The following is a 98,350-nucleotide window of genomic DNA, read 5'->3' as shown; positions in this document are numbered from 1 at the left end:
GCGCGCAACGGGTGCTCCGTGGGCTCGCCAGTCGCGCTCTCAGCGGGCCAGCTGGACTGGTCGGCGCTCGAGTAACGCTTCGGCGATGGCCTGCTTCCGGTGGCTGGTCAGTACGTGGGTGTAGACGTCGGTTTCGGACTCCCCCACGAACGCACAGAGTGGGCAGGTTTCGATCTGGTCGGGCATCACGCAAACCAACGTCGAATGAACATAAGGCGGTTTCTAGGAGCGATATAGGACGGTTCCGGGATGACTATAGCACTACTGTGTCGGGCCGACGAACGGACGGCTAGTCGAGCGCTCACTTCGCCGATAAACTGGCCGAAGAGCGCGTTCACGGACGAACCGTTCGTCAAGTGGGTGCCTCGACGTGATTCGCCGTTGCCGGTATTGCAACTGTCCGTTCGAATCGTTCAGTCGTTTCGTTGGTACTTGTTGCGAAGCAGGATCGCAGTGCCGTTCATCATCAGCAAGACGATGAGCAGGACGAGGACCCCGGCCGCCAAGACGCCGTGATAGAAGTCCGGCTGGGCCAACCCCGCCCACGAGTAGAGTTGTCGCGGCATCGCGCTGAACAGCCCGTAGAACGAATCCGGTGAGATTCGAACGACTGCCGCGACGCCGACCATCAGTAGCGGCGCCGTCTCGCCGATCGCGCGGCCGAGCGCGAGGATCGTCCCGGTCAGAATACCGGGCATCGCCCGTGGCAGGACGACGCTGCGGGTCGTCTGCCACTTCGTCGCACCCATGCCGTATGCCGCCTGTCGCTGGGAGTCGGGGACGGACCGAATCGCCTCCTGGGAGGAGACGATGACGATTGGCAGAATGAGCAGCGCGACCGTCAGCCCGCCGACGATGACGATCCCAGGTCGTAACCCGCCCGACTTGACGAATAGGGTCAGGCCGAGCAATCCGTAGACCACCGACGGCACGCCGGCGAGATTCGCGATATTGATTTCGATGAGTTCGACGAACGATCCGAACACTCCCTCGTTCGGCGCGTACTCCTCGAGGTAGATCGCGGCGCCGATGCCCACGGGGAACGCTGCGATGGCGACGACGATGATCATCATCACCGATCCGACGAGCGCGGGATAGATCCCCGCTTCCCGCGGTGTCCGGTTGTGGGCAGTGGTCAAGAACTCCCAATTGAGCCAGATGTCTGGCCCGGCAAATCCGGCCATGTCGACGACGCCAGCGCAGATGACCGCGCCCGCTGCAAGTACGACCGGCAGCGCGAGCCCGGAGACGCCCTCACCGCGTCTGAACACACCTTCGACGTACAATCCGACGGGGACGCCGACGACCGTAGTCAGCAGGAGCCATGTCGTCCACGAGACGCCGACGAGCGGCCCGGAGATGACGCCGAGCGCGGCCGCGGCGACCGTCAAGCCACCGGCAATCAGGCCCGCGCGCTCGCTCTCGCGGGCGTGACGGACATACCAGCCGGTCACCAGCGCGACCGGAACCACGAACGTTCCTAGCAGCGATAATGGCGCCGCCGGGAGAACCGGAAGCGACAGGAGCAGTGACCGGACGCTCGGAACAAGTCCGGGGAGTCCGACGATCGTGAACACGATGACGAACGCGCTAATCGCGGCCCGCTCGAACGCGCCGGCTGCTCGAACCCGATCGTAGAGTTCGAGCACGCCGTACGCAACGAGCGCCGCGACCGTGAGGGCGAACCATTCGTGTGGGCTGACGATGTGTCTGAAAACGATGCCGACGCCGCCGGCGAGCAGCGTCGCGGCGATCGGTAGTCCGACCGCCGTGTACGCGACTTCGCCCGCTCGCGGATCGAAGCGGTAGTAGTAGACCGAGAGGGCGATCCCCGGGACTGCGACGGTCGTCGCGACCGTCGCCCACCAGCTCGGATCGGCCGACGCCGGTTCGATTGCGTCGACTGCGACGTAGACGAGGAACACGAACACGAGGAAGAGCGCGAGCAATGTGGCGCCGAGGCAGCTGGCTTTGAATAGCTGTCCACGGAGCTGACTCACCTGTCCGTCCGCACCGAACCAGGCGCCCGTCGACTCGTCGGTCGTCGCCATCAGCGGTTCACCTCCGTCGCGGTCGTGCCGTTTGCGGGGGTCGCTCGGTTCATTGGTATTCCTCCCGGTAGCGTGCGGCGATGTGGTTGCTGAGTAGATTCATGGTGAACGTGATCGCGAACAGCGTCAGCCCGATCGCGAACATGGAGTAGTAGCCGGGGGTTCCACCGGACAGGTCCGTCGTGACCGCCTGCACCATGGCGGCGGTCATCGTCTGGCCGGAGTTGAAGAGATTTGCAAACGGGTTCGACGGATCGAACATGCGCGCCATACTCCCGCCGGCGACGACGACGATCATCGTCTCACCGATCGCCCGCGAGAGCGCGAGGATGTACGACGAGAAGATCCCCGAGATCGACGCGGGGACGACGATCTTCGTCGTGACTTCGAACTTCGTGGCGCCGAGGCCGTACCCCGCCTGACGGAGCGAGTCCGGCACCGCGCTCATGGCGTCCTCGCTGATCGAGGAGACCATTGGGATGATCATGATCCCGACCATGATCGACGCGGAGAGCAGGTTAAACAGGCTCACCTCGAGTCCCAACTGCTGGAGCCACGGCGTCAGGTAGACGAGCGCGAAGAATCCGTAGACGACGGTTGGAATCCCCGCGAGGATTTCGAGCGCCGGTTTCAGCACTGACCGCATTCGATCGCTGGCATACTCGCTCAGATAGACCGCGGCGGCGGTGCCGATCGGTATTGCGACGAGCGCCGAGACGATCGTCACGGTAAGCGTGGCGCTCACCAGCGGCAGGACCCCGAGAACCGGGTCTTCGCTCCGAAGGACCCACCTCGTTCCGGTGAAGAACGAGTACGGGTCGATCATTTGGAAGAATTCGATGGTGTCGATCGCCAGCGTGACGATGATGCTGATCGTAACGAAAACTGTCAGTGTCGCACACCCAAATAACAGTCCGTGGTACAACCGTTCCTTTGCGTTCCGTGCGTTCGCCGATTGCGTAAGATCGGCTTCTATCGATGTCTCACTCATTTTCTATTCGGTCTCCTCCGAAAAATCGAATCGGTTGCCCGCGTTACTCGCTCGTCGCGTCTTCGAGTTTGCTCATGTTCTCGTCGACCATATCCTGGTTCGATGGGACGTAGCCGACCTCGTCGGCGATCCAGTCAGCGCTCGAGTTCTCGAGGTAGAACTCGACGAAGTTGTAGACCGGATCGCGACTGAGAGATTCCTCGGCGGGGTAGATGAACAGCGGTCGGGCCAGCGGATATGAACCCTCCTTGGCCGCCGACAGACTCGGAGCGGTAGGCTCGTCATCTTCACTCTCTGCGATCTTGAGGGCCTTGACGCGGTCCTCGTTTTCGGAATAGTAGGCGTAGCCGAAGTATCCCATCGCGTACTGGCTGTCCTCGAGGCCCTGAATGATGGTGTTGTCATCCTCGGTTCCCTCGTACTCGGTCCGGTGGCTGCCACCGTTGACGTTCGCGGTGAACCAATCATAGGTCCCTGAGGTCGTGGCGGGACCGTAGAGCTTGATTTCTTCGTCGGGCCAGTCGGACTCGACGTCGGACCACGTGGTGACACTGTCGTCGCTCCAGATCTGTGCCAGCTGGTCGAAGGTCATACTATCGACCCAGTCGTTGTCGTTGCTGACAGCCACTGTGAGCGCGTCGCCACCGATCTCCATCTCGATCGGCGTGACGTTGTTCCCGGCACAGCGGTCCTCCTCCTCTGACTTGATCTGGCGCGATGCGCCGTTGATGTCGGCGTCTCCGGGACAGAAGTGGTTCTCGAAGCCGCCACCGGTACCGGTCGGGTCGACCGTGACGTTGACGTCCGAGTTCTCGTCCATGAACCGCTGTGCCATCTCGTCAGAGATCGGGAAGACGGTACTCGAGCCCTTGACGATAACTTCGCCACCGCTCTCCTCATCGGTCGTTTCACTGCAACCTGCAATAGCAGCCGTACCCATAGCACCGGTCGCGGCGATGAACTTCCGCCGCGATACTGCGTCGTGTCCGAACTGGTTGTCTGCCATCACCAGAAGCCAGCCACAGTTCATAAAAAAGCGATGCTATGACTAATATATATTCGTACGTAGTTATATATCTCAATATTGGCTAATCGGTACGCCAGTTGAATTCGGCATATATGGGCACCCCCAGGGGCTGAAAACGCCCATCTCCTCGTTTCCCTTCACGACCAACGTTCCGTCTAACTGCGCAACAATTCTCCAACTACGGTCGAAATGACGATTCTATATACCCGAGTCGGACCAGCGATTCGGAACCGGAGTCGGATCGCACGGTACGATCCGATCCGGCTACACGTCCTCGAGTTCGTCGAACAGCGACGTTACCCGTCGTTCGACCTCGTCGCGGATCTCGCGAACCCGGTCAGGGTTCTTCCCACCGGGATCCTCGAGCGCCCAGTCGCGGACGTCGACGTCCGCGCCGACCGTCCCGACGTCCAGGGTCGAACAGCCCATCGTCGCGACGTAGTCGCAGGATCGTAGTTCGGCTTCCGTGATCTCCCGCGGCGTGCGATCGGAGAGGTCGAAGCCGGCGTCGGCCATCGCCTCGAGGACGCCGTCGTGGACCGCATCGGCGGGATCGGTCCCGCCGGTCAGGATCTCGACGCGGTCCTTGAGGCCGCGGGCCTCGCGTTCGCGCTCGGCGAAGGCGGTGGCCATCTGGGAGCGCCCGGCGTTGCGGACGCACAGCAGGGCGATACGGGTCGTGTCGGTGGAATCGGTAGTGGATGACATCGATGTTGGGAGCGGTTAGTCGTCAGTGGGGGTCTCTCGAGTCGGTGCGGTCGGTTCGCCGGCGTCGTGGCCGCCCCAGTCCAGGTTCCGCTGGAAGTACAGCGCGACGTGGACCAGCGCGAGCAACACGGGGACCTCGATGAGCGGGCCGACGACGGTCGCGAAGGCGACGCTGGAACTGACGCCGAAGACGGCGACCGCGACGGCGATCGCGAGTTCGAAGTTGTTCGAGGCCGCGGTGAAGCCGATCGCGGTCGTCGTCGAGTAGTCTGCGCCGACGCCCCGGCCCATGCCGAAGCTCACGAGGAACATGACGACGAAGTAGATCGTCAGCGGGACGGCGATCAACAGCACGTCCGCGGGCGCGGCGACGATGTTCTCGCCCTGTGTGGCGAACATCACGACGATGGTAAACAGTAGGGCGACCAGCGTAAGCGGATCGATCGTCGGGACGAACTCCTCGTCGTACCACTCCTCGCCCTTCGCTCGCGTGCCGACGTATCGGGTGAGGATTCCTCCTGCGAAGGGGATGCCGAGGAAGACGACGATCGCCCAGAACACCTGCTTGGGCGTCACGTTGAACGTCGTGATTTCGGCGGCGAGCGACTCCATGCCGAGCACCGGCGGCAGGAACAGGGCGAAGAACCAGACGTAGACGCCGTAGGTGACGATCTGGAAGAGGCTGTTGAAGGCGACCAGCCCGGTCACGTACTCGGTCGATCCCTCCGCCAGTTCGTTCCAGACGAGCACCATCGCGATACACCGGGCCATCCCGATGAACACGAGTCCCAGGAAGTACTCGGGTCGTGCGGGCAAGCCGGGGACGAGTCCGCTGAAGAAGAAGACCGCGAGCCCGAACATCAGCGTCGGGCCGATCAGCCAGTTCTGGACGAGGCTCAACCCGAGCACGCGCCAGTTGCGAAACACCGTCGGCAGCCGTCCGTAGTCGGCCTTCGCCAGCGGCGGGTACATCATGGCGACGAGTCCGACCTCCACGAGGTGGAGGTCCTGAATCGGCTCGGTCACCGACGGCGCCACGTAGCCGAGGCCGACGCCGACAGCCATCGCGGCGAAGATCCAGACGGTCAGATACTTGTCGAGGAAGTCCATCGACCGCGGATCGCCGCAGGCCTCGCAGTCGCAGTTCGGTCCGTGTTCGTGCGTCGCGTTACTCATCGGTTACCCCGTCGTCCACGCGCTCGCCAGTCACGTCTCCCACGCTCCCCTCGAGGACCGTCACGAGCGCGACGGCGCGGTTGGTCGCGCGGTACTTCTTCCAGCGGCCGTCCTTCCGGGCGTCGACCAGCCCCGCGTCGACGAGGTTCGAGAGGGCGTGGCTGAGCCCGCTCTCGCTGACGTCGACGACCGCGTTGAGCTCGCAGACGCATAGCTCCTCGCCGGCCGCCACGAGGACGCGAACGAGCGTGTAGCGCGTCTCGTTGGCCAGCGCCGAGAGTACGTCCAGTTCAGTTTCGACTCGAGCCGTCCCGATCGTCTCCTCGAGCGCGTCGAGCTCCTCGAGGCGACACTCGAGGTCCTCGCTTCGGCACTCGCCGAGCTCGTCCTCAAGGTATCGCTGTAGTCGGTCCGTCGCTTGTGCCATCGAGACCGAGTTGAGCAGCTATTCAATTAACTATTCCGGTTGTTACGCACCTCGGCTGAACCGTAGGGATGATATCCCAGATATTAGTCGTCACGAGAAGCCTTTTACTTGAGCATTTTCTAAACCATTCCATGGGAACAGACCAAGCCGACGAACCGCGTCCTGTTCGAACGACTCCCGCTCGAGCGAGCGAGAGCGGTCGACAGCAACGCGACGGAACGGCGTTTACCGGCGCGTTCGGAACGAAAACGGGGAGTTCGGACCTCCTCTTCGTCGAGGGACAGCTCCCGGAATCCGACGGCCGGCTCCGGGTCGACGAGCCGCCGTCCCGACAGCTCGAGCGGTGTCTAGCGAACCTCGAGTCGGAACTGGAGCGGCGCGGCCGCACGGCGGACGACGTGCTCAAGCTGACGCTTTACCTGGCGGAGATGGACGCCTACGAGGACGTCGACGAGACGTACCAATCGTACTTCGACGAGACCCACCCGGCGCGGACGACCGTCGGCGTCTGCGACCTCCTCGGCGGCGCGGCCGTGACCGTCGATGCCGTGGTCGCGATCGAGTAACCGACGTTCGAGGCGCGGCTCAGTAGATCAGTTCGTCGTCGTTTTCGACCATGTACAGCGTCCGCGCGGCGATGTTGACCGCGTGGTCGCCGACCCGTTCTAGGTCCCGGATCGTCAGCAACATTCGCGAGACCTCGTCGGAGAGCGCGTCGGGCGTGAGCCCGATCTCCGCCTCGAGTTCGGTCTCGAGGAGGTCCCGGACGACGAACTCGCTGGCGCTCTCACAGCGGCGGTCGATTTCGTCGTCCTCGGCCGCGACGTCGCGGGCGCCGGCCGCGTCGTCGGCGGCGTAGGCCGCCATCGCCGCCTCGACCATCTCGACGACCCGCTCGCCGATGTAGCCGATGTCGACGTCGGCGTAGCGCCGCCGTTCGGCCCGCCGGGCGTACTCGGCGAGGTTGACGGCGAGGTCGGCGATCCGTTCGAGGTCGGTGATGATCTTGAACGAGGCGGCGACGACGCGCAGGTCGGTGGCGACCGGCTGCTGGAGCGCGACCAATTCGATACACGCCTGCTCGAGCTCGAGGTAGCGGTCGTTGATCGCGTGATCGCCCGTGATCACGGCGGTCGCGAGGTTGTCGTCTTGGGTCTCGAGGGCCGCCAGCGCGCGCTCGAGGCGCTCGCAGACGCGGTCGCTCATCTCGAGGACGTCCTCGCGCAGCCGCTGGAGTTGCCGCTGGTACTCGTCCCGGGGCATCGCCAGTCAGCCGAACTTACCGGTGATATAGTCCTCGACGCGGTCGTGCTCGGGATTTTCGAAGATCTTCTCGGTGTCGTCGAACTCGACGAGTTCGCCGCCGGTGAGGAAGACCGCCGTCTTATCGGAGATGCGGGCGGCCTGTTGCATGTTGTGGGTGACGACGACGACGGTGTACTCCTCAGATAACTCCTCGATCAGCTCCTCAATCTTCGCCGTGGCGATCGGATCCAGCGCCGACGCCGGCTCGTCCATCAGGAGGACCTCCGGGTCGGGGGCGATCGCGCGGGCGATACAGAGGCGCTGTTGTTGACCGCCCGAGAGATCTAGTCCGCTCGAGTCGAGTTGATCCTCGACTTCCTCGAGTAAGGCCGCTCGCTCGAGAGCCTGTTCGACCTTCGCGTCGACGTTTTCGTCTTTCCCCTGGACCTTCAGCCCGAAGGCGACGTTGTCCCGAATGCTCTTCGGGAACGGGTTGGGCTTCTGGAAGACCATCCCGATCTTCCGGCGTAAGGCGACGGGGTCGACGTCGTCGTCGTAGACGTTCTTCCCGTTGAAGTCCAGAGCCCCGTTGACGCGGGCGATGTCGATGAGGTCGTTCATGCGGTTAATCGAGCGCAGGAACGTCGACTTCCCACAGCCCGACGGCCCGATGAGCGCGGTTACCTCCCCCTCGGGGATCTCCATGTCGATGCTCTGGAGCGCCTGATCGTCCCCGTAGTAGACGTCGAGATCCTGTGCCTCGAGCGCGATTGATTCCGGATCGGTTCCGGCTCGCGTCTCGGTCGTCGACTCCGGTTCCGCGACCGTCTCGTCGGGAGCGTGCAGTGACCCGGTCGGTGCGTCCAATCCCATTTGGGTCCGCTACCGCTGGGGTAACTAAATACTCCGCTATGTTTTCTATATATGGATATATTTGTGTACTGTTGTGGGGGTATGGGTATGTTTTGGTGTAGACAGATCATACGAGAATATAGCGACATTGGGGCCAAATACGCGACTATAGGATTTCTCAATAGACTCGGGTAGATTTATGTTGTATCCATAGAAAGCGCCACGTATGGAGACCCGAAAGGTCCAGGTGACCGGCGGATCGACGTACACGGTGTCGCTTCCGAAGACGTGGGCTACCGAGAACGATATCAGTAGCGGCGCGACGGTCGAGATCTACTCGGAGGACGATACGCTGCTCGTCACTCCCCAGCGCGAGGCCGACCACCAGGAGGGGACGCTCGACGTCTCCACCCTCGAGGACGAACAGCTCGTCCGGGCCGTCCTGACGATGTACGTCAGCGGCTTCGACGTCATCCGCCTCGAATCGGGCCGCATCACGACCGACCAGCGACGGGCGATCCGCAGCGCCGTGCAGGGACTGGTCGGCGTCGAGGTCGTCGAGGAGGGAACGGAGAGCGTCGTCATTCAGGACCTGCTCGACTCCTCGGAGCTGTCGATCGTCAACGCGGTGACGCGCATGCGCCTGATCGCGACCTCGATGCTCGAGGACGCCGTCACGGCGCTGGTCGAGAACGACGACGACATCGCCCAGGACGTCATCGAGCGCGACGACGACGTCGACCGCCTCTTCCTCGTCGTCTCGCGGATCTTCCGCGCGACGCTGCGTTCCCCGCGGGCCGCGGAGGGACTCGGCGTCTCCCGCGAGGACTGCTTCGACTTCCACTCGAGCGCTCGCCAGCTCGAGCGGGTCGCCGACCACGCCGTCAAGATCAGCCAGATCGCGAAGAAGCTCGACGAGATCCCCGAGCGCGTCGCCGAGGCGCTGCTGGAGGTTCACGCCGACGTCGAGACGATCCTCGAGAAATCGATGGACGCGCTGTTCGCCGAGGACACCGACGAAGCGACCGACCTCGGCCACGACGCCCTCGCGTCGGTCCGCGACATCGACGAACACACCCGCCGCATCGACGACATGCTCCGTGAACTCGAGCCGGTGCAGGCCCAGTCGCTGGGGCTGATCGTCGACTCGCTGTCCCGGAGCGCCGACTACGGCGGCAACATCGCTGAGACGGCCCTCCAGAAGGCCGCGCCGCGGCCGTAGCGCCCGCCGACTCCCCCGCGAGTTCCGTTTTGCTCCCCGCTTTCCGTGACGGGTCCGTCTCCGTCGCATCCGCCGGCAGCGCGTGGGGCACTCAGAGCGCGAGCAAACTCGACGGGACGAAGACGCTTACGACGACGGCCGTCGTCGGCGCGACCACCACCTGCGTCCCGAAGCTCTCGAGTTGCGGAGGCGGGTGGACTAGCAGCGCCGCGAACGCGCCCGCAGCGGTGAGCGCGTTCCCGAGCAGCGCGCTGCCGATCCCGACGACCGCGGTCTCGAGTGCCGCGAGCGTACCGACCGGGTGGCTGTCCCGCGCCCCGACGCGCTTTTCTCGAGCGAGTCCCTTTCCACGCGTACCCGTGTCCGCGTCCGTCTCGGAGTTCGCGTTCGAACTCGAACTGTGCGCCCGTCTCGAGGGGCGCCGCGAGGGAATCGTCGCCCGCCAGCTCGGCGCGAGCGTCGCCGATCCCGGCGGACGGATCCTCGACGTCGTCCGCGTCGAGCCCAGCCCCGAGTTTGACGAGCGCGCCGCGATCGCGAGCGAGGCGATTCCCGACGCGGCGATCGCGGCCGACGTCGGCACCGGCCGGGCTCGCTACTGGAAGGACGCCTTTGACTGCCACCCGGATCGCGCGCGGCGAGCGATGGAGCGCGCCTGCGAGATCGGCTTCTTCGAACGCGAACTCCGGAACGGGCGCGACTACGTCCGACAGACCGCCCGCTACCCCGACTGGTACGACCGTATCGTCGGCATCGAGAACAAACCCGATCTCGAGCGGCCGGGCGACCTCGAGGCCCAGTTGCGGACCGACGTCAGCCTCGCGCTGGTCGACGAGATCGTGCTGGCGACCGAGAGTTACGTTACGCGCGCGCACCTGCACAGAATTCCGGACGAGGTCGGCGTCTGGCGGGTCCACCACGACCCCGACGCGTCGTCGCTCGAGATCGAGGTCGTCCGCGAGCCGACGCGGCTTTCCGTCGACCGGCCGGGGATCGAGCCGCTCGAGTCCCACCCCGGCCGGACCGAGATCGACGTCGTCGACGCCGACGCGAAGGCGCGAGCGCGCCGGCGCCTCGCCGAACGCGCCTACGGCAAGGGCTGGCGGACCTACGACTTCCCCGACTGCAGGGCCTGCCGCCCGGACGACTCGAGCGGCGCGACGCTGCCGTACTGCGCGTGGAAGGGACGCGTCGTCGACGCGCGGTCGGAGTGCGGTCCGTCCTGCGAGGGGTACGATCCCCGGTCGTCGGACTCCGAATCGGCGGCATCGGACTCCGGAGTCGACCTCGAGGCCGAACGCGACCGTCGAACGCCCTGGGTGGCAGAGCCGGAGGGGAGACGACGTCGGCAGTCCGGACTCGACCAATTCGGCTGAGTCTGGCCGTTTGGTGAGAGAACCAGCGAGACTCGTCGTTCAACCCCCGTGGTAGCTAGCTTAAGCTGTTGGGTGGGGTATGAATACACATGCCACGGAAGACACTCGTTCCGGTCGACGGGTCACCACAGGCCGACGCGGCGTTTCGATACGCGCTGGAAGAGTTTCCGGAGGCGAATATTACCGTACTACACGTAATCCAGCTCCCGAAGGGCTACTGGTCGGTTCTAGCCGAGTCGGAAACGGAGTTCCCCGGACATGAGCGAGCGGAGGAGCACGCTCGCACGCTCTTCGAAGCGGCCGAGAACACTGCATCCTCCTTCGACCATCCCGTCGATACGACGATCGAACGAGGTGATCCGTCACGGGAAATCGTCGACTACGCAATCGCGAACGACGTCGAGCAGATCGTAATGGGAAGTCACGGACGGCAAGGCGCCAGTCGGCTCCTGTTCGGCAGTGTCGCGGAAAAAGTCGTTCGACGCGCGCCGATGACCGTCGTCGTCGTCCACGAGGCTAGCTGATCGTCCCACCCCGAGAAATAACTCGAGTGAGTGCCCGCGGGCGGGGACCGCTACTCCGCGCTTCCGGCCGCTACTCGTCGTCGTTCTCGCCGCTCTTGACGACCCGGAACCCGCCGGTGAACTCCTCGCCGTCGGCGTCGCGGCTGCCGTAGCGATACGCGCCCGGGACCGTAAAGAGGCGATCGAACTCGTCGCCGCTGGATCGCTCCTCGACCGTCTCTTCGTCCACCTCCTGGTCCCAGATACACTGCTCGGGGATGTCGATCGGGTAGGGCTCCGTACTCGAGCCCTTCCACTGCCAGACGAGGAGCGTCTCCGGATCGATCTCGAACGCCGCGGGTTCGAAGCCCCCTCCCTCTGGATCGACGGTGATCGTCACCTCCTCCTTGCCGGTGTGATCCTCGAGATCGACCTCTTCGAGGGCCGCCGACGCGTTTCGCTCCGTCGTCTCGTTCGACTCGTCGGCTCCGTCCGAGCCGCCGTCGGATTCGGTGGAAGCGTTGGCGCCGTCCGAACTGTCGGGGTTGTCGGAACCGCTCCCGTCCTCACCGAGACAGCCCGCAATCGCGGCGACTGCCGCGGTCGTTCCGACCACGCGCCGTCTGGTCCACTCCATAGGAATCGATGCGACTTCGAGACCCTTGAGGGTCGGGCCGGCAACGGTCCGGCGACGAGAAGCAGACGGAGGGTTCGGCGGATCGCCCGAGTTCGGCTCCGTTGCCGTTACCGATCGGCGACGACGGCGGGGAGCGTGAACGTAAAGGTCGCTCCCGTTCCCGGTTCGGACTCGACCCAGATGCGCCCGTCGTGGCGGTCGACGATCCGCTGACAGAGCGCCAGTCCGATCCCGGTTCCCTCGTACTCCTCGTGGCTGTGCAGGCGCTGAAACACGTCGAAGATCCGCTCCTGATCGTCCGGTTCGATCCCGATCCCGTCGTCCTCGACGGCCACCCGCCACTCCGTCCCGTCGCGTTCCGCCCTGATGTGGATCTGCGGCGGCTTGTCGCCGCTGAACTCGATCGCGTTCGACAGCAGGTTTTGGAACACCTGTCGGAGCTGGTCTGGATCGCCGGAGACGCGGGGGAGCGCTTCGGCCGTAATGCGGGCGTCGCGCTCGTCGATCTTCACCTGGAGGTCCGCGAGCGCCTCCTCGAGGAGGGCGTCCAGATCCGTCGGCTCCAGCGGGTTCCCCTCGCTGTCGACTCGGGAGTACTCGAGGAGGGCGTCGATCATGCTGCGCATGCGATCGGCGCCGTCGACGGCGAACTCGAGGAACTCGGTGGCGTCGCCGTCGAGGTCGTCGCCGTACCGAGCCTCGATCAACTTGAGGTAACTCGAGACCATCCGCAGGGGCTCCTGCAGGTCGTGGCTGGCGGCGTAGGCGAACTGCTCGAGCGATTTGTTGGACTCCTCGAGGCGGGTGATGTAGCGGCGCAGTTCCGCCGACTGGTTACGCCGAACGAGAAGGGTATTGATCCGCCGGAAGAGGGGATCCGGATCGATCGGCGCGTCGACGACGTCGTCGACGAGCAGCGGCGAGTCGCGGGTCTCCGGGTCCGGCAGCGAGATCCGAACCGTGCTGTCCCGGCGGCGAATGAGGACCACCGGACAGAAGACGGGATCGTTCGATTCGACGCGTTCGCGGAGCGCGGCGTGGTACTCGGGGAACGTGCGGTCGTCGACGAGGTAGAGGTCCGCGTCGCTAACCGACCGGTCCGTGATGACCTCGTACTGGTCGCCGAGGAGTTCTCGGACCGCGGCGCGGTTCCCCCGTTCTCCGATGAGCAGTTGAATGGTGCCCTCACTTGGTTTCATGTGTGGTGAGTTGATAGAGGGTCGCTTACGAACGGTCGAGGCGGCTGATATCGGACGGATCGTCGGTTCGAGGCGTTCCCTGCAGAATGCCGGAGAGTCCGGTCAGCGGGTCGCCGACGCGGATCCCGTCTTCGGCGATCTCGAACTCGCGTAAGGTGTGTTCGAACCCGCCGGTGCGCTTTTTCAGGACGCCGACGACCTTCCGGAGGCTGCCGTCCATCTCGACGTAACTCAGGAACGCGATGTTGTCGGCGACGTAACTCAAGTTGCTGTCCGTCGCGCTCGAGATGCCCGTGATCTCAGCGATCTCGTTGGTGATCAACACCGTCACGCCGCGACTCTTCAGGTACCGCGTGAGTCCGTGAAGTTCCCGGATCAACTCCGTCTCGTCGCCGCGAATAGAGACCATGTAGCCGCCGATCCCGTCGATCATCACGATATCCGTCTCCTGGTGGTCGATCTGCTGTTTGACCATGTGTGCGAACTCCTCGCTCGAGAGCGCGCGCGGTTCGATTTCGGTCGTCGACAGCGTTCCTTCCTCGCGGAGCCTCGAGACGGGAATGCCGATGGATTCCGAGCGGTGTTCGTACGTCCGGGCATCCTCCTCGAAGAGATAGATCGCCGACTTGAGTCCGTCCTCGGCCGCCTTCGCCAGGAACTGCGTCCCGATAGAGGTCTTTCCGGCGCCCGTCGGCCCGCTGATGAACGTCACGGTCCGTTGGTCGAAGCCGCGACCGATCAGGTCGTCGAGTCCGTCGATGCCAGACCGGAGCAGGCGCGATTCGAACTGCCGGTCGGTCCGCTCAGGCACGAGTTGCGGATAGACCTCGATCCCGTCGTCGCGGATCTCCATGCCGTGATCGCCCTCTCGCTGCCCGAGCGCGCGGTGTTTCGGGACCTGAACCCGGCGCCCGTCCGCACCCCGATCCAGTTCGATGATCCCGTCGCTGAGCGATCGGATCTCCGTGTCGTACTCCTGCTCCGGTGACCGCGTCGCGGTGGTAATGACCGTCACTTCCCCCTGCTTGAGAAACCGCATAAACGAGAGGATCCGCTTGCGGAACTGGTGGTCGTTCGCTTCGACGTAACGCAACTGCGTGATCGGATCGATGACGACGCGGTCCGGGTCGATCTCGCGGATTGCGTCGTGGATGTCCTGCGTGTACCGCTCCCGCTCGATGTCGCTCGGATTCACTAGATCGTACGAGTAATTCTCGGTGAAGAACTCGGAGTCCGGCCCGAGATCGAGAAACGCCGCCTCAGAGATATCGATGCCGACTGCCGCTCCGTTCGCGAGAATCTCCTCGCGAGACTCCTCGCCGTGAATGAACAGCACCGTCTCGTCGTTCCGGAGACCTTCCTCGAGGAAGTGCATCCCGAGCAGGGTCTTTCCCGTCCCGGGCTTTCCCTGCACGAGATACATCCGACCGGTGACGAGGCCGCCACAAAGGAGTTCGTCGAGACCGTCGACCCCGCTCCGTATCGATGTAACGCGAGAATCCATACACCCGTTCACGAGATTGGACGTAATGAATGGATTCCTTCGCGAACCGAATGACAGCGGCCGTACCGGTATTTTAGCGCGAATTACCGGCAGTATTATACTCGGTCGGCGGTCGGGAGCGAGCTACAGTTCGTACTGTTCGCCGTCGACCGCCAGGGGTTCCTCGAACGCCTCGTCGGCGGGGTAGTAGTGGGCGAGGTGGACCAGCCGCGTCCGTTCGGCGTTCAGTTTGGCGGCCAGATCGAGGGCGCCCTCTCGAGTCATGTGCTTCGTCCCGAACGTCCGGGGGACGCCGTCGTCGGTCTCGTGGCGCCCGCCGGCGGGGTGGTACTCGCAGAGGTGGGCGGGGACGATGGCGTCGGCCAGCAGCAGGTCCGGATCGGCCAATACCTCCCGGGACGCCTCGGGAACGTTGTAGCTCGTATCGCCGGTGATCGAGAGCTTCGCGCCGGTCACGGGATCTTCGATCGCGAGTCCGTAACAGACCAGCGGCGGGTGTTCGACCGGCACCAGGGTGACGTCGAACCCGCAGACGTGAATCGTCTCGAGTGGCGTCGTCGGGCGGACCTCGAGCGGATCGAGGTAGTGGTAGTCGTTGCGGACTGTCTCCGCGACGCTCTTTCCCGTCTGCGGGTCGGTCTCGTCGGCGGCATAGACGGAAAGCGAGTCGAAGACGCGGAAGACGTTGCCGAGTCCGTCGAGGTGGTCGAAGTGGATGTGGGTGATGACGGCGGCGTCGGGAAGCGGCACGTCCTCGCGGAGGAACTGGTACCGAAAGTCCGGGCTGAAGTCGATCAGCAGCGACTCGTCGACCCGTTCGTTCTCGACGTGGACGGAAAACCGGGTGCGCTCGACGCCGCGCTCGCGGGCGGCCTCGCAGGTGTCGCAGTCGCAGCCGACGGTCGGCGTGCCGGTGGTGTCGCCGGCGCCGAGCAGGGTTATGCGCATCGCTACGCCCACCTCGATGGGGAGACTTCGGCGGGCGCGAGCTGCGTTGCGGTCCGGTCCTCGAGGCCGTCGACTCGTCGTCGCGGGTGCGGACGGATCGCGTTGCCGTCGGCCGCCGCGTCGTCCTGTGGCGATCCATCGCTCATCGAGGTGTGATTAGCAGCCGTTGCATAAAGGGTATTCCCCGCGGAACCGGCACCCGGACCCGACGTCTCCTCTCGGTTGGGGCGGTCGGCGGTGTCAAATCCGCTCACTCGAGTCCCGGCGGCGCCACCGGCTCGATGCCGCGCTCGGCGAGATACTCCTCGAGGAAGGCCGCACGCTCGCCGATCTCGTTCGGGCGGTGGGAGTCCGTGCCGACGGTGACCGAGACGTCGTGGGCCCGCAGCGTCTCGAGGAACGGGTCAGAGGGGTGGACAAGCGCCACGTCGGAGACCGCTCGCCCGGCGTTGATCTCGGGGATCGTTCGCGAGTCTGCGAACGCTTCGGCCACGCGTTCGTAGTGGTCCGTCGTCGCCCGCCCGCGAAGCGGGGCGGTCCGCTCGATCAGATCGAGGTGGGCCGCGACGTCGAACAGCTCCGACTCGACGAGCGAGACGAGGGTCTCGAAGTAGTCGTCGACGATCCCGTCCAGCTCCGCCTCGGTTAGCTCCGCGAAGTTGCTCGGGACCTGGACGTTCTTCCCGTCGACGCCGTGGACGCTCCCGATCGTGTAGTCGAAGTTCGCCTCGGCGAGGAACTCGCGGATCTCGCTCTCGTCTCGCGGGTCGTAGTCCATCTCGACGCCGTCGTAGATCTCGATCGAGACGTCCTCGCGCTTGCGCTCCGTCTCGATCGCTTGGCGGCGACGCTCGTAGGTCAGATCCAGATTGAAGCCGTAGACGTTCCGGACGGTCGCGGGTTCCTCGCGGGACGAAACCGTGCAGTGGTCGGTGAACCCGATCCCCTCGAGGCCGGCCGCTGCCGCGGCCTGTACCATCCCGCGCAGAAATTCCCCGTCGGAGTAGTTCGTGTGGGCGTGGAAATCCCTCATACGGGTACGACACGGAGCGAGCAGTTGACAGTTACGCAGGCCAACGTCCCGCGGGACTCACGGATGCGACGCGTCGCGAGCAGACGTCAGAATATCGGTCGGCTGCGGACGGATTCAGAATATCGGTTGACCGCTGACAGCGGTCAGTGGTCGTGATCGTGGTCGTGGTCGTGGTCGTGTGAGTGACCGCTCGGCTCGCCCCCGTCGCTCGCCTTCCCGAGGTCGCCGCCGGCGACCAGCGCGTCGTGGTCGCCGCCCATCATGTCCATGTTCTTCAGCGTGTCCCGCTCCTCGAACTCCTCGACGGCGTTGAGCAGGTCCTCCTGGGTCAACGTCGTCCGGTCCTCGGTCAGGGCCTCGAGGACGGCCTCGCGGAGCACCATCCGGAGGTCGCTGCCGGTCAGCCCCTGCGTGGCCTCGGCGATGAGGTGGGGATCGAACTCGTCGATCTCCATCCGGCGGGTGATCAGCGAGAGGATGTCCGCCCGCATGTTGTTGTCGGGCTTGGGGAAGTTGATGATCTCGTCGAAGCGCCGCCAGGCGGCGTCGTCCAATTGATCGGGGTGGTTGGTCGCGCCGATCAGCAGGACGTCGTCCTCGATCAGCGAGATGTTGTCGATGCTCTTGAGCAGGGTGTTGACGGCGCGCTTGAGCGCGGCGTGTTCGTCGCTGCTGCGGGTCTTGGCGACGAAGTCGAACTCGTCGATAAAGAGGATACAGGGCGACAGTCGCTTGGCGACCTCGAAGGTCTTGTCGACGTTCTTGGCCGTCTCGCCCAAGTACTGGCTCGTGATCATCGAGAGTTTGACCTCGACGAACGGCAGGTCCATGTCCTGGGCCAGCGCCTGGGCGGTCGAGGTTTTCCCGGTGCCCGGCGGGCCGACGAACAGCAGCTTCCCGATCTCGCGCAGGCCGATGTTCGAGAGGTAGTCGCGGTGTTCGATCGCCTTCGAGATCTTGTCGAGTTCGTTCTCTTGATCCTCGGTCAGCACGAGGTCGTCGAGGGACATGTCGACCTCCTCGGGGGCCCGAACTTCGACGAGATCCAGCATCTCCTCGTCTTCCTCCTCGTCGAAGTACTCCTCGAGGAGGCCGTCGATCCAGACCCGATCGGCCTGGATCGGCCGGTTTTCCTCTCGCGCTTCCTCGTGGGTGACGTCGAACGTCTCGCCGAACTCCTCGTGTTCGGCGAAGTGTTTCGCCAGCGTCGGGTTCTCGCGCAGTCGGTCGTCGTCGACGCGCTCGGCGAACCATTTCTCGGCCATCCCCTGCTGGGCGAGGGTGATCGTCCCCGAGAACTCGTCGCGCTCGGTGAACATCAGCTCCGAGACGGCCTCCCACGGCCGACTGACGTCGGTCGCCTCCCGGGCCGTCGTCGTCGTCACCGAGAGCGGACGACTGATGCCGGCGGGAGTGCGTCCCGACTCGCTGTCATCGTCGTCGTCGCCGTTCTCGACGCCGCCGGTCCAGAACACACGGCGATACGACGGCGGCAGATCGTTCTCGTCCAGCGTTCGGTCGTCCGAATACACGCTCGTCGTGAGCAGGAACTCCACGACATCGAGCGCCGCATCACTCATTCGGTCAACGTACTCACCACACGTTCTTAACGTCGTCGTCCTGCGCAAGGTCTGCGCCACCGTTTGGCACAGTCTCACTCGCACTCGAGTAGCCGTTTCGAGCCGCCGCGTACCCGACCGCGGCACAACGGTTTTCGTCCACCGGCGCACATGCATGGATATGAACGTCTTAGTGGGCCTCGTCGGGAGCGACGAATCCCTCAAAACGCTCCGACAGACGATCGAGCGCACGCGGGAGGTCGGGGACGACCTCACCGTCGCCGTCGTCGAAAAGCCCGAATCGAAACGCTCGCAGGAGGAAATGGTCGAACGGACCGAAGAATTGCTGATCGAGACCGGCATTGACGCCGAGATCGTCACCCTCGAGGGCGACCCCGGCAGCGCGCTAGTCGACCACACCGAACAGGGCGAGTTCGACCAGCTCGTGATCGGCGGCGGCACCCTGAGCCCGATGGGCAAGATCCAGCTCGGCCCGATCACCGAGTTCGTCCTGCTGAACGCCCCGACGACCGTCAAACTGGTGCGATAACGATGGCCGGAACGAGACCGTATCCGGACGGCCCGGCCGGACCGTTCCCCTCGCCGCCGACGACGGTCGAGGACCGAGAGGGCCGCTCGATCGAGATCCGGGCCACGAACGACTTCGAGGAGACGCTTGCGGACGTCGTCGAGATGTACGTCGCGTTCGACCCCACTGACCGCGCCCAGGGGATCCCGCCGACCGGCGAGTCGCGCATTCGCAACTGGCTCGAGACGATCGCCGAGGAGAGCGTCAACGTCGTCGCCGTGGTAGGCGACGACGTCGTCGCCCACGCGATGCTCGTCCCCGACACCGACGATCCGTCGGCGATCGAGGACCACAGCGACGTCGAGTGGGAACTCGCCATCTTCGTCCTGCAGGAGTTCCAGCGGGCCGGAATCGGGACGAAACTGCTCGAGCACCTGCTCGGTCACGCCGGCGACATCGGGATCGAACAGGTCTGGCTGACCGTCGAGCGCTGGAACAACCCCGCAATCGCGCTCTACGAGCGGGTCGGCTTCGAGGCGACCGGCACGGAGAGCTTCGAACAGGAGATGGCGATCCGGCTGTAGCGAACGGACGTCTCTCTGCAGCCTCGACGATCGGATCGCGGGTCTCCGCGGTCTCGTCCGCGAACTCGGTCTCGAGAATTCGATCTACCCGGCCGTCGGGAACCCGTTGCGCTCCCCAGAAAATCACTGCCTGAGAACCGTCCCGAACTTATATCGAGAAAGCCGGTGTCGTATCGGATGCAGTCGGCGTGGCGGTGGTGTAGCGTAACACACGCCCGTTCCACGGGTGTGCCGAAGGTTCGAATCCTTCCCGTCACATCCCTTTTCGCGGTTCGTTACTCGTCCGAGATCGACGCGTCGCGGAGCGATGTCGGTGAAACTCCTCGCCCCACTCCGCAGAGTCCGGTGCTCAGTTTCATCACTGTCTCTGCGAACTCACACTGACAGGACCGGCTGGCTCGCGTAGGAGAGCACGTACTCGGCGGCCCGCTCGAGGACTTCGGCCGACGCGGTTTCGGTGACCGGCTCCCTTGGAAGGACGATGAAGTCGGCGTCGACGGCGTCGGCGGTATCGAGGACGACGTTTCCAGGGTGGCGCGTCTTGCGCGTCTGCGAGAAGCCGTCGTCGACGGAGGTCACGAGCGGGACGTCCGCCTCGTCCGCGATGATCCTGATGTCCGCAAAGAATCCCTTCGTGTCCTCCGCGACGTCGTCCTCCTCGAGCGTGCCGGCGTTCATTCCCTGCACGACGCCCCTGCCGAGTACGTACAGGGCGTGGACTTCGGCGTCGTAGCGGTCGGCGACTGCGACGGCGTACTCGACGGCGGTGGCGGACTCCTCGCTCCCGTCGACCGGCGCGAGTACAGTGTCGACGGTAACCGGCTCACTGGCGACCATACGCGGTGGTGTGTCCCCCGTCACAAAAAAGCCACCCCCACGACTGCCCGCTCGCGGGGCGGAGCCGCCGGTGTTTAAGCCATCTCGGCTGTAACCCCCGTGCATGTTCGATACGGTCGTGGTCGCCACCGACGGCTCCGAGAGCGTCAAGCGAGCCGTCGACGTCGCGCTCGATCTCGCCGACCGCTTCGACGCCGAGGTCCACGCGCTCTCGGTCGTCGACGCCAGCGAGGTCGACGCCTCACCCCAACAGCTCCGGGCGGAACTACGGACCGCCCTCGAGACGACCGCCGACGCCGCGCTCGCGACGGTCGAGGAGCGAGCCGACGCGGACCTCGATATCGACACCGCCGTCCGCGAGGGCCGGCCAGCCGCCCAGATCTGCGAGTACGCCCGCGAGATCGACGCCGATCTGGTCGCGACCGGGACCCGCGGTCGCCACGGCGAGAACCGGCTGCTGCTGGGGAGCGTCGCCGAGCGGGTCGTCCGCACCTCGCCGGTGCCCGTCCTGACGGTTCGACAACTCGATCCCGCCGGTGAAGGTGACGACGACGAGGCGGTCGGCGCCGCCTGAGCCGCGAGCGAAGTTCTATAATACCAACTGAAACGATTCACGCACCGATCGCACGATAGCTGTGCGATCGGGTGTGCACTGCCTTTCGGTAGCGACTGGCACCGACGCCGTCGCGCCTCGACGGCCGAGACCGGCGATTACTTCCGGACCCGTCACGCAGTCGTTGCCATGGACGAAGAACTCATCGACAGCGGCGATCTCCCGCTCGCCCGCAAGTCCGTGCTCCCGGGAACCGGTTTCTTCCTCCCCGACGCGCTCGAGGAGGACGTCGAGGACGAGCAGGCCGCGGCCGCCCTCGAGGGCGCTCGAGTCGCCGTCATCGCCGATCCCGACGCGGACGGGTTGGCCTGCGTCGCCCTGCTCCGCGAGGCCTACGACGACGTGCAGAACGTCCCGGAGCCGGACGACGAGGACGACGCCGATGGATCTACTGACGCCGACGTGCCGACCGACGCCGCGGATGCCGCCGATGCCGTCGACGACGAAGCGGCGGCGGAACTCGCCGGCGAGGCCGTCGATCCGCTCGAGGACCCCGAGCCCACGCCCCACGAAGTAGCCCTGATTCCCGCCAGCCCCCACGACGTCGAGGACGCGCTGGCCCGCGTCGCCGAGTTTGGCGACGAGGGGATCGATCTTTTCGTCTGCGATCTCGCACCGGACAGGTACGAGTACGTCGAGGAGGAACTCGATGCGGCGCTCGAGACCGCCGACCGCGTCTCGTGGTACGACCACCACCAGTGGAACGACGACGTCGCGCAGGCGGTCCGCGACGCCGGCGTCGACCTCGTTGTCGGCGACTCCGACGAGGAGTGTTCGGCCGATGTCGTCTACCGGTCGCTCGAGTACGACTTCTCGCCGATGTACGAGGAACTGGCTGCCGTGACCCGGGACCACGACCTCTGGCTGCGCGAGGATCCGCGCAGCGACGATCTGGCGGACTACGCCTACTGGACCGACCCAGCGGAGTACGTCGAGGTCGTCCGCGAGTACGGCGTCGACCTCCCCGAGTGGGTCCGGGAGTTCCTCACCGAGCGCCGCGAGGAGAAGGAGGCGCTGATCGATCGGGCGCTGGCCCGCGCGGAGTTCCGCGAGATCGGCGGCTACACGGTCGGCGTCACCTACGGCCGCTGTTCGCAAAACGAGGTCGCCGAGGGGATGCGCGAGCAGGGCGCCGACGCCTCGGTCGTCGTCAAACCCGCCGGCTCCGCCTCGATTCGAGGCACCGACGTGTTCGACCGCTGTCACGAGGTCGCGGGGAAGGTCAACGGCGGTGGCCACCCCAAGGCCGCCGGCTGCAAACCCGACATCTACGACGACATGCTCGACTACGCGAACCACTGGACCTCCCGCGGCGCCGTGACGAAGCAGGTCATCCTCGACGCCTTTCGCGAGGTCGTCGCGGACGAGGCCGACGAGGACGAGAGCGATACGGACACCGACGAAACGTAAGCGGTCCTTTTCCGTTCCACTGACGAGTCGAGCAATATCGGACACAATCCGCTCAACGGCGACGTCCCGCGCATACCCATCAGTTAGCGGGAATCCAAATCAGTTAGGAGTCACCGCTAATGGAGAGAGTGTGGTCTACAAAACTGCGGCAGGAAGTGACTTCATAACCACCACTGGCCGTGTCGAACCGAGCTCCTGCATCCTGCCCGCATCCCCGTCAACTGTCACTTCAGTTCCGACTCCCACTCCCAGCCATCCGTTTCGTTCCGACGACCGCGGAACCGTCACCGTTGGGAGAGCGCGTACCGCATCACGAGCTGCAGGACGTGGACGAAGACGCCGGCGACGGCGACGTAGACGCCGATCGTCTGGAGCGCAACCGAGGCGTCGCGGTTGTCCCGAACTCGCCAGATCTCGTAGCCGAGTCGGAGCAGGAATCCGAGGAAGATCAGGACGAACCCAGCCAGCAGGACGGGCTGGACGAACGTGCCGATCAAGATCGCGACGAGCCCGCTGATGAACGCGTAGCCCGCGTACGTCCCCCAGCTCTCGAACGTCTTCGAGCGCGCGTAGATGTAGCCGGAGATCACCGCCGTCATGAGCGCGACGACGACGGCCGTTATCCCGAGGATCGTCAGCTGACTCTCTCGCGGAGCGAAACGGAGCACGCCCGCGCCGAAAATTCCGAACGCGAGTTGTAAGAGTACCATCCCGACGAAGGCGATTCCCATATCCCCGCCCTCGACGCCTCGCTGGGCGACGTACTGGCCGGCCATGATCGCCGCGCCGTAGACGACCGCGCCGATGATCGGGGCCGCGAACAGGTACTCGTTGACCTGCGCCAGCGGCGTCGTCGCGACGGCGTACATCACCGCGACGTTGATCGCCATCAGGACGCTCGCGCCGCCGATCACTTGCACCTCGCGACTCGAGAGGCCGAATCCCCGACGGGTCTCGCGTGGCGTTTCGAACGAACTCATAGCCCGAACCTAGCCGTGCGGGCCGCAAAAGCCTGCGCCCTACCGCTGAAACCTGCGTTCGGGTCCGCCCGCGTGGTCAGGCGTCGTCGTCGGGGACGTTCCACTTGTCCGAGTACGCCGTCCCGCACGTACACTTCGCGTACGCGTGCACGACGTCGCCTTCGGCGTAGATACCGCCGACGTCCTCGTTCTGTTCCTCCGCGAAGGCGAAAACGAACTGCACCGCGTGCTCCTCGTCGGTCGGCGCCTCCGGACACTGTCCGCCGGTGAGGTCGTCCTCGATGATTCCCTCGAGTTCCATCGCGGACTTGGCGAACTGCATCGCCTGCGTGCCGGTCGCCGCCTCGAAGGCGTTGCGACCGCGCTCGCCGTCGACGACGATCAAAACGCCGTCCTCGACGCGCTCGCCGAACTCAGCTAAGCGGTCGTCGGAGACGTACGAGTCGGCCAGAAACAGTGCGACGTCGTCGGGCCGCTCGCCGGCCAGAAACTCCTCGCGTGGGTCGGTCATAGACCGGGATTGTCGCTCGAGGTGGAAAAAGGACGCGTCATCGGGGTGGACGTGGAACGTAGGCTGTGAGTCCAACTCCGATTTGGTCCCCGCAACGATTGCGGAAAACGGGTCTCATCCACGGTCGTAGCTCGACGGCCGTCGGTGGCGACCCAGACGACGAAAACGGCTCGGAGGGATCCAACTACGACGTAGTCAGCGCTCGTCGGATTCGTTCGTACCGGAACCAGTGCTCTCGTTCGTACCGGGATCAGTGCTCTCGTTCTCGAGGTCGTCGCCGTTCTCGGCGTTCTTCCCTTCCTCTTTGAGGTCGGAGTTGCCGTTCTCGAGATCCTCCTCGTATACCTTCGAGTTCATGATGTTGCTCCAGATCATCACCTCGACCATATCGTGCCCGTTAGCGGCCGATTCGTTCTCGGCAGTCTCGTTATCAGCCGTGTTGTCAGGCGTCTCGTTGCCAGCCGACGTATTCCTGCCAGTATTGCTGCTATCGGCCGGGGTGAGCCACTCGGAATTGATCCCCCAGCCAAGCGCCTGTTCGTCGAAGGGGTTCGCGATCTCGGAGTAAAGGAAGGAGATATCCGAACCGCGGTCGATCAGCGCCTGCCTGTAGACCTCGTAGACGATTCGGATCTCCTCGTTAGACTCGTCGACCGTTTCCGCGTCTGATCGATAGGTCAGGTAGAGTTCGCCGTTGTCTTCGAGGAGTTCGTCGACCGCGATCCCATTTTCCTCGAGGAAGTAGTAGAACTCGCCTGGCGATCCCTCCCGGGGTTCGGAGGGTTCGACGGGTTCGATTACGGTCGCCGACGAGGAGCCGCCGACCAGCGAGCCGAGACAGCCGGCGGTCGCGACCGTCGCGAGGCTCCCGGCAGCCGCGCCGAGGAACCGACGTCTGGACGGGGAGGACTCGTGTTGCATACCGTTCAGTCGCAACGGCACCCGCAAAAAGACGCGGATGATATCGAACACTGAGTCGTGTCTCCCGACACGATTCGAAATCTGAGTCGACACGAGCGGTTCTCGAGAACCAGCGCTCGAGGAAGTGATCGTCGCCGTCGCTTCGTTCAAGTCGAGACGTTTTCAGAACGAGACAGAATCAACGTCCGTCGAAAAATGAGAACACGCCGTAATCCTGTAGTCCCTGTGAGGCGCGTGACGCCTCGGCTGTGCGTGAGGTTCCGACGGCGGTCAGACCTCGAGGTCCGACGCAGCCAGCATGACCTGCAGCGCTTCGCTTGGCGTCATGTCGTTATCCAGCTGCCCGGCGTACCACGTCAAGAGGTCCACAAAGACCTCGCGGACGTCGTGTGACGTCGCGCGGTGGTGTGCGATTTCGCCGTCGGTCTTCAAGGTGATATCGACTCCATGGGGTTCGGACGCGGCCGTGAGCCGCTCGTCGGGCTCGTGCGTGTCCGCGTCCGAACCGTCGGAACCGAACTCGAGCTCGCCGTCGGACTCGAGACCGCTATCGGCGGGCTGGTGTGTGCGTTCACCAGCCGCTTCGGCCTCGATGTCGCCGTCGAGTGACGGCGACGGCAGCGAATCGAGGTCGGAACTCGACTCCGACAGCACGACGTAGCGATTCTCATCCAACTGTTCGACGGTCTCGTTGTCGGGTGTGACCTCGAGGTCGTCGGGGGTGAGGAGCGCGTCGTCGCGTGTCGTATCTGGAGTCATGCGTTAGTGATTAGAGGTTGGGTGGTTAGACCTTGACGACAGTCTGGTCGGAGCTAACCGTCTGCGGCATCGTCACGCCGTAGGTGAACTTCGCACCGGACTGGTCGACGATCTCGACCGTCGCGCTGTCACCGGGTTCGAGTACGGACGGATTGTCGCCCAGACCCAAGTTAATTCCAATGACAACTCGGTCGGATGTATCGGTCAGCGAGTTTTTATCTGACTCGGTCGTCGCCGCGGTCGTATTGAAGTACGGCGCGGAATCGACTGTGCTGTTGTGGGCGAGCGTAAGCGAGCCCTCGTTGTCCGTGTACTGTACCGTCACGGACGTCAGATCGATCACGTCGGCACCGGCCGACTTCTTGACCGTCAGGTTGAGTTGTTCGAACGTTCCGCCGGCGGTGTCATTCTCGGCAACAGCGTGAACGACTTCGATCTGGTTCGCTACCGTTTGCTGGGTCTCGGATCCGGTATCGGACGCCTGGCTCTGCAGGGAGCCGGCCGTATTGATCAGAACGCCAGCAGCGATCGCCGCCACCAGGACCATCGCAATGAACACGATGAGGGTACCGATACCCACCTGACCGCGTTCGTTCGAATCAGTGATTTGTTCGAACATGATCAGACCTCCACCACGCTCGCCTCGCTACTGAACGTGGCAGGAACGGTCACGCCGTAGCTGAACTTCGCACCGGACTGATCGACGAGTTCGATCGTCGCGCTGGATCCCGGTTCGAGGACACTATCGGCTTCGTCAGTGTGCGATAAATTGACGTGCAGTTCGATACGGTCGCTAGTAGACGTCAGTGAATCGTTCTCAGCGGTGTCAGCAAGGGCAGTGGTGTTAAATTCACCCGCGCTGGCATTACCTGACGCGAACTCGAGCGTATTGGAGGCAGACTGGCTCGTGTACTGTACGGTGAGCGACGAGATGTCGATGACATCCGAACCCGCCGATTTCTTGACGACGAAGTTGATTTCGGAAACGTTGTTATTATTATTAATCTCCCCGTAGGCGTTGATCACTTCGACCTGATTCGCCACCGCCTGCTGCGTCTCAGTACCCGTGTCGGACGCCTGACTCTGGAGGCTTCCGGCCGTATTGATCAATACTCCTGCTGCAATCGCTGCGACCAGGACCATCGCGATGAACACGATGAGGGTACCGATACCCACCTGACCGCGGTCTTCGGTTTCTGTTATAGTTTCGAACATAGTGCGTACACCCTGCGTGCCGCGCTCGCCCACGACGGGTCGCGATTACACCGCGTGCGACGCGTCCGGCCGTCCACATCGTGGACGTCGATCGCCGACCTGACGGGGCGAGCCCGTCGCTCCCTCGAGGGGCGTGGCGACGGGACTCGATCGCTGTCCCGTCGAAGGCCGGCGTGTGGCGAGATCGGTGGCATCACAGTATCTGGGGATGCACCCCAGCCGGGACAACGGATAGTCGGACTATCAAGCTCTGTATCACTTCAGTCGGCGTATCGAGACTCGACTCACGATTCGAAACGCGACGCGAACTCGAGCGTACACCTTTAGGACCTTGCCCGCTACTGAGGAGTAGTATGAGTCTGCGACGTGTATCAGGGAAACCATCGTCCGTTGTCGCCGGCGTCTGCGAGCCGGAGCTCGCGCTCGAGCCGCCCGCGACAACGAGCCCACCGCGTCGGGACTTCGTGTAGGAGCCTATGAATTTCGGACTCGCAACCCTCCGCGAACTCATCGAAGACTTCCTCAGTAACAGCGGCGGTCGTCGCGGCCGCCAGCGCGAGCAGCACCGAGAGAGCGACGAGTTCGATGGGGATGAGGGCGCCGGGACGGCCGGCGCGCCGGAATCCGGCGACGAATCCGCGGGAGCCCCCGCTGATCTAGCTGCCGACGACGACATCGAGTCCGACGCCGAGGAAGAAAGCAGCGGTGGAAGCGGTCTGTTCGGACGCGGCTCCGCGGACGGAGACGGCGAGGACGATATCGACGACCTCTACTATCGGATCGAGGAGCTCGAGGACGAACTCGAGGACAAGGAGAACGAGCTGGGGTCGGTCCAAGACTCACAGCAACATGTCACGGAGCAGGTCGAGGAGATGAACGATCGCGTCCAGCAGCTGCTGGGCGTCTACGATCAGGTTACGGACGACGTGAACCCGTTCACCGGCGAGGGCGAAGCCCAGAACGGCTTCGGCGTCTTCGGCGAGGACGAAGCGGGCGCCGAGACGCCGGCGACGGACGGGTCCGGGATTCAGGCCAATATCGAGTCGAACGACGACGGCGACGAGACGGTTTCGTTCGACGACCTCAAGGGCGTGATCGAGGACGCCGCGGCGGCTCAGCCGTCGGACGGCGAGACGATCACGTTCGACGAGGAGGCGGCCGACGGAGACGATACGCACGTCGAGGTACAGGCGACGGACAGCGTCGACGATTCGGACGCGTCGTCCGGGGCCGCGGACGGCGAGCACGACGACGAGTCGACGGGCGACGAGCCGGATGACGCGACGCTGACGACGCTCGCGGACACGTACGCGACGGACATCATCGTCTTCGAGTGGCTTACCCAGTTAGTCAGGACGGGCGGATCGGCCGCGACCCTGCGGGCGATCTCCTACTACGCCGAGATCGGTTGGATCGACGAGGAGGTCAAGACGCACCTCGAGAGCGTACTCAGCGGGCCGGACCTCGATATGAACGTCGATCCCGGCTCGACACCGGAGGAGCTGACCGCCGAGGACCACGCGGACAGCTACACGTACATCATGAAGCTACAGGAGATCCACGAGACGAGGCGGGAGGTCGAAACCGACGAACCGACGGAGGCGGGGTCGACCCCGTGACCGATCGGAGGTGATCAGGCATGGGCTTCAGTACCAGTGGCGCGGCCGCGATCCTCTTCGTCGGCGTGCTCGTCGCCGTCGGGATCGCGTATCCGGTTATCCAGACGGCCCACGAGGACCGGCGGGCCGCGATCGACGACCGCGACGACCGGTCGCTCGACCTGCGCAACACCGATATCGAACTCGAGGCGACGAACTACAACGATTCAAGCGACAATCTCACCGTGAACGCGACGAACGTCGGCTCGACGACGCTGGCGGTCGCCGAGACGGACCTGCTGGTCGACGGTGCGTACGAGCCCAACGACGAGTGGCTCGAGGTTCGAGTCAACGGCACCACCGGCCGGGAGCTGTGGCAGCCCGGCGAAACGCTGTCGATCGTCGTCTCGACCGCCGACCGACCGGACAGAGTAAAGCTCGTGACCGAACACGGCGTCGCCGCGACGGAGACGGGGGTGTGATCGATGGCGAGTGACTCCGTCTCGTCGCTGATCCTCTTTATCGCGGCGATGCTCGTCGCGGCCGGCGTCGCCGGGACCCTCGTGACTAACGTCACCGAGATCAGCGGCTCGATCGATACCTACAGCGGCGAGGTCCGAGAGCAGATCGACACCGACATCGAGATCATCAGCGACCCGGGTAGCGATGCGATCTACAACGAGAGCGACGGGAACGGAACCGTCTCCGTGCTCATCAAGAACACCGGCCAAAAGACCCTTGCCAGCGACGGCTCTGAACTCGACGTACTGATCGACGGTGCGTACGTCTCGAGCGAGTCGGCTACGTTCACCGTCCGCGAAGGGAGTTCGGACGCGTGGCGACGTGGCGAGGTCGCCGAACTCGAACTCGAGCAGCAACTCGAACCGGGGACCGAGCACCGGATCGTCGTCATCGTCAACGGCGACGAGGAAACGCTCCGATTCTACGTGCCATGACCGACTACCACTCTATCGGATTGACAGGGCGGGACCGCGTGAATAACGCCATCGGCGGCGGCATCCCCGAGGGCAGCGTCGTGCTTATCGAGGGCGTCGACGGCGCCGGCAAGAGCGCGCTCTCCCAGCGCTTCTCCTACGGGATGGCCACCGAAGGGACCTACGTCACCTACATCTCGACGGAACTCGAGTCCTGGGAGTTCGTCCAGCAGATGAACTCGCTGTCCTACGACGTCGTCGACCTCCTGTTAGAGGAACAGCTGTTGTTCCTCCACGCGAACGTCGACACGCACGACGAAGGGAAAAAGCGCCAACTGCTTGCTCGCTTCGCGAGCGCGAAGACGCTCTGGAAGGCCGACGTGGTCTACGTCGACACGCTCTCGGCGCTGTTGCGCAACGACCCCAACTACGAGGCAGTTATCGACGACGGCGATGAGGACCACGTAATCCAGCGACTGGTCTCGTTCCTCCGCCAGGTGACGATGCAGGACAAGACGGTCGTGTTGACGGTCGATCCGTCGAGCGTCGGTGACGACGCGTTACGGCCGCTGCGGAACGTGGCCGACGTCTACTTCGAGATCGAGACGAACACGGTCGGCCAGGAAATCCGACGGAAGGTGTTGGTGCGACGGTTCCAGAACATGAAGAGCCCGGTCGACGACTCCATCGGTTTCAGCGTTCAGCAGGGCCGTGGCATCTCGATCGTTAGCAGGACGGTGGCGTAAATGTCGGACTTTGGAACCGCGCGACTCGAGAACAAACTGGACGCGCTGGCCGACGAGTACCCCCACCTCCGGGAACACCTCGAGTGGTTCTACGAGGAGTACAACGAGTACCCGAAACTCATCGACGAACCCTCGAGTGAGTGGGAATCCCACCGGCCCAACGTCATCTACGTGGCCGAGGAACCGATCTTCTGTCACGTCTACGGCGATATGGGGATCAGCACGACCTACTACTGCGTCGAGCCGACCCTCGAAGGCGAGGACGAGGAGCTATACGACCGCATCCGCCGCCGGATCCTCGACAAGAGCGTCACGCGACCGGCGCCCGGCGACAACGAGGAGTTCGAGGAGCACTTGGACGAACTCCTCGACGACGTCGTCGAGGTTACGTCGGGGATCACCGGCCAGTCGATCGGTCGGCTCAAGTCCTTCGGGACCAGCAAGATCTCCCTCTCGCAGGACCAGTTCGACCGGCTGCGCTACCAGCTCCAGCGAGACATCGTCGGGCTCGGACCGCTCGAGCCCGTGATGACCGACCCGGCGAACGAGGACATCCACGTCATCGGACCCAAGCAGTGTTACCTCGATCACGGCACCTACGGCATGATCGAGGCGACGGTCGACTTCGGCACGCCCGAGGAGTTCGAGCAGTGGCTGCGAAACATGGGCGAGCGGATGAACCACCCCGTCAGCGACTCCGACCCGGTGATCGACGCGACCCTGCCCGACGGCTCGCGTATCAACATCATCTACTCCGACGACGTCTCGGTCCAGGGGCCGTCGCTGACGATCCGTCAGGGCGAGGAGATCCCGCTATCGGTCTTCCAGATCACGAAGTGGGGGACGATCTCGCCGGAACTGGCGGCGTACCTCTGGCTCTGTCTCGAGAACGAGCAGACGGTGTTCGTCGTCGGCGAGACGGCATCGGGGAAGACGACGACGCTGAACGCCGCGCTCTCCTTTATCCCTCGGGACGCGAAGATCTACACGGCGGAGGACACCGCTGAGGTCATTCCGCCCCACGACACCTGGCAGCAACTGCTCACCCGTGAGGGGTCGGGCGACGAGTCGGCCGACGTCGACATGTTCGACCTGGTCGCGGCCGCGCTCCGTTCCCGTCCCGACTACATCATCGTGGGCGAGGTCCGCGGGGCGGAGGGGCAGATGGCGTTCCAGGCGGCCCAGACCGGTCACCCGGTCATGCTGACCTTCCACGCCAGCGACATCGTCTCGATGATCCAGCGGTTTACCGGCGCCCCGATCAACGTTCCCGAGACGTTCATGGACAACTGCGACGTCGCCCTGTTCCAGAACCGGGTCAAGCAGGGCGACGACGTCCTCCGCCGGGTTACCTCGGTCCAGGAGATCGAAGGCTACTCCGATTACGAGGGCGGCGTGGTCACCCGGCAGGCGTTCAAGTGGGACCCTCGCGACGACGACGTCTCCTTTACCGGCCGAAACAATTCCTACGTCTTGGAAGAGCAGATCGCGACGCTGCTGGGGTATGAGGACACCCGCAAGATCTACGACGAACTCGACCGGCGCGCCGAGATCATCCGACAGCTGATCGACGCCGACATCCTGGGCTACCACGAGGTTAACAAGGCTATCGCCGACTTCCAGCGCGACGGCATCGAAGGCCTCCCGATCCGGATCCGCAACCTCAACCAGTTCGCCTGAGTACCGCACCGCTTCTCATCGCACATGTCCACAGAGACCCAATCCGCGCCGGATACCAGCGCTCGATCGTTCCTCGAGTCGCTCACCACGGCGTACGCGTCCATGGAGATGTCCTCCGGACGGTATCTCATCCTCGCGATCACGCCGGCGTTTGCGATCTTCATCGGCGGGGTGGCGCTGATAATCGCGCTGGGACTGCCGCTGTTCGTCGGCCTACCGGTCATCCTGTTGAGTCTGCTGGCGATGGTCGTCGCGATCATCTACCCGAAACTCTCTCAGGATCGGAAGCGAAAGCAGGTCCGCCAGCGCTTTCACCTCTTCCTGACCCACATCACGGTCCTCTCGATGACGAACATCAACCGCGTCGAAATCTTCCGCACCTTAGCCGAGGAAGACGAGTACGACGCGCTGGCCGAGGAGATGGGCTACCTCGTCGCGCTGGTCGACACGTGGAACCAGAGTCTCGACGACGCCTGCCGGATCCGCGCCAAGCAGACGCCGAGCCCGCTCCTGACCGACTTCCTCGAGCGACTCGCCTACACGGTCGGCGGCGGCCAGCAGATCAGCGAGTTCCTGATGGACGAACAGGACACGATCATCCAGCAGTTCGTCACCAGGTACGAGTCCGATCTGGCGAAACTCGACGTGATGAAGGAACTGTACATGTCGATGATGCTGTCAGTGGCGTTCGTACTCGTGTTCGCGATCGTCCTGCCGATCCTGATCGGGACGAGTCCGACGCTGCTCATCTCCGGCACGATCGCCATGTTCGCGATCGTCCAAGTCGGGTTCGTCTACGCAATCCACGTGGTGTCGCCGTACGACCCGACGTGGTATATCGAGGAGACAGACGGGGAGGGTCCGATGAAACGAATCCCGCGCGCGCTCGCGATCGGTATCGGTGGCACCCTCCTCCTCGCGATCGGCGTCCTCCTCGTTATCCTCGGTTATCTCCCGTTCGTCGCCGATCGGGTACCGCTGCCGATCCTCGCGGCGATCCCCGTGACGCCGCTCCTCCTGCCAGGCTGGCGCATCCGAGAGGAAGAGAGCAAGGTCAAGGACCGCGACAGCGAGTTCCCCAGCTTCATCCGGGCGCTGGGGACTGTCGAGAGCGTCAAGCAGACCTCGACGGGGAGCGTCCTCGAGAGCTTACGCAAGAAGGACTTCGGGGCGCTGACCGCGAACGTCGACGCCCTCTACAAGCGACTCAACATGCGGATCGACAACGTTCGCTCGTGGCGGCTGTTCGCCGCGGAGACCGGGTCGTACCTCATCCAGAAGTTCGGCGACATGTACGTCGTCGGCCGACAGATGGGCGGCGACCCGCAGGTGCTAGGCAACGTGATCAGCAAGAACCAGAACGAGGTGCTCAAGGTCCGCGAGAAGCGCCAGCAGGCGACGACGACGCTGATCGGCGTCCTCTACGGGATTACCGCGGCGAGCGTCTTCTCGTTTTTCATCGGCCTTGAGGTCGTCGAAATCATGATGGACATCACCGGCGAGATGAATCTGGGCGAGCAGAGCCGAGTCGCGGGGGACCTCATGCACACCGAACAGTACGACCTCGTCACCATCGAGTATCTGCTGCTCGGGACGGTCCTGGTCAACGCCGCGCTGTCGGCGATCATGATCCGGATCACCGACCGCGGCCACCTGCTCAGCGGGCTGGTCCACTTCGTCTTCCTCACGTGGCTCGGCGCGCTCGTCGCGACCAGCACGCAGTACGTGGTCAACTTCGTGATGTAACCTCGGCCGGCCTGTGACCGACCGTCGGGACGGGCGACTCACCGCTCGTAATCGGCCGAACCTTCTTGATACTACCGCGACTGCTGACCGTATAGACCGGAGACGCCGGCCACTCATCATGATCGGATCAAAACCGTACCTCGAGACGCTCGAACAATCGGCCGGGCGGACCGACGCGACCATCCAGTGGGCTCGCTTTCTCGGTGAAACCTTCGGGACGACCGGGGCGCTCAACTGCCTGCGCTACTACGAGAATCTCGGCTGGATCAGTCCGCTCGTGCGCAAACAGATGGTCTCCTATCTTCGGGGCCTCTCTCTGGGCGAGATCCACAACAAACGGTACGACGAACCGACGACCCTCGAATACCCCCTCGAGTCGCTCAGCGGAACGCTGTTTAGCACCCACGCCCAGAGTCTCGAGTACATCGCGACGATCCGCGGCGACGATCTCGAGGAACACGTCATGATCGCCCGGATGGCCGAACGACGCGTCGAACGGCAGATCGATGAGGACGACGAGGACGGAGACCCCGACGAGATGGTGAGCATCATCCGGGACGGCCCGTCGACATATTGATCTCCCCTCTTCGGTTTCTGACAGAATCTCCAAGAACTAGTTCGTTTTGAGGTAAAATCAGAACAATACAACATATTCTGAAAATATGCTGTCGTACGCATCGTTATTGAGTCCCCACAGGCCGCAGTAATATCCAATAGTCGATAAAACAGTTATTTTATAACTCAGGATATGTTCTAATTACGCATACTCGGTCTGTTCCGTTCCCTGTCGTTTAATATGTATCAGTGCCAGGATCACAGTAGTCGTGACTGGGGCCGCTGTCACCGGCGGCAGTGCGTGGCCGACGCGTGGCGTTGATGGTTCCATTCACGGACCCCCCACTGGTGATCGTTAATGCGTGAGGAAACCCACAATACCGAGTCCGTCTTCGACGAACTGTCGAGGGCGGCGACTGCGGATTCACAGTCGGAATCGTACGATATCTCGCTTGGAACGACGGCGGAGTCGACCAAGGACGTCGAGCGCGAGCTCGACGAGCTAATGGATCAGGTCAACGCGGCGCTGCCGACCGACGACGTCACGTTCGACGAGGCGTTGATCAAGGAGAATCTCGACGAGATTCTCCTGATGCTGATCGCCTTACACGAGGAGACCCACGGCAAGGAACTCCTCTCGGATCTGACTCATCTCTTCGGCGCCCAACTCAGTCCCGGCACCGTCTATCCGTGCCTCCACGCGCTGGAGGAGGAGGGCGTGCTGTCGATGCACGCGAAGGTTCGAACCAAGGAGTACTCCATCACGGACGAGGAGTACGTCAGATCGACCGTCGAGCGAACGATGGTCCAGCATCTGGCCTTCGGACTGTTGCTGTACGCGTTCCTGCCGCGGCTCTGAGCGGCGGCTACTCGCCGCGCTATCGAATTTTACCGATCGCACCGATATCAGAACACAGTAGCGACGCCGTTTGTCGATCGTTGGCTTCCCTTCGGATATCCGCTCGCTGACGACGGCTTCGAGCCGTTACTGCTCTTCGAGATCCTTCGCGATATCGCTCAAGCTGCTGCTCGGCGGTTCGTACGCGTCGTAGTAGCTCGTCTCGCCGGGCGCACGCAGCCCGTAGAGGAAGTCGGGCTCGACGACGTCGATCAGTACCGAGCCGCCCTTCGAGACGCTTCCCGCGTCGACCCACTCGGTAAGCCGATCCGTCGCCCCGCTCGGATCGCGCGCCGCGTCTGGCGTCTCGTAGACGCCCGGAATCGACAGGTCGTCGCCGGTCAACGCCCGTTCGACTCGGCCGAACAGTTCCTCGCCCTCGATGACGATCCGGACGACCTCGTCGGTCGGAAACGCCTCCCGGTTGTCGGCCGGGATCTCGAGGCGCACGCCCGTCGTCGTCTCCGCGCAGGTCGACCGAACCGTCTGCACTGACGGATGGTCGCTCGCAATTCGATCTGCCATAAGCCGAAAAAACTCGTCTGTTACTCGCCGTCCTCGGCGTCGCCGAGCAGCTCGTCGACATCGGTGCTGCCGCGGTCGACGATCGAGGCGTTGATCTGTGCAACGGCGTCGGAGACCTCGCGGCCGCGAACCGTGATACGGCGGCGCTCGCCGTCGCGGGACGGCTTGTAGCCCGTCTGGCGCTCATTCATCAGGACTTCCTTGAGGTTCGAGCCCGCGACCTCGGGGTTCAGCGGTCGCCCGGCGTCGTCCGAGCCGCCGGTGATCTCGAGCGTGTAGCCGTCGAGACCGACCGAACCGCCGTCGACTTCCTCGCCGATCGACTTGCCGATAAACCGATTCGCGTCCTGTTCCTCCGCCTCGAGCTGATACGACGACCCAGAGTCGGGATCGCCGACGACGACAGTGAAACTTGCCATACTCGACGGAAGAGGACCGTCGGTCAAAAGAACATCGATCGTCACCCAACTTTTGCGCTGCGGGCGCGACTCCGTCGCGCCCTCGGCAAAACTTGGATGAAAAGCCTCCTCCCTCCCCTACGGGTCGGTCGTCGGCCCGCTCGTTCGCGCCTGCGGCGCTCACTCGCGGTCGTTGTCGATGACTCGCCTGCCCTCCCCCGGGTCAGACGGCTCTCGCGGTGCTCGAGCCGGTCCTCCCGGCCATCAAAATTAGCCCGGATCCGCCCTCGAGGCGACCGTCACGATCCCCATCGCTCGAACAGTCAAGTAGCTGCAACGCTTACGGCAACCCGTGTTCATCGATCCCGGGAAACTCGAGGTCCGCTTGCGCGACGAGTTCGGCGGTACGATGGGCCAGTCCCGCGTGGTCGTTCGACAGGCTGTCGACCTCGCCGACGCCGGCCAGTACGAGGACGACGTCGGGGTGCCGCTGACGAACGAGGTGGTCCTCGACGAACTCGCGGACGCACCCGACGGGCCGCCAACCGACCGGTGGAACTGGTGGATCGGGTCGCTCGAGATCGCCTACGGCGGCTACGGGCAGTTCGGAATCCGCCGGTATCGAAACGAGGAGTAGCGGCCAGCGTCGGGGTTGTCCCTCGAGCCATCGGTATTCGTATCGGATTCCGTCCACGGCGAAACCCGTGGGCTTCCTCCTTACATTTCTGTGAACCGAAACGACTTTTTCGACCCTGACTGACTATTCGGTAAGTGACCTGCACAGACGCTCGCGGTGCGATCGCGGATGTGACGGACGATCCCCTCTGTGAGGTCGGCGATACCGATCTCACCGCCCCGATCGCCGCCGATCGAACCGATCGCAGCACGGCCGCGCCCTTCGCCCGCTTCGACCCGCTCGCGGCTGTCGTCGACTGGATTCGCCCGGAAGCGGACGCCGAGCGGCCCTCGGTCCGCGCCGCCGACTCATCGACCGGCGGCGAACCGCGTTCGGTACAGGACGGTGATTCCTCCGGATGACCGACTACAGCGACCCCGCCACGGCCGACGAGTTCGCGACGCGGCAGGACGCCGGTGATGCCACTCGGAACGCCTGGCGTCAGCGTCCCGCCGAGCCGACCGGTGGCCTCGCAGCGCCGATCCGAGCGCTGGCCACTGCATCGCTGCCGCCCCGGGACCGGTCGCTGCCCGCGACGCTGTGTACGAGCGCCGGCGAGGTCGGGGTCGAGACCGCGGACTCCCACACGCGGCCCGATTCGGACCGACTGGGTCGCCTCCTCGAGCCTGTCGCCACGTCCGTCGTCCTCCTCGAGGGGTACGTTCGGCTCCGGCTCGCGCTGGTGGCGGGCGCCGACGACGGCGATCACGACGCCAGGTTCCAAACGGCCGACGCGACGCCCGAGTGGCTGTCCGTCCTCCTCGAGAACGTTCGGTTCCCGGCGGACCGGGACGCCGTCCTCCTGGCGAGCGATCACCTCCACGCCAGCGCCTACGCGACGGTCGCCGACGCGCCGCTTCCGGCGGAGCGCCAGCTCGAGCTGTTCCGCCTGCTGACCGAGGGGTCCTCGGCGCTCGCGCGACGCTTCCTGCTCCTGTCCGACGCCGCGCCGGTCGACGAACGACGCGGCGCCATCGACTCCGCGGCCGTCGAGGCGACGCTCGCCGAGACCGCCGGTGCGCTCGGCGCGGCCGTCGTCGGCGCGCCGACCGAAACACGGACGGCGCTGCGGACGTATAGTCACGCGGTGATGACCGCACTCACGTCCCGGACCTCGGTCGCGTCCGACACCGATCTCCGGTCGCACGCCGCTCGCATCCTCGCCGGCGAGGCCGAGACGCCCGCGGGAACGGCGCCGCGCGACGGAGCTGATTCGGGCGGTCCGGCCGTCGAGTCCCACCTCGAGCGAGCCCGCGGGGCGCTCGAATCGCTGGCCGAAGCCGTCGAGACGACCGGCTCCGGTTCGACGCCACTGGACCGACTCGAGCGAGCGACGCGGCTGCCGTTTTCCGGGTGAGTCACGACCGATGAGTGACAGCGAACTCTCGCGTCCGATCTGGCCTGCGTACCCGCTCTCGGTGTTCGTCGCCGGGCTCGGCCACTGCTATCTGGGCGAGTGGAAACGCGGAGCGAGCTGGTTCGGGTTGTACGTCCTCGCGCTCGCGTTCCTCTCCGCCCGGACGCTGTCCGGCGCGTTCGCCGTGAGCGAGCCGTTTTTTGTCACGGCGTTGCAGTTTGACTCCGTCAGCTATCTGGACGTCGCCGTTCCTCTCGCCGTTCTGATCATCTGCCTGCTCGACGTCTATCTCATCGGGCTCACGAAGCGAACGGCCCCGCTCGCGGCCGTCTCCGGCGAGGCGCGTTCCAACGGCTCGTAGCGTCTGTAGATTTTTGTGCGTGTGCGTCGAATTACAGGTATGCCCCGACATGGATCACTCCTGCTCAAGAGCGCCGGCGCCCTCCTGCTCGCGTTCATCGTGCTCAGCGTCATCGCGACGGTCGTCGGTATCGTCCTCTCGGTCGTCGCGACCGTCGTGGCAGCCGTCGCGACGCTCGCGATGCTTGCCGTCGTCGTCCTCGCGGCCGTCGGACTCGTCTCCTTGCTCCGAGACGACGGTGGAGGAGGCGATCTCGAGACCGAGTACGGACGCGACGGCGCCCGGTCGACCGACGACCGCGAGGAACGCCTCCGCTCGCAGTACGTCGACGGCGAACTCAGCGAGACCGAGTTCGAACGGGAACTCGACCGTCTGCTCGAGGACGGGCGCGGTCGAACCGACGGTCTCGACACGCGGCGCTCGCGCGACTCGACGACCAATCGGACGCGGCTCTGGGATCGGTAGCCGCGGTCCCGCGCCGTCCCGTCGCCGCCCTGTCCTCGGTCGCTGCATCCTGCCGTCGTGAATCCGCCGCGGCCCTGCCGCCGCGTCGATTTTGATCGACTCGAGGCCGCAGTGCGAACGATGGAGCTTCGATTGCTCGGCGGCGCTCGCGAGGTGGGTCGCAGCGCGATCCTCGTGAACGACACCCTGCTGCTCGATTTCGGGATGCTGACGGCGAACCCGCCGCAGTTTCCCGTCGAGACACCGACGCCCGAGGCGATCGTCGTCTCCCACGGCCATCTCGATCACGTCGGCGCCGTACCGGCGCTGCTCTCGGGCGACGCACAGCCGCCGATCCACTGGACGCCGCCGACGTCCGAACTGACGCTGACGCTCGCTCGGGACACGCTGAACCTCCACGGCGGAACGATGCAGTGTCCGTTCGCCGAGACGGACGTCCAGCGCGTCACGCAGGTCTCGCAGACCCACGGCTACCGGGAGACGTTCGAGGCGGCCGGCCACGAGATGACGTTCTACAACGCGGACCACATCCCGGGGAGCGCGCACGTCCTCGTCGACGACGGCGAGACGCGGCTGCTCTACACGGGCGATTTCCACGTCGACGATCATCGGGGCAACGCGGCCGAGACGACGTCCCCGCGCGGCCAGCGAAAGCGCATCACCGACCAGAAAGCCGCGATCATCACCACCAGCGGGATGCTCGGAAACGAAGATCCGCTAGCAGTTGCTGCTTGAGTCTCATTTTTCACGCAGATTTTCAGAACGCAGTTCGCCCTTTGCGTGCCACGTTCGAGGGCGAACAGCAGTAATAGCTGCACCGAGATAGAACAGTGTCACAAGTCCTACCACGATCGACCCGGGAATCATCCCGATCGCTGCACTTGTCACCCACGGCTCTGGAGAGAAGGCGGTGATACGCACGAGCCACGCAGCGAGTAACACGGTGAAAAGCGGCAGGTACACCCGTCGGAGACGGTGAGCTATCGCTTCCTCCGTGCTGATCTTGATCGTCGGTTCCCGGTAATCCAGACTCAGCGTTTCACGCCAGTCGGGATCAGGTAATCCAGCGGAGGGGTCGAGGCCGTATGCGAAGACGTTTTCTTGCAACTTCCTGACTCTGCTTCGCCAGATGTCGTATCCCCGATACCGACGAGCCTCGATCAGCAGGAATACCGAGAGCGTGGCCACACCGATGAGAATGATATAGTGTGGAATACTGGGCCGTGAGAACGCCCATGTGAGGATCGCGGAGATGACGAGAACTGCCCAGTTCGTCGTCCGATCGAGGCGCTCTCGCCAGAATTTCATGCGGTGAATCTCGCCCCGATAGAGGTGAGCAGTCGCTGAACTAGGCCCCATATCCTCCTCGAGAAGGCCTTCTCCCAGTTCCCGCTGCTCTGCGTCGCTGGGATCGATCTCTTTCGCTGAGGGTCGTGACATTAAATGAGGAGTTGAATGTCGGATTCAGTCATGTCCTGAATCGCCGTCGCTGCCCCGACACCGACGGTGACACCGTTGTAGAAGTCGTTTTCGTCGTAGTCCATCAGATCGATCGTCATCTGACAGGCCTGGAACTCGACACCCATCTCCAGGGAGGTGTCGATGAGTTCCTCGATCGTCGCCGTGTCGTTGTCCTCGATCTGTCGTTCCATCAGTTTCGTTGTCACGCGATCCATACCCGGAAGCGCCGCGATCGCGTTTGGGACCTGCATATTGGGATTGCCGACGGAACTCAGCTTCAGGTTCTTCGACTGCTCCTCGTGGAGGATGTCCAGCCCCCAAAACGTGTGGAAGACCGTCACCTCGTAGCCAAACGCGGCGGCGGTACTTGCGAGGATGAGCGGCGGGTACGCCATATCGAGTGTCCCCTTCGTCGCGATGATCGACATCTTCGGCTGTTCATCGCCGCTCTCGGACTCAACATCGCTAAGCCGGTCCTCGAGTTCCGTAATTCGCTCCTCGAGTTCTGCTCGACTCAGCGGTTCGTCGTCAGCGGTGGGCGTCTGTGGGGTGTCCGTACGCATTCTCTTACTCCGTCTTGCGAACGTAGTGGGTGAAGACGTCGTCACCCTCATCCTGGTCGACGAGCTCCACACCCTCGGTCGTCTCCGCCCAACCAGCGATGTCACTCATACTCCCGGGGTCAGTTGCCAAGACTTCCAGAACCTCGCCTGCCCCGAGTCCGTCGATGTTCTGCTTCGTCTTGACGACCGGCATCGGGCAATTCTGTCCCTTCACGTCGAGCGTCTCGGTGATTTCGTACTCAGTCATGATATTGACTACACCACCCAATACTGATGGCCACAATAAAAATGTGTCGGCAGTGGCCCATATGTTGGGCATTACTACAAGACTATACAGACACAATACTGGCCGAAATACGGCATTTCGGCCCCATTATCCAAATATAGTATTGTGCGAATATAGAATTACTATGCAAAGCCTTATTGACGAGCCGTTAGTAGAGGGGGATAACGATGAGCGAAGAAGACCGTCCCGGCACTGAGGAAAACGTCGAATCGATCACACCGAAACAACTGAAAGAGCGGATTGACAGCGGCGAGAACGTCTTTATCCTCGACGCGCGCTCGGAAGGTGACTTCGACGAGTGGCATATCGAGGGCGAGACCGTCGAGATCGTGAATTACCCCTATTTCCAGCTGCTCGACGGGATTCCGCGGGACCTTCTCGCAGCGCTTCCCGAAGAACAGAAGATCACAGTCCTGTGTGCGAAGGGCGGTTCCAGCGAGATGGTGGCCGAAAACCTGGAGGAGGAGGGATACGACGTCAACCACCTCGAACGCGGAATGAAGGGCTGGGCGCGTATCTACGAATACACTGAACTCAACGTCGACATCGACGCGACGATTGCACAGTACCAGCGTCCGTCCAGCGGGTGTCTCGCGTACCTCGTCGTCTCGAACGGTGAAGCCGCAGTCATCGACCCGCTACGGGCGTTCACTGACGACTATATCCAGGACGTTCGAAATCTCGGTGCAGAACTCTCGTACGCGATCGACACGCACGTTCACGCAGATCATATCTCTGGAATACGGGCGGTCGCCGAGCAGACAGAGGCAACTGCGATCATGCCCGAAGCGGCTGCGGCGCGCGGCGTCGAGTACGACCGCCAGTACGAAACCATCGAAGACGGGGACGCGCTCACAGTCGGCGACATCGAGATCGACGTGTATCACACGCCCGGCCACACGACGGGAATGACCGCATACAAGGTTGGGAACGTCCTGTTTACCGGGGACGGACTGTTCACCGAAAGCGTCGCACGCCCTGACCTCGAAGATCCCGACGCAGCTCGAGACACCGCGAGGACGCTCTACGAATCGCTCACCGAGAAAGTGTTGACGCATTCTGACGATACGATCATCGCACCTGCACACTTCAGCGATTCCGCAACGCCGAACGAGGACGGCACGTACACCGCTGTACTCGGTGAACTGCGAGGCACGATGGACGCACTGTCGATGGACGAAGCGTCATTCGTCGAGTTCATCGTCTCGGACATGCCGCCGCGACCCGCAAACTACGAAGAAATCATCGCCACCAACCTCGGTCGGGAATCGCCCGACGACGAAGAAGCGTTCGAGCTCGAACTCGGACCGAACAACTGTGCGGCGAGCGAGGAGGCGCTAACGAACTAAGATGAGCGAACTTACACCACTGCTCGCGCTCGGTGAATTCTTCCCGCGAGGGGTCCTCCCGTATCTCCTCGGTGGACTGCTCGTCGGGCTCGGCGCCGCAGTCATCTACCTCGCCACAGGGATCATTGCCGGTGCGAGCACGTTCCTCGAGTCGACGCTGTCGTACGTCTCCGACGTGCCCCGGTTCAACCGGTTCAAGTACGTCCAGTCGCGAGACTGGCGACTCGTATTCACAGCGGGCATCGTCAGCGGTGCCGCCGTGTACGCAGTCCTCTTCCAGGGCGGGATCTGGACGACGGAGGTCCAGTGGTGGCGGCTCCTTGGCGGCGGCGTCCTCGTCGGCGTCGGGACGCGCCTCGGCAAAGGGTGCACGTCTGGCCACGGCGTCTGCGGTGTCGGTTCGCTCTCGAACACCTCCTTCGTGAACGTGGCGACGTTCCTCGCTTTCGCGATCGGGACGGCCCAGCTCGTACAGGCAATGGGGGTGGCACCATGAGCGGTACCCACCGTAGCCCGCTGTTCATGCCGATAATCTACGTGGGCGGGCTGATCTTCGGCTTCGGCCTCGCGATCAGCGGCATGGCTCGCCCTGAGGTCGTACTGGACTTCCTCCAGTTCGAGGACTTTGGCCTCTTGTTCGTCATGGGTGGTGCAGCCATCGTGACCGGGATCACGTTCGCCGTCGCCACCGGGTATCTCGATCGGGCGCCGTTGACGGCCAGCGAGTACACGCGCCGAGTGAAAGAATTCGACCGCAACGTCGTCGTCGGCGGGGCGATCTTTGGTGTCGGCTGGGGTCTCTCGGGAATCTGTCCAGGGGCTGCCTACGCGAGCGTCGGTATCGGTAACTATCCGATCCTGTGGGCGGTCGTCGGGATGTTCATCGGCGCGTACGCACAGGGCTACTGGCGAGCGCTTCGCTCGAGCACGACCGACGACGTGACCGAAACCGCTTCCAGCTAACTATCGATGCTCCCACAGAATCACCTGATATTGGGTGATCAGAGAACGGAGTGACTCGCTCGGTATTGAGTCGTTTGATACCAGTAGTTGGTAATACGGTTTCTGTATTCAGAATTAGGGTCGAAACTCACGTTCAGTATCGGCGAGAGAGGTACCAGCAGAGCCGTCGATCTATCCGATGGCTGCCAAGAATCGCGTGCTGCATATAGAGAATCAGCTCAGCACGACGGCTTCGTTTGTTTCGCTACGAAACATCTGTGCCAGCCGCTCAGTAGACCTGCTTATTGACTTGGAGCTATCGAACAAATGATTTCGATGTATCCGTCGGGATCGGTCGGTTTTTCCTTCATTAACTCCGCTTTCGTCGAGGGCAGATGGTCGGTCTCCAACTTCGCTTTTGATCCAGTTAGTATCACTATCGGGATATGAGAGCAATCATCCTCGATAGCCGTTAATACTTCTCTCCCAGTCGTTCGTTGGAGATTCCAGTCGAGAAACACGAGGTCGGGTTCGAGTGCATCTGTGTACTCTCCTCGCTGGTGAATGAAATCCACACCTGCAGCACTCGTCGAGACACTATGGACTGTCACATCGAGTGAGGAATTGTTGATCGCCTCCTCGACGAAGCGAATATCAGCCGGGTTATCCTCCACAAGCAGGAGATCATTTACTCTACCCAGAGAGTCAGAATAGTTTGGTGTTTTCACAGTTTGATCTCCCATTCTACGTCTGAATGTAGCCTTCTTGACCGGGAAACACTGTCAGCGCTACTTTTTATTATACAACGGCCTTTTATACGGTTTATTGACTCGAATTCTCCGTACCGAGAAGGGTGCTTCCGAGGATGTTTTTCATCCCACGGCGGAGTCGAGATCCGACGGCTTGCTGAGAAATTCCGAGTTTGTCGCCGAGTTCTTTCATCGTTATCTTACGCGGGGATTCAAAGTACCCACGCTCGTAAGCGAGTGCCAGTGCATCTTGTTGCGTCTCAGTGAGTGCTGCCTCGGTTTCGGTCTCAACCGGCGTCATTGCGTGCAATTCCGTCAGCGTGACCGGAATTTCGACCTCTCGACAGCGAGAATGAAAGGTTGCAATATCGCTTCGCGTGTCCCCGCGAATGTCGAATGTCCACTGTTGGTTCGTGCCGGTCGCTTTGATGAGCGGGATGTCTGTCTCGGTCAGTACGCTTAGCACATCGTTGTATTCGAGTGACCACTCGACACGCAGTAGATACTCATCCTCGACGAAATCGACGAGTTGGATTTGCTTTATGCCCGGGTGGTCAGAAAACGCTCCCTCAATGTCCTCAACTTCCGTTCCTCGAACCCAGAAGTAGGGGATCACCACGTCACGCGACGGAATCAGTCGCTCTAGTTCGACCGTCACGTCCGGCAGTTGTGCGAACACGGTTCCGAGGGGGAATTGATTGGATGGAACGGTAAAGGTAGCCTCAGTAGCCATCATTCGAACGATGTCGCGTTGGCTGTAAAAACCCCCTATAGAGCAATGTGCCAGTGACGAACGACTTCGCCAATCCGCTCTTGATAGCTCTCGACTTGCTGACTACGCACCTTGGATTGAGCAATCACTACCTTCGCAACTCGGGCTGACCCTCGTGCCACATTCGCGCTATGTATTTCGGCAGGAGCGAATCGGAACACGGTGTCGGCTCGTGTCGTCATAGATGGTAACAGTATTGTGCTAACTATGCAAATACTTTTGAGTGACAAGCATCTAGTACCGGTAACTGATGCCTGACTCGATGAGTGAAATGCTTCGGCAGGATATGCAGTGTGAGGGCCTACTGGAGTGTTTCCACAATCTCAAAGAAATCGACAAAGACGTGTTCCAATTACTGAACGAAGCCAGCGAGCCGCTCACCGTCGACGAAATTGCAGATGAAATCGACCGTGAGCGGTCGACTGCCTACCGGTCCGTCAAGCGGTTGATGCAGGCCGGGTTCATTCAGAAAGAGCAGGTCAACTACGATCAAGGCGGGTACTATCACGTCTATCTCCCGCGAGACGCTGACGAGATCGCTCAGGAGATGCAGCGGATGCTCAACGACTGGTACGCACAAATGGGTCAGCTCATCGGCGAATTCAGCGAAAAATACGGCGACACGTCCAGTCAGCCGCCGACCGTCAAAAGCTAATCTCTCTATTCTCGAACGCCGACGAGAATGAACGTCTCAGTTCGTGTCGCTTGATGTCGAATTTTGAAGCCATGATCTTGGAGCGAGGAGGCTGTCTCTTCGGCAGCAAATCGTACGTCCAGGGGCGGACCTGTTTCTCCAAGTCCTTCGGCTGACCAGTCAGCGATAACGAGACGATCACCCGGATGAATGGCCCGTCCGAGTTCTCGCAGTGCATCTGGACCGGCGAACTCGTGATCGGTCATCGTCGAAACTGCTACGTTGAGAAAGCTGGTGTCGAACGGGAGGTCACTGATTTCTGCTGTGATGAGTTCAACGTTCTCCGGCACGCCTTTTTCACGATAGTAGTCGTGCATCGCTTCCTGTACGTCGACAGCATACACCTGCCTACGTGCGGAGCGAGATTGTCAGTATAGAAGCCCGTCCTGCTTCCAAGATCAGCCATAACCTCCCTGTCTGATGGAAAGACTCCTCAAAGGAGTTCTTCCGCAGAGAGATACCGGTAACGAGACACCGCATCTTCTAGCTTCTCAGCCTGTTCAACCTCGAATGTATGATAGCCTATAGTGCGCAGTTATGGCTAAACTATGTAAGGATTACCGTTGCTATCTCCGAAGATAAGTAAAGAAGTCATCGAATCTCTGTATGCTATCTGCTGCGTATACTCGATAAACAGTCCAAATTATAGATGTGAACGGAATCCCCTTCTGGTATTTCGACCAACGGATTTAATAGGCGCTGCTTCATAGTATTGAATGTAATGAGCAAGACTACAATCACCCCTTCGGAAGTCGCTCGACGCGTCCAAGAAGACGACACCGAGGACCGCTTCATCCTCGATGTCCGCAACGAGGACGATTACGACGAGTGGAAGATTCCCGGGAGTGAGAACATACCCGTCTACGATGAACTGCTGGACTACGATTACTCCACGCTGGAGTCGCAACTCGACGAGCTGCCGGAAAAGGAAGAAATCGTAGTCGTCTGCGTTGCCGGTGTCACGTCGGCGCGAGCCGCCGAATTCCTCCGCGAACACGGCTTCGACGCTACATCGATCGACGACGGAATGAATGGCTGGGGCCGAGTTCACCGCCAGTACGAAATTCAGGACGCCGACGGGATCGTCCAGATCGTCCGCCCCGGTACGGGATGCGTCTCGTACCTCGCCTACGACGATGGTGAAGCCATTGTCGTCGACCCGAGCCAGTACATCGACCAGTATCTCAACGCGGCAGACGAACGTGATCTCGAGATCGTGGGCGTCGCCGATACCCACGCACACGCCGACCACGTTTCGGGTGCTCGTCAGCTCGCCGGCGAACTCGACGTTCCGTACTATCTGCATAAAGACGACGCTGGCGAACTCGACAGCGTCACGGAACTCGAGGACGGTGAAACGATTGCCGTCGGGAACCGCGAACTCGACGTGATCTACACGCCTGGTCACACGCCCGGAAGCGTCTCGTTCCAGTTCGACGATGCACTCCTCTCCGGGGACACGCTGTTTCTGCGCAGCGTCGGCCGGCCTGACCTCGAGGATAGTGCCGAAGACGCGGTTCGCGAAGCGGCTGGCCAGTTGTTTGAGAGTCTGGATCAGCTGACGAATCTGGACGACGAGACTGTTGTCCTCCCGGGCCACTTCAGCGGCGAAGAGAGTCGTCCGCTCGCTACCGAACTCGGAAAGCTACGGGAGGAAACGACGAATGAACTTCTGAGTTATGTCGAAGCTAACGACGAAACGGCGTTCGTCGAAACGATCGTGGAGAGTCTCGCCGACGAGCCCGCGAACTACAACGAGATCAAGCAGATCAACTGGGGGAAGCAGCAGCCCGGTGGCGACACTGAAGCGCTCGAACTCGGCCCGAACAACTGCGCCGCCAACTAAAGTACTCGAATTGATCCGATTCTATCTCCCATCTGTGACCGCTGTAGAGACATGATCGATGGAGGGTTGGCTGACCTCGAACGTGACCAGAACCGATGTACAGCCGAGTGATCTATGAGCGAACAAACCGACCTGAAACAGGGGATTCGCGAGCACCTCGGACAGTTCTCGCTGCACGTCCTGCTGGTGTTCGCGACCGGGCTGACGATCGGCTCGGAGCGTACGGTCGTGCCGGTTCTGGGCGGGGACGTGCTCGGCGTCGAGTCGTTTTTCGTCATCGGCTCGTTCGTCATCTCGTTCGGCTTCGTCAAGGCGCTGCTCAACCTCTACGCCGGCAAGTGGGGAGAAGAGCACGGCCGCAAGCCCGTACTCGTCCTCGGTTGGCTTACCGCGCTGCCGATTCCGGTGGTCCTCGTCTACGCCCCGAGCTGGAGCTGGATCACCGTCGGGAACATTCTATTGGGGATCAATCAGGCGCTGACTTGGAGCATGGCGATTAACGCCAAGATCGACCTTGCCGGCCCCGAGCAGCGCGGGCTCGCCGTCGGTATCGACGAGGCGTTCGGCTACACCGGCGTCGCAGCGGGCGCGTGGATCACGGGCGTCATTGCAGGGCAGACGAGCCTCCGGCCCGAGCCGTTCTACTTCCTCGCAGTAGTAGTCGTCTTGGCGACGCTCATCTCGGTTTTCCTCATCAAAGAGACGGTACAGCTCGCACAGCTGGAAGGCGACGACGATCATCACGACGCGAACTTGCCGTTCAAGGACGTTCTGAAGCGCGCGACCTACGGTGACCGAACGCTGTTCGCGGCGGCGCAGGCCGGCCACATCGAGAACTTCGTCGACACGCTGTTCTGGATCGCAGTGCCACTCTATCTCACAAGTCAGGGGCTGGCAATCGAGGCTGTCGGCGTGGTCGTCGGCGTCCACAGCGCAGTGTATTTTCTCCAGGTCGGGACCGGCGGCCTCGCCGACCGCATCGGTCGACGACCGCCGGTCATCGCGGGGATGTTCCTCGCGGGGGGCGGCGTCCTCGGGATGGTGTTCGTCGATAGCTACCTCCCTTGGGTCGTCCTGTCCGGGGTCTCGGGGCTGGGGATGGCGCTGCTCTATCCGAACCTGATGACCGTCCCGAGCGACGCGGCCCATCCAACCTGGCGGTCGGCCGGGATGGGCGTCTACCGAATGTGGCGCGACGCCGGCTACGGCGTCGGCGCGATCTTGATCGGACTCTCGATGGAGTTCGTGAACGCCGAGGCCGCCTTCTACATGACCGCGATACTGATGTTCGTCTCAGGGGCTATCGTGTACCTATGGATGGAAGAGACCCATCCCGACTTTGGTACTCACGAACCCCCGGCGCCTGCGACGGAAGCGCCTGGACAACCGACACCTGAAGACTGAGCATCCGTTTTCTGCCCGTATCGAATCCCGTAGACGAATTGTTCGACGAGCTGACTGTCGGCCTTCACTGATCTGCTGTTGCTGTATCCGAGAAAGAGATACCGAACATCTTTCCAATAGTAAAACCCGTTGCGCGGGAAGACATAGTCCTCACCGATCGGACCCTCGTACGCACTGGAGACGAGGAGAACGCGCCGGAGACGCCGCAGCTGAGCGAGCGCTTGGAGTTCGAATACCATCCATGATTGCTACCGGTCAAGAAGTTCTCTGTGCGAACCGACGAAGAAAAGCGCTCGGCGAACACACTTCCAATAATGGATATTCAATTTCTCGGCGGAGCCCGCGAGATCGGCCGAAGCGCCATCCTCGTGGACGATTCTCTTCTACTCGATTTCGGGATGTTGACGGACAATCCTCCTCAGTTTCCGGTGCGAACACCAAACCCGGATGCAGTCGTTGTTTCGCACGGGCATCTCGATCATGTTGGTACGATACCGTCCCTGCTTTCCGGTGACGAACGGCCGCCGATTCATTGGACACCCCCGACGTACGAGCTAACGCTGACGCTTGCGCGAGACACGCTCAAGCTACACGGGGGATCATACAACTGCCCGTTCACTGAGAACGATCTCAAGCGCGTTACACAGGTATCGAAAACGCACGGGTATCAGGAAACCTTCGAAACGGCTGGCTATGACGTGACATTCTACAATGCAGGACACATCCCAGGAAGCGCCCACGTACTCGTTGACGATGGGGATACACGACTGCTCTACACGGGAGACTTCCACACTGACAACCAGCGTCTGGTTTCAGGGACGACTGCACGACCAGATGCTGATGTCGTCATCTGCGAGAGTACCTACTCCGATGTCGAGCATGAGGAACGATCAGTCGTGGAGGAGCGATTTGTCGAGAGTATCGAGACGACGCTTTGGGAGGGTGGGACCGTTGTCGTCCCCGCGTTCGCGATCGGACGGACCCAAGAGATGATGCTCATCTGTGATGCCTACGACATCCCCTGTTACGTCGACGGAATGGGGCAACAGGTAACCGAGATACTCCACCAGTATCCCGAGTTCGTTCGCGACGCAGATGCGTTTCGACGAGCGAAATCCCACGCGCGGTTCGTCACCGGACGAAACGGCCAGCGAAAGCGTATCACCGACCAGAAGGCAGCGATCATCACCACCAGCGGGATGCTGTCTGGTGGCCCTGCCATGACCTACATCCCCGAAATTCGGGCGAATCCGATGAACAAGATCGCGATGACCGGCTACCAGGTCGAGGGGACACCCGGGCGCGACCTCCTCGAGACCGGGAGCGCCGAGATCGACGGCCGCCGGATGCCGATCAGCGCCCGGGTCGAACAGTACGACTTCTCCGCGCACGCGGATCGGGACGGACTTCTCGAGTTCCTCGAGTCCTATCGGGACGTCGAGGTGCTGATCAACCACGGCGACCGATGCGAGGCGTTCGCCGAGGAGCTGCAGGCGGACGGATTCGATGCGTCGGCGCCCGAGCGCGGCGATGCCGTTTCGGTGTCGCCTCACTCCGCATCGTAATCTTCTGCCGCGCTGTGGTCTTTCTCTGCGCTGTCGCCTCACTCTGCGTACGCCTCGAGCGCGCCCCACGAGAGCGTCCGCTCGACGCGGATCTCGAGGACCACGCGCTCGGACAGGTCGTGATCGGCGTACTGGTCGTACTTCGCCTCGAGGGCGGCGACGGCGGCGTCGTGGCCGCTCGCGTCCGTCCGTCGTTCTGCGTCGCCCGCCTCGGCGTCCCCGTCGGGCGGGACGACGCGAGCGCGGCCCCTGGCCTGAACCCACGCGAGCCGCGACCAGTCCTCGCTGTAGTAGTCGACGAGCACGGTCGCGTGCGGGTTCGACCGTACGTCACGGACGCGCCGGAGATCGCGAGTCAACTTCGGTTTCTCGTCGATCGCCGAGACGAGTCGCGGGTCGCGATTGGAGTCGCACGCCGAATCGCCGCCGTTACCCTCGAGCACCGCGTAGCAGATCGGGACCGCGTGGGGACGACCGTCGCCGTCGGCCGTCGCCAGCGTCGCGACGCGGGCGCGCTCGAGGACGGCTCGCTCTTCGGGCGTCATACCGAACGAACGACGCCGACGGGGAAAACGGTCGGTGCCAGCCGCCATCCGAACCCGGGGCTATCCACCGCAAAAGCAAACTACTCGAGTGGCCCGACACTCACTTCGTCCGAATGGGTCGCTCGAGCGCCGGCTATCGTCGGGAGTACGGACTCGTCGCGTTCGGGGCGCTGAGCTACACCTGCCTGATGTTCGTCTGGTTCTCGCTGCCGGCGTACCTGTCGGTGATCATCGACGACGTAGGGCTCTCGAGCACGCAGGCGGGGATCCTCACGGGCGCGGTGCCGCTGACCTACATCCCGCTGGCGCTGTTCTCCGGCGTCGCCGTCGACCGGATCGGGCCCGGTCGGAGCCTCGCGGCGGGCGTGCTGATCTACGGGATCGCACAGATCGCCCGGAGTTTCGCGCCCGGCTTTCCGTCGCTGTTCGTCGTGACGCTGCTGCTCGGCGTCGGTGCCACGGCGATCACCTTCGGCCTCCCGAAACTGGTCGGCGTGTTGTTCCCGCCCGAGAGGACCGGCCGCCCGTCGGCCGTCTACCTCGTGGGCGCGTCGACGGGTTCGGCGCTCGTTTTCGCCGTCGGACGGCCGGTCCTGGGGCCGTGGCTCGGCGGCTGGCGGCCGCTGTTCTTCTGGAGCGGCGTCGTCGCCGTCGCCTACGGGCTCGTCTGGCTGGTCGTCACTCTCTGGGCGGGAATCGACGAGCGGATGGACGGCGACGGCGGCTTCTCCCTCGAGTCGATTCGCGAGGACCTTCGGCTGGTCCTTTCCCACCGCGAACTCCAGTTGGTCGTCGTCATCGGGACGATGTACCTGCTCCTGAACCACGGCCTGCAGGGGTGGCTCCCGACGCTGCTCGAGTCCCGGGGGCTCGCGGCCGGGCCGGCCGGCCAGACCACGAGCCTGCTGGTGGCGTCCTACGTCATCGGCGTGCTCACCGTCCCGGAACTGGCCGACCGGTACGGACTGCGACGGCCCGCGCTGATGGCCTGCGGCGCCGTCGCGTTCGTCGGCGTCGCCGGCGTGATCGTCGGCGGTACCGGCCCGCTGGTCCTCGTCGGCATCGTCGTCACCGGAATCGGCGTCGGCGGCATCTCGCCGCTCGTCCGCGCGATTCCGCCGGACCTCGAGGGGATCGGCGCTCGCCTGACCGGCACCGCGGTCGGCTTCATCTTCGCCGTCGGCGAGCTCGGGGGGTTCTTCGGGCCGATGCTCGTCGGGGCGTTGCGCGACGCGACCGGATCGTTCGTCCCCGGACTGACCGTCCTCGCGACCGGCGCGCTCGTCGTGGTCGCCGCGGGCGCCGCCCTTCGGAAACTGGAGCGCTGAGTTCGAGCGCTTATTCGTCCTCGAGCGCGAGCGTCGCCTCGCACTCGGGGCACTCGAAGTCGGTCTCGTCAGCCCTCGAGACCCGCATGTGATCGCACTCGCAGTCGGGACACGTGATATTCCCGCCGTCGAGTCCCGGGATCCGGGCGATGCGAACGTCTTCGCTGTCGCGCGGCGCTCCCAGCGCCAGTGCCACGACGCGATCGTCGCCGGCGTTGCGTCCCGACTGGAACTCGCCGGGGGCAAATCGGACGACCTCGTCCGCTCCGACCGTCACTTCGTCGATGCGCTCGGCCGCCTCGTCGCCGTCGTCCGCCCGAATCTCGAACGTCGCCTCCCCCTCGAGGACGACGAACACCTCCTCCTGATCCGCGTGAGCGTGGACGGAGCCGCTGAACCGCTCGCCGGGCTCGAGGACGTAGCGCGTGATCGCGAGGTGATTCGTCCCGAGGGGGTCGGCGAGGGCACGGCGATCGGTGTGGAGGTCCTCGTCGTACGGATCGGAGTCGACGTCGTCGATTGCGAGGTGTCGCATGGGCCGCCGTTCAACGCGTCGGAACAAAACCGTTCGAGAGCGGAGCGGACTTCTAATTCAGCGCGAAGCTTTATCCATTCGGTTCGTGTCGAAGGCCTATGGCGACCTCGCCACGAACCAATCTCCTACAGCAGACGCTCGCGGACGGCGACGTCGCGCTCGGCGTCCTCGAGAACGCGTACGATCCGACGCTGGTCGAGTTCTACGGCGAACTCGGCCTCGATTTCGTCTGGATCGACCTCGAGCACGCCGGGCCGAGCCCGTTCGACGGCGACCGACTCGAAGACCTGGCTCGGGCCGCGAACGTGACGGGGACGGAACTGCTCGTCCGGTTACCCGAGCCCGACCCCGGGATGGTCCGGAAGACGCTCGACGCGGGCGTCCGGTCGCTGTTCGTCTCGCGGATCGAATCCGCAGACGAGGTGCGCCGCGCCGTCGAGGCCTCGCAGTTCGAGTACGACGGCGACCCCGGCAAGCGCGGCTTCGCGAGCCCCCGGGCGAGTCGGTGGGGGACGACCGACGACTACGCCGGCACCGAGGACGAGGAGATCGTCGTCGGCGTGACGATCGAGAACCCGACCGCGATCGACAACATCGACGAAATCCTCGAGGTCCCGGGACTTGGCTTCGTCTTCGCCGGTCCGCTGGACCTCGCGGTGTCGCTCGGCCACCCCGGCGAGCCGACTCACGACGAGGTCGAGGAACACGTCGAACAGATCCGCGAGGCGGCCCTCGAGGCTGGGGTTCCGCTGGGCGGGCTCGGCTTCGGAATGGACGACGTCAACGAGAAGGCCGGGTCCGGTTACCAGATCCTCAATCTGGGGAGTACGACCGGGGCGCTGGGCGGCGCCGTGCGCTCGTGGCTGAACGAATACGGAGATACCTGATCATGTCCGAACACTCGTTCGAGTCGGCGGCCGAAGCGGTATCGAACTCGATGTACCCGGGAGCGTCCGCGGGAGCGGAACCGAACCGATCCCGGTGGAAACGAGTGGGAACCGTCGCCCTCGGCGGTGCCCTCGTCGCGTTCGGGCTCCGGCGCCGTTCGCTGGGCGGAACGGTGATCGCGCTCGTCGGCGGCGCACTCTCCTACCGGACGCTCAGCGACTATCTGACCGACGCTGGCGAGATGGAGCCGGTCGAACGCTCCATCACGATCGACAAACCGGCGGACGAACTGTCCGACCTCGCGCGCGACCCCGAGAGCTTAGAGCGCATCGTCGGCCACTTCGCCGACGTCTCTGCGGTCGGTGACGACCGCTACCGGTGGAGCGCGGGCGGTCCGCTCGCCCGAGAGCTGTCGTGGGAGATGGAGAGTACGGCCGACGAATCCGGCGAGCGGCTCCGCTGGGAGACGGTCGACGACGACTCGATGGGCGCGCTGTTCGACGCCTGGTCGCTGTCGTTCGACTCGGCGCCGGGCGACCGCGGGACGAAGGTAACGCTCGAGGTTCGCTTCGATCCGCCGGGCGGGACGGCCGGCAGCGCGGCCGTGGAGCGACTCGACGTCGTCCCCGAATCGCTCGTCGGGACGGCGCTGGACCGCTTCAAGAGTCTCGCGGAGACGGGCACGGTGCCGACGACCGAACACAGACCGTCCGCTCGCGGACGGGGTGATCTGCTATGACCGAGGAAACGATGCGAGCGCTCACGTGGCACGGCGAAAAGGACGTTCGAGTCAGCGAGGTTCCCCGGCCCGAGATCGTGGAGCCGACCGACGCGATCGTCGAGATCACGGCCACCGCGATCTGCGGCTCCGATCTCCACCTCTACAACGACAGGATGCCCGGGATGCGCGAGGGCGACGTCCTCGGCCACGAGCCGATGGGTGAAGTGATCGAGGTCGGCGACGAGGTCGAGAGCCTCGAGGTCGGCGACCGGGTCGTCGTCCCCTTCACGATCAGTTGCGGCTCCTGTTGGTTCTGCGAGGAGGACCTCTACTCGCTGTGTGACAACTCGAACCCCAACGCCGAGATGGCCCGCAAGATGATGGGCCAGTCGCCCGCGGGGCTGTTCGGCTACTCTCACCTGTTGGGCGGCTACGCCGGGGGCCAGGCGGAGTACCTGCGGGTTCCCTACGCCGACGTCGGCCCGATCAAAATCGAGTCGGACGTCTCCGACGAGGAAGTGCTGTTCCTCTCCGACGTCTTCCCGACGGGCTACATGGCCGCCGAGAACGCCGACATCGAACCCGAGGACACCGTCGCCGTCTGGGGCTGTGGCCCGGTCGGCCAGTTCGCCATCCAGAGCGCACAGATGATGGGCGCGAACCAGGTGATCGCCATCGACCGCGTGCCCGAACGCCTCGAGATGGCGGGCGAACACGGCGACGCGGAGACGATCAACTACGAGCACGCGGATGTCTACGACCGCCTGATGTCGATGACCGGCGGCCGCGGCCCGGACCGCTGTATCGACGCGGTCGGAACGGAGGCCCACGGGACGGGTCTCGACGGCGTCTCCGACCGCGTCAAGGAGGGCGCGAAGCTGCAGGATGACCGCCCGTACGTGCTCCGCGAGGCCATCAAGTGCTGCCGCAAGGGCGGCACCCTCTCGGTGCCCGGCGTCTACCTCGGGCGCGCGAATGTCCCCTTCGGCCCGCTGATGAACAAGGCGCTAACGGTCAAGACGGGACAGACGCACATGCAGCGCTATCTCGATCCGCTGCTGGGGAAAATCGAGGAGGACGAGATCGATCCCTCCTTTATCATCTCCCATCAGGTCGGCCTCGAGGACGGGCCGGAGATGTACCAGACGTTCAACGACAAGGAGGACGACTGTATCAAGGTCGTCATGACGCCGTAGCAGAGGGCGGCGATCCGTTCGTGCCCGTCCGTTCGGCGCGGAACGCGTCACTCCTTTGGCGCTTCGCGGACTGAGGGCCGACTATGTTCCACGGCGAGGAGTTCTGGCTCGTTCGCTTCCTCTTCCAGCGAGGGCTGGCGTTGCTGTATCTGCTGGCGTTTCTCGTCGCCGCGTTCCAGTTCCGACCGCTTGCCGGCGAGGACGGTCTGTTACCACTCGAGTGGTACGCCGAGGGCGCCGACTTCCGGGAGCGGCCGAGTCTCTTCTACTTCGTCCCAAGCGATCGGGCGATCGCCGTCGTCGCGTGGGCCGGCGTCGTCCTCTCGGCGCTGGCGCTGGTCGGGTTGCCATACTGGCTGCCAGAGCCGTACCCGACGCCGGTCTCGATGGTGCTCTGGGCTATCGTGTGGCTGCTCTACCAATCGTTCGTCAACGCCGGGCAGACCTTCTACGGCTACGGCTGGGAGTCGATGCTGCTCGAGACGGGCTTTCTCGCGATCTTCATCGGCGCCGGAGCAGTGGCACCGCCGTTCGTCATCCTTCTGCTCCTGCAGTGGGTGCTCTTCCGCAACATGTTCGGCGCGGGGCTGATCAAACTCCGCGGGGACGACTGCTGGCGCGACCTCTCCAGCATGGACTACCACTACGAGACCCAGCCGATTCCGAACCCGCTGAGCTGGTTCTCCCACCACCTCCCGGATCGGTTCCACCGGTTCGAGACGTTCGGGAATCACGTCGTCGAACTGCTGATTCCGTTCCTCTACTTCGCGCCCCAGCCGGCCTCGTCGCTGGCCGGTGCGGCGACGATCGGCTTCATGGGCTGGCTGATGCTCACCGGCAACTTCGCGTGGCTGAACGCGCTGACGATCGTGCTGGCGATCGCGACGTTCAGCGACGGCGCCCTCGAGTGGGCGCTGCCCGTGACGGCGCCCGAGACCGTCGCGACGCCGCTCTACCTCGAGGGCGCGGCGATCCTGGTCGCGATCACCGTGATCGCGATGAGCATCCGGCCGATCGAGAACATGCTCTCGGAGAGCCAGACGATGAACACGGCCTACGATCCGCTCCACCTCGTCAACACCTACGGCGCGTTCGGCTCGGTCACGCGAGATCGCTACGAGATCGTCATCGAGGGCACCAGCGACGAGGAAATAACTGAGGAGACTGAGTGGGAGCCTTACCGATTCAAGGGGAAGCCGACCGACCTCGAGCGGCGGCCGCCCCAGATCGCGCCCTACCACCTCCGGCTGGACTGGCAGCTGTGGTTCGCTGCCATGGCGCCCTCGCCGCGTCGCCACCCGTGGTTCCACCGGTTGCTGGCGAAACTGCTCGAGGAGGACGGCGAAACGCGGACGTTACTGGCCGCGGACCCCTTCGCCGGGCGCAAGGAGTCGCCGACGCATATTCGCGCGGTCCGGTACCGGTATCGGTTCACGACGCCCGAGGAGCGCGACGAGACCGGCCGGTGGTGGGAACGCGAGCGCGTCGGCACCTACGTCGCGCCCGCGTCGCTCGAGGAACTGCGGCTCCGCGGGCCGGGGCTGTGAGCGGCGGGACTCCATGGGGGCCGAAACCGAAGTTCCCGCTCGAGCGTCCGGCGGCCGGCTTACCGCTCGTCGTCCGACTGCTGGCGCGCCGGCGGCGTTTTCGACAGTAACTGGCCCCACTTGTCGCGGTTGTCCGCCACCTGCCGGTAGCCCCATTCGCGGATCCGCGCGTAGTCCTCGAAGTTCCGAAGGAATCCGAGGGTCTCGTCGACGGGGCCGCCGCTGTCGTACCGGCGCAGCGCCTCCTCGATCGACGCCCCGCAGGAGTAGACGCGGGTTTCGGTCACGAGATGGGAGCACTCCTCGTAGTACTCGGGCAACCGCTCGCGGAGTTCGGGGTGGTCCGGCAGGTCGCTAAAGCCCACGATGCGGAGGTCCGTCCGCTCGTCGAAGTAGTCGGCCCACCAGGTACAGAAGCCACAGTCGTCGTCGTAGACGAGGGTCGGCTCGAGCATGGCTAGGGGTACGGGCTCGAGACACAAACCGCTGACTCGGGTTCGCCGCCGGGACGGCACTCGAGGCGGGGCCGTCGAACGGCCGGATACTTGGGTCCGGGCGGTAAAACGGGATGTATGGAGCGGTTCGTCCGACTGATCGTCGCCGGCGGCCTCGTCCTCGTCGGCGCGCTCTGGCTCGTCGACCTGTTCGCGTGGGGCTCGCCGCAGTGGCTCGTCGGCGTCGCGCTCTCGATTCTGGGGTTCGTCGGCGTTATGGCCGGGATCTTCAGCGAACTCGAGTCCGGTGCGTTCAGCGTCGAGTAGCATCGAACGTGGGTACGTTTGCGGGAACGCCTCGAAAGCCCCTGAGCCGCTCGGCTAGCGGCCGAGCGGCTCAGCCCCTTTCAGCCCCGCCCGGCGGTGGATCCCCGAGTCGGCAGTACCATCGCGGCTGTCGACCAGTCGCTCCGCCGGAACATTATTGACGGCAGTGACGAATCGTGATCCATGAGTAGCGCGGCCGGATCCCTCTCCGAACCGCAGGTGCTGGCCCACACCAAGCGGCGGCTCTTTCCGACCGAGGGCGGCGCGGAGCGCTCGTACGTCGTGGCCGACACGCAGTTCTCGCAGGACGAGTGGCTGCCCGGCCGCCCCATCGAGCCGGCGATCCGGGACCGGTTGGCGCCGTTCAACCACGTGCGGATCGGCGGCGGCTACCCGGATCTCGTGGGCGTTCGCGACCTCGAGTCGGACCTGCTCGCGGTCGAACGGCTGGGCGAGGAACCGCCGCTGATCGCCATCGAGGCGAAGGGGTACGCCAGCGGCGGCGTGGACACGCAACGCGGCATCGTACAGGCCTACGATCGACTCCACGAGGCCAACGCGGCGTACCTCGCGGCGCCGGCGGCGGCGATCTCGGAAACCGATCGGACGCTGGCCCGGGAGCTGAACGTCGGCGTGCTTGGCGTCGACGCCGCTGGCGACGTCGAGGCACTTGAGGTGCCCCGAATCGTCGGTAATCGGACCTCGAGCGAGGCGACGGCGCTGCGGTTCCAGGCCGGCGCGCAGGGCATAGCGAACAAGTCGTTCGGGTTGAACCATCCGAAGAACTACCTTGGCTATCCGCTGGCCCACTACGCCGACGGCGACACGGCGACCCTGCTGTCGGAGTACGAGGTCGTCGGCGCCGTCGACAGCGCCAGACAGGGAGCCGCGTTCCTGGGACTGATCGAGGACGGGCCGCGTGGCGTCGAACTAACCTCGCTCGGTCAGGAGGTGGTGCGATTCGCGACGGGACGGTGTGGCTCCGTGGAGGCAGCCCTCGCGGAGTTCGAGGACTGGTACCGATCGCGAAAACGGTTCGTCGACCTCGCGCCCGACTGGGGGCAACTCGCTCGCCGCGTCGTCTTCGAGTATCCGGCGACCGAGTTGCTCGTCGCGGAACTCCAGGCCATGCACGACGATTGGCAACCCGAGCCGTCGCTCGTCGATTTCCTCACATACCTGCACGAAGTGCAGCCGACGTTCGCGGTGGAGCTGTTCCTCCGCGGGGACGACGACGTTCGCCGGCGGGCGCTGACCGAGGACGGCAAGTTGCGACGCGAGGCGCTCGCGGACGGCACCGTCTACCACGCGCCGACCGTCTTCCAGCTGAAAGCGATGCTGTACCACACTGGGATCCTGACCGAACGCGGCGCCGAACCGCATCGCCTCGAGCCCCGCGACGACGTCTGGGCGCTTCGCGAACCGGTCTAAACGCGAGGGGTCCTTCCCCGCCATTTTTCACCCCGTTCGGATAGTATCAATCATGACCCACGGGCTGGAGCCGACGGAGGAGTACGACGGCTCGATCACGGTGCGGCTCTTAGACGACCGGTCGGGAACCGAGGAGATCCGCTGTTCGTCCTACGAGGACGCGATCGACCGCGTCAAGGAACGCCAGCACGCGGTCACGGCGGCGAAGATCGTCGCCGGCGACGGCTCCGTCGTGTTCACCTCCGCAGACATGGACATCGACGACTGGGAGAGCGTCTGGCGACGGGAGAAACGCCGGCAGTCGGTGCAGGTCGAAGCGCACGACTGTCCGCACGACAGCGTCTCCTGTTTTCCCGACGATCTCTGCATCCGGTGTCAGATCGACAAGGTTCGAGACGGGTACTGAGCGCGGAAGAGTATCCTGCCGGCGGTCCTACGTCGATTCGAATCCGTGTCGCTCTCGATGGGCGGCCAAGAACGTCGCGTGCGGCCGATGCTCCGTTTCGTCGGGGAGCGTTAGTTCCTCGCCCTCGAGTCGCGCGAACTCCTCGTACCCCTCGAGGTCGGGACGGTCGGCGACCAACACGCGGTAGTCGTCGGTCACCGCGAGCCACCCGACGTCGAACGCCCAGTGGTGAAGCCGGCAGAGCGCGAGGCCGTTCCGGACGGTATCGCGTCCGTTCTCCTTCTTCGGGTAGATGTGGGCGGCTTCGATGTCGACGGTTCCGGCGGGCGACTCGCGGGACGCGCCGCAGATCGCACAGCGCCGGTCGTAGGCGGTTGTAACTCGTTTCGCGAAGGCGCTCGAGCGGACGCGCCGCTGCGTCGCGGTGAACGCCTCATCGTCGGCCGTGAGCGCGGGTTCGTCTGCATTTCCTCCACCGCCGGCGTCGGTTTCGGTCGACACGCTACCGGTTTCGGTGCCGTCGCCGACCACCGAGTCGGCGAGCGCTGCGAATTCGGCCGGGTCGTCGATTTCGAGTCGTTCCAGCGTGAACCGGTAGACCAGTCGATCGCCGTCGGCGTCGGCCACATACTCGGCGTCGACGACGTCGACCAACCCCTCATACCGGAGCCGGTCCGCGTCCGCCGGCTGGTAGAAGAAGTAAACCGGCACGACGGCCCCTTCGGCGTGGTCGACCAGGGCCCCGTTCGCGGGCGTCAAGTGCTGGTCACCTTTTGAGGGGACGCCCTCCCCGATGTAGGTGAACCGCTCGCCCTCGAGGTCGTCCCCGTACGGGCCGTCCTCGCGAGCCTTCAGGATGATGTACGCCAGGTCTCCGTCGCCGTCCGTCCGCGGGTTGATCCCCTTGATGTAGGAGCCGAAACTCGTGTCGAACGCCGCCTCGAGTTCCGACTGCGAGTACTCGGTTCCGCGCTCGAGCGCCGGAAGCCCGGACGCGACCCGTCTCGCCAGTCGCTCGCCGCTTTCGGTCAGCGAGTTCAGGTCGTCCGATCGCTCGACGTAGCCAAGACTCTGCAGCCAGCCACGGTGCTGTGCGGGACCGGAGGGGTCGGTCCACTCGACCTCCGAATGGTCGGCTGCGATCGCCGCGCCGAGTTCGGCATCCGTCTTCGGCCCGTCGAGCAGCGCCTCGAGGAGCGTCTCGAACCCGTGGACGTTCTCGACGAGCGCCTCGAACAGGATCTCGGGGTCCGACTCCGCGACCCACCGGACGCCCCGGTCGGTGAGTCGGACCCGTTCTTCCTCGAGTACAAGCAACCCGATCCGTTCGAGAAACCGCAGTCGGTCGGTGATTCCCTCGTCGCTGGTCGCCCGCGTGTTGGCTTTTACCCACTCGAGCAGCGCCGGCAGCGCCGGCTCCTCGGTGAGCACGTAGTGACAGCACTCCTCGAGGACGGCCGTGTAGTTCCCCGCACCGTCGAAGAACCGAACGGTGATGTTCAGTTTGTCTTCACCCATCCACGCGCTATCGGTCGGCCCCACGAGAGATAAACGGTCTGGACTCTCTCGAGAACGGACGGGTCGAACGTAGCGACTGGCCGTCGACCGAACGTCGGTCTCCGACCGCGAAAACAGCCTACAGGGAGGGACCGGAAACGCCGGAGGATCGATCGGAGCCGATCGTGACGGGTTCGAGCGAGATTTCGATTTCCTTGCCCGTGCCATCGACGACGACGGTGTGACCGGCGTACTCGAACTCGAGGGACGAGAATCCGGAACTTGAGGAGAGAGTGTCGATGACTTCGGGATCGATAACGTTGTAGAGCGGATCGAGTTCGACCGGATCGATTCCGGAGGCGTCGGCGACGAGTTCGATGACGGCCATACTCAGATCTTCGTCTGCTGCCGGAACCGCTGTCGGGTTCTGAGAGTTCATGACTGTTTCTGTTGAGACCGGGAGTAAAGAAAATGACTCAATTTTTCGCACTGCGTGGGCCAGGCAAAATCACAGTTCGACAAGACGGCACGTTATGACCGTTGCTGGACGTCCTCAATCGCGCGAACCGTCAGCGACGGTCGAATTGCGTCGTCGAGTCGACCGTCCGGTTACCACGTTCGTCCGATTGCCTTACTCGCGTCGCGGGACCTCGTGGCGGCCGAACCCGTACCGGAGCCGGTTCGCGAGGCGCCGCGAGAAGCGACCGTCGTCGGCCCGCGACCCGAACCGTTCGGAGAGCGCCGTGTAGATCAGGGGAAGCGGCACCTCCTGTTCTAAGGCCTCCTGGACGGTCCAGGTGCCGGTCGAGCCGCCTTCGACGCGGTCGGCGACGGTTCCGAGGCTATTGCCCTCTTCGCGGAACGCTTCTTCGCAGAGCTCGAGCAGCCACGACCGGATGACGGCGCCGTTGTTCCAGACCGACGCGACCGACTCGAGGTCCAGATCGTAGCGGCCCTCGTGGAGCAACTCGAAGCCCTCGCCGTACGTCTGCATTAGGGCGTACTCGACGCCGTTGTGGATCATCTTCACGTAGTGACCCGAGCCGGCGGGTCCCATGTGCTCGTGGCCGTCGGGCCCGGTCGCGACCGCGTCGAAGACGGGCGTCAGTTCGTCGTAGGCCCACTCGGGGCCGCCGATCATCAGCGAGAAGCCAAGTTCCGCGCCCGCGGGGCCGCCGGAGGTGCCACAGTCCAGATACGCCGCGGGACAGGACTCCGCGCGGCGCACGGAGTCCTCGAAGTAGGAGTTGCCGCCGTCGACAACGACGTCGTCGCCGTCGAGGTGGCTCTCGAGTTCCTCGAGGGTCGCGTCGACGGCCTCCCCGGCGGGCACCATCAGCCAGATGCGCTTCTCCTCGCCGAGTCGGTCGGTGAGGTCGGCGATCGACTCCGCCGGCTCGGCGCCGGCGTCGGCGGCCGTCGCGACGGCCTCTGCGTCGAGGTCGAAGGCGACGACGTCGTGGCCGGCCTCGAGGCTGCGGTCGACGACGATCTGTCCCATGCGTCCGAGTCCGATTACGCCCAGTTGCATGGAGACCACTCGGCGGGGCTGCGAGGTAGTGGTTGTGATTTCGCGGGCTGTAGCGTCTTCCCGGCGCGTCGACTCGTGCGCGTTTCGACGGCCTGTTCGATCGCGTTCTCCCGTTCGATCACTCACTCGAGCGCGCGACGTAGCGTCGCTCTCGATGGAAGCGCGCTGGCACCGCCTCTGTACGACCGCTGATATCGTTACCCGACGCTGTCGGCGGAGAAGGAACGAACTGCAACGTACCGCTAGCGTACCGTTTCGCTCGCAACCGGTGTAGTGACCCGAGTCAGCCGGCCGATCAGTGCAGCGGCTTCTCGAGTCGGGCCCAGCCGATCGCGTCGAGGACGACAATGCGTTCGTTGTGGCGGACGTAGACGCCGTTGTACTCTCCGCCGGAGCCGCTGTAGTAGGGCAGCGAGCCGCGGACGGTATCGACGACGGACCAGGCGCCGTCCCGGTCGATCGTCACGTGTTCCCATTCCTCGCGCGCGTCGTTGCGGACCGCGCGGCCGATGGCGCGTCGCGCGCCTGGAATCTTGCCCAGTCGCTGGGAGGTGCTGTCAACGACGGTCGCGCCGTCGGGAACCTCGTTGCGGCCGATGATTCGTGCGCCGAGGTTCGCTTTCGATCGCGACGGCGAATCGGTGCGCTGACCCGAGCGAAGTGCGTATCCGGCGACTGCGGCCGTTCCGACCGCCAGCAACGACAGCGCCATTTCTTTGCCCCTGATCATCATGGGAGTACCTTACAGTAACTGATTAAGTATCTTTCGCAAGAATGTCCGGCTTTCGTTGGCGTCCGAACGACAGGATTGCGGCGCAAACTGTCCCGTTCGGTTGACGGTCGCCGTTCGACGGACTTCAGAGAAGCGCCGCGGCGTTGGACGTGATCGCGCCGCCGACGACGAGCAATCCGACGGCGACGACCGCCCCCGCCCGGTATACGGGAAGCGCGTTGGCCGCCGGCTCGCGGAGTTTCTTCCCGTTGAGTCCCGTCTCGAGTCGCTTCGCTCCGATCTCGACGAGACCGGCCAGAAGCGCCCAGAGGACCACCATTCCGAGCACCAGGTGACCGTTGGTCGTCTCGAAGAGCCGTGCCGTCGTGTAGCGCTGGCCGGCGAGGTGGCCGCCGGAGAGCAGCAAAACGAGGGCGCTCACGCGCGAGATAGTGGTCAGTTTCCCGGAGATCGCCTCGAGGGGCTTGGTCGTGTTGAACGCGCCGTCCCGCGCAAGGGGCAACACGACGAACGCGACGTAAAAGACGCTGCCGGCCCAGATCCCGGCGAAGATCAGGTGAATTGTCTGGGCGAGGAACGCATCAACCATACCGACTGCCTCGGAGGGATGGAGTATCAGCGTTCCGACTCGCGGCCGAACGCGACGTCGACTCGGGCGACGAGTCCTGTCACTCGAGCCAGTCGGGGAGCCACGCGACCAGCCGTCGCCGGAGGAGCGCGTAGACGATCGAGAGGACGACGCCGACGAGAACGATGACAGTGATCGGCCCGTCGAAGACCGCCAGCGCAGGAATTGCGAGGATAGTGGCGAGCGCAGCGTCCTCTGGGGCGCCGTCGTACCGGATCCAGCGCCGCGGTCGGAGCCACCGGCCGCGGACGTGGTCGTAGACGGCCCGGTCGTGTCGGTGGTTCCACGGGTCCATCTCGGGACCGCTGCCGGCGGCGTCACTGACCGCGTGGAGCCACGCGGCGACGGCGAAGGCAGCGAGCGCGGCCGTGAGCGAGCCGGGGACGGCGACGGCGACGGCGACCGCGAGAACGGCGACCGCGGCGCCCGCCACCGGGAAGTGAAACGTCCGTCGGTGGTCGAAAACGAGGTCGAAATCGGGGGCGAGCCCGCCGAGTATCGCCCCGACGGCCAGCGGCGTCGCCAGCTCCGGCAGCAGGTAGGCGACCGGGGCGACGGCGGCGAGCCCCGCGAACACGTGCGTCGTCGCCATCATCGGTACCACTCCCTCAGACGGATGGTCACAAACGGATACGCGAACCGGCACGCCGCCGCCATCGATTCACTCGAGGCCTTCGCCCTGATAACTCCCGTCGTAGACGCCCTCGTGGTCGGCTTCCGCGAGGACCAGCTGGGCGATCCGGGCGCCGCGTTCGATCTCGACGTCGTGGTGGACCTGTAACAGGCCCTCGCCGCGGCCCTCGTAGCCGGCGTCCCAGACGGCCGTGTTCAGCATACAGGAGTTACGCATCAGCGACGAGCGAGGATAGACGAAGCCGATGTGGCCCTCCGGAATTTCGATCCGCTCGCCATAGCGGGCGACGTACGCGCCCTCCGGCAGGTAGTAGGTGTCGGGATCCTTCTGCTCGAGTTCCTCGAGGGGACGGGCGACGCGATCGCCGACTTGCTTGCCATCCCGGCCGATTCGACCCGGCTCGAGCTGTTCGAAGACGACGTCCAGCGTGAGGTCGACGCCGTTGGGCTGGATCTGATCGGCGGCCGTCGGCGAGACGTGCTCGGCGACGAACGTACCGGAGCGGAACATGTACTCCAGACGCTTCGGGACGGAGAAAAGCGTACCGTTCGGGACGGCCCGTACGGGACGGCCACGCGTCCCATGCCGGTCGGTATCGGGCCCCGACGGACGCGTCCGCGCACCCTTCGTCGTCCGTCCGCTTGCTCGGCAATAATTACGGGAAAACTGTCGTGTTTGCCTCTCTTACCCCTGCGCTGGCTCGTGGAAACACGCTGGATTTATCACGACGGAAAGCCGAGTTTTGGGTGCTATGGGACAGACTCTCACCGAGAAGATTCTCGACGACCACCTCGTCGAGGGCGAACTCGAGACCGGCGAGGAGATCGGGATCGAGATCGACCAAGTGCTCACACAGGACACGACCGGGACGATGGTCTGGCTCCAGTTCGAAGCCATGGGACTGGACGAGGTCCAGACCGAGATCGCCGCTCAGTACTGTGACCACCAGACGTACCAGTTCGACTTTAAGAATACTGACGACCACCGTTTCCTCCGCTCTGCGGCCGGTACCTACGGCGCATATTTCTCTCGCCCCGGTAACGGCATCTGCCACAACGTCCACCGCGAGAACTTCGCGGCCCCCGGCAAGACGCTGCTGGGTTCGGACAGCCACACGCCCACGCCCGGCGGTCTCGGCGAACTCGCCATCGGATCCGGCGGGATCGACGTCACCGTCGCCATGGGCGGCGCACCGTACTACATCGAGATGCCCGAAGTCGTCAACGTCCGCCTCGAGGGCGAACTCCCCGAGTGGGCCACCGCGAAGGACGTCATCCTCGAGTTGCTCCGTCGTCTCTCCGTGAAAGGCGGCGTCGGCAAAATCCTCGAGTACACCGGTCCGGGCGTCGAGACCCTGACCGCTCCCGAGCGGATGACCATCACCAACATGGGGACGGAACTCGGCGCAACGACGTCGATCTTCCCGACCGACGAGCAGACCGAGGACTACCTCCAGCGCGTCGGCCGCGGCGACGAGTACGAGGAGCTCCAGCCCGACGACGACGCCGAGTACGACGACGAGATCGTCGTCGACCTTTCGGACCTCGAGCCGCTGATCGCACAGCCCTCGATGCCCGACAAGGTCGTTCCCGTCAGCGAAGTCGAAGGCGAGTCCGTCGAGCAGGTCATCGTCGGCTCCTGTACGAACGGCGGCTACGAGGACATCCTCCCCGTCGCCAAAATGCTCGAGGGTCGCGAGACCTCGATGGAGACCGAGACGATCGTCGCACCCGGCTCCAAGCAGGCCTCCGAGATGCTCGCCCGTGAGGGCTGGGTCGCGGAGATGATGGCCGCCGGCGTCAACTTCTCTGAGGCGACGTGTGGTGCCTGTATCGGCATCGGTCACGTCCCCTCCTCGGACTCCGTCTCGCTGCGAACCTTCAACCGCAACTTCGAAGGTCGTTCGGGTATCGAAGACGACAACGTCTACCTCTGCTCGCCGGAGGTCGCCGCCGCTGCGTCGCTCAAAGGCGAAATCGTCGATCCGCGCAACCTTGCCGACGAACTCGGCGACCTCGAGGCCCCCGGCGTCGAGCTCCCCGACGAGTACGACGGCTCCAAGACGGACCTCATCAGTCCCAACGAAGCTGTCGACGACGAACTCATCAAGGGTCCGAACATCGGCGACGTCCCGCTGAAGGACCAGCTCGACTCCGACATCGCGGGTGAGGCCCTCCTGAAGATGGAGGACAACATCACGACCGACCACATCATCCCGGCGACCCAGGACATCCTGATGTACCGGTCGAACATCGACAAGCTCTCCGAGTTTACCCTCTCGCGCGTCGACGACACGTTCGCCGAGCGCGCTCGAGAGGCCGACGGCGGCGTCCTCGTCGCCGGCGAGAACTACGGTCAGGGCTCCTCGCGAGAGCACGCCGCGATGTGTCCGATGTACCTCGGTATCGAGGCCGTCCTCGCACAGAGCTTCGCCCGGATCCACCGCGCGAACCTCTTCAACTTCGGTATCGTCCCGCTGACGATCGACGAGGACACCTACGCCGACATCGACCAGGGCGACGAGGTCGAGATCGTCGACGACGTCTACGACGCCGTCACCTCCGGTCAGGAGGAGTTCACGGTCCGCGTCAACGGCGACGAGGAGTACACCGCTACCCTCGACGCCTCCGAGCGCGAACGCGACATCCTCGCGGCCGGCGGCAAGCTCGCCTGGACGAAAGAACAGGCCGAGGGCGGCAGCGGCGCCGCGCCCGCCGACGACTGATCGGCTCGCTTCAGCGAGCGAATCACTGTTTCGATTTTTTGTTCCTCTGTTGGAATCCTCACTGACCGTTGGGAGTTGTTCGCTGCACACTATAGATAACGGATGTAATACGTTGGGTAGAAAACTATCCCAGTTCTGTTAATATCAGTTAGGTGTGCGGAACTCCTCGGATACCGCACCTCGGCGTATCGAAGCGGTCAATACGTCTCCTAATCAAATAACCGCAGCCGAAATACAGGCGCGCGATCGGGTGGAGGAGATGCAGATAGGCTGTTCAGGTCGATATTAAGTCGCTCGGTGGAGGCGGGTTCTCTGTCTCATTGGTCACTGCCGGTAACGAAAACGTGAACGTCGTCCCCTCTCCGGGACTGGAATCGACCCGGATCTCGCCGCCGTGACGTTTGACGATGCGTTCACAGAGTGCGAGCCCGATTCCCGTCCCTGAATGCTCGTCCTGACTGTGCAGGCGCTGGAACACCTCGAAGATGCGATCTTGGTCCTCCGAATCGATCCCGATGCCGTTATCGCGAACCGAGATTATCCACTCCTCGGTATCGGGTTCGGCGGAAACGTCGATCCGCGGCGGCTCGTCGCCGCTGTACTCGATCGCGTTCGACAAGAGGTTCTGAAAGAGTTGGCGTAATTGACTCCGATCTCCCTCGACGTGCGGTAACTCGCCGGTTTCGATACTGGTGTCGGTCTCGTCGATCTGCAGTTGAAGATCCTCCCGAACGTTGGCGACTACCTCGGCGAGATCGACGGGTTCGAACTGTTCACCCTGTGTATCCACGCGTGAATACTCGAGCAACCCGTCGATCATTTCTTTCATACGCACCGAGCCGTCGATCGCGTACTCGAGGAACTCCTCGCCGTCGTCGTCGAGTTCGTCACCATATCGGCGGTCGACGAGTTCCAGATAACTCGAGACCATCCGGAGGGGCTCTTGCAGGTCGTGAGACGCGGCGTACGCGAACTGCTCTAAGCGTTCGTTCGATTCCCTGAGCTCCGCTTGCGTCCGTTCAAGTTGGTGATTTTGCCGTTCGAGTCGATAGGCATGTGTTTTCGCTTGCGCGGCGTACGTCCCCACGCCGTATCCAGCGACACAACTGAAGCCTGTGAGTATAGAGACAGACCACAGTGGGCTGGAGAGATTCGGTCCGGGCTGGAGGTTGTAGAGCGCGAGAATGGCGAGCATCACCCCGATTCCGACGAGGCACCAGCCTGCAATCGTGGAATAGAATCTCGGGTGGATGTCGGTGTCGGGCAATCGATATCCACCAATGAGGAGGACGAATCCGGAGCCGCCGATGAAGCTGGAGACGAAGAGAACACTCGGAAGGGTCAGCTTCGGAGTGGTAGGCAGAAACGCCCATCCAACAGCAAGGGCGAGGTACAGCCCCCCAAGAAGGATGATCGCGTTCCTCCCGCCTATGACGGCCATGGAGCGGTCCCAGAGGCGCATTGACGTGTTTGCACCAGGGCCGACTATAGTCCTTACGACTCGACCAGTGGATACCCGTTTAGTGTTCAGTTCGCGCGTACAGTGACTGCGTATTTCGGATCGAAATGAATGTGGTTATATCCAACTCTCCGACCGTATGATTCGGATATGGAATCTACGTCGCGCGGTTTCCTCGTTGAACTGCTCGAGACGCCCTCGCCGTCGGGCTACGAAACTCGCGGACAGCGCGTTTGGCTCGACTACGTCGAACGATTCGCGGACGACGTTCGTACGGACGCTTACGAGAACGTAATCGCCGTTCACGAGGGGGACCCCGACGCGCCCGAAGTGGACCTCACTGGCCACGCCGACGAGAACGGATTCGTCAGACCGGGACGCATCGGCGGTAGCGACCCGTCGGTTTCTCGGGGCCAGCACGTGACGATTCACGCCGCAGACAGTCCCGTCGAGGGAGTCATCGGACAGACGGCGATCCACCTCCGCGAAGAGAGCGACGACGGACCCGAGATATCGGATCTCTGGATCGACGTCGGGGCCGAAAGCGAGGAGGAAGCGAGCGGACGCCTCGAAATCGGCGACCGATTACGTTCTCGTCGACGGTCTCCTGGCTCTCGGAGACGCGCCTCGCCGCCCGCGGTCTCGACGATCGCGTCGGGACGTGGGCCGCCGCCGAAGGCTTCCGCACGGCCGTCGAAGCCGGCAGCGAGGCGACCGTCTACGCCGTTTCGACCGTCTAGGAGGAGGTCGGCGTCAAAGGGGAGCAGATGGTCGGTTTCGACCTCGAACCCGATGCCGTCGTTGTCGTCGACGTCGGTCACGCGGTCGACTACCCCTCGGCACCGAGCGAGAAGACGAGCCGAATGGAACTCGGCGAGGGACCGGCCTTGGGACGGGGGAGTACGAATCATCCGACGCTCTTCGAGGCGCTCCGGTCGGTAGCCGACGACCGAGAGATCGGCGTCCAGGTCGAAGCGCTCGGTCTCGGGACGGGAACTGACGCCGACGGCTTCTTCACCGCGGCCGGCGGAATCCCCTCGCAAGTCGTCAGCGTTCCCAACCGGTACATGCACACCCCCGTAGAGGTGATCGACACCAACGATCTCGAGGCCGTGGCGGCGCTGCTCGGCGCATTCGCGAGTAGCGCGCGCGAGTTCGCCCCGTTCGCTGTCGATATCTGACCACCCTCGAGACGATGAGCGTCGCGAACGCGAGATACGACACCGGTACTCGCGAACCGGTACCGACATCCGATCGGAGCCGATAGCTCGACCGAATGCCGACCCGTGGACACGAAAACGAGGGCTACCGACGACTGTTCGACAGCGACGGCCTGACCTTCGGCGCCGGTTTCCCGCTAACGGGAGCGAACCGCTCGACGCCCGACATCGAAGCCGAACTGCGACTCGCCGAACGCGCCGAGGCGGTCGGCTTCGACGGCCTCTGGGCGCGAGACGTTCCGACCTACTGGCCGAAGTTCGGCGACGCCGGCCAGACGTTCGACACGTGGCCGTGGCTCTCCCACGTCGCGACCCGAACTAACGACATCGCACTCGGTACCTCGAGTATCGTCCTCACGCTCCGGCATCCGATCCATGTCGCCAAATCCGCTGCGACCGTCGACCGGCTCTCGGACGGCCGGCTCGTCCTCGGCGTCGCCTCTGGCGACCGCGACCCCGAGTACCCCGCCTTCGGCGTCGACCGCGAGGAGCGGGGCCGGGCGTTTCGCGACCGGTTCGAGGCCGTCCGCACCGTCTGGCGGGAGGACTTTCCGACTGTCGAGGGCGAATGGGGCTCCTTATCAGGCGACCTCGAGGTCGTCCCCGAGCCCACGACCGAAACGATCCCGCTCCTCCCGACGGGCAACGCCCGCCAGTCCCGCGAGTGGATCGCCGAGCACGGGGATGGCTGGTTATTCTATCACCTCCCGGAACGCACGCTGGAAGAGTACCTCGTCGAGTGGCGCGAGTCGGCCGGCGAGAAACCGTTCGCCATCGCGGTTCGCGTCGAGTTTGCCGACGATCCGACGGCCGACGCCGAACCGCTGCACCTTGGCTTTCGGGCCGGCGTCGAGTGGTTCCGGGACTACTTCCGGCGACTCGAGGAGTACGGCCTCGACCACGCCATCATCGGGCTCGAGAACGAGGATCGCGAGGCGGCGCTGTCGACGTTCGCCGACGAAATCATCGAACCGCTGTAGGATTCGGATCCGCAGTCGAGAAGTAGCGACCGATCACGGGCGGTCCCGTGTCGCCTCGGCGGTAGCGCTGAATCCGGCATCGAACAGTTCGACCGTCGCACCCGTCGGGCTACCGGGTTGACCGCCCGGGCTCGCCGGTCCGCCGGGTTCCGCGAGTACGAGTTCGACGGCGGCTCCGTCGAGTATCAGCGCGTCCGCGAGCGCGACGGTGAGTCGGTTCGGCTCCAGCGTCTCGATCGTCGCCAGACGGTCGGCGCCGTCGGCAGTGACCGAGACCGACGGCCCGTCCGCGTCGGTGAAGTCGATCGCGCCGGCAGTCTCGACGTTGCGGTAATCGAGTTTGAGCGCCTCGAGGCCGTGCGTCGTGGTGTCGACGCCCTCCAGTAGCCACCGGTGTTCGAAGACGCCGCCGCCTCGCTGGGACACCGACAGCAGCGCCCGTTCGACCGAAACGCCGGGAACCGAAAGCGAGAGGTCGCGCTCGGCGTCGACCCGAGTCTCCGCGCCCGTCGCCGTGACGTCGACGGTTCCGGTTATCGTCGAGCCGACCAACGATCCGATCGCTGCCGGCGTCGGCTCGACCGTAATCTCCGCGAGGCGGTCGCCCGGGTCCAGCGGATCGCCCGCGTCACCGCCGACGAGCAGTCTGTCTCCGTCGACAGCCGCTGCCTCGTCGGTCGTCCGAATCCGAAATTGGTTGGACGCGAGGGTGAGCGCGATGGGCGCGGAGAGCCCGTTGACGACGGAGAATGTCGCGGGCGACGGCCGGGGGCCGTCTTCGAACAGGGTACCGCCGGCCTCAACGCCGTCCTCGGTCAGTCCCAGGTAGGCGACGGCATCGCCGGCGGCGTCGACGGCCGCGTCTCGCCGGGCCGCCGACCGCGAGAGGCCGAGCGTCTCGACGGCAAGGGTACCGCTCGAGGCGGCCATCAACAGCAGCGCTGCGCGTCTGGTTCGCTTCATCTCATCGCCCCTCTTCCGTTCGGTTCCGGTACTCGAGTTCCACGGCCGGCGGTTCGTCGGCGATACCGAGCCGGTTGCGCCGCGCGTAGTAGCGGTGTGCGAGCGCGGAGACGCCGAAGGCGACGACGACGAACACTCCCCACGCGTGCGACGGGAGGTCGGCGAACAGCGGAAAGCCGGCGACGGTCGCCCCGAGCAACAACGTGGCCACCGCCGTCAGCCCCAGATAGTAGTCGCTCCACGGGATTTCTCGTCCGCGAACGACGTCCATGTAGATCTCGACGTTCTCGAGCGCCGGGGTGGGTTCGACGAGCCCCCGATCGCGGTCGAACTCGACGACGCCGGCCTTATCCAGCTTCGGTAGATGCGACTGCTGGAGCGCCGTATAGACTCGCTTTCGATCGGTACTCGAGACTTCCTCGTAGGCGAGTCCATCCTCCGCCGCGGCGATCTCTTGTGAGAGGTCGCCGATGTCAGCCGTCTCCGCCTCGTCCATCAGCGTGTGAAGGATGTGTCGCCGTCGTCGGTTCGACAGGAGTTCGAAGAGTTCGTCTTCGGTCAATTCGTCTTGGTTTCGTCGCGGGACGTTCCGGTCCCGAGTCTGTTCCGCGTGGCATCCCCCCATTCAATCGAACGTGGGACGCGTACAGAAATAAAACTATTGAAATCCTGAATTTCTTCAATTAAATTATTTTGTGTAGAGAATATTTGTTCTAGTGATAAGCTTCGACCATCCGCCGATCGACGGTCACAGATCCGCTTTCGGGAGTTACCCGGAACGGTCGTCGTCGCTCGATTCTCCCGCGATGCGGGTTCAGTCACCGGTTGACCGAGAGTCAATCGGACCGAGACCGCCTCCAATCGTACTCAGGGGTCGATTGACCGAAAGCCAACGATGCGTCGATCGCAGTCTACGGACCGCTGACTCGCACGCGACTCGAGTCAATCGCCACCATGCGACGTACCACGTTCGCTCCACCGCTCGTTGATAGAAGGGAAACCAGTGTCAGAATTAATTCCACGACTGTATTACAATATCCCCTGCTGTCCATCGCTGAATCGTGGTCCCCGCGAGAAGCGGGGCGACGGGTTCTCGCGGACGACCGTCCGCGAGGTTCCGCTCACCACACCACTAACCATGCAACGACGCAAATTCGTTATCGGAATGGGCGCACTGGCATCCGGAACCGCCGCGGCGATCGGGACGGGGGCGTTCTCGAGCGTGAGCGCGAATCGTGACATCGACGTCGAAGTCGCCGACGACGCTTCGGCCTACCTGCGACTCGAGGGCACCGGCGGCGACAACGCGGACTACGTCACCGACGACGGGAACGACGGCACGCTGACGATCGATCTCAGCCCGAGCAACGACGGCGTCGCGGGCGGCGGCGAGGGCGTCAACCCCGATGCGGTCACGCAGATCGGGAACCTGTTCGACATCGAGAACCAGGGGACGCAGGAAGTCGACGTCATCGTGGCCAAACACGGCGATAACGCCGACCTGGTCGCGTTCTACCCGGACGGCGAGGCCTACGACGGCGACTCGCTGACCGACAGCGCGGTCACGCTCGGCGCCGGCGAGAGCACGACGATCTGTCTCGAAATCGATACCGAAGACAGCGGCCTCGGCGACGGCGACGAACTGCTCGACTCGGTGACCTTCAGCGCGACCGCGTAACTGAGTGGATAACAGATGGAACGACGCAACTTCGTCCTGAGTATCGGCACGCTCGCGGCGGGCAGCGGGCTCGCCCTCGGTACCGGCGCGTTCAGCAGCGTCCAGGCCGAGCGCGACGTCGCCGTCACCGTCTCCGAGGACGCCAGCGCGTACCTTGGCATCCAGCCCGGCGACGGGCCGAACGGCAATTATGTGGACACGACCGACAGCGACGCGCTCGCGATCAATCTGACCGGCGACAACGACAATGTCGGCGACGGTATCGCCGGCGGCCAGGGTCTGAACGCCAACGCGGTCACGGGAATCGAGGACATCTTCCAGATCCAGAACCAGGGCTCCCAGGAGGTCGAACTCCGGGTCACGCCGCTGGCGTTTGGCGACGTGGACTGGCAGGACTTCGACGGCGTGCTTGGTGTCCTGCTCGTGCCCCAGGCCGGCGGAATCGAGATTGATCTCGAGTGGCCGCCGTGGGAGAGCAACTTCATCTCGATCTCGACGCTGTCGCCCGGTGAGGAGATCGAGTTCAGTCTGGCGGCGTTCGCCCTCCCGGAGACGGCGGTGGACTCGGTCGCCGTCAACGACGAGATCGAAATCATTGCAGAGGAGGTCTAAGAGATGACGGACACGACACCGACGCTCGACGACTACGAGACGGTAGCGGGTATCGAATTCGACCTATCCGGTGAGGAACTCGACCGGGAAACGATCAACGCGGAGCTAGAGCGGCTCTTCTCCGCGTAGCGCCGCGACGCCGATTTTCGTCGTAGCGAGCTGCGTTTGACTGTCACCGATACCGCAAATACATGTTATAAATCGAAATATACAAGTAATTTTATAAAATTAGTCTAGGTGTACGAATGATTCACTGGGGGGTGACGCGGGTGTTTCAGGGGCTCGTACTCGCGAGTATCCTCGCCCTGTTCGCGGGGCAGATACTCGGCCAGCCGATCCTGCTGGGGTTCGTCGAGACCGGCAGCATGGAGCCGACCATCGAGACCGGTCACGGGTTCGTCGCGGTTCCGGACGTCGTGACGGACGATCCGGAGCCCGGCGACGTAATCGTCTTCGAGGCCGAGGAGATCGACGGCGGCGGGCTGACGACTCACCGGGTGGTTGAGGAGACCGAGCGGGGATACATCACCAAGGGCGACGCCAATCCGGTTACGGATCAGGACTCGGGGGAACCGCCCGTTCAGGACGGGCAGATCGTCGCGAGCGCCTGGCGACCGACGGGCGAGGTCGTCACGATCCCCCATCTCGGAACCGCCGTGATGACGGTCGGTGACGCCATCGAGTCCGGCCAGAGCCGACTGGCGGTCGCGTTCGGGCTCGGATCGATCCGGGGAACGTCGGGGCTGGCGTATCTGGGACTCGGGCTATCGGGGGCCCTCTACGCCATCGAGACGGCCCGCGAGCGCCGCAGCGTGTCCGACGAGTCGCGGCTGGGCAGCGACGACGGGGTGGCGCTCGATCCGCGACTCCTCTGTGGCGTCTTCGCGCTGCTGGTCGTCGTCGCCGCCGCGGGGGCGATGCTCGTCCCCGCCGGTACCCAATCGTACGGCGTCGTCAGCGCGGAGTTCGACTCCGAGCAGGCGCTGGTGATCGAACGGGGGACCACCGAGACGGTGCCATACGTCGTGGCCAACGACGGGATCGTCCCCGTCGTCTCGTACGTCGAAACGGAAAGCGACCACGTCGCGGTCGACGAGGGACCCGCGACCGTCGGTCCGCGGGACGACGCCGAGGTCCCCCTGTCGATCTCGGCGCCCGCCGAGACCGGCCACTACCCGGCCTACGTCACCGAGTACCGGTACCTGCACGTGCTCCCGCTGCCGGTAATCGACGCCCTCCACGACGTCCATCCGTGGTCGCCCGTCGTCGTCATCGTCTCGCTGCTCGGCGGGCTCACGTACGGTGTCGGCCGCCGGCTCTGTGGTCCCCGCGATCCGCGCTCGCGGCGGGACGCGGCTCGCGACCGGCGGACGAAGACGCGTTCGCTCATCCGGAAACGCTATTAATACATGGTATCGCTACTGACGGACGTCGACAGCGACGAGACGGGGCGGGAGCGACGGCTGCGGCTTCGCGCCCTGCTCGCGGAGTATCGGACGGTGCTACTGATCGCGTTCGTCGTCCTGCTCGGCCTCGGCGCGTGGCTGAGCTACGGCGCCTACGCCACCTCGGAGACGGCGACCGAGCAACAGCTCGAGCACCGCTGGATGGCGACGGGGGAGTTCTCCCACGGTGCCGTCGTCACCGAGTCCAACCCCGTCCATCCCGAGGGGACGCGCCTCGAGAACAAGTCGCTGTACTACGAGGGGATCGCGCCGACGGTCGACGGCGAGTTCGTCGGCGGATACGACGCCGGCGGCGGCGAGAACGTCCGCGTCTCGGTCGCGGTCGACCTCATCTATCGCTCGGTCGACCCGAACGGCGACGGCGTCTACTGGAGCCGACGGGAGGAACTCGAGTCGGCGACGGCGACGGACGTCGCGCCGGGCGAGGCAGTCACCGCGTCGTTCGCGGTCAACGTCACGGCGGTCAAGGAGTCAATCGCCGAGATCGAGCGGGAGGTCGGGGCCGGCCCCGGCGAGACCGAGATCGTCCTCGACCTCGAGCGGACGGTCGACGGCCGGATCGACGGCGAGCGCCGCTCGGCGAACCACAGCTACGAGGTGCCGATCACGACGGACGGGGAGGCGTACCGCCTCGAGGCCGACGGCTCGTACGACGAGCCACGAGAGGAGTACGAGTCCGTCGAGGTTCCTGTCTCGGCAGGGCCGCTTCGATCCGTCGGCGGACCCCTGTTGCTGGGGCTGGGCGCAGCCGGTATCAGTGCCGTGGCGGTCGTAACGCGTCGGTTCCCGGAGCTGACGGAGACCGAACGCGAGTGGCTGGCCTACCGGACCGACCGCTCGGAGTTCGAGGAGGTAATCACGACGGTCAGTCTTCCCGCATCGGAGCTTGCGGAGCCTCGTGCGACGGTCGACTCGCTGGCGACGCTCGCGCGCCTCGGAATCGATCTCGAGGCAGCGGTGCTCTTCGATTCGGACGAGAACCGCTACGTCGTCCGCGGCGACGGCGTCCGATACGTCTTCGAGCCGCCGCGGCCGCCGACCGGGGACGATCTGCTCGCCCCCGTGACGATGGAGGCCGATTCGGCGGCGGACGATACCGACACCGGCCGCGAGGAGCTCGCAGTCGGCGAGGCCGACGGATCCGCCGCGTCGCCGACCGACTCCGATACCGGGTCCGCGCCGGTGACTGTTCCTGACGGTCGCGACGCGGACTCCGACCGATCGGCGCGTCGGGAGACGACCGGGAACGCTGTCGAACCGACTGACCCAGACGTCGAAGCGGCGGCGAGAGCACCTCGCGACTCGTCGAGCGAGACGACCCGCGAGCCGCTGCTCGAGTCGCCGGCGGAGCCGTCGGAGCCGGCGTCCGACTCGACTGCCGGCATCGACGACGAGGACCTGCTCGCACTCGCCGGACTCGAGCCCAGGGACCTTTCGGGGCCCCGCCTGTTCGAGTCGACGGGAGACGGCGACGAAGAGCGAGCGGATCGATCCCAAGGCGGGCCCGATCACTGACAGTGACGGTTCGAGGCGGCCGTCGGCTTAGTCCTCGCCGTCCGCCCGATCGCGAAGCTGTCGCTTCTGCCGGCGTTCGGTCACGTGATCGACGCCGTCGGCCAGTTCCTCGCGGACCTCGGTCTCGAAGGCGTCGACCTCCGCTACGAACTCCTCGGAGAACTCCTCGACGAGTTCGAAGGTCCACTGGTCGCTGACCGCGCCGGCCGGGAGGTGGTCGTCTCTGAGGGCGTCGGCCCACTCCTCGTGGCCGGCCTCGCGGAGGGCGTCCTCGGCGTCGCCCATGCGGTCCATCGCGTGGCCCAGCTCGTGGTGGAACTCGAGTAAGGTCCCGTAAGCCCGATGGACGTACTCGATCCCAAGCTGGAGTTCGTGCAGCGCGTCCGCTTCGACGTCGCTCAACTCGAGGTCGTCCGGGTCGCGTTCCATACCGGTCGGACGCCGACCGCGACAAAAGCCCTTGGGCCAAACAGCGGCCGATTCTCGCGGCCGATACTGGGGCCGCAACACTCTCGACGGTCGACTCGAGAGGAGTCGTGAACGCGATGGCGATACTCGACGACCTCTCGGGCTACGAGTTCGAGGACCTGATGGAGGACGTGTTTCGACACTGCGGCTACGAGAACGTTCGACAGTCGCGGCGGACGGCCGACGAGGGACGGGACATCCTGATGGAGGAAGTCGTCGACGGCCGCCGCCGGGCGGTCGTCGTCGAGTGCAAGCACACGGGGACCGTCAGCCGGCCGGTCATCCAGAAACTCCACTCGGCGGTCGCGACCTACGACTACGACGGGCCGGTCCGCGGGATGGTCGTGACGACCGGTCGGTTTACCGAGCCCGCACGCGACTACGCCGCGAACCTGGGGTCGAACCGGGAGGGCGGCATCGAACTCCTCGACGGACGGGACCTCCGGGAGATCGGCACGGAGATCGGTCTGGATCTCTACAACGGTCGGATCGAGATTCTCTGCGAGGAAGCGCTCCGGCCGACCCACCCCACCGCCGGCCGGGACGCCCCGGTCTTCGAGGCCGTCCGCGAAATCGAGAACCTCGAGGCCGCGACGATTCCGACGCCCGAGACGACGGTCGCGCTCGAGCCGACGGTTACCGTCCGCGCGACGACAGACGCGACGTTCGAGACCTCCGTCGGCGTCATCCACCGGATCGACGAGACGACCGGCCTCGTGATCCGCGCCGACCGCGACGAGCCGCGGGTCGCGACCGGCGACGTTCGCGACCTCGCCGCCAACCGCTCGGCGTCCCGCATCGACCTCGAGGCGGCCGACCTCGAGTCGACCTTCGACGACGTCGAACGCCACCGGTTCGGGCAAACTGAAACCGAGTACAAGGAGTGGACCGTCGACCGCCTCCGGCAGGCGCAGACGGCGACGGTCCACTACACGGGCGACAACAACGTCGACTACGAAAAGACCTGCACGCCGAGCCGTTCGGACATCTCGGTCCGAGATATCGACCCCGTTTACGTTCCGCACGTCCGGTCTCGCCTCTCGCTGGGCGAGTACGACTACTGGTACGCCTACCGCGCCGCCGGCCCCTCGCGGGCGACCACGCGAAACGACCTTCAGGAGTGCGTCCACTGCGAGACGGCGGGCGCGAGCGAGACCTACACCTACTGCGACAACTGCGGGAGCGTCAACTGCGAGGAGCACACGAAAGCAGAGCGACTCGAGGGCGACCCCGTCTGTACCGGCTGTGCCGTCACCGAGCGGTTCGCGCTCGAGACGAAGTACTTCTACGACGAGACGAACCTCGAGGCCTTCCGCGAGGAGTACGCGGCCATGCCGGTCCACGAGAAGGCTATGGAGAACGTCCCGCTGGCCGTCGGAAGCGTTCTCTGTGCGCTGCTCGCGGCGTTCTTCGTTGCGAGTTCGATCGGGCTCGTCTAGCTCGGGTCCGTCGGCCGGCTCACTCGTCGCCGACCAGTTCGCGGAGCGAGTTGCCGGCGATCGCCAGCCCGGTGACGGCCAGCGCGCCGGTCGTGACGACCGGATTCAACAGGCCCGCCAGCGCGACGGGGATCACGATCGCGTTGTAGCCCAGCGCCAGGCCGAGATTCTGGACGACCCGACGGCGGGCGGCCCGCGCGAGGGCGAACGCGCGCTCGACCGCGGCGAGGTCGTCCTCGACGATCGCGAGGTCGGCCGCGTCGGCGGCCAGCGCCGTCCCGCCGCCCAGCGAGAGTCCCAGATCCGCCGCCGCCAGCGCCGGCGCGTCGTTAGTCCCGTCGCCGACCATCGCCACGTGACCCTCGGTTCGCAGCCGGCGGATCGCTGCTGTCTTGCCTGCGGGTGGAACATTCGCGAAGACTCGCGTGACGCCCGAGTGCCCCCGGAAGTTGGCCGCCGCCGAGCCGTCGTCGCCGGTGAGAACCACGACGTCGACGCCCTCGTCGGCCAGCGCCGTCACCGTCTCCGCCCACCCCTCTCGAGGCTCGTCGCCGACGACGATGACGCCCTCCGCGTGACCGTCCCGACCGACAACGACGGGCAAGTGACCGGCGTCCCGCGCCTCGGCGATGCGGTCCGTCAGTCCGTCCTCGAGCTCCCAGCCCCGCTCCCGGAAGAGTTCGGGGTGGCCGGCGAGGAGTCGCCGCCCGTCGACGAGTCCCTCGACGCCGGTGGCGTGGCGCTCGAACTCCCGGACCGTTCCGGATTCGGCGCCGCCCTCGCCGTCTATGGCGTCCTCGGCGTCGTCGACGACGCCGCCGTCAGTTCGAGCGTCTGACGTAGTGTCCGCCGAGTCGCCGAAGGCGTTCGCGATCGCCGCGGCCGCCGGATGCGAAGCCCGGCGTTCGACCGCGGCGGCGGCCCGCAGGAGGTCCTCGGGCGCGTCGGCCTCGAGGACGGTCATCTCGCCGGTCGTCAGCGTCCCGGTCTTGTCGAAGACGACGATGTCGATCTCGCGCAGGCGTTCGAAGACGCTCTCGTCGAAGATGACGATCCCGCGCTCGAGGGCGTCGCGGATGCTCGAGGCGATCGATATCGGCGTCGCGAACGCGAACGCCCACGGGCTCGCGGCGATGAGCGCCAGGCAGACGGCCGCTGCGATTCCGACCGCGGTCCCGTCGACGACGAGGGCGGCCAGCCCCGCGATGACGGCCGCAGCGACGACGATCGGGAGCGCGGTGCCGGCGAGCGCGTCGGCCCGGCGCTGGACGCCGTGGTCCGCGCTCTGGAGGTTCCAGACGGTCCGCGTCAGTCGGTCGATGCTGCTCGTCGTCTCGTCGTCGACGGCGACGATCGCGGCGCCGTCGGTGACGACCGAACCGCCGATCACCGGATCGCCGTCGGTCTTCGAAACCGGCAGCGACTCGCCGGTGACGACCGCCTCGTCGACGGTACACGTCCCCTCGGCGAGGCGGCCATCGACTGGGATGCGCTCGCCCGCGCGAACGAGCAGGCGGTCGTCGGCCGCGACGTCCGCGATCGGCACCTCCCGCGTCGCCCCGTCGGCATCGAGGACCCGGGCCGTGCCGACCTGCGAGATCGTGAGGTCGGTCAGCCGGTTCAGGGCGTCGCGTTTGACCGTCTCCTCGTAGAAGATCGCACCCATCACGATCGCGGCGACGAGGATCGTCAGGTCGAAGTAGAGATCCGGCCCGCCGCGGACGAATGCGACCGCCCCGGCGGCGTAGGCGGCCACGATGGTCAGCGTCGCCAGCAGGTGCGTGCTCGGCTCGCGGAGCTTCAGGCTCACGTACGCCCCCCGCAGGAGCGGCCGGCCGGTTAAGTAGAGAATAGCGCCGGTCATCCCCATGAACAGCGGGGCGTAGAGGCTGACCTCGTAGCTGTTGAACTGCTGTGCGAACTGTTCGAACAGCCAGTAGTCGGTGAACGCGGCGAGGTACATCGGGTAGAACGTCGTGACGTACGGCACCAGCAGGAACGAGCCGAAGACGATCCCGACGATGTAGCGCACCTCGAGGACGTTCTCTGAGCGGCGCTTCCGGACTCCCTGCATCTCGCGCGACCGGCGGGTCGTGCTCTCGTCGCCCGCCGCGTCGTCGTCCTCGGCCGCCTCCTCGCGGCGGTAGGCCGTGTATCCGGTCGTGCTCAGCGCGTCCTCGAGCGCCTCGGTCCCGATCCGATTGGGGTCGTGATCGACGCGGACCGTCTCAGTGACGTAACTGGCCGCCGCATCCGCGACGCCGTCGCGACCCTCGGCGACCGACTCGAGGTACGCCTCGCACTGCGCCGAGTGCATCCCGTCGATCCGGAAGAACGACCGCTCGAGGTCCGCGGGACGCTCGTCATCGAGCGTCTTGTCCGCGCCGACCGTCCCGTCCGCGCCGCCCTCGTCGACGCCGAGATCCGCGGCGATATCCCGACACCCCGTCGAGCAGAACGGCCCGTCGGCTCTCGCGTCCGCCACCGGCTCGCCGGGCGACTCCTCGAGCGCGGTTCCACAGAGGCGACACCGTTCCCGGTCCGTTCGCGTTTCGCTCACTGTCCGAACAGTCGGACTCGAGGGACATAACACTGTCAACCTCGGTCGCCGATCGTCAGTCTTACCGTGGGGGTGATCGTTCCGTCCTCATCCTCGAGCGACGATCGTTCCATCCTCGCCGACGGCGACCGCCCGCGCCGCGCCGAGCGAAACGGCTAGCAGCGCGCTGGCGGCGTCGGTATCGGTGCGCTCCCAGCCGGCGGCTCCGCCGGCGCGCTCGTGGACCGCCCCGTCGGCCGCACACGCCATCGCCCGTTCCTCGCGGCGGGCGATACCGGTCAGCGAGTCGTCAGCGACCCGTTCGGGCGTCCAGGTCGGGCCGTCGTAGCGGTGGACGACGCCGTCGTCCGCGCTCACCAGACAGTCGTCCCGGCCCGCGGTCGCGACGTCGGTCAGTGTCCCGTCGGCGCCCTCGAGTCCCACGCGGTCGAACGACTCGCCGCCATCGGTCGTCTCGAAGACGCCGTCGTTGGTGTCACAGCAGTAGCCGACCGCGTCGTCGGCGAACGCGACGCCGGACAGACTCGAGCCGCTGCCGGGTTTCTCGGGTCCGGTCCACTCGAGGGCGCGGCCGTCGCCGTCAGCGCCGTACGTCCCGCGGAGCACGGCGCCAGAGCCGTTGATCAGGAGAATCGTCTCCGCGCCGCTCGCGCCGCCAACGGCGACCCCCAGCCAGTTGTCGGTGATGTCCTCGGGAGCCGTGAAGTCCGTGTGGCGGCCCGTCTCGGCGTCGATCCGCCCCAGCGCGCCGCTGTCGCCCGCGACCCAGACCGCCTCGCCGTCGGCCGTCGCATCGACTCCGCGGAGGTCGTTGCCCCCCGCGGCGGGGCCGTCCGCGATGACGGCCGTCCACTCGTCGCCCGCGTCGGCGAGGACGACCCCGCCATCGCCGACCGCGTAGGCGGCGCTCGAGTCCGCCGTGTCGTCGACTGCAGCGACCGCGACGTCGCGCAGGGTCGCGTCCGTGGGCGCATCGACGGTGTGCCATTCCCGCTCGGATTTGGGTGCCGGTTCCTCTCGAGCGTCTCGAGTCGCGGCTCCTGGCGTCTCATCGGCCGCGGTCGATTCGGCGGTGTCGCTGCTCCCGGTGGTCTCGTCGCGCTCGATACTGTCGTCGCTCTCGATGGACTCGTCCCGTTCACCGCCTGAGTGGTCTTCCTCGAGTGCGCCGGTCGCATCCGTTGCAGCCGTCGTGTCCGGGTCGGCGCGGCTCGGTCCTGACGTGTCGGGATCCGGCCCAGTGCGGTCCGATTCGATTTCGCGATCCGGTTTCGGCGTGTCGGGTTCCGGTTTGGATGCCGTCGGCGAGTCGTCGCGTTCGGGCGCCGACGCGTCGCGGTCCGCGTCCGCCCGGTCGTCGTCCCGGCCGTGGCGCAGGTATAGCACGATCGGCGGGACGACGTACGACGCCAGCGCGAGCGCGGCGAACCAGCGGTGGACGATCGTCAGCGTCCCGAACGCCGTCAGGCCGGCCGTCGCGACGGCGTGGATCCACGTCTTCGTGTAGGACCGATAGAAGGGAACGAAGCCGCTGGTCTCGAGACGAGCGTTCTGTGATGACATCGGGTGTTCGGTCGCGGTGTCGGCGGATCGGCGTTCGGTCGGTCGGCTCGAGTCCACCGTATCGGACTCGCGAGCAAAAGGGTGCTGCAGGCACGCGCCCGACGGATTTAGCGGTCGGCAACGGCGATCGATCAGAAGCCGTGATCGCCCTCGAGCAACACGAGTTGCGTCCGGTCGTCGACTCGCTCGTACTCCATCGAGACGAGTTTCCCGACGACGCTGCCCTGCCCGTAGACCTCCTGTGCACGGGCGTCCTCGAGGGGGTAGGCGTACTCCCGAACGCGCTCGACGGCGGCGTCGAAGTCCGCGACGATCTTGTTGGTCGAGCCGACCAGCACGAGATTCTTCGCACCGAAGGCCCACGCGCCGACGCCGTTGCCCAGGGCGTTGGCGCCGAGCAGTTCGCCGGATTCGGCGATGGCGTTGACGCTGTCGAAGAAGACGTCCGCCGTGGTCGCCTCGCGGCGGGCCTCGGCGCGCTCCTCGTCATCGTCGATCTCCTGGACCTGTGCCCCCAGGTACTCGAATCCGTCGCCGTCCTCGAGGTCGTCGGTGAAGCCGATTTCCTCTAAGGTCGTCGAGTGTCCGTCCATCACCGTCGCGCCGTCGGGGAGCTGCTCGCGGAGGTGCTCGCGAGCCTCGTCGCCGTCGTCGAAGACGTGGACGTCGATGTTGCGGTCCTCGACGTTCGAGACGACGGTCTCGATCGTCTCCTCGTCCGGGGCGGTATCGAACCGCGAGGCGTCCACCTCGAGGTCGTCGACGAAATCGTCCTTCGTGTAGTAGTCGTCGCTCATCCGTCCGATTGTTCGACCGCCCGACCGATCAAACGCCGGCCTTGCCTTGCAATACCGGTCTCGGGGCTCGAGCAGTTGGCTCACTTGCGCTCGGGTGCGATTCGATCGCCGCGGCTCGGTAGCGGCGAGCGATTATCGCGTTCGCCGACGGTTCGACTCGAGCGCCAAACGTCTCCGCACGTACGACTGGCCGTTTGATAGGCCACGAGGAACGGCGCGATCGACAGTTCGTGGCGGTATACGTGAACCGTTATCTGACTTCGACGCCCATCACTCCGACCACTTTACCCACAGACCGTCAGGCAGCGAACATTGCTATCGATGCGGTGACTGATTGCCGTTTGCTGTAACGCAGGTGAGCGTCCGTTGTTGTCGTCTCGAACCCGTATCCCGAACAGTGCGTACGAGAGCGATCGATAGGTTATTCAACCATTTTATGGCTAGATATCAGTATGAAAGAAAGGACTAAAGCATACGGTTCCATCCTAGTCTTGGTTGCGTTTGCTATAAGTGGAAGTATTGCTGCGGGTATGTTCATAAATGGTGCATGGATATTGGATCGAATTGGATTGGTCGGGCTCATTATAGAACTCATCGTAATCAATCTCTGTGCGATTTTATCCCTCCTCTATGATATTCGAGGAAACGCTAGAAAGGTGTTCGAAGGGAAGGGATAGATGTCCGAGTCGAGTATCTCTAGAAATTACTAGAACTATGATAGATAGCTCCCAAAATAGCTTATACATAGGCATTATGTGTATGAAATAATGGCGGCGATTGATACTGGATTCGGGAACGAGGTCTCAATCGAGTTCGGTGCACTCATCGTCGCGATCTCGAGTTCGGCAGTGTTGTTGGCATTTTTCCTCCTCCTTGGTCGGAATCCCGTCCTGAGTCTCTTCGAAGTACTCCTCAGCGGGACCGTGATGGGCACAGCGTACTATCTCGGTCTCAGAAAACGGTCGTAAGAGAAGCGACGCGTACTCCTCTTGTTAGCTGGAAATGAGGGCGCTAAGTCCCGTCCTCAATGAGCACCGCAGCGACGAAGGAGCGAGGAGCCAGTAGGGCGGTATCGGTCCACTGGTCGGATCCCCGCCGCTGCACCTCTGTGGTTTGCGATTCGGTGAGCCGAACAGCACCCGAACTGAACGCCGCCGCCGAATACCCGGGAAACCGAACGCTCTTTCCCTGCTGGCGGGAAGTACCGCGACCTCGCCGAACTGATTCGCTCGGTACGTATAACTCCTCGCACGACGTGTCGCGGTCGATACGCTGCCGTTCGAGCGAGCGACAGCACGCGCCACTGTACGCCGAATCCACGAGTACAAACTGCCGATCGAAAGCGGGACTCGAGAACGCCGCAGTCGCTACCGAAACGAACGCGACCGGACCTAGAGATACCCCAGATCCGCCAGTCGCTCCTTGGTCCCCTCGCGCATCTCGACCTCGCCGCTGTCGCCGGCCTCGGCGAGCGGATCGAACCGCTCCTCGAGGCGCCGCTGCATCGCTCGCACCCGCTCGGGCTCCCGTGCGGCGATGTCGTCGCGCTCGAGCGGGTCGGTCTCGACGTCGTGGAGCCGGTCGTACCCGTCGTCGCCGCGGACGTACTTGTACTCGCGCGTCCGGACGGCCCGGAGGCGACGGTCGTACTCGTAGACGTGGTCGGGAAGTTCGTCGAAGCGGGCCTCGAGGCGGTCGATCGAGGGCTGGGGGGCGACGTACTCCGCGAAGACGGCGTCTCGTGGGTCGTCGTCCGACGCGGGGTGGAACGAGCGGCTGGACCACTGCGCGCGTAGCTCTGGGTCGTCGATCCCGGCGGTCTCGAGTATCGTGGCGGGGAGGTCGAGTAACTGGACGAGGTCCTCGCGCTGGCCGCCGTCGGTGAAGGGGCCGCCGTGGCAGACCAGCGGGACGTTGATCAGGGTGTCGTAGAGGTTGTACTGGTGGCCGAAGAAGCCGTGGTCGCCGATGTGCTCGCCGTGGTCGCCGCAGACGACGAGCAGGGTGTCCTCCCACTCGCCGGCGTCCTCGAGGGCCGCCCGGAGCCGTCCGAGCTGCTCGTCGACGTAGGCGAGTTCGGCCCGGTAGAGCCCGCGGAGCAGGGCGAAGTCCCGTTCGGAGAGGTGGTAGTCCTCGCAGTCGTAGGCGCGGGGATCCTGCCGGATGGCGAGTGCCTCGTCGACGCTCGTGCCGTCGGGGAGGAACTGCTCGGCGTACTCTCGAGGCGGATCGTACTCGACGTGGGGTTCGATGAAGTTACAGAACAGGAAGAACGGCTGGTCGTCGTCGCGGCCGTCGAGCCAATCGGCGATCCAGGTCGTCGACCGGTCGGCGCCGTCGTCGCCCGCGGGCTGGAGGGCCTCGCTGTAGAGGATGTTCGCGGCGTTGACCAGCGGGTTGCCATCGAAGAGCCGGTTGCGGGTCGCCTGGAGTTTCTCCCGGAGGTCCTCGCCGCGGACGACGGCGCCCATGTCCGCGTCGGACTGGATGTACTGCCAGCCCTTCCGGAGGTCGTCGAAGCCCCGATCGAACCCGAACTCCTCGGTGATCCAGGTGTTGTTCGAGACGCCGATGGTCTCGTATCCCGCGTCGTCGAACGCCTCCGGGAGCGTCCGCAACTCGTCGTCGAGATAGGTGTGGCCGCCGTGGGTGCCGTGCTCGGAGGGGTAGGTCCCGGTGAACATCGAGGCGTGAGACGGGAGCGTCCAGGGGGCGGTCGCGAAGGCGGAATCGAAAACGGTGCCGTCGTCAGCGAGTCGGTTCAGCGCCGGCGTCGTCTCCGGACCGGTGCTCGTCGAACGCGCCGTATCGAGGACGACGAGCGCGACGTTCCGCACGGTGGGATGTGACTTCGGATCACGTCCGTTGGTCGACGCTGCGTCGACATCTGCAGAATCGGATGAATCAACTGACTCAGCCATACTGCAGTCTACTCCGACCCATGGAGGGAAGGCCACCAGCCCGGATTATGCAGGTGGTTCACGATATTGGAATGGGTTCGGTCCGCCGATACCCTCCCGCGAGAGAGACTCTTCGAGACGAACGCGTCCAAATCGTTACTCTCCCTCTCGCCGTAGACGGCGGTCATGCCACCGCATATCGTGCTGGTTCACTGCCACGACCTGGGGAAGTACGTCGGGTGTTACGGCGCGGCCGTCGACACCCCCAGGATCGACGCGCTCGCGGCCGACGGCGTTCGGTTCGATCGGCACTTCGTGACCGCCCCGCAGTGTTCGCCGAGTCGCTCGAGTCTCATGACGGGACGGCACCCGCACCAGAACGGGATGCTCGGGCTCGCCCACGGCAACTGGGAGGTCGGCCCTCACGAACGGTTCCTGCCCGAACTCCTCGGCGAGGCCGGCTACGAGACCCACCGCTTCGGCCTCCAGCACGTCACCGAGTTCCCCGAACGACTCGGCTACGATCGGACGCACAACGAGGAGTCTCTGACGAGCGAGACCCCGACGTCGGTCCACGAGGGCGCCCGCGCACGCACCGTCGCCGACGACGTTGCGGAGTGGCTCGAAGCGGGCGATCGCGACGACCCGTTCTTCGCGTCGGTCGGCTTCTTCGAACTCCACCGCATCGCGGTGGACGGCGGGTTCAGCTTCGACGGCGAGCGGTACGACGCCCCCGATCCCGACGCGGTCGAGACCCTCGAGTTCCTCCCCGATCGGTCCGGTATCCGGTCGGACATCGCCGGAATGGACGGGATGGTCAGCGCGATCGACGACGGCGTCGGAACGATCGTCGACGCCCTCGAGAACGAGGGACTAGCCGAAGACACCCTCCTGCTCTTCACGACCGAACACGGGCTGGCGATGCCGCGCGCGAAGGGCACCTGTTTCGACGCCGGCATCGAGGCGGCTCTGCTGATGGCCCAACCGGGAACCATCGCGTCGGGCCGGGTCGTCGACGACCTCGTGAGCAACGTCGACGTCTTCGCGACGCTGCTCGATATCGCGGACGCGCCGGTTCCCGGCGTCGACACCGATGGGGACGACATCGCGGGGCAGAGTTTCGCGCCGCAGTTGTTCGACGGCGGGAACAGCGGCGGCGCGAACGGAGCCGCCGGCAAGGACGCCTACAAGCCCCGCGACCGGGTCTTCTCGGGGATGACCTGGCACGATCGATACAACCCGATCCGGGCCATCCGAACCGACCGCTGGAAGTATATTCGTAATTTCTGGCACCTACCCGCAGTCTACATGACGACGGACGTCTTCTGCAGCGCGGCGGGTCGGGAGCTACACGAGGAGTACTACGGCCGGCAGCGACCCTACGAGGAACTGTACGACCTCGAGGCCGACCCGCTCGAGCGGGAGAACCTCGCGGCGGGGGACGACCCGGACGATCCGGCTACCGAGACCGTTCGCGACGAGCTTCGAACGGACCTGCTCGAGTGGATGGACGCGACCGCCGACCCGCTGCTCGAGGGACCGGTCCTGCCGAACAACTGGGAGACGGTCCACCCCCGGCTGGAGGACGACCGCGACGACATCCGGCGGTGATCCCGACCGATATTACCACCTCTGCGGACGAACTCGAATGCGAATGAGCGACGCCGTGAGTCTCGGCAGCGTCAACGTCGATCGAACGTGGTACCTGCCGGCCGAGCGGATCTGCGACCTCGAGAACCGCTGCGGCTGGTTTCCGGCAACCGGGGAGACCGTCCGTATCGAGGGGAGTCCCGACCTCCCCGCCGGCGTCCTCGAGGGCGCTCGATACCGAACCGCCGTCGGCGGCAAGGGGTCGAAACAGACGGTGGCGGCGGCCCGCGCCGGAGCCGACGCCGCGTTTCTCGGCTGCGTCGGACGCGACGAGGCCGAGTACGACGTCCGCGAGACGCTCGCCGAACGCGGGGTCGCTGTCGACGGCGTGACGACCAGCGACCGCGAGACGGGGAAGGCATCCGTCTTCGTCGACGAGGGCGGCGAGTCCCGGATCGCGATCGTCGGCGGCGCCAACGACGCGGTCGACAGCCAGTACGTCGATCGATCCCTCGAGCGGCTCCGCGCCGTCAACGCCGTGCTCCTCCAGAACGAGATTCCCGTTTCGGCGACCGAGACCGCTCTCGAGCGCCTCGAGACCGACGAAAATGCGTCCGAACGACCGACGGTGGTCTTGAACCCGGCGCCGGCCGACGGCGCGGAACCGCTGGTTGACTGCGCGGCCGTCGACGTCATCGTCGTCAACGAGGGCAAATACGTGGCGCTCGAGGACCGCCTCGCCGACGCCGACGCGACGGTCGTCCGCACGCGAGGTCACGACGACGTGCTCGTCACCGACGCCGGCGCCGTCACCGACCTCCGGGTCACGCCGCCGACCGTCGACGCGGTCGACGCGACCGGGGCCGGCGACACCTTCTGCGGCTATCTCGCGACGCTGCTGGCCGAGGGTGAGGATCTCGAGCGGGCCGTCGAGGTTGCTACCGTCGCGGGGTCGCTCGCGACCGAGACCGAGGGCGTCCAGATCGTGATTCCCGAACGCGGAACGGTCGAACGGGCGCTCGAAGACGCGTTCGGGGCCGTCGGCGACGAGCGGTGAGTACCGTCGTGGCGCTCTCCCGCCTGTCCGGAATCGACGTGTGATGGCGTGCGCTGGACCAGGGCGAGCGGCAGCGAGCCGCGGTCCGAAACCGCGCGAGGGGTGAACAAACGAAGTGAGTGAACCGGCTGGGGAGGGCGAGGCGATTCCTCGTTGCCACGACAAGAGAACGACCGACCCGAATTCAGGCCTCTGAGAGGGTGTTCACGGGCTAACTCGAACGGAGCGGGACGAAAACGAGTGTCCTGTCCCTGCTGGTGGCTGGAACTGCCACTCCCTCTCCAGTCGATATTTACTCACGGTTCCGCTTCGATCCGCTCGAGAACGCGCTCGAGCGACGCGCTCACCAGTTCTCGATACCGCTCGTAGTTGGCCTCGAGCGCCACCTCGCCGTTTTCCGCCGCCCCGGTCACGTCGTTCTCGTCGACGACCAGCGCGCCCCGCGTGAGGTCGCCGTCGGCACCGACCTCCATCGGATACGATCGGGTCTCGAGCACGCCGTCGTCGATCAGTTCTGCGATCACGAGCGCGTCGTGGACCGCGGCCGATTCGATGCCGTAGCGCTTGAGGCGGTCGGCGTCGTAGTAGGTGAGCCACTCGTAAAGCGACCGTTCCAGCGGCCCGTCCCGCTCGATCCCGTCGACCCGCTCGGGCGGGACCGCGGCCCGAGCCGTCACGTCCAGCCCGACGATCGTCGGCTCGCAGTCCCGGACGACCCGGCGGGCGGCGTGGGGATCGGAGTGGAAGTTCGCCTCCGCCAGCGGGGTGACGTTCCCCGACGCGAAGGCCGCGCCGCCCATGATGATCAGTTCGTCGAGTAACTCGGGCAAGGCGGGTTCCATCGCGTGGGCGAGCGCGACGTTTGTCAGCGGGCCGATCGCCGCGAGCGTTAGGTCGCCGTCGTGAGCGCGGGCCTGCTCGACGATGCGCCGTGCGGCGTGGACGTCGCCCGGCTCGGTCGCCGCTCCCGGATCCGGTAATTCGCCGCGGAGCCCGCCCTCGCCGTGGATCTCCTCGGACGTCTCGAGGTCGACCAGCAGCGGCCGATCCGCGCCCCTCGAGACGGGAACGTCCGTCCGATCGACCGCCTCGAGGATCGCGCGGGCGTTTCGCGTCGTGTCGTCGACCGACGCGTTTCCGTGGACGGTCGTCAGCCCGACGACCTCGAGAGACGCGTGCTCGAGGGCGGCCAGGAGCGCCACGGCGTCGTCACAACCCGGATCCGTATCGATCAATACGGGGCGGCTCATGCGGGATGTCTCGGGGCTTCCGGCGGATAAGCGGCCGGATCGCGGTCGCCGGACGGTTCCGCCGCCGCGAGAGCGCCTCGTCGCTCAGTCCGTCAGCTCGCCGGCGATGTCGCTCCCGCTCATGATCTCCGGGATGACCACGGTGTCGGCGCCCGCGCGGCGGGCCGTCGACGCGTACGTCTGCTCGCCGACGCGGACGATGAGCGTCGCCTCGGGCGCGAGCTGGCTCGCGAGGACGCTGATCTGGAGGTTGACGTTCGAGTCGTCGATCGCCGCGACGACGGTCGCCGCGTCCTCGATCCCGGCGCGCTCGAGGGTCGGCTCCTGGCGCGCGTCGCCGTCGACGACGAGGTGGCCGTCGCGTTCGACCTGACTCGCTTTGTCGTCGTCGCTCTCGATGACGACGACGTCCTTCCCCGCTCCGTTCAACTGGTATGCGATGGTCTCTCCGAACATGCCGTAGCCACAGATCACCACGTGGTCGGAGAACGTCGCTATCTTCTTCTCTTGGGTCACGCGTTTGAGTTCCTCCGTGAGCTGTCCCCCGAACAGGGCCGACGCGACGGTCTGGCCGATCCAGAGCCCGGTAACGACCTGGGCCAGTCGGGAGACCACGGCAAACCCCTTGGTCACCGTCTCCGGCCCTTCGTTGTCCCGGAAGTGGATCCCGATGTTCTCCGGCGTGATCAGCCAGTAAGCCGCTTCGACGATATCGACCCCGGCGAGCGCGACGAAGCCGGCGATGGTCACCGCGACCACCCCGACGAACACGACCATCGGCAACAGCGCTCGTCGCAACAGCGGCCGCTTCGACAGCACCCCGCCCTCGTCGGAGGACATACCTGCAATAGCGGAAAAGGTGATCATGAACGTCACGACCGCGTCAATTATCGGGAGGACTCTGTATCACGCGGATTCGGCGCGGGTCGATGACCCTAACACGTTGGCCGCCCACCCTCGAGTCGATGCCGACCCGCGCGTTCCGGATCGCCTACGACGGCACCGGCTACTACGGTTTCCAGCGCCAGCCCGACGTCCCAACCGTCGAGGACGAGATCTTCGACGCCCTGCGCGATCTCGAGGTGCTCGCCCCGAACGCCGACAGACCCGACGGCTACGCCGCCGCGGGGCGGACCGACGCCGGCGTCTCCGCGCTCGCTCAGACGGTCGCCCTCGAGGCGCCCGACTGGCTGACGCCGCGGGCCATGAACGGCGAACTCCCCGCCGATATCCGCGCGTGGGCCGCCGCCGACGCGCCCCCGGCGTTCCACGCGACCCACCACGCCGAGCGCCGCGAGTACACGTATCACCTGTACGCGCCGCCGGCAGACTCGCGTCGACGCGACCGATCCGCGTCAGCGAGCGATCGCGCCGACGATCGAGGCGACCCCGGACGAAACGCCGTCGACGATGACCGCTTTCGGACCGCCTGCGAGGCCCTCTCCGGCAGCCACGACTTCCACAACCTCACGCCGGACGACCGCAACACCGAGCGCTCGCCGACCCTCGAGGCGACCCGCGACGGCGACTTTCTCGTTTTGACCGTCACCGCCGGCGGCTTCGCCCGCGAACTCGTCCGCCGACTGGTCTCGCTCGCCCGCGCGGTCGGGACCGGCGACGCGCCCCTCGAGAAGATCGACCGCGCGTTCGACCCCGAACCCCTGCCCGGCCACGAGGGAGTCGCGCCGGCGGCGCCGGAGCCGCTTGTCCTGACCGCCGTCGACTATCCCAACCTCTCCTTCGAAATCGACGAGACGGCGGCCGCGAGCGCCCGCGAGATCTTCCGCGAACGCCGAACTGAGCGACGGACGAGGGCTCGAGTCGCGGGCCAGATCGCGGACGGCGTCCGGTGAGCGGACCGGCCGGCGGACAGACGCTTTTTACGGTCGGGACCGACAGTCAGCCGTATGGAACTGTCTCCCGACGAGTACGGCGCCTACTGGCGGGGCTCGATCCGCGTCGCGGCGGGCGTCTGTATCGTCGTCTTCGGCATGCAACTCGTCTCGCCGCTGCTGTCGGGGCCGACCGCCGGCGCGGTCGGGCTCGCGGTCTTCCTGCTGGCCGCGCTGATTCTCGCGGGCTCGTTCGTCGCGATGCTCGGCGTCGCCCGCGTCGTTCGGACCGCCGTCGACGCCGAGATGCGCGGGTGAGAGTCGGTCGACTCGGCTCCCGTTCCCCGAGGCCGAACCGATCGGTGAACAGAGATAAACCCGTCCGGATCCTCGGCTCCGGTATGAGCGAGTCCGCCCAGTCCCCGGAAGACGAGGTTCGCGAAGCCGTCTCGCTGTTCCTCCAGCGCAACTTCCCCCAGATTCAGGCCCACGGCGGCGACTCGTCGATCACCGCCGTCGACCTCGAGGACGGCCACGTCGAGATCAACCTGACCGGCGCCTGTAGCGGCTGCGGCGTCAGTCCGATGACGACCCAGGCGATCCAGCGTCGCCTCCCCGGCGAGATCGACGAAATCGATTACGTCTCGGTGACGACCGGCTTCGACGGGCTCTCGGAGGGAACTTCCCGAGATATCTCGGACGACGTGCCGTTCTGATCCTCGCGGTTCCGCCTCGAGGCACCGTTTCGGTCAGTCCCACGCGTCGGGCCAGATATCGGCGGCGCGCATCCCCGGCTCGTACTCCTGTTCTCGCAGTCGCTCCTGCAGATCCGCGGTGTCGACTCGGGATACCTCGGTACGCGTGAGTTCTCGCACCAGTAGCGCGGTCAACATGGCGTGTTCGCGCAGATTCCGGCGGTCCACTTTGTCGCGCGTGTCGGCCGTCGTGTGCGTCCAGCCGCGGCCGCGCTCGCTGCCCTCCGGGGGTTCGCTGTGAAGTTGCAGCGCCGGCACGCCCGCCCGCAGGAACGGCCAGTGGTCGCTGAACGGGTGTGGATCCGACTCGTCGACGACCGGCTGGCCGACGGCCGACGTCACGTCTTCGGCCAACTCCTCGAGGTCCGCTGAGCCATGGGAGAGCGCCCGCAGGTTACGAAACCGACCCGCGCCGTCGACGTTGACCACCGCGCGAACCGACTCGAGGTCGAGTTTCTTGGCCATCGCTTCGGCGCCCAGCAGGCCAATCTCCTCGCAGCCGACGCCCGCGATCCGGACCCGGCAGTCGAGGTCTTCCTCGAGGGCCGCAAGGATCGCCGTCGCGCCGGCGACGGTCGCGATCCCGCAGCCATTGTCGAGTGCGCCCTCTGTGATGTCGTGGGCGTCGTAGTGGGCGACGACGAGCACCTCGTCGTCCGTTTCCGCATCTCGCGGGCCGGGAGACGACTCCGTCGTCTCGCTCGAGGCGGTGAAACCGCCTCGCTGCCCGCTCGATTCGTCCGAGGCACCACGCGCCTCGCTACCCAGAACGCCGTGGACGTTCCGACTCGAGCCGTCCGTCGTCGTCGCGTCGACGCGGATCCGGGCTCGAGCGCCCCGTTCGGCATAGTCGGTCAACCAGTCGTGGGTTTCGGCGCTGACACCGACGCCGGGAGCGGCCGCCTCGACGTCGAACGTCAGCGCACCCGTCGGGGGCAGTTGTCCGGACACATGGTTGGCGAAGACGAAGGCCTTCGCGCCTGCGGCGACGGCGTGGCCGAACTTCTCCATCCGGTGGACGAACCGCTGATCCCGCGGCGTCGTGGTGCTGGCGACGGCGATCGCCCCCTGCAACTCGGCGTCCGCGATCTCATCGGGTGTGCCGTAGCCGACGTCGACCAGCGGGCCCTCGACGTCGCCGGCCGGCGAGTACGGGAGTGCGATCGCCTCGAAGGAACGATCGAGGGTTTTGCGGCGGTCCGGTTCGTTGTCTTTCCCGTGTTCTCCGCCGAGTACGGCGAACTCGGTCGAGCCCCGTTCCCAGTACTGCATCGGAAACTCCTGTACCCGCACGCCCTCGAGACCCGCGTCCGAGAGCGTCTCGCGGATGATCTCGGCCGCGCGGCGCTCGTTGGGCGAGCCGCCCATCCGGTGTGGCAGTTCGGTCAGCCGCGTCAGCAGCGTCCAGGCTCGGTCGTCGGTCCAGGCGCGACCGAGCGCGCGCTCGAGCGTCGGCTCGCTCTCGTTCATATCCGCCTTTCGTCGGTAAGCGAGAAAAGCCGCGGGGCTACACCTCATCGAGCGATCGTCTACCGCAGGCGTCTAGTCGTCCGCGTCCGCCGGTTCGGGCACCTCGGACTCGTCGATGGTGGCGTCCGGCTGGAGGATGCGCTGGAAGTCAAAGTCCGCGAGCGGACGGTCCTCGGCGATGCGCTGGGGCCAGTCGGGGTTGGCGAGTGCGCCCTTCGCGAGGGTGATCAGGTCGGCGCCCTCTGCGACGGTCGCCCGCGCCGCGTCCGGGTCCTCGAGCGCGCCGTTGGCGATCACCGGGGCGTCGCCGTATCGGTCGGCGAGTTCCGTGAGCGTCGGCCCGCTCTCGAAGGCGGGCGTCGTCACGTCCTCCTCGGTGACGTGGAGGTAGTCGGCGCCGGCGTCGGAAAGCGTCTCGAAGACGACCGCGGCGTCGTCCTCGCCGCCGGGCCAGCGGTAATCGGGATCGTTGACCTTGCTCTGGGAGATCCGAACGCCGACGACGAACTCGTCGGGCGTCGCGGTCTGGACCCCCTCGAGGACCTCCGCCGTCAGGCGGATTCGGTTCTCGACGTCGCCGCCGTACTCGTCGTCGCGCTCGTTGGTGTACGTCGTGAGGAACTGGTCAAGCAGGTAGCCGTTCGCGCCGTGGACTTCGACGCCGTCGAAGTTCGCCTCGACCGCGCGCTCGGCGGCCGCGACGAAGGTCTCGATCACGTCCTCGATGTCGTCCGCCGTCGCGGCGCGGGGCTCCGGAAACTCGCCGCTACCGCCGTACATCTCGAGTTGCTCTCCCTTCGGTCGGACCGCCGACGGTGCGAGCCGCTCGTCGGTGTAGCGGTTCCCCTGCGAGAGCGCGCCGGCGTGCATCAATTGGGCGAAGATCGGCGCGCCCTCGTCGTGAACGGCGTCGGTAACCCGCCGCCACGCCTCGACGTGGTCGTCGTTCGCGATTCCTGGTTGATCGTCGTACCCCTGACTGTACGCCTCGTCGGGATAGGTCCCTTCGGTGATGAGAAACGAGAAGCCGCCGCGGGCGAACTTCGCGTAGTAGCGCGCCATCTCGGTCGTCGCGCGGCCGTCCGCCGTCGCACTGGTTCGGGTCATCGGTGCCAGACCGACCCGATTCGGCAGCGTTTCGTCGCCGAGGTCGACGGAATCGAACAGAATATCGTTGGAAGTGCTCATCGAGTGTGGTTGACCGGCAGCGCGTAAAAGCGGCGGGCCGTCGTGTATTGGCCGCGAAATAGCGATCAAAAACCGATACGGACCGGCGGCGTCTCACCGGCGCTGCCGCGGTCGGTTTTCCCTCTCCGATACGCTTTACCACCTACGTTCCGAAACGCGTCCTATGAGTTCCGTTCCCGAACGCTCCGAGGTCGACGAGGAATACACTTGGGACCTCGAGAGCATCTACGCGACCGACGACGACTGGGAGGCCGCCTACGAGGGGGTCGCCGAGCGCGTCGACGAACTCGCGGCCTACGAGGGGCAGGTCACCGACGACGCCGAAACGCTCCGTGACGTCCTCGAGTTGCGCGACGAGATCATGCGCGAGGTATCGACCGTCGCCGCCTACGCCCGAATGCGCCGCGACGAGGACACGGCTAATCAGCAGTACCAGGCGCTGACGGCCCGGTCGCAGTCGCTGGCCGCCGACGCCCAGTCCGCGGCGTCGTTCATCGACCCTGAAATCCAGGAGCTGACCTGCGAGGAGTTCGACGCGATGGTCGACGAGGTATCCGTCCTCGAGACCTACGACCACTACGTCGACGACGTCCTCCGGATGAAGCCCCACACCCGCTCGGCGGAGGTCGAGGAACTGCTCGCCGACCTGAGCGAGGTAACCGGCGCCACGGGCGAGGTCTACAACATGCTCGCGAACGCGGACATGGAGTTCCCAACCGTCGAGGATCCCGACGGCGAGGCCGTCGAGATCACCCAGAGCAACTTCGTCAACCTGCTGAAACGGCCCGACCGCGAGTTCCGTCGAACGGTCCACGAGGAGTACTACGACGAGTGGTCGGCCATGCGAAACACCGTCGCCTCGGCCTACAAGAACAGCGTCAAGGCCGACGTCAAGACCGCGCAGGCGCGCAACTACGACACTGCCCGTGAGGCCGCCCTCAACGGCCCCAACGTCCCCGTCGACGTCTACGACACCCTCGTCGAGACGGTCCACGACAACATCGACAAACTCCACCGCCACGCCGAACTGAAGGAGCGGGCACTGGGCGTCGACGACCTGCAGATGTGGGACGTCTACATGCCCCTGACCGGCGACGAGGGCCCCGACCTCGAGTACGATCAGGCCACCGAGTACGTCGTCGAGTCGCTGGCGCCGCTGGGCGAGGAGTACCAGTCCCGCGTCGCCGAGGGACTGGAGTCGAACTGGGTCGACGTCTACGAGAACGAGGGCAAGCAAGCGGGCGCGTACTCGGGGGGCACCTACGACACCCAGCCCTTCATCCTGATGAACTATCAGGACGACATCTCCTCGATGTATACGCTGGCCCACGAACTCGGCCACTCGATGCACTCCGAACTCACCAAGGAAGAACAGCCCTTCGTCTACTCGAGCTACGAGATCTTCGTCGCCGAGGTCGCCAGCACGGTCAACGAGGCCCTGCTGACCAGCCACCTCCTCGAGACCGTCGACGACCCCGAGTTCAAGAAGCACGTCTTAAACGAGTTCTTGGAACGCGTGCGTTCGACGCTCTACCGTCAGACGCTGTTCGCGGAGTTCGAACACGAGACCCACCGCCTCGAGGAGGAGGGCGAACCGCTGACGGCCGACCGACTGGACGAACTCTACCGCGGGCTGAAAGAGGACTACTACGAGCCCGCAGTCGTCGACGACCGCATCGCCCGCGAGTGGATGCGCATCCCCCACTTCTACCGCGCGTTCTACGTCTATCAGTACGCGACCGGCATCTCCGCGGCGCTGGCCATCGTCGACAACGTGCTCCCCGACGGCGCCGGCGGCGACCGGAACGCCGACGCCGCCGCAGACTACCTCGAGTTCCTCCGACGGGGCTCCCGGGAGTACCCGCTCGAACTCCTGCGGATCGCCGGCGTCGACATGAGCAGTTCGGGACCGATCGACCGCGCCCTCGAGACCTACGGGCAGCGACTCGAGGAGATGGAAGCGCTGATGAAGTAGGTCGAGTCGGCCGGCGACTCGAGCGGTCGGTCCGCGCTCTCACGCTTTCGCTTCCGTCCGTCTCACTTTTCGCACTCCGCCTCTCGCGCTGTCTTATCCGATACCCCCGACGGCTTCAC

The 98,350-nt window shown here is 64.8% G+C and carries 104 protein-coding genes, 1 tRNA gene and 3 pseudogenes; 55 read left to right on the top strand and 53 right to left on the bottom strand.

Annotated features, from left to right (window positions below):
* Positions 1 to 39: 39 nt before the first annotated feature.
* The 7 genes from EH209_RS23965 to EH209_RS08040 all read right to left on the bottom strand — a co-directional run bounded on the left by EH209_RS23965 (position 40) and on the right by EH209_RS08040 (position 6,380).
* On the bottom strand, positions 40 to 186 hold the full coding sequence (locus EH209_RS23965; protein ID WP_164722012.1) for a hypothetical protein: 147 nt from the start codon (positions 184 to 186) through the stop codon (positions 40 to 42).
* 227 nt (positions 187 to 413) lie between these two features.
* Positions 414 to 2,051, bottom strand: coding sequence for a phosphate ABC transporter permease PstA (pstA, locus tag EH209_RS08065; RefSeq protein ID WP_126662355.1), 1,638 nt, complete (start codon positions 2,049 to 2,051; stop codon positions 414 to 416).
* Positions 2,052 to 2,100: 49 nt separating this feature from the next.
* Positions 2,101 to 3,042: a phosphate ABC transporter permease subunit PstC gene (pstC, locus tag EH209_RS08060; protein ID WP_126662354.1), complete on the bottom strand. Its 942-nt coding sequence runs from the start codon at positions 3,040 to 3,042 to the stop codon at positions 2,101 to 2,103.
* 43 nt (positions 3,043 to 3,085) lie between these two features.
* Positions 3,086 to 4,048 carry a PstS family phosphate ABC transporter substrate-binding protein gene (locus EH209_RS08055; RefSeq protein WP_126662353.1) on the bottom strand — a complete coding sequence of 321 codons (963 nt, stop codon included), beginning with the start codon at positions 4,046 to 4,048 and terminating at the stop codon, positions 3,086 to 3,088.
* A gap of 285 nt (positions 4,049 to 4,333) precedes the next feature.
* Positions 4,334 to 4,777: an arsenate-mycothiol transferase ArsC gene (locus tag EH209_RS08050; RefSeq protein WP_126662352.1), complete on the bottom strand. Its 444-nt coding sequence runs from the start codon at positions 4,775 to 4,777 to the stop codon at positions 4,334 to 4,336.
* Positions 4,778 to 4,792: 15 nt separating this feature from the next.
* Positions 4,793 to 5,953: an ACR3 family arsenite efflux transporter gene (gene arsB / locus EH209_RS08045; protein ID WP_126662351.1), complete on the bottom strand. Its 1,161-nt coding sequence runs from the start codon at positions 5,951 to 5,953 to the stop codon at positions 4,793 to 4,795.
* A complete protein-coding gene (locus EH209_RS08040) occupies positions 5,946 to 6,380 on the bottom strand; it encodes an ArsR/SmtB family transcription factor (protein ID WP_126662350.1) in 435 nt (144 codons plus the stop codon). Before EH209_RS08040 ends, arsB begins: the two co-directional genes overlap by 8 nt.
* Before the next feature lie 131 nt (positions 6,381 to 6,511).
* On the opposite strand from EH209_RS08040, the gene EH209_RS08035 reads away from it, so the two are divergent.
* Positions 6,512 to 6,946 carry a RidA family protein gene (locus tag EH209_RS08035; protein WP_126662349.1) on the top strand — a complete coding sequence of 145 codons (435 nt, stop codon included), beginning with the start codon at positions 6,512 to 6,514 and terminating at the stop codon, positions 6,944 to 6,946.
* 19 nt (positions 6,947 to 6,965) lie between these two features.
* Here EH209_RS08035 and phoU read toward each other — a convergent pair whose 3' ends face one another.
* Together phoU and pstB are read right to left on the bottom strand one after the other, a co-directional pair.
* Positions 6,966 to 7,643, bottom strand: coding sequence for a phosphate signaling complex protein PhoU (gene phoU / locus EH209_RS08030; RefSeq protein WP_126662348.1), 678 nt, complete (start codon positions 7,641 to 7,643; stop codon positions 6,966 to 6,968).
* 6 nt (positions 7,644 to 7,649) lie between these two features.
* A complete protein-coding gene (pstB, locus tag EH209_RS08025; protein ID WP_126662347.1) occupies positions 7,650 to 8,498 on the bottom strand; it encodes a phosphate ABC transporter ATP-binding protein PstB in 849 nt (282 codons plus the stop codon).
* A 205-nt stretch (positions 8,499 to 8,703) separates the two neighbouring features.
* Between pstB and EH209_RS08020 the strand changes: the two genes are divergently transcribed.
* The 3 genes from EH209_RS08020 to EH209_RS08005 all read left to right on the top strand — a co-directional run bounded on the left by EH209_RS08020 (position 8,704) and on the right by EH209_RS08005 (position 11,599).
* Positions 8,704 to 9,699 (top strand): phosphate signaling complex PhoU family protein, encoded by a 996-nt coding sequence (locus tag EH209_RS08020; RefSeq protein WP_126662346.1) that lies wholly within the window; start codon positions 8,704 to 8,706, stop codon positions 9,697 to 9,699.
* Positions 9,700 to 10,058: 359 nt separating this feature from the next.
* Positions 10,059 to 11,075 carry a DUF5787 family protein gene (locus EH209_RS08010; RefSeq protein WP_126662345.1) on the top strand — a complete coding sequence of 339 codons (1,017 nt, stop codon included), beginning with the start codon at positions 10,059 to 10,061 and terminating at the stop codon, positions 11,073 to 11,075.
* Positions 11,076 to 11,164: 89 nt separating this feature from the next.
* Positions 11,165 to 11,599 carry a universal stress protein gene (locus EH209_RS08005; protein ID WP_126662344.1) on the top strand — a complete coding sequence of 145 codons (435 nt, stop codon included), beginning with the start codon at positions 11,165 to 11,167 and terminating at the stop codon, positions 11,597 to 11,599.
* Positions 11,600 to 11,669: 70 nt separating this feature from the next.
* Here EH209_RS08005 and EH209_RS08000 read toward each other — a convergent pair whose 3' ends face one another.
* The 7 genes from EH209_RS08000 to EH209_RS07975 form a co-directional block, all read right to left on the bottom strand.
* Positions 11,670 to 12,215, bottom strand: coding sequence for a hypothetical protein (locus EH209_RS08000; protein ID WP_126662343.1), 546 nt, complete (start codon positions 12,213 to 12,215; stop codon positions 11,670 to 11,672).
* A 107-nt stretch (positions 12,216 to 12,322) separates the two neighbouring features.
* Complete coding sequence (locus EH209_RS07995) at positions 12,323 to 13,414, bottom strand: sensor histidine kinase (protein WP_126662342.1); 1,092 nt, start codon at positions 13,412 to 13,414, stop codon at positions 12,323 to 12,325.
* Positions 13,415 to 13,439: 25 nt separating this feature from the next.
* Positions 13,440 to 14,918 (bottom strand): gas vesicle protein GvpD, encoded by a 1,479-nt coding sequence (locus EH209_RS07990; protein ID WP_126662341.1) that lies wholly within the window; start codon positions 14,916 to 14,918, stop codon positions 13,440 to 13,442.
* Positions 14,919 to 15,041: 123 nt separating this feature from the next.
* Positions 15,042 to 15,866, bottom strand: coding sequence for an MBL fold metallo-hydrolase (locus EH209_RS07985; protein ID WP_126662340.1), 825 nt, complete (start codon positions 15,864 to 15,866; stop codon positions 15,042 to 15,044).
* A 2-nt stretch (positions 15,867 to 15,868) separates the two neighbouring features.
* The gene (locus EH209_RS23960) at positions 15,869 to 16,012 is read right to left on the bottom strand and encodes a hypothetical protein (RefSeq protein ID WP_164722011.1); all 144 of its coding nucleotides are present in this window, start codon (positions 16,010 to 16,012) and stop codon (positions 15,869 to 15,871) included.
* Positions 16,013 to 16,116: 104 nt separating this feature from the next.
* Positions 16,117 to 16,899 carry a histidinol-phosphatase HisJ family protein gene (locus EH209_RS07980; protein WP_126662339.1) on the bottom strand — a complete coding sequence of 261 codons (783 nt, stop codon included), beginning with the start codon at positions 16,897 to 16,899 and terminating at the stop codon, positions 16,117 to 16,119.
* A gap of 143 nt (positions 16,900 to 17,042) precedes the next feature.
* Complete coding sequence (locus EH209_RS07975) at positions 17,043 to 18,479, bottom strand: ATP-binding protein (protein ID WP_126662338.1); 1,437 nt, start codon at positions 18,477 to 18,479, stop codon at positions 17,043 to 17,045.
* A 160-nt stretch (positions 18,480 to 18,639) separates the two neighbouring features.
* Between EH209_RS07975 and EH209_RS07970 the strand changes: the two genes are divergently transcribed.
* From EH209_RS07970 to EH209_RS07960, 3 genes are all read left to right on the top strand, one after another.
* Positions 18,640 to 19,008 (top strand): universal stress protein, encoded by a 369-nt coding sequence (locus EH209_RS07970; RefSeq protein WP_126662337.1) that lies wholly within the window; start codon positions 18,640 to 18,642, stop codon positions 19,006 to 19,008.
* Positions 19,009 to 19,010: 2 nt separating this feature from the next.
* The gene (locus EH209_RS07965; protein WP_126662336.1) at positions 19,011 to 19,571 is read left to right on the top strand and encodes a GNAT family N-acetyltransferase; all 561 of its coding nucleotides are present in this window, start codon (positions 19,011 to 19,013) and stop codon (positions 19,569 to 19,571) included.
* A gap of 188 nt (positions 19,572 to 19,759) precedes the next feature.
* Positions 19,760 to 19,829 (top strand) — tRNA-Gly (locus EH209_RS07960).
* Between the two features lie 117 nt (positions 19,830 to 19,946).
* On the opposite strand, the gene EH209_RS07955 is transcribed toward EH209_RS07960, so the two are convergent.
* Positions 19,947 to 20,408 (bottom strand): universal stress protein, encoded by a 462-nt coding sequence (locus tag EH209_RS07955; protein WP_126662335.1) that lies wholly within the window; start codon positions 20,406 to 20,408, stop codon positions 19,947 to 19,949.
* Positions 20,409 to 20,511: 103 nt separating this feature from the next.
* On the opposite strand from EH209_RS07955, the gene EH209_RS07950 reads away from it, so the two are divergent.
* Together EH209_RS07950 and EH209_RS07945 are read left to right on the top strand one after the other, a co-directional pair.
* Positions 20,512 to 20,982, top strand: a complete 471-nt coding sequence (locus tag EH209_RS07950) for a universal stress protein (protein ID WP_126662334.1) — start codon at positions 20,512 to 20,514, stop codon at positions 20,980 to 20,982.
* Between the two features lie 168 nt (positions 20,983 to 21,150).
* A complete protein-coding gene (locus tag EH209_RS07945; protein WP_126662333.1) occupies positions 21,151 to 22,431 on the top strand; it encodes a DHH family phosphoesterase in 1,281 nt (426 codons plus the stop codon).
* A 284-nt stretch (positions 22,432 to 22,715) separates the two neighbouring features.
* On the opposite strand, the gene EH209_RS07940 is transcribed toward EH209_RS07945, so the two are convergent.
* From EH209_RS07940 to EH209_RS07915, 6 genes are all read right to left on the bottom strand, one after another.
* Entirely contained in the window at positions 22,716 to 23,411 is a 696-nt protein-coding gene (locus tag EH209_RS07940; RefSeq protein ID WP_126662332.1) for a hypothetical protein, read from the bottom strand.
* Between the two features lie 76 nt (positions 23,412 to 23,487).
* Entirely contained in the window at positions 23,488 to 23,922 is a 435-nt protein-coding gene (locus EH209_RS07935; protein ID WP_126662331.1) for a DUF5807 family protein, read from the bottom strand.
* A gap of 195 nt (positions 23,923 to 24,117) precedes the next feature.
* On the bottom strand, positions 24,118 to 24,843 hold the full coding sequence (locus EH209_RS07930) for a hypothetical protein (RefSeq protein ID WP_249038763.1): 726 nt from the start codon (positions 24,841 to 24,843) through the stop codon (positions 24,118 to 24,120).
* Between the two features lie 270 nt (positions 24,844 to 25,113).
* A complete protein-coding gene (locus EH209_RS07925; RefSeq protein WP_126662329.1) occupies positions 25,114 to 25,602 on the bottom strand; it encodes a DUF7500 family protein in 489 nt (162 codons plus the stop codon).
* A gap of 25 nt (positions 25,603 to 25,627) precedes the next feature.
* Entirely contained in the window at positions 25,628 to 26,221 is a 594-nt protein-coding gene (locus EH209_RS07920) for an archaellin/type IV pilin N-terminal domain-containing protein (protein ID WP_126662328.1), read from the bottom strand.
* Between the two features lie 2 nt (positions 26,222 to 26,223).
* On the bottom strand, positions 26,224 to 26,817 hold the full coding sequence (locus tag EH209_RS07915) for an archaellin/type IV pilin N-terminal domain-containing protein (RefSeq protein ID WP_126662327.1): 594 nt from the start codon (positions 26,815 to 26,817) through the stop codon (positions 26,224 to 26,226).
* A gap of 476 nt (positions 26,818 to 27,293) precedes the next feature.
* Here EH209_RS07915 and EH209_RS07910 point away from each other — a divergent pair, with 476 nt between their 5' ends.
* From EH209_RS07910 to EH209_RS07875, 8 genes are all read left to right on the top strand, one after another.
* Positions 27,294 to 28,436, top strand: coding sequence for a FlaD/FlaE family flagellar protein (locus EH209_RS07910; RefSeq protein WP_126662326.1), 1,143 nt, complete (start codon positions 27,294 to 27,296; stop codon positions 28,434 to 28,436).
* Between the two features lie 20 nt (positions 28,437 to 28,456).
* The gene (locus EH209_RS07905; RefSeq protein WP_126662325.1) at positions 28,457 to 28,897 is read left to right on the top strand and encodes a flagellin; all 441 of its coding nucleotides are present in this window, start codon (positions 28,457 to 28,459) and stop codon (positions 28,895 to 28,897) included.
* 3 nt (positions 28,898 to 28,900) lie between these two features.
* The gene (locus tag EH209_RS07900; protein ID WP_126662324.1) at positions 28,901 to 29,371 is read left to right on the top strand and encodes a flagellar protein G; all 471 of its coding nucleotides are present in this window, start codon (positions 28,901 to 28,903) and stop codon (positions 29,369 to 29,371) included.
* Positions 29,368 to 30,096 (top strand): ATPase domain-containing protein, encoded by a 729-nt coding sequence (locus tag EH209_RS07895; protein ID WP_008893686.1) that lies wholly within the window; start codon positions 29,368 to 29,370, stop codon positions 30,094 to 30,096. The genes EH209_RS07900 and EH209_RS07895 overlap by 4 nt, the downstream gene beginning before the upstream one ends.
* Positions 30,097 to 31,776: a type II/IV secretion system ATPase subunit gene (locus tag EH209_RS07890; RefSeq protein WP_126662323.1), complete on the top strand. Its 1,680-nt coding sequence runs from the start codon at positions 30,097 to 30,099 to the stop codon at positions 31,774 to 31,776.
* Positions 31,777 to 31,800: 24 nt separating this feature from the next.
* Positions 31,801 to 33,522, top strand: coding sequence for an archaellar assembly protein FlaJ (flaJ, locus tag EH209_RS07885; protein WP_126662322.1), 1,722 nt, complete (start codon positions 31,801 to 31,803; stop codon positions 33,520 to 33,522).
* A 118-nt stretch (positions 33,523 to 33,640) separates the two neighbouring features.
* Complete coding sequence (locus EH209_RS07880; protein WP_008893689.1) at positions 33,641 to 34,099, top strand: FlaD/FlaE family flagellar protein; 459 nt, start codon at positions 33,641 to 33,643, stop codon at positions 34,097 to 34,099.
* Between the two features lie 336 nt (positions 34,100 to 34,435).
* Positions 34,436 to 34,936, top strand: coding sequence for a PadR family transcriptional regulator (locus tag EH209_RS07875; RefSeq protein WP_126662321.1), 501 nt, complete (start codon positions 34,436 to 34,438; stop codon positions 34,934 to 34,936).
* A 126-nt stretch (positions 34,937 to 35,062) separates the two neighbouring features.
* On the opposite strand, the gene EH209_RS07870 is transcribed toward EH209_RS07875, so the two are convergent.
* Together EH209_RS07870 and EH209_RS07865 are read right to left on the bottom strand one after the other, a co-directional pair.
* The gene (locus EH209_RS07870; RefSeq protein WP_126662320.1) at positions 35,063 to 35,500 is read right to left on the bottom strand and encodes a DUF7112 family protein; all 438 of its coding nucleotides are present in this window, start codon (positions 35,498 to 35,500) and stop codon (positions 35,063 to 35,065) included.
* 20 nt (positions 35,501 to 35,520) lie between these two features.
* The gene (locus EH209_RS07865; protein ID WP_126662319.1) at positions 35,521 to 35,919 is read right to left on the bottom strand and encodes a 30S ribosomal protein S6e; all 399 of its coding nucleotides are present in this window, start codon (positions 35,917 to 35,919) and stop codon (positions 35,521 to 35,523) included.
* Between the two features lie 331 nt (positions 35,920 to 36,250).
* Here EH209_RS07865 and EH209_RS07860 point away from each other — a divergent pair, with 331 nt between their 5' ends.
* The 6 genes and pseudogenes from EH209_RS07860 to EH209_RS07835 form a co-directional block, all read left to right on the top strand.
* Positions 36,251 to 36,535, top strand: coding sequence for a hypothetical protein (locus tag EH209_RS07860; RefSeq protein ID WP_012944525.1), 285 nt, complete (start codon positions 36,251 to 36,253; stop codon positions 36,533 to 36,535).
* Between the two features lie 134 nt (positions 36,536 to 36,669).
* On the top strand, positions 36,670 to 36,936 hold the full coding sequence (locus EH209_RS07855) for a hypothetical protein (RefSeq protein WP_126662318.1): 267 nt from the start codon (positions 36,670 to 36,672) through the stop codon (positions 36,934 to 36,936).
* A complete protein-coding gene (locus EH209_RS07850; protein ID WP_126662317.1) occupies positions 36,933 to 37,931 on the top strand; it encodes a hypothetical protein in 999 nt (332 codons plus the stop codon). Before EH209_RS07855 ends, EH209_RS07850 begins: the two co-directional genes overlap by 4 nt.
* A 10-nt stretch (positions 37,932 to 37,941) precedes the next feature.
* The gene (locus tag EH209_RS07845; RefSeq protein ID WP_126662316.1) at positions 37,942 to 38,292 is read left to right on the top strand and encodes a hypothetical protein; all 351 of its coding nucleotides are present in this window, start codon (positions 37,942 to 37,944) and stop codon (positions 38,290 to 38,292) included.
* A gap of 39 nt (positions 38,293 to 38,331) precedes the next feature.
* Positions 38,332 to 38,757, top strand: a complete 426-nt coding sequence (locus tag EH209_RS07840) for an SHOCT domain-containing protein (protein ID WP_126662315.1) — start codon at positions 38,332 to 38,334, stop codon at positions 38,755 to 38,757.
* A 120-nt stretch (positions 38,758 to 38,877) separates the two neighbouring features.
* Positions 38,878 to 39,396: pseudogene (locus tag EH209_RS07835) on the top strand (MBL fold metallo-hydrolase); the annotation flags it as partial.
* Between the two features lie 99 nt (positions 39,397 to 39,495).
* Here the strand turns inward: EH209_RS07835 and EH209_RS07830 are convergent.
* Genes EH209_RS07830 through EH209_RS07820 form a run of 3 tightly spaced genes read right to left on the bottom strand, consistent with a single transcriptional unit; the run spans position 39,496 to position 41,028 of the window.
* The gene (locus EH209_RS07830; protein ID WP_126662314.1) at positions 39,496 to 40,197 is read right to left on the bottom strand and encodes a DUF2270 domain-containing protein; all 702 of its coding nucleotides are present in this window, start codon (positions 40,195 to 40,197) and stop codon (positions 39,496 to 39,498) included.
* Positions 40,197 to 40,781 carry a DsrE/DsrF/DrsH-like family protein gene (locus tag EH209_RS07825; RefSeq protein ID WP_126662313.1) on the bottom strand — a complete coding sequence of 195 codons (585 nt, stop codon included), beginning with the start codon at positions 40,779 to 40,781 and terminating at the stop codon, positions 40,197 to 40,199. Before EH209_RS07825 ends, EH209_RS07830 begins: the two co-directional genes overlap by 1 nt.
* Positions 40,782 to 40,785: 4 nt before the next feature.
* Positions 40,786 to 41,028, bottom strand: coding sequence for a sulfurtransferase TusA family protein (locus EH209_RS07820; protein WP_126662312.1), 243 nt, complete (start codon positions 41,026 to 41,028; stop codon positions 40,786 to 40,788).
* 206 nt (positions 41,029 to 41,234) lie between these two features.
* Here EH209_RS07820 and EH209_RS07815 point away from each other — a divergent pair, with 206 nt between their 5' ends.
* Genes EH209_RS07815 through EH209_RS07805 form a run of 3 tightly spaced genes read left to right on the top strand, consistent with a single transcriptional unit; the run spans position 41,235 to position 43,379 of the window.
* The gene (locus tag EH209_RS07815; protein ID WP_126662311.1) at positions 41,235 to 42,416 is read left to right on the top strand and encodes an MBL fold metallo-hydrolase; all 1,182 of its coding nucleotides are present in this window, start codon (positions 41,235 to 41,237) and stop codon (positions 42,414 to 42,416) included.
* 1 nt (position 42,417) lies between these two features.
* Positions 42,418 to 42,912 carry a YeeE/YedE family protein gene (locus tag EH209_RS07810; protein WP_126662310.1) on the top strand — a complete coding sequence of 165 codons (495 nt, stop codon included), beginning with the start codon at positions 42,418 to 42,420 and terminating at the stop codon, positions 42,910 to 42,912.
* A complete protein-coding gene (locus EH209_RS07805; protein WP_126662309.1) occupies positions 42,909 to 43,379 on the top strand; it encodes a YeeE/YedE family protein in 471 nt (156 codons plus the stop codon). The genes EH209_RS07810 and EH209_RS07805 overlap by 4 nt, the downstream gene beginning before the upstream one ends.
* A 281-nt stretch (positions 43,380 to 43,660) precedes the next feature.
* Here the strand turns inward: EH209_RS07805 and EH209_RS07800 are convergent, their stop codons facing one another.
* The gene (locus EH209_RS07800; RefSeq protein WP_126662308.1) at positions 43,661 to 44,101 is read right to left on the bottom strand and encodes a response regulator; all 441 of its coding nucleotides are present in this window, start codon (positions 44,099 to 44,101) and stop codon (positions 43,661 to 43,663) included.
* A gap of 79 nt (positions 44,102 to 44,180) precedes the next feature.
* Positions 44,181 to 44,840: a helix-turn-helix domain-containing protein gene (locus EH209_RS07795; RefSeq protein WP_126662549.1), complete on the bottom strand. Its 660-nt coding sequence runs from the start codon at positions 44,838 to 44,840 to the stop codon at positions 44,181 to 44,183.
* A 289-nt stretch (positions 44,841 to 45,129) separates the two neighbouring features.
* On the opposite strand from EH209_RS07795, the gene EH209_RS07790 reads away from it, so the two are divergent.
* Positions 45,130 to 45,534, top strand: coding sequence for a helix-turn-helix domain-containing protein (locus EH209_RS07790; RefSeq protein ID WP_126662307.1), 405 nt, complete (start codon positions 45,130 to 45,132; stop codon positions 45,532 to 45,534).
* 5 nt (positions 45,535 to 45,539) lie between these two features.
* Here the strand turns inward: EH209_RS07790 and EH209_RS07785 are convergent.
* Positions 45,540 to 45,979 (bottom strand): annotated as a pseudogene (locus tag EH209_RS07785) (class I SAM-dependent methyltransferase).
* A gap of 315 nt (positions 45,980 to 46,294) precedes the next feature.
* Between EH209_RS07785 and EH209_RS07780 the strand changes: the two are divergent.
* The 3 genes from EH209_RS07780 (at position 46,295) to EH209_RS07770 (ending at position 50,388) form a co-directional block, all read left to right on the top strand.
* Positions 46,295 to 47,419 carry an MBL fold metallo-hydrolase gene (locus EH209_RS07780; RefSeq protein ID WP_126662306.1) on the top strand — a complete coding sequence of 375 codons (1,125 nt, stop codon included), beginning with the start codon at positions 46,295 to 46,297 and terminating at the stop codon, positions 47,417 to 47,419.
* A 114-nt stretch (positions 47,420 to 47,533) separates the two neighbouring features.
* Complete coding sequence (locus EH209_RS07775) at positions 47,534 to 48,823, top strand: MFS transporter (RefSeq protein ID WP_126662305.1); 1,290 nt, start codon at positions 47,534 to 47,536, stop codon at positions 48,821 to 48,823.
* 314 nt (positions 48,824 to 49,137) lie between these two features.
* Entirely contained in the window at positions 49,138 to 50,388 is a 1,251-nt protein-coding gene (locus tag EH209_RS07770) for an MBL fold metallo-hydrolase (RefSeq protein ID WP_126662548.1), read from the top strand.
* A gap of 38 nt (positions 50,389 to 50,426) precedes the next feature.
* Here EH209_RS07770 and EH209_RS07765 read toward each other — a convergent pair whose 3' ends face one another.
* Complete coding sequence (locus tag EH209_RS07765; RefSeq protein ID WP_126662304.1) at positions 50,427 to 50,933, bottom strand: TIGR03668 family PPOX class F420-dependent oxidoreductase; 507 nt, start codon at positions 50,931 to 50,933, stop codon at positions 50,427 to 50,429.
* Between the two features lie 113 nt (positions 50,934 to 51,046).
* Here EH209_RS07765 and EH209_RS07760 point away from each other — a divergent pair, with 113 nt between their 5' ends.
* Positions 51,047 to 52,261 (top strand): MFS transporter, encoded by a 1,215-nt coding sequence (locus EH209_RS07760; protein WP_126662303.1) that lies wholly within the window; start codon positions 51,047 to 51,049, stop codon positions 52,259 to 52,261.
* Positions 52,262 to 52,271: 10 nt separating this feature from the next.
* Here the strand turns inward: EH209_RS07760 and EH209_RS07755 are convergent, their stop codons facing one another.
* Complete coding sequence (locus EH209_RS07755; protein WP_126662302.1) at positions 52,272 to 52,796, bottom strand: cupin domain-containing protein; 525 nt, start codon at positions 52,794 to 52,796, stop codon at positions 52,272 to 52,274.
* 98 nt (positions 52,797 to 52,894) lie between these two features.
* Here EH209_RS07755 and EH209_RS07750 point away from each other — a divergent pair, with 98 nt between their 5' ends.
* The 4 genes from EH209_RS07750 to EH209_RS07735 all read left to right on the top strand — a co-directional run bounded on the left by EH209_RS07750 (position 52,895) and on the right by EH209_RS07735 (position 57,148).
* Complete coding sequence (locus EH209_RS07750; RefSeq protein WP_126662301.1) at positions 52,895 to 53,683, top strand: HpcH/HpaI aldolase family protein; 789 nt, start codon at positions 52,895 to 52,897, stop codon at positions 53,681 to 53,683.
* A 2-nt stretch (positions 53,684 to 53,685) separates the two neighbouring features.
* Positions 53,686 to 54,423, top strand: coding sequence for an SRPBCC family protein (locus EH209_RS07745; RefSeq protein ID WP_126662300.1), 738 nt, complete (start codon positions 53,686 to 53,688; stop codon positions 54,421 to 54,423).
* A gap of 11 nt (positions 54,424 to 54,434) precedes the next feature.
* Positions 54,435 to 55,601 (top strand): zinc-dependent alcohol dehydrogenase, encoded by a 1,167-nt coding sequence (locus tag EH209_RS07740; protein WP_126662547.1) that lies wholly within the window; start codon positions 54,435 to 54,437, stop codon positions 55,599 to 55,601.
* Between the two features lie 83 nt (positions 55,602 to 55,684).
* Complete coding sequence (locus tag EH209_RS07735; RefSeq protein ID WP_126662299.1) at positions 55,685 to 57,148, top strand: lipase maturation factor family protein; 1,464 nt, start codon at positions 55,685 to 55,687, stop codon at positions 57,146 to 57,148.
* A gap of 59 nt (positions 57,149 to 57,207) precedes the next feature.
* Here the strand turns inward: EH209_RS07735 and EH209_RS07730 are convergent, their stop codons facing one another.
* On the bottom strand, positions 57,208 to 57,603 hold the full coding sequence (locus tag EH209_RS07730) for a thiol-disulfide oxidoreductase DCC family protein (protein WP_126662298.1): 396 nt from the start codon (positions 57,601 to 57,603) through the stop codon (positions 57,208 to 57,210).
* A 117-nt stretch (positions 57,604 to 57,720) separates the two neighbouring features.
* Here EH209_RS07730 and EH209_RS07725 point away from each other — a divergent pair, with 117 nt between their 5' ends.
* The 3 genes from EH209_RS07725 to EH209_RS07715 all read left to right on the top strand — a co-directional run bounded on the left by EH209_RS07725 (position 57,721) and on the right by EH209_RS07715 (position 59,746).
* Positions 57,721 to 57,909 carry a hypothetical protein gene (locus EH209_RS07725; protein WP_126662297.1) on the top strand — a complete coding sequence of 63 codons (189 nt, stop codon included), beginning with the start codon at positions 57,721 to 57,723 and terminating at the stop codon, positions 57,907 to 57,909.
* 183 nt (positions 57,910 to 58,092) lie between these two features.
* The gene (locus EH209_RS07720) at positions 58,093 to 59,340 is read left to right on the top strand and encodes a hypothetical protein (protein WP_126662296.1); all 1,248 of its coding nucleotides are present in this window, start codon (positions 58,093 to 58,095) and stop codon (positions 59,338 to 59,340) included.
* Positions 59,341 to 59,392: 52 nt separating this feature from the next.
* Positions 59,393 to 59,746, top strand: coding sequence for a hypothetical protein (locus EH209_RS07715; protein WP_126662295.1), 354 nt, complete (start codon positions 59,393 to 59,395; stop codon positions 59,744 to 59,746).
* 27 nt (positions 59,747 to 59,773) lie between these two features.
* Here the strand turns inward: EH209_RS07715 and EH209_RS07710 are convergent, their stop codons facing one another.
* The 7 genes from EH209_RS07710 to EH209_RS07680 form a co-directional block, all read right to left on the bottom strand.
* Entirely contained in the window at positions 59,774 to 61,264 is a 1,491-nt protein-coding gene (locus EH209_RS07710) for an HNH endonuclease (RefSeq protein ID WP_126662294.1), read from the bottom strand.
* A gap of 118 nt (positions 61,265 to 61,382) precedes the next feature.
* Positions 61,383 to 61,682 carry a HalOD1 output domain-containing protein gene (locus tag EH209_RS07705; RefSeq protein ID WP_126662293.1) on the bottom strand — a complete coding sequence of 100 codons (300 nt, stop codon included), beginning with the start codon at positions 61,680 to 61,682 and terminating at the stop codon, positions 61,383 to 61,385.
* Positions 61,683 to 61,874: 192 nt separating this feature from the next.
* Entirely contained in the window at positions 61,875 to 62,774 is a 900-nt protein-coding gene (gene gnd / locus EH209_RS07700; RefSeq protein ID WP_126662292.1) for a phosphogluconate dehydrogenase (NAD(+)-dependent, decarboxylating), read from the bottom strand.
* A 295-nt stretch (positions 62,775 to 63,069) separates the two neighbouring features.
* Entirely contained in the window at positions 63,070 to 63,507 is a 438-nt protein-coding gene (locus tag EH209_RS07695) for a hypothetical protein (protein WP_126662291.1), read from the bottom strand.
* Positions 63,508 to 63,631: 124 nt separating this feature from the next.
* Entirely contained in the window at positions 63,632 to 64,096 is a 465-nt protein-coding gene (locus EH209_RS07690) for a copper resistance protein CopD (protein ID WP_126662290.1), read from the bottom strand.
* Between the two features lie 79 nt (positions 64,097 to 64,175).
* Positions 64,176 to 64,730: a metal-dependent hydrolase gene (locus tag EH209_RS07685; RefSeq protein WP_126662289.1), complete on the bottom strand. Its 555-nt coding sequence runs from the start codon at positions 64,728 to 64,730 to the stop codon at positions 64,176 to 64,178.
* A gap of 66 nt (positions 64,731 to 64,796) precedes the next feature.
* The gene (locus EH209_RS07680; RefSeq protein WP_126662288.1) at positions 64,797 to 65,279 is read right to left on the bottom strand and encodes a deoxyuridine 5'-triphosphate nucleotidohydrolase; all 483 of its coding nucleotides are present in this window, start codon (positions 65,277 to 65,279) and stop codon (positions 64,797 to 64,799) included.
* A gap of 241 nt (positions 65,280 to 65,520) precedes the next feature.
* Here EH209_RS07680 and EH209_RS07675 point away from each other — a divergent pair, with 241 nt between their 5' ends.
* The gene (locus EH209_RS07675; protein WP_126662287.1) at positions 65,521 to 67,494 is read left to right on the top strand and encodes an aconitate hydratase; all 1,974 of its coding nucleotides are present in this window, start codon (positions 65,521 to 65,523) and stop codon (positions 67,492 to 67,494) included.
* Positions 67,495 to 67,768: 274 nt separating this feature from the next.
* Here EH209_RS07675 and EH209_RS07670 read toward each other — a convergent pair whose 3' ends face one another.
* A complete protein-coding gene (locus EH209_RS07670) occupies positions 67,769 to 68,956 on the bottom strand; it encodes an ATP-binding protein (RefSeq protein WP_126662286.1) in 1,188 nt (395 codons plus the stop codon).
* A 147-nt stretch (positions 68,957 to 69,103) separates the two neighbouring features.
* Here EH209_RS07670 and EH209_RS07665 point away from each other — a divergent pair.
* A pseudogene (locus EH209_RS07665) lies at positions 69,104 to 70,134 on the top strand (M42 family peptidase).
* A gap of 95 nt (positions 70,135 to 70,229) precedes the next feature.
* Positions 70,230 to 71,153: an LLM class oxidoreductase gene (locus tag EH209_RS07660; RefSeq protein ID WP_126662285.1), complete on the top strand. Its 924-nt coding sequence runs from the start codon at positions 70,230 to 70,232 to the stop codon at positions 71,151 to 71,153.
* 33 nt (positions 71,154 to 71,186) lie between these two features.
* Here the strand turns inward: EH209_RS07660 and EH209_RS07655 are convergent, their stop codons facing one another.
* Complete coding sequence (locus EH209_RS07655; RefSeq protein WP_126662284.1) at positions 71,187 to 72,116, bottom strand: hypothetical protein; 930 nt, start codon at positions 72,114 to 72,116, stop codon at positions 71,187 to 71,189.
* A gap of 1 nt (position 72,117) precedes the next feature.
* A complete protein-coding gene (locus EH209_RS07650) occupies positions 72,118 to 72,741 on the bottom strand; it encodes a DUF7344 domain-containing protein (RefSeq protein ID WP_126662283.1) in 624 nt (207 codons plus the stop codon).
* A 513-nt stretch (positions 72,742 to 73,254) separates the two neighbouring features.
* Here EH209_RS07650 and EH209_RS07645 point away from each other — a divergent pair.
* The 5 genes from EH209_RS07645 to EH209_RS07630 all read left to right on the top strand — a co-directional run bounded on the left by EH209_RS07645 (position 73,255) and on the right by EH209_RS07630 (position 77,387).
* Positions 73,255 to 73,794 (top strand): DUF1102 domain-containing protein, encoded by a 540-nt coding sequence (locus tag EH209_RS07645; protein ID WP_229380073.1) that lies wholly within the window; start codon positions 73,255 to 73,257, stop codon positions 73,792 to 73,794.
* 15 nt (positions 73,795 to 73,809) lie between these two features.
* Positions 73,810 to 74,406 (top strand): hypothetical protein, encoded by a 597-nt coding sequence (locus EH209_RS07640; RefSeq protein WP_126662282.1) that lies wholly within the window; start codon positions 73,810 to 73,812, stop codon positions 74,404 to 74,406.
* 3 nt (positions 74,407 to 74,409) lie between these two features.
* Positions 74,410 to 74,535 (top strand): hypothetical protein, encoded by a 126-nt coding sequence (locus tag EH209_RS24945; RefSeq protein ID WP_267878286.1) that lies wholly within the window; start codon positions 74,410 to 74,412, stop codon positions 74,533 to 74,535.
* Positions 74,536 to 74,651: 116 nt separating this feature from the next.
* Positions 74,652 to 75,812 (top strand): signal peptidase I, encoded by a 1,161-nt coding sequence (locus tag EH209_RS07635; protein WP_126662281.1) that lies wholly within the window; start codon positions 74,652 to 74,654, stop codon positions 75,810 to 75,812.
* Positions 75,813 to 75,815: 3 nt separating this feature from the next.
* Positions 75,816 to 77,387 (top strand): DUF5305 family protein, encoded by a 1,572-nt coding sequence (locus EH209_RS07630; RefSeq protein WP_164722009.1) that lies wholly within the window; start codon positions 75,816 to 75,818, stop codon positions 77,385 to 77,387.
* Positions 77,388 to 77,414: 27 nt separating this feature from the next.
* Here EH209_RS07630 and EH209_RS07625 read toward each other — a convergent pair whose 3' ends face one another.
* Entirely contained in the window at positions 77,415 to 77,816 is a 402-nt protein-coding gene (locus EH209_RS07625) for a hypothetical protein (protein ID WP_126662280.1), read from the bottom strand.
* 116 nt (positions 77,817 to 77,932) lie between these two features.
* On the opposite strand from EH209_RS07625, the gene EH209_RS07620 reads away from it, so the two are divergent.
* Complete coding sequence (locus EH209_RS07620; protein ID WP_126662279.1) at positions 77,933 to 79,294, top strand: restriction endonuclease; 1,362 nt, start codon at positions 77,933 to 77,935, stop codon at positions 79,292 to 79,294.
* 19 nt (positions 79,295 to 79,313) lie between these two features.
* On the opposite strand, the gene EH209_RS07615 is transcribed toward EH209_RS07620, so the two are convergent.
* From EH209_RS07615 to EH209_RS07605, 3 genes are all read right to left on the bottom strand, one after another.
* Positions 79,314 to 81,854, bottom strand: a complete 2,541-nt coding sequence (locus EH209_RS07615) for a heavy metal translocating P-type ATPase (RefSeq protein ID WP_126662278.1) — start codon at positions 81,852 to 81,854, stop codon at positions 79,314 to 79,316.
* 87 nt (positions 81,855 to 81,941) lie between these two features.
* Entirely contained in the window at positions 81,942 to 83,417 is a 1,476-nt protein-coding gene (locus tag EH209_RS07610) for a sialidase family protein (protein ID WP_126662277.1), read from the bottom strand.
* Positions 83,418 to 83,548: 131 nt separating this feature from the next.
* Positions 83,549 to 84,214: an LUD domain-containing protein gene (locus EH209_RS07605; RefSeq protein ID WP_126662276.1), complete on the bottom strand. Its 666-nt coding sequence runs from the start codon at positions 84,212 to 84,214 to the stop codon at positions 83,549 to 83,551.
* Positions 84,215 to 84,666: 452 nt separating this feature from the next.
* Here EH209_RS07605 and EH209_RS07600 point away from each other — a divergent pair, with 452 nt between their 5' ends.
* Together EH209_RS07600 and EH209_RS07595 are read left to right on the top strand one after the other, a co-directional pair.
* Positions 84,667 to 84,891: a hypothetical protein gene (locus EH209_RS07600; RefSeq protein WP_126662275.1), complete on the top strand. Its 225-nt coding sequence runs from the start codon at positions 84,667 to 84,669 to the stop codon at positions 84,889 to 84,891.
* A gap of 90 nt (positions 84,892 to 84,981) precedes the next feature.
* Positions 84,982 to 85,182 (top strand): hypothetical protein, encoded by a 201-nt coding sequence (locus EH209_RS07595; RefSeq protein ID WP_126662274.1) that lies wholly within the window; start codon positions 84,982 to 84,984, stop codon positions 85,180 to 85,182.
* Between the two features lie 423 nt (positions 85,183 to 85,605).
* Here the strand turns inward: EH209_RS07595 and EH209_RS07590 are convergent, their stop codons facing one another.
* Positions 85,606 to 87,135 carry a sulfatase gene (locus EH209_RS07590; RefSeq protein WP_394343687.1) on the bottom strand — a complete coding sequence of 510 codons (1,530 nt, stop codon included), beginning with the start codon at positions 87,133 to 87,135 and terminating at the stop codon, positions 85,606 to 85,608.
* A gap of 165 nt (positions 87,136 to 87,300) precedes the next feature.
* Between EH209_RS07590 and EH209_RS07585 the strand changes: the two genes are divergently transcribed.
* Both EH209_RS07585 and EH209_RS07580 read left to right on the top strand, forming a co-directional pair.
* Positions 87,301 to 88,725 carry a sulfatase family protein gene (locus EH209_RS07585; RefSeq protein ID WP_126662273.1) on the top strand — a complete coding sequence of 475 codons (1,425 nt, stop codon included), beginning with the start codon at positions 87,301 to 87,303 and terminating at the stop codon, positions 88,723 to 88,725.
* 43 nt (positions 88,726 to 88,768) lie between these two features.
* Positions 88,769 to 89,761, top strand: a complete 993-nt coding sequence (locus tag EH209_RS07580) for a PfkB family carbohydrate kinase (RefSeq protein WP_126662272.1) — start codon at positions 88,769 to 88,771, stop codon at positions 89,759 to 89,761.
* A 296-nt stretch (positions 89,762 to 90,057) separates the two neighbouring features.
* On the opposite strand, the gene EH209_RS07575 is transcribed toward EH209_RS07580, so the two are convergent.
* Entirely contained in the window at positions 90,058 to 91,011 is a 954-nt protein-coding gene (locus tag EH209_RS07575; RefSeq protein WP_126662271.1) for a nucleoside hydrolase, read from the bottom strand.
* A gap of 84 nt (positions 91,012 to 91,095) precedes the next feature.
* Entirely contained in the window at positions 91,096 to 91,851 is a 756-nt protein-coding gene (locus tag EH209_RS07570) for a potassium channel family protein (protein ID WP_126662270.1), read from the bottom strand.
* 125 nt (positions 91,852 to 91,976) lie between these two features.
* On the opposite strand from EH209_RS07570, the gene truA reads away from it, so the two are divergent.
* The 3 genes from truA to EH209_RS07555 all read left to right on the top strand — a co-directional run bounded on the left by truA (position 91,977) and on the right by EH209_RS07555 (position 93,559).
* On the top strand, positions 91,977 to 92,864 hold the full coding sequence (gene truA / locus EH209_RS07565) for a tRNA pseudouridine(38-40) synthase TruA (RefSeq protein WP_126662544.1): 888 nt from the start codon (positions 91,977 to 91,979) through the stop codon (positions 92,862 to 92,864).
* Positions 92,865 to 92,918: 54 nt separating this feature from the next.
* Positions 92,919 to 93,161 (top strand): hypothetical protein, encoded by a 243-nt coding sequence (locus tag EH209_RS07560; protein WP_126662269.1) that lies wholly within the window; start codon positions 92,919 to 92,921, stop codon positions 93,159 to 93,161.
* An 83-nt stretch (positions 93,162 to 93,244) separates the two neighbouring features.
* A complete protein-coding gene (locus tag EH209_RS07555) occupies positions 93,245 to 93,559 on the top strand; it encodes a NifU family protein (RefSeq protein WP_126662268.1) in 315 nt (104 codons plus the stop codon).
* A 33-nt stretch (positions 93,560 to 93,592) separates the two neighbouring features.
* Here EH209_RS07555 and EH209_RS07550 read toward each other — a convergent pair whose 3' ends face one another.
* A complete protein-coding gene (locus EH209_RS07550) occupies positions 93,593 to 95,068 on the bottom strand; it encodes a M28 family metallopeptidase (RefSeq protein WP_126662267.1) in 1,476 nt (491 codons plus the stop codon).
* Positions 95,069 to 95,140: 72 nt separating this feature from the next.
* A complete protein-coding gene (locus EH209_RS07545; protein ID WP_126662266.1) occupies positions 95,141 to 96,256 on the bottom strand; it encodes an oxidoreductase in 1,116 nt (371 codons plus the stop codon).
* Between the two features lie 163 nt (positions 96,257 to 96,419).
* Here EH209_RS07545 and pepF point away from each other — a divergent pair, with 163 nt between their 5' ends.
* Positions 96,420 to 98,231, top strand: coding sequence for an oligoendopeptidase F (pepF, locus tag EH209_RS07540; protein ID WP_126662265.1), 1,812 nt, complete (start codon positions 96,420 to 96,422; stop codon positions 98,229 to 98,231).
* Positions 98,232 to 98,350 lie beyond the last annotated feature (119 nt).

The organism is Haloterrigena salifodinae (assembly GCF_003977755.1).
Classification (GTDB): domain Archaea; phylum Halobacteriota; class Halobacteria; order Halobacteriales; family Natrialbaceae; genus Haloterrigena; species Haloterrigena salifodinae.
Note: the sequence above shows the minus strand (reverse complement) of the source record. Positions and strands in the feature narration are given on the sequence as shown.

Excerpts from the sequence above, each read along its gene's own strand:
- EH209_RS07605 (WP_126662276.1), bottom strand. The coding sequence starts at position 84,214 with ATGAGCGACGACTACTACACGAAGGACGATTTCGTCGACGACCTCGAG.
- EH209_RS07940 (WP_126662332.1), bottom strand. The coding sequence starts at position 23,411 with ATGAGTTCGTTCGAAACGCCACGCGAGACCCGTCGGGGATTCGGCCTC.
- EH209_RS07625 (WP_126662280.1), bottom strand. The coding sequence starts at position 77,816 with ATGGAACGCGACCCGGACGACCTCGAGTTGAGCGACGTCGAAGCGGAC.
- EH209_RS07775 (WP_126662305.1), top strand. The coding sequence starts at position 47,534 with ATGAGCGAACAAACCGACCTGAAACAGGGGATTCGCGAGCACCTCGGA.
- EH209_RS07830 (WP_126662314.1), bottom strand. The coding sequence starts at position 40,197 with ATGTCACGACCCTCAGCGAAAGAGATCGATCCCAGCGACGCAGAGCAG.
- EH209_RS23960 (WP_164722011.1), bottom strand. The coding sequence starts at position 16,012 with ATGAGCGATGGATCGCCACAGGACGACGCGGCGGCCGACGGCAACGCG.
- EH209_RS07955 (WP_126662335.1), bottom strand. The coding sequence starts at position 20,408 with ATGGTCGCCAGTGAGCCGGTTACCGTCGACACTGTACTCGCGCCGGTC.
- EH209_RS07685 (WP_126662289.1), bottom strand. The coding sequence starts at position 64,730 with ATGATGGCGACGACGCACGTGTTCGCGGGGCTCGCCGCCGTCGCCCCG.
- EH209_RS07640 (WP_126662282.1), top strand. The coding sequence starts at position 73,810 with ATGGAACGACGCAACTTCGTCCTGAGTATCGGCACGCTCGCGGCGGGC.
- EH209_RS07905 (WP_126662325.1), top strand. The coding sequence starts at position 28,457 with ATGGGCTTCAGTACCAGTGGCGCGGCCGCGATCCTCTTCGTCGGCGTG.
- EH209_RS07580 (WP_126662272.1), top strand. The coding sequence starts at position 88,769 with ATGAGCGACGCCGTGAGTCTCGGCAGCGTCAACGTCGATCGAACGTGG.
- EH209_RS07560 (WP_126662269.1), top strand. The coding sequence starts at position 92,919 with ATGGAACTGTCTCCCGACGAGTACGGCGCCTACTGGCGGGGCTCGATC.
- EH209_RS07805 (WP_126662309.1), top strand. The coding sequence starts at position 42,909 with ATGAGCGGTACCCACCGTAGCCCGCTGTTCATGCCGATAATCTACGTG.
- EH209_RS07635 (WP_126662281.1), top strand. The coding sequence starts at position 74,652 with ATGATTCACTGGGGGGTGACGCGGGTGTTTCAGGGGCTCGTACTCGCG.
- EH209_RS07755 (WP_126662302.1), bottom strand. The coding sequence starts at position 52,796 with ATGCGACACCTCGCAATCGACGACGTCGACTCCGATCCGTACGACGAG.
- EH209_RS24945 (WP_267878286.1), top strand. The coding sequence starts at position 74,410 with ATGACGGACACGACACCGACGCTCGACGACTACGAGACGGTAGCGGGT.
- EH209_RS07690 (WP_126662290.1), bottom strand. The coding sequence starts at position 64,096 with ATGGTTGATGCGTTCCTCGCCCAGACAATTCACCTGATCTTCGCCGGG.
- EH209_RS07725 (WP_126662297.1), top strand. The coding sequence starts at position 57,721 with ATGGAGCGGTTCGTCCGACTGATCGTCGCCGGCGGCCTCGTCCTCGTC.
- EH209_RS07600 (WP_126662275.1), top strand. The coding sequence starts at position 84,667 with ATGAAAGAAAGGACTAAAGCATACGGTTCCATCCTAGTCTTGGTTGCG.
- EH209_RS07790 (WP_126662307.1), top strand. The coding sequence starts at position 45,130 with ATGCCTGACTCGATGAGTGAAATGCTTCGGCAGGATATGCAGTGTGAG.
- EH209_RS07715 (WP_126662295.1), top strand. The coding sequence starts at position 59,393 with ATGACCCACGGGCTGGAGCCGACGGAGGAGTACGACGGCTCGATCACG.
- gnd (WP_126662292.1), bottom strand. The coding sequence starts at position 62,774 with ATGCAACTGGGCGTAATCGGACTCGGACGCATGGGACAGATCGTCGTC.
- EH209_RS07870 (WP_126662320.1), bottom strand. The coding sequence starts at position 35,500 with ATGGCAGATCGAATTGCGAGCGACCATCCGTCAGTGCAGACGGTTCGG.
- EH209_RS07865 (WP_126662319.1), bottom strand. The coding sequence starts at position 35,919 with ATGGCAAGTTTCACTGTCGTCGTCGGCGATCCCGACTCTGGGTCGTCG.
- EH209_RS07820 (WP_126662312.1), bottom strand. The coding sequence starts at position 41,028 with ATGACTGAGTACGAAATCACCGAGACGCTCGACGTGAAGGGACAGAAT.
- EH209_RS07745 (WP_126662300.1), top strand. The coding sequence starts at position 53,686 with ATGTCCGAACACTCGTTCGAGTCGGCGGCCGAAGCGGTATCGAACTCG.
- EH209_RS08020 (WP_126662346.1), top strand. The coding sequence starts at position 8,704 with ATGGAGACCCGAAAGGTCCAGGTGACCGGCGGATCGACGTACACGGTG.
- EH209_RS07875 (WP_126662321.1), top strand. The coding sequence starts at position 34,436 with ATGCGTGAGGAAACCCACAATACCGAGTCCGTCTTCGACGAACTGTCG.
- EH209_RS07845 (WP_126662316.1), top strand. The coding sequence starts at position 37,942 with ATGAGTGACAGCGAACTCTCGCGTCCGATCTGGCCTGCGTACCCGCTC.
- EH209_RS07730 (WP_126662298.1), bottom strand. The coding sequence starts at position 57,603 with ATGCTCGAGCCGACCCTCGTCTACGACGACGACTGTGGCTTCTGTACC.
- pstB (WP_126662347.1), bottom strand. The coding sequence starts at position 8,498 with ATGGGATTGGACGCACCGACCGGGTCACTGCACGCTCCCGACGAGACG.
- EH209_RS07810 (WP_126662310.1), top strand. The coding sequence starts at position 42,418 with ATGAGCGAACTTACACCACTGCTCGCGCTCGGTGAATTCTTCCCGCGA.
- EH209_RS07920 (WP_126662328.1), bottom strand. The coding sequence starts at position 26,221 with ATGTTCGAACAAATCACTGATTCGAACGAACGCGGTCAGGTGGGTATC.
- EH209_RS07850 (WP_126662317.1), top strand. The coding sequence starts at position 36,933 with ATGACCGACTACAGCGACCCCGCCACGGCCGACGAGTTCGCGACGCGG.
- EH209_RS08050 (WP_126662352.1), bottom strand. The coding sequence starts at position 4,777 with ATGTCATCCACTACCGATTCCACCGACACGACCCGTATCGCCCTGCTG.
- EH209_RS07800 (WP_126662308.1), bottom strand. The coding sequence starts at position 44,101 with ATGGGAGATCAAACTGTGAAAACACCAAACTATTCTGACTCTCTGGGT.
- flaJ (WP_126662322.1), top strand. The coding sequence starts at position 31,801 with ATGTCCACAGAGACCCAATCCGCGCCGGATACCAGCGCTCGATCGTTC.
- EH209_RS07990 (WP_126662341.1), bottom strand. The coding sequence starts at position 14,918 with ATGGATTCTCGCGTTACATCGATACGGAGCGGGGTCGACGGTCTCGAC.
- EH209_RS07825 (WP_126662313.1), bottom strand. The coding sequence starts at position 40,781 with ATGCGTACGGACACCCCACAGACGCCCACCGCTGACGACGAACCGCTG.
- EH209_RS07750 (WP_126662301.1), top strand. The coding sequence starts at position 52,895 with ATGGCGACCTCGCCACGAACCAATCTCCTACAGCAGACGCTCGCGGAC.
- EH209_RS07670 (WP_126662286.1), bottom strand. The coding sequence starts at position 68,956 with ATGCGCCTCTGGGACCGCTCCATGGCCGTCATAGGCGGGAGGAACGCG.
- EH209_RS07710 (WP_126662294.1), bottom strand. The coding sequence starts at position 61,264 with ATGGGTGAAGACAAACTGAACATCACCGTTCGGTTCTTCGACGGTGCG.
- EH209_RS07735 (WP_126662299.1), top strand. The coding sequence starts at position 55,685 with ATGTTCCACGGCGAGGAGTTCTGGCTCGTTCGCTTCCTCTTCCAGCGA.
- EH209_RS07925 (WP_126662329.1), bottom strand. The coding sequence starts at position 25,602 with ATGACTCCAGATACGACACGCGACGACGCGCTCCTCACCCCCGACGAC.
- EH209_RS07985 (WP_126662340.1), bottom strand. The coding sequence starts at position 15,866 with ATGCGCATAACCCTGCTCGGCGCCGGCGACACCACCGGCACGCCGACC.
- EH209_RS07910 (WP_126662326.1), top strand. The coding sequence starts at position 27,294 with ATGAATTTCGGACTCGCAACCCTCCGCGAACTCATCGAAGACTTCCTC.
- EH209_RS07815 (WP_126662311.1), top strand. The coding sequence starts at position 41,235 with ATGAGCGAAGAAGACCGTCCCGGCACTGAGGAAAACGTCGAATCGATC.
- EH209_RS07980 (WP_126662339.1), bottom strand. The coding sequence starts at position 16,899 with ATGAGGGATTTCCACGCCCACACGAACTACTCCGACGGGGAATTTCTG.
- EH209_RS07650 (WP_126662283.1), bottom strand. The coding sequence starts at position 72,741 with ATGGGGGGATGCCACGCGGAACAGACTCGGGACCGGAACGTCCCGCGA.
- EH209_RS07895 (WP_008893686.1), top strand. The coding sequence starts at position 29,368 with ATGACCGACTACCACTCTATCGGATTGACAGGGCGGGACCGCGTGAAT.
- EH209_RS07660 (WP_126662285.1), top strand. The coding sequence starts at position 70,230 with ATGCCGACCCGTGGACACGAAAACGAGGGCTACCGACGACTGTTCGAC.
- EH209_RS07995 (WP_126662342.1), bottom strand. The coding sequence starts at position 13,414 with ATGAAACCAAGTGAGGGCACCATTCAACTGCTCATCGGAGAACGGGGG.
- EH209_RS08040 (WP_126662350.1), bottom strand. The coding sequence starts at position 6,380 with ATGGCACAAGCGACGGACCGACTACAGCGATACCTTGAGGACGAGCTC.
- EH209_RS07740 (WP_126662547.1), top strand. The coding sequence starts at position 54,435 with ATGCGAGCGCTCACGTGGCACGGCGAAAAGGACGTTCGAGTCAGCGAG.
- truA (WP_126662544.1), top strand. The coding sequence starts at position 91,977 with ATGCCGACCCGCGCGTTCCGGATCGCCTACGACGGCACCGGCTACTAC.
- EH209_RS07555 (WP_126662268.1), top strand. The coding sequence starts at position 93,245 with ATGAGCGAGTCCGCCCAGTCCCCGGAAGACGAGGTTCGCGAAGCCGTC.
- EH209_RS07620 (WP_126662279.1), top strand. The coding sequence starts at position 77,933 with ATGGCGATACTCGACGACCTCTCGGGCTACGAGTTCGAGGACCTGATG.
- EH209_RS07945 (WP_126662333.1), top strand. The coding sequence starts at position 21,151 with ATGGACGAAGAACTCATCGACAGCGGCGATCTCCCGCTCGCCCGCAAG.
- EH209_RS07630 (WP_164722009.1), top strand. The coding sequence starts at position 75,816 with ATGGTATCGCTACTGACGGACGTCGACAGCGACGAGACGGGGCGGGAG.
- EH209_RS07950 (WP_126662334.1), top strand. The coding sequence starts at position 20,512 with ATGTTCGATACGGTCGTGGTCGCCACCGACGGCTCCGAGAGCGTCAAG.
- EH209_RS07770 (WP_126662548.1), top strand. The coding sequence starts at position 49,138 with ATGGATATTCAATTTCTCGGCGGAGCCCGCGAGATCGGCCGAAGCGCC.
- EH209_RS07760 (WP_126662303.1), top strand. The coding sequence starts at position 51,047 with ATGGGTCGCTCGAGCGCCGGCTATCGTCGGGAGTACGGACTCGTCGCG.
- EH209_RS07780 (WP_126662306.1), top strand. The coding sequence starts at position 46,295 with ATGAGCAAGACTACAATCACCCCTTCGGAAGTCGCTCGACGCGTCCAA.
- EH209_RS07900 (WP_126662324.1), top strand. The coding sequence starts at position 28,901 with ATGGCGAGTGACTCCGTCTCGTCGCTGATCCTCTTTATCGCGGCGATG.
- EH209_RS08000 (WP_126662343.1), bottom strand. The coding sequence starts at position 12,215 with ATGGAGTGGACCAGACGGCGCGTGGTCGGAACGACCGCGGCAGTCGCC.
- EH209_RS07795 (WP_126662549.1), bottom strand. The coding sequence starts at position 44,840 with ATGGCTACTGAGGCTACCTTTACCGTTCCATCCAATCAATTCCCCCTC.
- EH209_RS07675 (WP_126662287.1), top strand. The coding sequence starts at position 65,521 with ATGGGACAGACTCTCACCGAGAAGATTCTCGACGACCACCTCGTCGAG.
- EH209_RS07570 (WP_126662270.1), bottom strand. The coding sequence starts at position 91,851 with ATGTCCTCCGACGAGGGCGGGGTGCTGTCGAAGCGGCCGCTGTTGCGA.
- EH209_RS07595 (WP_126662274.1), top strand. The coding sequence starts at position 84,982 with ATGGCGGCGATTGATACTGGATTCGGGAACGAGGTCTCAATCGAGTTC.
- EH209_RS07575 (WP_126662271.1), bottom strand. The coding sequence starts at position 91,011 with ATGAGCCGCCCCGTATTGATCGATACGGATCCGGGTTGTGACGACGCC.
- EH209_RS07975 (WP_126662338.1), bottom strand. The coding sequence starts at position 18,479 with ATGAGTGATGCGGCGCTCGATGTCGTGGAGTTCCTGCTCACGACGAGC.
- EH209_RS07880 (WP_008893689.1), top strand. The coding sequence starts at position 33,641 with ATGATCGGATCAAAACCGTACCTCGAGACGCTCGAACAATCGGCCGGG.
- EH209_RS08055 (WP_126662353.1), bottom strand. The coding sequence starts at position 4,048 with ATGGCAGACAACCAGTTCGGACACGACGCAGTATCGCGGCGGAAGTTC.
- EH209_RS07610 (WP_126662277.1), bottom strand. The coding sequence starts at position 83,417 with ATGTCATCACAGAACGCTCGTCTCGAGACCAGCGGCTTCGTTCCCTTC.
- EH209_RS07590 (WP_394343687.1), bottom strand. The coding sequence starts at position 87,135 with ATGGCTGAGTCAGTTGATTCATCCGATTCTGCAGATGTCGACGCAGCG.
- arsB (WP_126662351.1), bottom strand. The coding sequence starts at position 5,953 with ATGAGTAACGCGACGCACGAACACGGACCGAACTGCGACTGCGAGGCC.
- EH209_RS08005 (WP_126662344.1), top strand. The coding sequence starts at position 11,165 with ATGCCACGGAAGACACTCGTTCCGGTCGACGGGTCACCACAGGCCGAC.
- EH209_RS07705 (WP_126662293.1), bottom strand. The coding sequence starts at position 61,682 with ATGAACTCTCAGAACCCGACAGCGGTTCCGGCAGCAGACGAAGATCTG.
- EH209_RS07930 (WP_249038763.1), bottom strand. The coding sequence starts at position 24,843 with ATGCAACACGAGTCCTCCCCGTCCAGACGTCGGTTCCTCGGCGCGGCT.
- EH209_RS07695 (WP_126662291.1), bottom strand. The coding sequence starts at position 63,507 with ATGATGATCAGGGGCAAAGAAATGGCGCTGTCGTTGCTGGCGGTCGGA.
- EH209_RS07970 (WP_126662337.1), top strand. The coding sequence starts at position 18,640 with ATGAACGTCTTAGTGGGCCTCGTCGGGAGCGACGAATCCCTCAAAACG.
- EH209_RS23965 (WP_164722012.1), bottom strand. The coding sequence starts at position 186 with ATGCCCGACCAGATCGAAACCTGCCCACTCTGTGCGTTCGTGGGGGAG.
- EH209_RS07545 (WP_126662266.1), bottom strand. The coding sequence starts at position 96,256 with ATGAGCACTTCCAACGATATTCTGTTCGATTCCGTCGACCTCGGCGAC.
- EH209_RS07935 (WP_126662331.1), bottom strand. The coding sequence starts at position 23,922 with ATGACCGACCCACGCGAGGAGTTTCTGGCCGGCGAGCGGCCCGACGAC.
- EH209_RS07840 (WP_126662315.1), top strand. The coding sequence starts at position 38,332 with ATGCCCCGACATGGATCACTCCTGCTCAAGAGCGCCGGCGCCCTCCTG.
- EH209_RS07915 (WP_126662327.1), bottom strand. The coding sequence starts at position 26,817 with ATGTTCGAAACTATAACAGAAACCGAAGACCGCGGTCAGGTGGGTATC.
- EH209_RS07655 (WP_126662284.1), bottom strand. The coding sequence starts at position 72,116 with ATGAAGCGAACCAGACGCGCAGCGCTGCTGTTGATGGCCGCCTCGAGC.
- EH209_RS07680 (WP_126662288.1), bottom strand. The coding sequence starts at position 65,279 with ATGTTCCGCTCCGGTACGTTCGTCGCCGAGCACGTCTCGCCGACGGCC.
- EH209_RS07890 (WP_126662323.1), top strand. The coding sequence starts at position 30,097 with ATGTCGGACTTTGGAACCGCGCGACTCGAGAACAAACTGGACGCGCTG.
- EH209_RS08035 (WP_126662349.1), top strand. The coding sequence starts at position 6,512 with ATGGGAACAGACCAAGCCGACGAACCGCGTCCTGTTCGAACGACTCCC.
- EH209_RS07585 (WP_126662273.1), top strand. The coding sequence starts at position 87,301 with ATGCCACCGCATATCGTGCTGGTTCACTGCCACGACCTGGGGAAGTAC.
- pstA (WP_126662355.1), bottom strand. The coding sequence starts at position 2,051 with ATGGCGACGACCGACGAGTCGACGGGCGCCTGGTTCGGTGCGGACGGA.
- pstC (WP_126662354.1), bottom strand. The coding sequence starts at position 3,042 with ATGAGTGAGACATCGATAGAAGCCGATCTTACGCAATCGGCGAACGCA.
- EH209_RS07645 (WP_229380073.1), top strand. The coding sequence starts at position 73,255 with ATGCAACGACGCAAATTCGTTATCGGAATGGGCGCACTGGCATCCGGA.
- phoU (WP_126662348.1), bottom strand. The coding sequence starts at position 7,643 with ATGCCCCGGGACGAGTACCAGCGGCAACTCCAGCGGCTGCGCGAGGAC.
- pepF (WP_126662265.1), top strand. The coding sequence starts at position 96,420 with ATGAGTTCCGTTCCCGAACGCTCCGAGGTCGACGAGGAATACACTTGG.
- EH209_RS07720 (WP_126662296.1), top strand. The coding sequence starts at position 58,093 with ATGAGTAGCGCGGCCGGATCCCTCTCCGAACCGCAGGTGCTGGCCCAC.
- EH209_RS07765 (WP_126662304.1), bottom strand. The coding sequence starts at position 50,933 with ATGACGCCCGAAGAGCGAGCCGTCCTCGAGCGCGCCCGCGTCGCGACG.
- EH209_RS07965 (WP_126662336.1), top strand. The coding sequence starts at position 19,011 with ATGGCCGGAACGAGACCGTATCCGGACGGCCCGGCCGGACCGTTCCCC.
- EH209_RS07550 (WP_126662267.1), bottom strand. The coding sequence starts at position 95,068 with ATGAACGAGAGCGAGCCGACGCTCGAGCGCGCGCTCGGTCGCGCCTGG.